This window comes from Enterococcus sp. DIV1224 (assembly GCF_050555455.1).
GTDB lineage: Bacteria > Bacillota > Bacilli > Lactobacillales > Enterococcaceae > Enterococcus_B > Enterococcus_B lactis.
On the sequence record NZ_CP187859.1, the window covers coordinates 1,800,172 to 1,915,514 of the forward strand.

116 protein-coding genes, 2 tRNA genes and 1 other annotated feature (2 of these 119 only partly in view) are annotated in these 115,343 nt (G+C 37.4%); of the genes, 16 read left to right on the forward strand and 102 right to left on the reverse strand.

What is annotated here, in order from left to right; translation table 11 throughout:
* The 3 genes from IGK53_RS08785 to IGK53_RS08795 all read right to left on the reverse strand — a co-directional run.
* On the reverse strand, window positions 1-1,022 hold the 5' portion of the coding sequence (locus tag IGK53_RS08785) for a peptide chain release factor 3 (RefSeq protein WP_002290823.1). The gene continues 559 nt to the left of window position 1, outside the view; only the first 1,022 of its 1,581 coding nucleotides appear in the window; the start codon lies at window positions 1,020-1,022; its stop codon lies beyond the left edge, outside the window.
* A gap of 400 nt (window positions 1,023-1,422) precedes the next feature.
* Window positions 1,423-2,799, reverse strand: a complete 1,377-nt coding sequence (locus tag IGK53_RS08790) for a hemolysin family protein (protein WP_002290822.1) — start codon at window positions 2,797-2,799, stop codon at window positions 1,423-1,425.
* Window positions 2,800-2,926: 127 nt separating this feature from the next.
* On the reverse strand, window positions 2,927-4,045 hold the full coding sequence (locus IGK53_RS08795) for an AI-2E family transporter (RefSeq protein WP_002290821.1): 1,119 nt from the start codon (window positions 4,043-4,045) through the stop codon (window positions 2,927-2,929).
* A gap of 141 nt (window positions 4,046-4,186) precedes the next feature.
* Here IGK53_RS08795 and IGK53_RS08800 point away from each other — a divergent pair, with 141 nt between their 5' ends.
* Window positions 4,187-4,621, forward strand: coding sequence for a GNAT family N-acetyltransferase (locus tag IGK53_RS08800; protein ID WP_002290819.1), 435 nt, complete (start codon window positions 4,187-4,189; stop codon window positions 4,619-4,621).
* 77 nt (window positions 4,622-4,698) lie between these two features.
* Here the strand turns inward: IGK53_RS08800 and ntdP are convergent, their stop codons facing one another.
* The 3 genes from ntdP to recX all read right to left on the reverse strand — a co-directional run bounded on the left by ntdP (window position 4,699) and on the right by recX (window position 7,294).
* On the reverse strand, window positions 4,699-5,232 hold the full coding sequence (gene ntdP / locus IGK53_RS08805) for a nucleoside tri-diphosphate phosphatase (protein WP_002290817.1): 534 nt from the start codon (window positions 5,230-5,232) through the stop codon (window positions 4,699-4,701).
* A 93-nt stretch (window positions 5,233-5,325) separates the two neighbouring features.
* Window positions 5,326-6,504: an A/G-specific adenine glycosylase gene (gene mutY / locus IGK53_RS08810; RefSeq protein WP_002329053.1), complete on the reverse strand. Its 1,179-nt coding sequence runs from the start codon at window positions 6,502-6,504 to the stop codon at window positions 5,326-5,328.
* Window positions 6,497-7,294 carry a recombination regulator RecX gene (gene recX / locus IGK53_RS08815; protein WP_002318634.1) on the reverse strand — a complete coding sequence of 266 codons (798 nt, stop codon included), beginning with the start codon at window positions 7,292-7,294 and terminating at the stop codon, window positions 6,497-6,499. The genes mutY and recX overlap by 8 nt, the downstream gene beginning before the upstream one ends.
* A gap of 107 nt (window positions 7,295-7,401) precedes the next feature.
* On the opposite strand from recX, the gene rlmD reads away from it, so the two are divergent.
* Window positions 7,402-8,784, forward strand: a complete 1,383-nt coding sequence (rlmD, locus tag IGK53_RS08820) for a 23S rRNA (uracil(1939)-C(5))-methyltransferase RlmD (RefSeq protein ID WP_002318633.1) — start codon at window positions 7,402-7,404, stop codon at window positions 8,782-8,784.
* Window positions 8,785-8,957: 173 nt separating this feature from the next.
* On the opposite strand, the gene IGK53_RS08825 is transcribed toward rlmD, so the two are convergent.
* Complete coding sequence (locus tag IGK53_RS08825; protein WP_002292856.1) at window positions 8,958-9,536, reverse strand: lytic polysaccharide monooxygenase auxiliary activity family 9 protein; 579 nt, start codon at window positions 9,534-9,536, stop codon at window positions 8,958-8,960.
* Between the two features lie 321 nt (window positions 9,537-9,857).
* Here IGK53_RS08825 and IGK53_RS08830 point away from each other — a divergent pair, with 321 nt between their 5' ends.
* Entirely contained in the window at window positions 9,858-10,328 is a 471-nt protein-coding gene (locus IGK53_RS08830) for a TspO/MBR family protein (RefSeq protein WP_002329052.1), read from the forward strand.
* A 107-nt stretch (window positions 10,329-10,435) separates the two neighbouring features.
* Here the strand turns inward: IGK53_RS08830 and IGK53_RS08835 are convergent, their stop codons facing one another.
* The 5 genes from IGK53_RS08835 to IGK53_RS08855 all read right to left on the reverse strand — a co-directional run bounded on the left by IGK53_RS08835 (window position 10,436) and on the right by IGK53_RS08855 (window position 14,876).
* On the reverse strand, window positions 10,436-11,662 hold the full coding sequence (locus tag IGK53_RS08835) for an LCP family protein (protein ID WP_002295400.1): 1,227 nt from the start codon (window positions 11,660-11,662) through the stop codon (window positions 10,436-10,438).
* A gap of 754 nt (window positions 11,663-12,416) precedes the next feature.
* On the reverse strand, window positions 12,417-12,617 hold the full coding sequence (locus IGK53_RS08840; RefSeq protein ID WP_002292860.1) for a cold-shock protein: 201 nt from the start codon (window positions 12,615-12,617) through the stop codon (window positions 12,417-12,419).
* A gap of 133 nt (window positions 12,618-12,750) precedes the next feature.
* The gene (locus IGK53_RS08845; RefSeq protein ID WP_002292861.1) at window positions 12,751-13,359 is read right to left on the reverse strand and encodes a superoxide dismutase; all 609 of its coding nucleotides are present in this window, start codon (window positions 13,357-13,359) and stop codon (window positions 12,751-12,753) included.
* An 84-nt stretch (window positions 13,360-13,443) separates the two neighbouring features.
* Window positions 13,444-13,914 (reverse strand): GtrA family protein, encoded by a 471-nt coding sequence (locus IGK53_RS08850; RefSeq protein ID WP_002292862.1) that lies wholly within the window; start codon window positions 13,912-13,914, stop codon window positions 13,444-13,446.
* A 47-nt stretch (window positions 13,915-13,961) separates the two neighbouring features.
* Entirely contained in the window at window positions 13,962-14,876 is a 915-nt protein-coding gene (locus IGK53_RS08855; RefSeq protein ID WP_002317368.1) for a cation diffusion facilitator family transporter, read from the reverse strand.
* A 145-nt stretch (window positions 14,877-15,021) separates the two neighbouring features.
* Here IGK53_RS08855 and IGK53_RS08860 point away from each other — a divergent pair, with 145 nt between their 5' ends.
* Both IGK53_RS08860 and IGK53_RS08865 read left to right on the forward strand, forming a co-directional pair.
* On the forward strand, window positions 15,022-15,825 hold the full coding sequence (locus IGK53_RS08860) for a DUF1189 domain-containing protein (protein WP_002292866.1): 804 nt from the start codon (window positions 15,022-15,024) through the stop codon (window positions 15,823-15,825).
* A gap of 218 nt (window positions 15,826-16,043) precedes the next feature.
* A complete protein-coding gene (locus IGK53_RS08865) occupies window positions 16,044-16,991 on the forward strand; it encodes a phosphoglycerate dehydrogenase (RefSeq protein WP_002292867.1) in 948 nt (315 codons plus the stop codon).
* Window positions 16,992-17,050: 59 nt separating this feature from the next.
* Here IGK53_RS08865 and IGK53_RS08870 read toward each other — a convergent pair whose 3' ends face one another.
* The 7 genes from IGK53_RS08870 to mltG all read right to left on the reverse strand — a co-directional run bounded on the left by IGK53_RS08870 (window position 17,051) and on the right by mltG (window position 22,559).
* Window positions 17,051-17,344 (reverse strand): HesB/YadR/YfhF family protein, encoded by a 294-nt coding sequence (locus IGK53_RS08870; protein WP_002329051.1) that lies wholly within the window; start codon window positions 17,342-17,344, stop codon window positions 17,051-17,053.
* Window positions 17,345-17,360: 16 nt separating this feature from the next.
* Window positions 17,361-18,026: a potassium channel family protein gene (locus IGK53_RS08875; RefSeq protein ID WP_002292869.1), complete on the reverse strand. Its 666-nt coding sequence runs from the start codon at window positions 18,024-18,026 to the stop codon at window positions 17,361-17,363.
* Window positions 18,027-18,165: 139 nt separating this feature from the next.
* Entirely contained in the window at window positions 18,166-18,798 is a 633-nt protein-coding gene (locus tag IGK53_RS08880; RefSeq protein WP_002289153.1) for a response regulator transcription factor, read from the reverse strand.
* 6 nt (window positions 18,799-18,804) lie between these two features.
* A complete protein-coding gene (liaS, locus tag IGK53_RS08885; RefSeq protein ID WP_002329050.1) occupies window positions 18,805-19,872 on the reverse strand; it encodes a two-component system sensor histidine kinase LiaS in 1,068 nt (355 codons plus the stop codon).
* Window positions 19,869-20,600, reverse strand: a complete 732-nt coding sequence (gene liaF / locus IGK53_RS08890; protein ID WP_002327152.1) for a cell wall-active antibiotics response protein LiaF — start codon at window positions 20,598-20,600, stop codon at window positions 19,869-19,871. The genes liaS and liaF overlap by 4 nt, the downstream gene beginning before the upstream one ends.
* A 168-nt stretch (window positions 20,601-20,768) precedes the next feature.
* Window positions 20,769-21,248 carry a transcription elongation factor GreA gene (gene greA / locus IGK53_RS08895; protein WP_002289156.1) on the reverse strand — a complete coding sequence of 160 codons (480 nt, stop codon included), beginning with the start codon at window positions 21,246-21,248 and terminating at the stop codon, window positions 20,769-20,771.
* Between the two features lie 135 nt (window positions 21,249-21,383).
* Window positions 21,384-22,559: an endolytic transglycosylase MltG gene (gene mltG / locus IGK53_RS08900; RefSeq protein ID WP_002329049.1), complete on the reverse strand. Its 1,176-nt coding sequence runs from the start codon at window positions 22,557-22,559 to the stop codon at window positions 21,384-21,386.
* A 164-nt stretch (window positions 22,560-22,723) separates the two neighbouring features.
* Between mltG and IGK53_RS08905 the strand changes: the two genes are divergently transcribed.
* Window positions 22,724-23,884 (forward strand): serine hydrolase domain-containing protein, encoded by a 1,161-nt coding sequence (locus IGK53_RS08905; protein ID WP_002329048.1) that lies wholly within the window; start codon window positions 22,724-22,726, stop codon window positions 23,882-23,884.
* 38 nt (window positions 23,885-23,922) lie between these two features.
* Here the strand turns inward: IGK53_RS08905 and IGK53_RS08910 are convergent, their stop codons facing one another.
* The 27 genes from IGK53_RS08910 to map form a co-directional block, all read right to left on the reverse strand.
* Window positions 23,923-24,870 (reverse strand): NAD-dependent epimerase/dehydratase family protein, encoded by a 948-nt coding sequence (locus tag IGK53_RS08910; RefSeq protein WP_002329047.1) that lies wholly within the window; start codon window positions 24,868-24,870, stop codon window positions 23,923-23,925.
* 51 nt (window positions 24,871-24,921) lie between these two features.
* Entirely contained in the window at window positions 24,922-26,352 is a 1,431-nt protein-coding gene (locus tag IGK53_RS08915; RefSeq protein ID WP_025478856.1) for a lipopolysaccharide biosynthesis protein, read from the reverse strand.
* Window positions 26,353-26,385: 33 nt separating this feature from the next.
* Entirely contained in the window at window positions 26,386-27,321 is a 936-nt protein-coding gene (locus IGK53_RS08920) for a hypothetical protein (RefSeq protein WP_002329045.1), read from the reverse strand.
* Between the two features lie 46 nt (window positions 27,322-27,367).
* Window positions 27,368-28,192, reverse strand: a complete 825-nt coding sequence (locus tag IGK53_RS08925) for a LicD family protein (protein WP_002314199.1) — start codon at window positions 28,190-28,192, stop codon at window positions 27,368-27,370.
* Complete coding sequence (locus IGK53_RS08930) at window positions 28,192-29,583, reverse strand: O-antigen ligase family protein (protein WP_002329043.1); 1,392 nt, start codon at window positions 29,581-29,583, stop codon at window positions 28,192-28,194. The genes IGK53_RS08925 and IGK53_RS08930 overlap by 1 nt, the downstream gene beginning before the upstream one ends.
* Window positions 29,584-29,594: 11 nt before the next feature.
* Entirely contained in the window at window positions 29,595-30,572 is a 978-nt protein-coding gene (locus IGK53_RS08935; RefSeq protein ID WP_002329042.1) for a glycosyltransferase family 2 protein, read from the reverse strand.
* A complete protein-coding gene (locus IGK53_RS08940; RefSeq protein WP_025478855.1) occupies window positions 30,565-31,632 on the reverse strand; it encodes an NAD-dependent epimerase/dehydratase family protein in 1,068 nt (355 codons plus the stop codon). Before IGK53_RS08940 ends, IGK53_RS08935 begins: the two co-directional genes overlap by 8 nt.
* A gap of 7 nt (window positions 31,633-31,639) precedes the next feature.
* The gene (locus tag IGK53_RS08945) at window positions 31,640-32,341 is read right to left on the reverse strand and encodes an IspD/TarI family cytidylyltransferase (protein WP_002310302.1); all 702 of its coding nucleotides are present in this window, start codon (window positions 32,339-32,341) and stop codon (window positions 31,640-31,642) included.
* Window positions 32,338-33,210, reverse strand: coding sequence for a LicD family protein (locus IGK53_RS08950; protein ID WP_002329040.1), 873 nt, complete (start codon window positions 33,208-33,210; stop codon window positions 32,338-32,340). Before IGK53_RS08950 ends, IGK53_RS08945 begins: the two co-directional genes overlap by 4 nt.
* Window positions 33,211-33,389: 179 nt before the next feature.
* Window positions 33,390-34,430, reverse strand: coding sequence for a glycosyltransferase family 2 protein (locus tag IGK53_RS08955; protein ID WP_002329039.1), 1,041 nt, complete (start codon window positions 34,428-34,430; stop codon window positions 33,390-33,392).
* A 19-nt stretch (window positions 34,431-34,449) separates the two neighbouring features.
* Window positions 34,450-35,841, reverse strand: coding sequence for a sugar transferase (locus IGK53_RS08960; RefSeq protein ID WP_002310298.1), 1,392 nt, complete (start codon window positions 35,839-35,841; stop codon window positions 34,450-34,452).
* 191 nt (window positions 35,842-36,032) lie between these two features.
* The gene (locus tag IGK53_RS08965) at window positions 36,033-38,171 is read right to left on the reverse strand and encodes a glycosyltransferase family 2 protein (RefSeq protein ID WP_002329038.1); all 2,139 of its coding nucleotides are present in this window, start codon (window positions 38,169-38,171) and stop codon (window positions 36,033-36,035) included.
* Between the two features lie 38 nt (window positions 38,172-38,209).
* Window positions 38,210-39,796, reverse strand: coding sequence for a class I SAM-dependent methyltransferase (locus IGK53_RS08970; RefSeq protein ID WP_002329037.1), 1,587 nt, complete (start codon window positions 39,794-39,796; stop codon window positions 38,210-38,212).
* Window positions 39,786-41,006 (reverse strand): ABC transporter ATP-binding protein, encoded by a 1,221-nt coding sequence (locus IGK53_RS08975; protein WP_002289079.1) that lies wholly within the window; start codon window positions 41,004-41,006, stop codon window positions 39,786-39,788. Before IGK53_RS08975 ends, IGK53_RS08970 begins: the two co-directional genes overlap by 11 nt.
* Window positions 41,007-41,017: 11 nt before the next feature.
* A complete protein-coding gene (locus IGK53_RS08980; protein WP_002289081.1) occupies window positions 41,018-41,824 on the reverse strand; it encodes an ABC transporter permease in 807 nt (268 codons plus the stop codon).
* A gap of 208 nt (window positions 41,825-42,032) precedes the next feature.
* A complete protein-coding gene (locus IGK53_RS08985) occupies window positions 42,033-43,313 on the reverse strand; it encodes an EpaQ family protein (RefSeq protein WP_025478854.1) in 1,281 nt (426 codons plus the stop codon).
* Window positions 43,314-43,356: 43 nt separating this feature from the next.
* On the reverse strand, window positions 43,357-45,390 hold the full coding sequence (locus IGK53_RS08990; RefSeq protein WP_002329035.1) for a DUF7657 domain-containing protein: 2,034 nt from the start codon (window positions 45,388-45,390) through the stop codon (window positions 43,357-43,359).
* Window positions 45,391-45,424: 34 nt separating this feature from the next.
* Complete coding sequence (gene rfbD, locus IGK53_RS08995; RefSeq protein ID WP_002315336.1) at window positions 45,425-46,276, reverse strand: dTDP-4-dehydrorhamnose reductase; 852 nt, start codon at window positions 46,274-46,276, stop codon at window positions 45,425-45,427.
* Between the two features lie 97 nt (window positions 46,277-46,373).
* Complete coding sequence (gene rfbB, locus IGK53_RS09000) at window positions 46,374-47,402, reverse strand: dTDP-glucose 4,6-dehydratase (RefSeq protein WP_002292882.1); 1,029 nt, start codon at window positions 47,400-47,402, stop codon at window positions 46,374-46,376.
* Between the two features lie 21 nt (window positions 47,403-47,423).
* Window positions 47,424-47,996, reverse strand: a complete 573-nt coding sequence (gene rfbC, locus IGK53_RS09005) for a dTDP-4-dehydrorhamnose 3,5-epimerase (RefSeq protein WP_002292883.1) — start codon at window positions 47,994-47,996, stop codon at window positions 47,424-47,426.
* A gap of 13 nt (window positions 47,997-48,009) precedes the next feature.
* Window positions 48,010-48,876, reverse strand: a complete 867-nt coding sequence (gene rfbA / locus IGK53_RS09010; RefSeq protein ID WP_002292884.1) for a glucose-1-phosphate thymidylyltransferase RfbA — start codon at window positions 48,874-48,876, stop codon at window positions 48,010-48,012.
* 99 nt (window positions 48,877-48,975) lie between these two features.
* The gene (locus tag IGK53_RS09015; protein WP_002292885.1) at window positions 48,976-49,683 is read right to left on the reverse strand and encodes a glycosyltransferase family 2 protein; all 708 of its coding nucleotides are present in this window, start codon (window positions 49,681-49,683) and stop codon (window positions 48,976-48,978) included.
* 4 nt (window positions 49,684-49,687) lie between these two features.
* Window positions 49,688-50,515: a glycosyltransferase gene (locus IGK53_RS09020; RefSeq protein WP_002315338.1), complete on the reverse strand. Its 828-nt coding sequence runs from the start codon at window positions 50,513-50,515 to the stop codon at window positions 49,688-49,690.
* On the reverse strand, window positions 50,515-51,315 hold the full coding sequence (locus tag IGK53_RS09025) for a glycosyltransferase (RefSeq protein WP_002315339.1): 801 nt from the start codon (window positions 51,313-51,315) through the stop codon (window positions 50,515-50,517). The genes IGK53_RS09020 and IGK53_RS09025 overlap by 1 nt, the downstream gene beginning before the upstream one ends.
* Window positions 51,308-52,447, reverse strand: a complete 1,140-nt coding sequence (locus IGK53_RS09030) for an MraY family glycosyltransferase (RefSeq protein WP_002329034.1) — start codon at window positions 52,445-52,447, stop codon at window positions 51,308-51,310. Before IGK53_RS09030 ends, IGK53_RS09025 begins: the two co-directional genes overlap by 8 nt.
* Before the next feature lie 75 nt (window positions 52,448-52,522).
* Window positions 52,523-53,446, reverse strand: a complete 924-nt coding sequence (locus tag IGK53_RS09035) for a YihY/virulence factor BrkB family protein (protein ID WP_002329033.1) — start codon at window positions 53,444-53,446, stop codon at window positions 52,523-52,525.
* 31 nt (window positions 53,447-53,477) lie between these two features.
* Window positions 53,478-54,242, reverse strand: coding sequence for a type I methionyl aminopeptidase (gene map / locus IGK53_RS09040; protein WP_002292891.1), 765 nt, complete (start codon window positions 54,240-54,242; stop codon window positions 53,478-53,480).
* A gap of 157 nt (window positions 54,243-54,399) precedes the next feature.
* On the opposite strand from map, the gene IGK53_RS09045 reads away from it, so the two are divergent.
* Complete coding sequence (locus IGK53_RS09045) at window positions 54,400-54,840, forward strand: flavodoxin (protein WP_002292892.1); 441 nt, start codon at window positions 54,400-54,402, stop codon at window positions 54,838-54,840.
* Window positions 54,841-55,015: 175 nt separating this feature from the next.
* Here IGK53_RS09045 and IGK53_RS09050 read toward each other — a convergent pair whose 3' ends face one another.
* Complete coding sequence (locus IGK53_RS09050; protein ID WP_002315341.1) at window positions 55,016-55,585, reverse strand: TetR/AcrR family transcriptional regulator; 570 nt, start codon at window positions 55,583-55,585, stop codon at window positions 55,016-55,018.
* A gap of 255 nt (window positions 55,586-55,840) precedes the next feature.
* Between IGK53_RS09050 and IGK53_RS09055 the strand changes: the two genes are divergently transcribed.
* Window positions 55,841-57,073 (forward strand): aminopeptidase, encoded by a 1,233-nt coding sequence (locus tag IGK53_RS09055; RefSeq protein WP_002329032.1) that lies wholly within the window; start codon window positions 55,841-55,843, stop codon window positions 57,071-57,073.
* 145 nt (window positions 57,074-57,218) lie between these two features.
* On the opposite strand, the gene IGK53_RS09060 is transcribed toward IGK53_RS09055, so the two are convergent.
* On the reverse strand, window positions 57,219-57,773 hold the full coding sequence (locus tag IGK53_RS09060; RefSeq protein ID WP_002329031.1) for a hypothetical protein: 555 nt from the start codon (window positions 57,771-57,773) through the stop codon (window positions 57,219-57,221).
* 621 nt (window positions 57,774-58,394) lie between these two features.
* A tRNA-Arg gene (locus IGK53_RS09065) sits at window positions 58,395-58,468 on the reverse strand.
* Between the two features lie 153 nt (window positions 58,469-58,621).
* On the opposite strand from IGK53_RS09065, the gene IGK53_RS09070 reads away from it, so the two are divergent.
* Complete coding sequence (locus tag IGK53_RS09070; protein WP_002286676.1) at window positions 58,622-58,786, forward strand: hypothetical protein; 165 nt, start codon at window positions 58,622-58,624, stop codon at window positions 58,784-58,786.
* Between the two features lie 71 nt (window positions 58,787-58,857).
* Here the strand turns inward: IGK53_RS09070 and IGK53_RS09075 are convergent, their stop codons facing one another.
* From IGK53_RS09075 to sfsA, 11 genes are all read right to left on the reverse strand, one after another.
* The gene (locus IGK53_RS09075; RefSeq protein ID WP_002329030.1) at window positions 58,858-60,039 is read right to left on the reverse strand and encodes a GNAT family N-acetyltransferase; all 1,182 of its coding nucleotides are present in this window, start codon (window positions 60,037-60,039) and stop codon (window positions 58,858-58,860) included.
* Window positions 60,040-60,162: 123 nt separating this feature from the next.
* Window positions 60,163-60,576, reverse strand: coding sequence for a DUF3284 domain-containing protein (locus IGK53_RS09080; protein ID WP_002315398.1), 414 nt, complete (start codon window positions 60,574-60,576; stop codon window positions 60,163-60,165).
* Window positions 60,576-60,758 (reverse strand): DUF3188 domain-containing protein, encoded by a 183-nt coding sequence (locus tag IGK53_RS09085; RefSeq protein ID WP_002286596.1) that lies wholly within the window; start codon window positions 60,756-60,758, stop codon window positions 60,576-60,578. Before IGK53_RS09085 ends, IGK53_RS09080 begins: the two co-directional genes overlap by 1 nt.
* Before the next feature lie 31 nt (window positions 60,759-60,789).
* Window positions 60,790-61,011, reverse strand: coding sequence for a hypothetical protein (locus IGK53_RS09090; protein WP_002292901.1), 222 nt, complete (start codon window positions 61,009-61,011; stop codon window positions 60,790-60,792).
* A gap of 67 nt (window positions 61,012-61,078) precedes the next feature.
* Window positions 61,079-62,539, reverse strand: coding sequence for a PTS sugar transporter subunit IIC (locus IGK53_RS09095; RefSeq protein WP_275345233.1), 1,461 nt, complete (start codon window positions 62,537-62,539; stop codon window positions 61,079-61,081).
* A gap of 107 nt (window positions 62,540-62,646) precedes the next feature.
* Window positions 62,647-62,967 (reverse strand): PTS lactose/cellobiose transporter subunit IIA, encoded by a 321-nt coding sequence (locus IGK53_RS09100; protein WP_002286604.1) that lies wholly within the window; start codon window positions 62,965-62,967, stop codon window positions 62,647-62,649.
* Between the two features lie 28 nt (window positions 62,968-62,995).
* A complete protein-coding gene (locus tag IGK53_RS09105) occupies window positions 62,996-63,313 on the reverse strand; it encodes a PTS sugar transporter subunit IIB (protein WP_002286606.1) in 318 nt (105 codons plus the stop codon).
* Window positions 63,314-63,464: 151 nt separating this feature from the next.
* Window positions 63,465-66,167: a sigma 54-interacting transcriptional regulator gene (locus IGK53_RS09110; RefSeq protein ID WP_430604687.1), complete on the reverse strand. Its 2,703-nt coding sequence runs from the start codon at window positions 66,165-66,167 to the stop codon at window positions 63,465-63,467.
* A 62-nt stretch (window positions 66,168-66,229) separates the two neighbouring features.
* Complete coding sequence (locus IGK53_RS09115; RefSeq protein ID WP_002291838.1) at window positions 66,230-67,507, reverse strand: DEAD/DEAH box helicase; 1,278 nt, start codon at window positions 67,505-67,507, stop codon at window positions 66,230-66,232.
* Window positions 67,507-68,520 carry a Gfo/Idh/MocA family protein gene (locus tag IGK53_RS09120; protein ID WP_002315401.1) on the reverse strand — a complete coding sequence of 338 codons (1,014 nt, stop codon included), beginning with the start codon at window positions 68,518-68,520 and terminating at the stop codon, window positions 67,507-67,509. The genes IGK53_RS09115 and IGK53_RS09120 overlap by 1 nt, the downstream gene beginning before the upstream one ends.
* A 15-nt stretch (window positions 68,521-68,535) precedes the next feature.
* Window positions 68,536-69,264 (reverse strand): DNA/RNA nuclease SfsA, encoded by a 729-nt coding sequence (sfsA, locus tag IGK53_RS09125; RefSeq protein ID WP_002329028.1) that lies wholly within the window; start codon window positions 69,262-69,264, stop codon window positions 68,536-68,538.
* 164 nt (window positions 69,265-69,428) lie between these two features.
* Between sfsA and IGK53_RS09130 the strand changes: the two genes are divergently transcribed.
* From IGK53_RS09130 to zwf, 3 genes are all read left to right on the forward strand, one after another.
* Window positions 69,429-69,770 carry a DUF4828 domain-containing protein gene (locus IGK53_RS09130; protein WP_002329027.1) on the forward strand — a complete coding sequence of 114 codons (342 nt, stop codon included), beginning with the start codon at window positions 69,429-69,431 and terminating at the stop codon, window positions 69,768-69,770.
* A 173-nt stretch (window positions 69,771-69,943) separates the two neighbouring features.
* Entirely contained in the window at window positions 69,944-70,591 is a 648-nt protein-coding gene (locus IGK53_RS09135) for a metal-dependent transcriptional regulator (protein WP_002286616.1), read from the forward strand.
* Between the two features lie 14 nt (window positions 70,592-70,605).
* Window positions 70,606-72,132: a glucose-6-phosphate dehydrogenase gene (zwf, locus tag IGK53_RS09140; RefSeq protein WP_002291842.1), complete on the forward strand. Its 1,527-nt coding sequence runs from the start codon at window positions 70,606-70,608 to the stop codon at window positions 72,130-72,132.
* Window positions 72,133-72,180: 48 nt separating this feature from the next.
* On the opposite strand, the gene ileS is transcribed toward zwf, so the two are convergent.
* From ileS to IGK53_RS09225, 17 genes are all read right to left on the reverse strand, one after another.
* Window positions 72,181-74,979, reverse strand: a complete 2,799-nt coding sequence (ileS, locus tag IGK53_RS09145; protein WP_002291844.1) for an isoleucine--tRNA ligase — start codon at window positions 74,977-74,979, stop codon at window positions 72,181-72,183.
* Between the two features lie 260 nt (window positions 74,980-75,239).
* Entirely contained in the window at window positions 75,240-75,947 is a 708-nt protein-coding gene (locus IGK53_RS09150) for a DivIVA domain-containing protein (protein WP_002291846.1), read from the reverse strand.
* 20 nt (window positions 75,948-75,967) lie between these two features.
* Window positions 75,968-76,750 carry an RNA-binding protein gene (locus IGK53_RS09155; RefSeq protein ID WP_002291847.1) on the reverse strand — a complete coding sequence of 261 codons (783 nt, stop codon included), beginning with the start codon at window positions 76,748-76,750 and terminating at the stop codon, window positions 75,968-75,970.
* A 48-nt stretch (window positions 76,751-76,798) separates the two neighbouring features.
* Window positions 76,799-77,077: a YggT family protein gene (locus IGK53_RS09160; RefSeq protein ID WP_033583228.1), complete on the reverse strand. Its 279-nt coding sequence runs from the start codon at window positions 77,075-77,077 to the stop codon at window positions 76,799-76,801.
* Between the two features lie 23 nt (window positions 77,078-77,100).
* The gene (locus IGK53_RS09165; RefSeq protein WP_002291852.1) at window positions 77,101-77,700 is read right to left on the reverse strand and encodes a cell division protein SepF; all 600 of its coding nucleotides are present in this window, start codon (window positions 77,698-77,700) and stop codon (window positions 77,101-77,103) included.
* Between the two features lie 13 nt (window positions 77,701-77,713).
* On the reverse strand, window positions 77,714-78,391 hold the full coding sequence (locus IGK53_RS09170) for a YggS family pyridoxal phosphate-dependent enzyme (RefSeq protein WP_002291853.1): 678 nt from the start codon (window positions 78,389-78,391) through the stop codon (window positions 77,714-77,716).
* A 16-nt stretch (window positions 78,392-78,407) separates the two neighbouring features.
* Window positions 78,408-79,649 carry a cell division protein FtsZ gene (gene ftsZ / locus IGK53_RS09175; RefSeq protein ID WP_002291854.1) on the reverse strand — a complete coding sequence of 414 codons (1,242 nt, stop codon included), beginning with the start codon at window positions 79,647-79,649 and terminating at the stop codon, window positions 78,408-78,410.
* Window positions 79,650-79,671: 22 nt separating this feature from the next.
* Complete coding sequence (gene ftsA / locus IGK53_RS09180; RefSeq protein WP_002291855.1) at window positions 79,672-80,997, reverse strand: cell division protein FtsA; 1,326 nt, start codon at window positions 80,995-80,997, stop codon at window positions 79,672-79,674.
* A gap of 155 nt (window positions 80,998-81,152) precedes the next feature.
* A complete protein-coding gene (locus tag IGK53_RS09185; RefSeq protein WP_002329026.1) occupies window positions 81,153-82,385 on the reverse strand; it encodes a cell division protein FtsQ/DivIB in 1,233 nt (410 codons plus the stop codon).
* Between the two features lie 14 nt (window positions 82,386-82,399).
* Window positions 82,400-83,488 (reverse strand): undecaprenyldiphospho-muramoylpentapeptide beta-N-acetylglucosaminyltransferase, encoded by a 1,089-nt coding sequence (murG, locus tag IGK53_RS09190; RefSeq protein WP_002291857.1) that lies wholly within the window; start codon window positions 83,486-83,488, stop codon window positions 82,400-82,402.
* Between the two features lie 25 nt (window positions 83,489-83,513).
* Complete coding sequence (gene murD / locus IGK53_RS09195) at window positions 83,514-84,875, reverse strand: UDP-N-acetylmuramoyl-L-alanine--D-glutamate ligase (RefSeq protein ID WP_002291860.1); 1,362 nt, start codon at window positions 84,873-84,875, stop codon at window positions 83,514-83,516.
* 13 nt (window positions 84,876-84,888) lie between these two features.
* A complete protein-coding gene (gene mraY, locus IGK53_RS09200; RefSeq protein ID WP_200776865.1) occupies window positions 84,889-85,851 on the reverse strand; it encodes a phospho-N-acetylmuramoyl-pentapeptide-transferase in 963 nt (320 codons plus the stop codon).
* A 25-nt stretch (window positions 85,852-85,876) separates the two neighbouring features.
* Complete coding sequence (locus IGK53_RS09205; RefSeq protein ID WP_002329024.1) at window positions 85,877-88,069, reverse strand: penicillin-binding transpeptidase domain-containing protein; 2,193 nt, start codon at window positions 88,067-88,069, stop codon at window positions 85,877-85,879.
* Window positions 88,070-88,471: a cell division protein FtsL gene (gene ftsL, locus IGK53_RS09210; RefSeq protein WP_002291866.1), complete on the reverse strand. Its 402-nt coding sequence runs from the start codon at window positions 88,469-88,471 to the stop codon at window positions 88,070-88,072.
* 4 nt (window positions 88,472-88,475) lie between these two features.
* Entirely contained in the window at window positions 88,476-89,435 is a 960-nt protein-coding gene (gene rsmH, locus IGK53_RS09215) for a 16S rRNA (cytosine(1402)-N(4))-methyltransferase RsmH (protein ID WP_002329023.1), read from the reverse strand.
* Between the two features lie 20 nt (window positions 89,436-89,455).
* Window positions 89,456-89,887, reverse strand: coding sequence for a division/cell wall cluster transcriptional repressor MraZ (mraZ, locus tag IGK53_RS09220; protein ID WP_002291870.1), 432 nt, complete (start codon window positions 89,885-89,887; stop codon window positions 89,456-89,458).
* Window positions 89,888-90,056: 169 nt separating this feature from the next.
* Window positions 90,057-90,425, reverse strand: a complete 369-nt coding sequence (locus tag IGK53_RS09225; RefSeq protein ID WP_002291871.1) for a DUF3397 domain-containing protein — start codon at window positions 90,423-90,425, stop codon at window positions 90,057-90,059.
* A 170-nt stretch (window positions 90,426-90,595) separates the two neighbouring features.
* On the opposite strand from IGK53_RS09225, the gene IGK53_RS09230 reads away from it, so the two are divergent.
* Both IGK53_RS09230 and IGK53_RS09235 read left to right on the forward strand, forming a co-directional pair.
* A complete protein-coding gene (locus tag IGK53_RS09230; protein WP_002291874.1) occupies window positions 90,596-91,552 on the forward strand; it encodes a magnesium transporter CorA family protein in 957 nt (318 codons plus the stop codon).
* A gap of 72 nt (window positions 91,553-91,624) precedes the next feature.
* Complete coding sequence (locus tag IGK53_RS09235; protein ID WP_002291876.1) at window positions 91,625-91,741, forward strand: DUF4044 domain-containing protein; 117 nt, start codon at window positions 91,625-91,627, stop codon at window positions 91,739-91,741.
* A 55-nt stretch (window positions 91,742-91,796) separates the two neighbouring features.
* Here IGK53_RS09235 and recN read toward each other — a convergent pair whose 3' ends face one another.
* From recN to rplU, 20 genes are all read right to left on the reverse strand, one after another.
* A complete protein-coding gene (recN, locus tag IGK53_RS09240) occupies window positions 91,797-93,479 on the reverse strand; it encodes a DNA repair protein RecN (RefSeq protein WP_002329022.1) in 1,683 nt (560 codons plus the stop codon).
* A gap of 17 nt (window positions 93,480-93,496) precedes the next feature.
* Window positions 93,497-93,946 carry an arginine repressor gene (locus IGK53_RS09245; RefSeq protein ID WP_002291879.1) on the reverse strand — a complete coding sequence of 150 codons (450 nt, stop codon included), beginning with the start codon at window positions 93,944-93,946 and terminating at the stop codon, window positions 93,497-93,499.
* Window positions 93,947-94,052: 106 nt separating this feature from the next.
* Window positions 94,053-94,871, reverse strand: coding sequence for a TlyA family RNA methyltransferase (locus IGK53_RS09250; RefSeq protein WP_002291881.1), 819 nt, complete (start codon window positions 94,869-94,871; stop codon window positions 94,053-94,055).
* Between the two features lie 8 nt (window positions 94,872-94,879).
* Window positions 94,880-95,770: a polyprenyl synthetase family protein gene (locus tag IGK53_RS09255; RefSeq protein WP_002329021.1), complete on the reverse strand. Its 891-nt coding sequence runs from the start codon at window positions 95,768-95,770 to the stop codon at window positions 94,880-94,882.
* A 1-nt stretch (window position 95,771) separates the two neighbouring features.
* Window positions 95,772-95,996: an exodeoxyribonuclease VII small subunit gene (locus IGK53_RS09260; RefSeq protein ID WP_002286657.1), complete on the reverse strand. Its 225-nt coding sequence runs from the start codon at window positions 95,994-95,996 to the stop codon at window positions 95,772-95,774.
* Window positions 95,997-96,000: 4 nt separating this feature from the next.
* Window positions 96,001-97,338, reverse strand: a complete 1,338-nt coding sequence (gene xseA / locus IGK53_RS09265) for an exodeoxyribonuclease VII large subunit (RefSeq protein ID WP_002291885.1) — start codon at window positions 97,336-97,338, stop codon at window positions 96,001-96,003.
* Entirely contained in the window at window positions 97,339-98,193 is an 855-nt protein-coding gene (locus tag IGK53_RS09270; RefSeq protein WP_002329020.1) for a bifunctional methylenetetrahydrofolate dehydrogenase/methenyltetrahydrofolate cyclohydrolase, read from the reverse strand.
* A gap of 96 nt (window positions 98,194-98,289) precedes the next feature.
* Window positions 98,290-98,739 (reverse strand): transcription antitermination factor NusB, encoded by a 450-nt coding sequence (nusB, locus tag IGK53_RS09275; protein WP_002329019.1) that lies wholly within the window; start codon window positions 98,737-98,739, stop codon window positions 98,290-98,292.
* Window positions 98,732-99,157 (reverse strand): Asp23/Gls24 family envelope stress response protein, encoded by a 426-nt coding sequence (locus IGK53_RS09280; protein ID WP_002291889.1) that lies wholly within the window; start codon window positions 99,155-99,157, stop codon window positions 98,732-98,734. The genes nusB and IGK53_RS09280 overlap by 8 nt, the downstream gene beginning before the upstream one ends.
* A gap of 246 nt (window positions 99,158-99,403) precedes the next feature.
* A complete protein-coding gene (locus tag IGK53_RS09285) occupies window positions 99,404-100,468 on the reverse strand; it encodes a M24 family metallopeptidase (RefSeq protein ID WP_002291890.1) in 1,065 nt (354 codons plus the stop codon).
* A 172-nt stretch (window positions 100,469-100,640) separates the two neighbouring features.
* Window positions 100,641-100,886, reverse strand: a complete 246-nt coding sequence (locus IGK53_RS09290; protein ID WP_002291892.1) for a GlsB/YeaQ/YmgE family stress response membrane protein — start codon at window positions 100,884-100,886, stop codon at window positions 100,641-100,643.
* A gap of 83 nt (window positions 100,887-100,969) precedes the next feature.
* Entirely contained in the window at window positions 100,970-101,344 is a 375-nt protein-coding gene (locus IGK53_RS09295) for a DUF956 family protein (protein ID WP_002291894.1), read from the reverse strand.
* Between the two features lie 189 nt (window positions 101,345-101,533).
* Window positions 101,534-102,448 (reverse strand): PTS system mannose/fructose/sorbose family transporter subunit IID, encoded by a 915-nt coding sequence (locus IGK53_RS09300; RefSeq protein ID WP_002329017.1) that lies wholly within the window; start codon window positions 102,446-102,448, stop codon window positions 101,534-101,536.
* 17 nt (window positions 102,449-102,465) lie between these two features.
* Window positions 102,466-103,278, reverse strand: coding sequence for a PTS mannose/fructose/sorbose transporter subunit IIC (locus IGK53_RS09305; protein ID WP_002291898.1), 813 nt, complete (start codon window positions 103,276-103,278; stop codon window positions 102,466-102,468).
* Window positions 103,279-103,311: 33 nt separating this feature from the next.
* Window positions 103,312-104,283 (reverse strand): mannose/fructose/sorbose PTS transporter subunit IIA, encoded by a 972-nt coding sequence (locus tag IGK53_RS09310; RefSeq protein WP_002329016.1) that lies wholly within the window; start codon window positions 104,281-104,283, stop codon window positions 103,312-103,314.
* Window positions 104,284-104,385: 102 nt separating this feature from the next.
* Window positions 104,386-104,877, reverse strand: a complete 492-nt coding sequence (locus tag IGK53_RS09315; RefSeq protein WP_002289455.1) for a mannose/fructose/sorbose PTS transporter subunit IIB — start codon at window positions 104,875-104,877, stop codon at window positions 104,386-104,388.
* 191 nt (window positions 104,878-105,068) lie between these two features.
* Entirely contained in the window at window positions 105,069-107,876 is a 2,808-nt protein-coding gene (locus tag IGK53_RS09320) for a sigma 54-interacting transcriptional regulator (protein ID WP_172436414.1), read from the reverse strand.
* A 434-nt stretch (window positions 107,877-108,310) separates the two neighbouring features.
* Entirely contained in the window at window positions 108,311-108,604 is a 294-nt protein-coding gene (gene rpmA, locus IGK53_RS09325) for a 50S ribosomal protein L27 (RefSeq protein WP_002289452.1), read from the reverse strand.
* Between the two features lie 12 nt (window positions 108,605-108,616).
* Window positions 108,617-108,961, reverse strand: a complete 345-nt coding sequence (locus IGK53_RS09330; protein ID WP_002289451.1) for a ribosomal-processing cysteine protease Prp — start codon at window positions 108,959-108,961, stop codon at window positions 108,617-108,619.
* 27 nt (window positions 108,962-108,988) lie between these two features.
* On the reverse strand, window positions 108,989-109,297 hold the full coding sequence (rplU, locus tag IGK53_RS09335) for a 50S ribosomal protein L21 (RefSeq protein ID WP_002289450.1): 309 nt from the start codon (window positions 109,295-109,297) through the stop codon (window positions 108,989-108,991).
* Window positions 109,298-109,316: 19 nt separating this feature from the next.
* Window positions 109,317-109,393: a sequence feature (ribosomal protein L21 leader region), on the reverse strand.
* A gap of 189 nt (window positions 109,394-109,582) precedes the next feature.
* Between rplU and IGK53_RS09340 the strand changes: the two genes are divergently transcribed.
* On the forward strand, window positions 109,583-110,224 hold the full coding sequence (locus tag IGK53_RS09340; RefSeq protein WP_002329014.1) for a uracil-DNA glycosylase: 642 nt from the start codon (window positions 109,583-109,585) through the stop codon (window positions 110,222-110,224).
* Window positions 110,225-110,285: 61 nt separating this feature from the next.
* Here IGK53_RS09340 and IGK53_RS09345 read toward each other — a convergent pair whose 3' ends face one another.
* From IGK53_RS09345 to IGK53_RS09365, 5 genes are all read right to left on the reverse strand, one after another.
* Window positions 110,286-111,917: a SulP family inorganic anion transporter gene (locus IGK53_RS09345; RefSeq protein ID WP_002292367.1), complete on the reverse strand. Its 1,632-nt coding sequence runs from the start codon at window positions 111,915-111,917 to the stop codon at window positions 110,286-110,288.
* 120 nt (window positions 111,918-112,037) lie between these two features.
* Window positions 112,038-112,397: a DUF1304 domain-containing protein gene (locus IGK53_RS09350; protein ID WP_002329013.1), complete on the reverse strand. Its 360-nt coding sequence runs from the start codon at window positions 112,395-112,397 to the stop codon at window positions 112,038-112,040.
* Between the two features lie 156 nt (window positions 112,398-112,553).
* Window positions 112,554-112,627 (reverse strand) — tRNA-Arg (locus IGK53_RS09355).
* 313 nt (window positions 112,628-112,940) lie between these two features.
* Window positions 112,941-113,624, reverse strand: a complete 684-nt coding sequence (locus tag IGK53_RS09360; protein ID WP_002292364.1) for an O-methyltransferase — start codon at window positions 113,622-113,624, stop codon at window positions 112,941-112,943.
* Window positions 113,625-113,751: 127 nt separating this feature from the next.
* A complete protein-coding gene (locus tag IGK53_RS09365; protein WP_002292363.1) occupies window positions 113,752-114,270 on the reverse strand; it encodes a signal peptidase I in 519 nt (172 codons plus the stop codon).
* 210 nt (window positions 114,271-114,480) lie between these two features.
* Here IGK53_RS09365 and IGK53_RS09370 point away from each other — a divergent pair, with 210 nt between their 5' ends.
* Window positions 114,481-115,343, forward strand: the start of a protein-coding gene (locus IGK53_RS09370; protein ID WP_430604688.1) for a hypothetical protein. The gene runs 982 nt beyond the window's last position; only the first 863 of its 1,845 coding nucleotides appear in the window; the start codon lies at window positions 114,481-114,483; the stop codon falls past the right edge of the window.

The window sequence follows — 115,343 nt, forward strand, 5'->3', positions numbered from 1 at the left end:
AGTTTTTTATTTGTACGTTCCAAACAGACATCCATTCCTCGTTCGAATGTTCCAGAACAGATTCGGACAAAAGCGATTCGGTCACGATGGGCTGGATTCATATTTGCTTGGATCTTGAATACGAAACCTGAAAATTCTTCCTCATAAGGACTTACCATCTGATCATCTTGTGTTTTGTGTCCATAAGGAGCTGGTGCCAATTCAACGAAAGTCTCTAAAAAAGTCTGTACACCGAAGTTAGTCAATGCAGAACCAAAAAATACTGGTGTCTGATCGCCACGAGCAATTTTTTCTTGATTAAATGCATCTCCAGCCTCTTTGATTAGTTCTACTTCTTCTAAGACTTGTTCATATAAGGAATTTTCAGTTAGAGGATGATTTTCGGGAAGCAGTCCATCTTCATCCAATTCTACTAATCGTTCATCCTGATAATTTTCCGGACGATAAAACTCTACACGATTATGGTAGATATCATAAAGACCTTCTAGCCCTTTACCCATACCGATTGGCCAATTCATCGGATAAGATTCGATATCTAATAGCTCTTCTAATTCTTCTAACAATTCCAATGGTTCACGACCATCACGATCTAGTTTGTTGATAAAAGTAAATATCGGGATGCCACGTTTTTTTACAACTTGGAATAATTTCTTTGTCTGTGCTTCGATCCCTTTTGCACTATCGATTACCATAACCGCACTATCCACGGCCATCAAAGTACGATAAGTATCTTCAGAAAAATCTTCATGTCCTGGTGTATCCAAGATATTTACTCGTTTCCCTTGATAATCAAACTGCATAACAGAACTAGTAACAGAAATCCCACGTTGTTTCTCGATTTCCATCCAGTCTGATTTGGCAAAATTACCTGTTTTTTTGCCTTTTACGGTCCCGGCTTGACGGATAGCCCCACCAAACAATAGTAATTGTTCTGTAATCGTTGTTTTCCCAGCATCCGGATGGGAAATGATCGCAAAAGTTCTGCGATTGTCCACTTGTTGCTTTAATTCTGGATTATTCATAACCTAACTCCATTTCTTCCATTCAATTATTTATATTTTCTCTAGGCACAGATTGTCCGATCTCTTAAAGAAAGACAATTTCATATAGGGCTGTGACAAAAGCCGTGTAGCAGTCTCTTTTTCCGAGTAAACGGCGTTCTAGAGACAGCCTATCAGCAATAAGCCCACCCAAGCCAAAAACACGAGAAGCTGTTTTTGCTTGGCTGCTCTTATTACTTAATGCAGGATAGCTTTTTCACAACCTTTGTCAACTACTACAACTGAATCAGTATAGCATGGATTCAGCGAATGAAAAAGCCACCAAACCATAAGAGTCAAATATTTTTTTGTCAGCTGACTAAAAGAAAAGACGTGTTGCTTGTTTATTCAAGCAACACGTCTTTCATAACCAAGTTTCCAATTATCTTCTTGGCTCGTCATCTTCGAATTCTTTTCTGAAGTATCTTCGTTCTTCTTCAGGTTCCGCTTCTGTTTCTTCCGGATCATGAAAAATGACACGGATTTTAAGGATTCGAGAACCTTCCATTTCTTCAGAAACCAGCGTAATATTATCGACATCAAACGATAACTTTTCGCCTTCATCCGGAATCATGCCTAATGCTGTAATCAAATAACCAGCCATCGTATCTACATCACTCATATGCAGATCGCTGTCAAAAGCTTCATTGAACTCATCAATCAGCATACGTCCTTGGATGATATATTCGTGTTCATCGATTTTTTCATAAAGATTCTCAACTTCATCTGATTCATCATCGATTTCTCCGACGATTTCTTCTAAAAGGTCTTCTAGTGTTGCTAACCCAACGACGCCGCCATATTCATCTAATAAAATAGCCATCTGATTCTGCGTCTTTTTCATTTCATATAACAGATCATCAATAAAGACCGTTTCAGGAACGAATAAAGGCTCCTGCATGATTTTCTTGATATCTAAATTATCAAAGCCGAATTTATGGGCAGCTTTTAGTAAATTCTTTGTATGAAGGATTCCGACTACTTTATCTTTGTCTTCGTTATAAACAGGGATTCTTGAATAGTTTTCGGATAAAACTTTATTCACATTTTCTTCCACAGTGTCGTTGATATCAATCATAAATGCATCCGTTCGTGGGACCATGACTTCTCGGGCAACTTTCGTATCAAGAGAAAAAACCCCTTGGAGCATTTCTAATTCTTCATTATTCAATACGCCTTCGTTTTCAAGCATATAACGCATTTCATCTCTGGTCATTTTTGAATCTTCATCATCAAAAGTCATCGGCGTGATACGCGCCAATAAACTTGTGGAAGCAGAAAGCAGCCAGACGAAGGGCTTAGCTACTACACCAATCAAGCGTATCAGCCCTGAAGTGAACTTTGCGACTTCTTCTGATTTATTTAAAGCAATACGTTTAGGGTACAATTCTCCAAAAACAATCGATACATAGGTCAAAATAGCCAGCACAATGATATTTGCAATATTTTTTGCCGCTGTGCCGCCACCTAATACCGGAGCTAACCGTTCCGATAAAGTATTAGCTAGTGAAGCACCAGACAAAATGTTGACCAAAGTGATTCCTACTTGGATTGTCGATAGGAAATTATTTGGATTCTGCAATATTTTTAAAAGCTTTTGAGATTTCACATCTCCTTCATCAGCTTTTTGCTCGATTCGATTCTTATTGATCGAAACAACAGCAATTTCGGAAGCTGCTAAAAAAGCATTGATCAATGTCAAAACGATCAATAATAAAATCTGCGCTAACAGCGACTGACTCTCAGGGTCAGCATTCATAATCGCATTCTCTCCTTATAAAATTAATTTTTAGTTTACGATAGAAAAAAACGTGGCACTATAGCCACGTTAAAATGGTATCACAAAGCAATTTTCTTTGCAATAAAAACAAGTGTACTAAAACTACCTACGAGGTCGTAGCAATTTTCTTCTTGTTTTCATTTTGCTTGTCTTCTTTGACGATTTTGATTATATAGGAAATGATCGTCTTGCAGATTGCGTAAAAAGGAACACCTAAGAAGATACCAAGCAATCCGGCAATATTTCCAGCTACTAGAAGAACGATAATGATCGTTAATGGATGGATTTTCAGTGATTTCCCAATTACATTAGGATAAATGATATTCCCATCCAACTGTTGGACGATTAGCACAACCACACAACAAAGTAATGCTTTTACCGGATCATTGAAGACTGTTACTAGAAATGCAGGTGCTAGTCCTAGATAAGGTCCTAAATATGGGATTAGGTTTGTCAATCCCGCAATGACCCCAAATAAGAAAGCATAATCCACACCAATTACCATATATCCTAAAAATGTGAAGGTACCAACGAATAAACATTCGATTGCTTGTCCGCTAATGTAATTAGCCAATGTTTTATTCAGTTGCCCCAATAACTCCACAATTTGGTTTCTTCTTTTTTCTGGGAAAAACTGTTGGATGTTTGGCACTAGTTTTTCTCCGTCTTTCAACATATAGAACAAGATGAATGGTGCTGTAATGATTACTACGGTTGCCGAAGCGATCGTTCCAACGATCGAACCTAAACTATTGGATACTCCACTAAGGAATTGCTGAATGATTGTCCCGTAAGAAATGTCTAATTGCTCAAAATATTTATTAATATCTACTTCCTTGAACAAAGGCAATTCGGCTACCTCTTTCAACCAGCTTTCTACCTGTTTGATGAAATCAGGCATATTAGATGCCAATGAGGAAATTTGCTGTACTAGACTTGGGATGACACTAAGTAAAATCCAAATAATTGCTGCAACTAAAAGGAGCAGCACAATTGCGACAGCCCATATTCTTTTGATTTTTGCTTTCATCAACAGCTTGACAATAGGATTCAATAAATAGTAAAGAAAGCCTGCAATCAGTACAGGTGCAAATAACGTGGAAAAAAATGTCCCGATCGGTTCGAAAATAAAGTTTATTTCTGATGAAATCATGATCAATGCAGCTATGATTAATAATTCAAGCGACCAAAACATTAGTTTAGACTGTCTAAGTTTTTCAAACAATAGATTTCCTCCTTTCTTTCTTACTAGTATATATTATATTCGTTAAAAATTCTTTTATTCTTTTTTTATTTTTGAAAACTTGCCATACTTTTTATTTGTTTTATTTTCCAGTATACTATACGAAAGGAAGGTGGCTAGACCATGAAAGTTGTACAAACAAAAGATACAATGAGCAATATTTACTTAGATGCTGTACGGATCAGGCATCAAGTTTTTGTAGTCGAACAGGGTGTGCCTTTGTCTCGAGAAATAGACAAAGATGAAGCCCATTGTATCCACTTCGTCCTGTACTCAGATAAAAAAGAACCGCAAGGAACTGTACGTCTTTTGCCTTTAGAAAACGGAAAAATGAAATTACAGCGGATGGCGATTCTTTCTGAATACAGACACCAAGGGTTAGGAAAAATACTGATTGAAGAAGCAGAAAACTTTGCTAAGAATCAAGGCTATAATACGATTTTATTAGGGGCACAGTCCACAGCTGAAACTTTTTACGAAAAACTAGGATATACAGCTTACGGCGATCCTTTTGAAGATGCTGGCATGCCTCATATTTATATGAAAAAGACTTTATAAAAATTTATTTCGAAAAAAGCAAAAAACAGCAAGCTTTTGAGAAAAATCTCTCACTGGCTTACTGTTCTTTTTTGTGTTTACTTACGCGACAATTGCTTGTAACGGTTATACCAAATATCAATATAGCCTTCCGAGAACGGGCCATCTCCATTATTGATCCAGTCAACCAGAATCTTCACATTTTCTTTTAGGATGAAGTCAATATCGTTAGGATAATTCATCATTTTGCTGTGCATCTCATATTCATCGACATCCAATAGTCGTTTCTCGCCGTCAGGAAATACCTTGATATCCAAGTCATAGTCGATATATTTCAAGGCCTCATCGTCCAGCAAAAAAGGTGAAGCTAGATTACAATAATAGGAAACCCCCTTTTCTCTGATCATTGCTATTACATTGAACCAGTATTTTTTATGAAAATAAACAATCGCTGGTTCGCGCGTTACCCATCGGCGTCCATCAGATTCAGTGACTAATGTGTGATCATTCACGCCGATCATAGAGTGTTCGCTTGTTTTTAATACCATGGTATCTCGCCACGTTCGATGCAATTTGCCGTCGTGCTTGTAACTTTGGATCGTCACAAACTCTCCTTCTTTTGGAACTCCCATAGCAACCCTTCCTTAAGCAGCATTTTGTGCTTTGTGTTTGGGTGTTCATTACACCGACATCATAATTATTATATCAATAAAAATGAGCTTTGCCTAGAAAGGATTCCTTTTGTTTCGATTTTTCTCTAACTGATCTACCAGTTTCATTTGGACCTTAGGAAAAACGACCGAATCAAATGCATCAGGCTTCAACCACTTCGAAGTTTTGTTCTCGGTAAATTCTTGTTCTGCTCCCTCGGTTGCCCGTCCGTAAAAAAGGAGAACATGCCATTTCAGATGACTAAAAATATGAGTAACTTCTCCTAAATGTCGTGTCTGCCAAACAAAGAGTTCCTGCTTTTCAAATGGGAGATTTTGCTCTTCTTCTGCTACTAGGTCATCAAACAGATCGATTTCTGGCTTTGTTTCCCATTCTTTTTTCAATCGCTCATACTCCTCTTGTGTCACTTCCATCATTGGAAATGTCCACATATTCGCCAGCAATTTTTGGCTATCTCTTTCTTCAAAATAATACGCTCCAGAATGATTTTGAAGAGCCGCACTGATATAATAAACGTCTTTTGGCTTTGCTTTTTTTGTTTTTACAGGAAAACTCGTTTGGATTCCTCGTTTGTTAGCTAAACAAAAGGCTTGGATCGGACAAGTCTCACACTTTGGATAAGTTGGTGTACAGATAGCTGAACCTAGATCCATCATTGCTTGGTTGAATTCGCCTGGATGCTTTTCATCAATGATTTTCCGCATCGCTTCATCAAAGATTTTCCTGCTAGAAGCTTTTGCGATGTCTGCTTCAATGCAAAACAATCTGCTGACTACTCGCATCACGTTGCCGTCAACTGCGGGTTCTGGAAGTCCAAATGCGATACTTGCAATCGCTCCTGTCGTATAGGGGCCTATTCCTTTCAATGAGCTGATTTCTTCAGGCGTTTGCGGCATTTTTCCGTCAAATTCAGACATGATCTGTTTAGCAGCAGCTTGGATGTTTCGGGCTCTTGAGTAATAACCAAGGCCCTCCCATGCTTTTAAAAGCTTTTCTTCTGGAGCATTTGCTAACTCTTCAATTGTAGGAAACCATTCCATGAAACGATAAAAATAATCGATCACTGTGTCTACTCTGGTTTGCTGAAGCATGATCTCAGAGATCCAGATACGATAAGGATCACGATTATAGCGCCAAGGCAGGTTTCTTTTTTCTTGTTCATACCATTGAATGAACTGATCTTGAAATTCTTTTGTTTCTTTATCTGTCCATTTTTCCCATTCTTTATTCACTTTCCTCTTCCTTTTCCGTAATGAATCGCTGGATCATATCCAAATCAAATCCTTTTTGATATAAGCTTTGCTTTACTTTTAGATTTCTTTTTTTAGGTTCAAATCTTAAATTTCTTCGCCATAGTTTATCTCCTTGTTTGACTAAATAATCATATTCTATTTCTTGATCTGCTTCTTGCGGAAGATCAGCCATCGCTTGTTGGATCACTTCTTGAGAAAAGCCTTTCGTCATCAATGTTTGTTGGATTTTTCTCAATAATTCTTTTTGGCTTTTTCCGTGATTTTTTCCAAACGCTTTTTCGGCTGTCTGATGTGCATTTTGAACTTGGTCTTCAAATGTATATTGGCTGAGCGCTTGTTCAATGATTTCAGGTTTCAAACCTTTTTGCTGCATCTGCTGCGCTAATTTCTTTGGTCCTTTGTCACTTAAGCGTATATTCGTGCGCACATAACTTTCCCCATAGACCAAATCATCGACAAGGTCCAATTCTTTTAAGCGGGCTACGATTTTATTTCGATCTTCTTGAAGGATTTCCTTTTCTTTTAAGTATGTTCGGATTTCTTTTTCCGATCGCAACTGATAACTTAAGTAATTCATTGCTAGGTGAAAACCGAAATCAGCTCCGCTACTCTTCTTGATCTCTTGGATAGTTTCTTCGTCTAATTCCCGTCCTTTTAATAATCGATAGCGTACTAATACATCTTCAGATACTTGTAAAGCTTCTCCTTCAGATAAATCTACGCGATAGAAAGGGCCTTTGCCTTTACTGATTCTCGTAACGGTTAACATAAACATCCTCCTCGAACATATATTCTCTATCATACCACAGAAAATCCCCGTAATCAGGTATTATATGTTAGAATAAACCACAGAAAAAAGAAAAAAGGGAGATACTTATGGCAGAAACAATTGTCAAAACTGGACAAACGGTTCCTTTGAAAATCAAGCGTTTAGGCATAAATGGTGAAGGAATCGGTTATTTCAAACGGTTGATCATATTTGTTCCATATGCACTACCAAAAGAAGAAGTACTAGTGAAAATCACGAAAGCAACCCCTCGCTATGCAGAAGGAGAATTAATAAAAGTCAAAAAAACAAGCAAAGATCGCGTAGTGGCACCATGTCCTGTTTACTATGAATGCGGTGGCTGTCAATTACAACACTTAGCTTATCAAGCCCAATTGGATTTTAAAAAGGATCTGCTTTTGCAAGCATTGGAAAAATTCAAACCAGCAGGCTTTCGATCTTATCAACTTTTGCCGACGATCGGGATGGATGAGCCTTGGCATTATAGAAACAAAGCACAATTTCAGTTACGAAAAAATAAGCAGACTCAAAAAATTGAAGCTGGTTTATACGAAGCAAACTCTCATCAGTTAGTCCCTATAACAGACTGCTTGGTTCAAGAACCTCGAACACAAAAAGTAATGAATACTGTTGTTCAACTATTGAATAAATTTGATGCACCCATCTATGATGAACGGACAAACAGTGGAATCTTCCGCACAATCATGGTTAGAATCGGTGTCAAAACTGGGGAGTTACAAGTTGTTTTTATTACTCGCAGTAAAAAATTCCCGCAAAAAAACGCAATGATCCGTGAGATCAATGAACGACTGCCCGAAGTTGTTTCAATCATGCAAAATGTCCAGGCACAAAAAACGTCTCTCGTGATGGGGGATGAAACGATCCACTTATGGGGAAAAGAAGCCATTGAAGAACAAATCAATGAAGTGACTTTCGATCTTTCTCCTCGTGCCTTCTTTCAACTCAATCCTCAGCAGACCGAATTGCTTTATGGCGAAGGAATTAAAGCATTAGATGTCCAGCCTAATGAAACGATCGTGGATGCTTATTGCGGAGTTGGGACGATCGGCTTAAGTGTAGCAAAACAAGCCAAAGAAGTACGGGGAATGGATACCGTTCCTCAAGCAATCGCTGATGCAAAAAAAAATGCGGAAAGATTAGGATATCACAACACTCGATATGAAGTCGGGACAGCAGAGCAAGTTCTGCCTAAATGGTTGAATGAAGGTTTTCAGCCTGATGGTATCATCGTAGATCCACCACGTACGGGTTTGGATAACGCATTGATCCAATCATTATTGAAATACCCTCCAAAAAAACTTGTATATATTTCCTGTAATGTTTCTACACTTGCCAGAGATCTGGTTGATTTAAGTAAAAAGTTCAAGATTGAATATTTACAGTCTGTCGACATGTTTCCTCAGACTGCACGTTGTGAAGTTGTCGTGAAGATGACGAGACTCGCTGACTAAATGAAAGAGGTTGTGAAAAAGTCTGCCCTGTATCAAGTAATAAGAACAGCCAAACAAAAATAGCTCTTCATGTTTTATGAATACTGTACTTGTGACCGAAGAGTTAACAGGAGGACACTATTTATTTAAAAAAAGGGTTGTGACATAGTTTTTGTCACAGCCCTTTTTGATTATTATTGGATATTCACGTCTATCACTTGATAAAATGCATTTGTCGTATCGCTGATATTCCATACTGCTAAAATCACATTATATCCTTTTCGATCCTGCGGAAGTGTGATCGTTTGGTTGACTGTTTTTGGTGGAACAGTTGCTTTGTCGTCTATTTTTGTGATCAATTCAAAATCACTAAATTTCAAAGGTTGATTAGGATTCCAAGTTGGTTTGGTAATGTAGTAATCCCAAGTACTTGTCCGATGTTGTGCTGTTAAATTCCAAGTAATATTTAATGTTCCTGGATTAACCATGTTTTTATGCCATCTGTTAGATGTCTGTTCATCTAAAGGCTCAAAGCCGCTGACTCCTGCACTAGCAATTTTCCCATCAATGAATGTATTTTTGGTAGCTTCGATACTTTGCGGTTCCCATTGTGCTCTTCCGACATTTTGATTTAAGTTTCCTGCTGCTGATGTTCCTAGGTATGCACGGCTTCCTGGAGAAGTAATATAACCATGCGCAAATCCTGGAATGCTAAAACCGAACAACCCTAAACTAACTAACCCAATAAACAATAACGTACTAATCTTTTTCATGTAGAAACCTCCTTCATTTGATAACCACATTGTAAACGCTTTATTGCATTAACACAAACATTATGATTTTATAATTTTATGTTGAAGTAAAAAAGGTGAAAAAAGTAAGATGCAGATTATAACAGAAGTAGACGAGAAAAGTACAAATAGAAAACATGAGAATCAAATCATATGATCTTTTTCAAAAACATCATTCATATAAACAAATGTTCAACTTTTTAATAACAACAATTATCAATTTTTTTCTTACTTCACAAACTAAATACAGGTCTTGCTGTGAGCCTTCATGGTAAACTACTATTATAGAAAGGAGTTAGTAAAATGAAGATGATAAAAGATATTCGTTTTTGGGTTTGTGTTATAGGAATTGTCATATTAGGCTTTTTATCAGGGTTGCTTAGCGGAAATCCCGGAGAATATTACTATTCTTTGCAACTTCCACCATTTGCACCACCTAGCTGGATATTTGGGCCGATGTGGACCTTACTGTATATATTGATGGGTATTTCTCTTTATTTGTTACTTAATCACAACAACAAAAAACAGCGAAACAATCTTGTCGGTCTTTTTGTGATTCAGTTCATTTTTAATTTTATATGGTCTGCTCTATTTTTTAATTTAAGAAATATTTTCATTGCAGCAATCGATATTACACTTTTAGTTATTTTCTTGTCAATGCTTATGTATCAGTTGTGGCTGCATCATCGCCTGGCAATGTGGCTCATGATTCCTTATTATTTATGGGTACTATTCGCAACTCTATTGAATTATTCAATTTATTTTTTAAACTAAGCGCTAAAAAGAGACGTCCTGTAATTTAACACATAGAAAAAGTGCCACCTAAGTTAGATTTTTTGTCTAATTTAGGTGGCACTCTTTATTAACCAAACTATTTTTTTCTAGTACCCACTTGTTGTTCCATACTCATTATTCTGGTCATAACCATAACCATTTTGTTCCTGTCCAGCGTAAGGATCATAACTTTGAGTATCTTGACTTGGTGTATAGTACTGACTTGTATCTTCTGTTTGCTGATAATAGGTATTCGGATCTTGGTACTGATCATATGTGTTTTCTGAATAGGAAGAATAATCGGTGTACCCTTCACTATTCGATCCATCACCGTTTGTCGAATCGCCATCTTCCGAATCATCAAAGAACATCATTGAAGCATTCTCATTTTTCAAATTAGGTAATGTATCGCTTGTTTTTATATTTAATTGTTTCTTCAGTTCATTTTGGATCGAAAGAAGATCATTTTTTCCTAAAATTTGATAGTAGATATCATTGATCATTTGTCCTTCGCCTTGCAACTGGTCTTGTTTGATTGTTTCAAACGCCGGGGTGTAGTTCGTCGCTACATCAAGCATGTCATCCCAATCTAAGTCCGTCGTCACATTGTTCTCAACTGCTTTTAAAATTTTTCTATAATTGCTTACGCCATCTAAACTTAAAACTTTATTGACGATTTTCGTCACTACTTCCCGCTGACGACGTTGTCGACCGATATCGCCTTCTGGATCTTCGTGTCGCATTCGAGAATAGGCTAAACCTTTTTCTCCATTCAATGTTTGTTCACCTACTGGTACATGGACACCATCCAAAGTAAAGTCAATTTTATTATTCACTTTGATGCCACCGACCGCATTGATCAAATCTTCCATGCCATCCAAATTGATCGTTACATAATGATCAATAGGAATATCGAGCAGTTGCTCAATTGAATCCATGGCCATTTCGACACCACCAAATGCATAGGCATGATTTAATTTATCTACCGTTCCATAACCTACGATATTCGTATAAATATCTCGGTCCAAACTGATGATCGTTGATTTTTTTTGTTTCGGATTAACTGTTACTACCATCATCGTATCAGAACGTCCTTGTTCCGTTCTTCCTAATCCACCGGTATCTAAACCTAATAGCAAAACCGAAAAAGGTTCTTTGTCATCAATGCTTACTCTCTCAGAACGTTTGGAGGATATTCGATTAGAGTTTTTAGAAATTTTGTTTACTGTTTGGCTCGCTTCTCCCATAAATCTGATTCCGTATGCTGATAATCCGGCAATCAGCAAAACGAATACCCCTAACAAGGTTAATAGAACTTTTTGCCATCGCTTCATAATACACCTCTGTTTCACATTTTCTAAAATATTGTCTCATATAACTGTTCAATCAGCAAATTCACTTTTTAATCATAAGAAAACTTTAAAAAACATTTTTGTGTAACGATTATTATTTTTTAAAATTTCTCAAAATTCTTAACTATCATACCATACCGTGAAAAAGATCGAAAGACCGAATACACGCAGTTCGCAATCGTTTTATCTTTTTTTATGTATTTTTTCCAGAAAAAGCGAACAACAAGGTATTTTCCAAATAATCGTGCAGTAAAATGATCGCACATACCTTTCTCATCTTTTTAACAGTCTTTGCCTACCGTTCAGATTATCATTCGATTTCACGAAAATTTCTTCCTATGACTGTTCCTTTTGTTAAACCCATCTTCTATTCGTTTTATTTCCAGCTCACTGCATGGCTATTAAAATGACTCGAACTAGTGATTGCATTACCATCATCTTTTAATGGATAGATATGCTCCTCTTCAAAGTAAAACGATTTTCTTTTAAAGTAATAGAATTGACATGAGAATGAGTATGTATACTAGTGGTTTCACAAATGGTCTTTTATTCAACATCCAAAAAACTGAAATTTCTTTAAAATCCATTACTAACGAAGAAAATGTTCCTTGCTTGATAATTAGTTAGGACATGTCAAGTGAACAAATGCATTTACTTAGCCAAAAAATCTAAAAACTTCATAAATAGACAAAAAGACACGACTCTCTAAGAAGTCGTGTCTTTATTCAACAAATTATTATAATTTAGTCACTTCAGCAGCTTGAGGTCCGCGTGCACCTTCAACAATCGTGAATTCTACTTCTTGACCTTCTTCTAGGCTCTTGAAGCCGTCTCCTTGAATTGCTGAGAAATGAACAAATACGTCATCTCCGCCGTCTACTGTAATAAACCCAAATCCTTTTTCATTGTTGAACCATTTAACCGTTCCGTGTTCCATAAATGTATAGCCTCCAAAAAAGTTCTTGCAAGTAACCTTGCAAGAACATTATACCCAATTTAGAAAACGCTAGCAAGCTTTCGCTCTTTTATTTTCCAAATTATTTTTAAGACTGATATGACGGAGGAAATGGTTATTTTGCTGCTTCGAAACGTTTGTTTACTTCATCCCAATTAATAACATTCCAGAATGCTGCAATATAATCTGGTCGGACATTTTTATATTTCAAATAATAAGCATGTTCCCAAACGTCCAAACCTAGAATTGGTGTCTTTCCTTCCATCAATGGAGAATCTTGATTTGCAGTAGAGGTAATAGCTAATTTTCCATTTTCCATTACAAGCCAAGCCCATCCAGAACCAAATCGTCCAACGGCTGCTTTTTTGAATTCTTCTTTAAAAGAAGAAAAATCACCAAAAGCTTCATTAATCGCTTCTTTTATTTCTCCTGTAGGTTCGCCACCAGCATTTGGTGCCATGATTTCCCAGAAAAATGAATGGTTAGCATGTCCGCCACCATTGTTACGTACAGCTGTCTTGATATCTGTTGGAATAGCGTCCATATCAGATAATAATTCTTCTATTGTTTTTTCGCCTAATTCTGGGTATTTCTCAATTGCTGCATTTAAATTCGTCACATAAGTATTGTGATGCTTATCATGATGCAGATGCATCGTTTCTTCGTCAATATAAGGTTCCAATGCGTCATATGCATAAGGTAGATCTGGTAATGTGTAAGTCATAAAAAAATTCCTCCTCAATGTTTTCTTAATAATGTCTACATTACAAAGAGTAACAAAGAGAAGGAAATTCTTCAATTGTTATGCCTAGTCGTCTTTTTCACTTTGACCTACTTCTTCTTCAAAAACCTCAGTTTCTTTAAAAATAAACAACTTGCTGAAAATATAGTTCGCTAGGATAACAATAATTTGAGTGATGATTTTCGCCACATACTCATTGCTGTTCATAACATTGATCAACAATACCATTGCCCCCATGTCCAATCCGTAAGAAAGGATACGGTAAAAGAAGAACTTACCGCATTCAATAAGTGCATGTGTAAAATTCGGTGATTTTGAATGGAATACCCAAAGTTTGTTCGTTACAAAAGCAAACAATACAGAACAAAACCACGAAATAGAATTGGATAAGGCCATACTTAAATCAAAATATTGGCGTGCGAGAGCAAAACTAACAAAATTTACAATCGTAGCCAAACCACCAAAAAAGAGATAGACTAGTATCTCCCAATATCCTTTTGCTTCTAAATATCCTTTTAACTGTCGATACTGCTTCATGAGCCAACCTACCTTATTAAAAATTCTTATTTATCATACTCTATATTTCAATAACTTTCATCTTTATTTAAAAAAATTAATTTTTTTTGATCCTTTGCCTTTGTCTCTGCTTGGATCGTCACATGTGTAATACCATATTTTAATTTTAATAAAGAAATTATACGAGGATATATCTTTTCAATCTCGCTTAGTAGCTGATCTTCAAAATCAATATGTCCGTCGAAAATAATTATCTTTTCGCTATACTGCCAAATATGGACATGATGAACATCCTTTACCCCATCGATTGCTTCAATTTCTTGTTCCATTTTTTCATAGTCGATAGCAGGTGCACTTTGTATCAAAATAGCGGCAGCTTTTTTGATCACCATTATCGCTTCTATCAATATATATATCGAAATGATCAGTGTAATAACTGGATCGATCCAGTAGATATCGAAAAAACGGATCAAAATTGCTCCGATAATCACACTTACCGAAGACAGTGTATCACTTAACAAATGCAAATAACTAGATTTTATATTCAAACTTTCATCTGCTTCTTGTCGTAATAATAATACTGAGAACAAATTCGCGAGCAATCCAATAACTGCTACTGTTAGCATCAAATGACTATTTATCTTTTCTGGTGAAGTGAACCGCTTGAATGCTTCAACGGTTAAAAACAAGGATAATATGATCAATATGAATGAGTTGATGAAAGCACTCAATATTTCTAAACGCTGGTAGCCATACGTACGTTTTTTATTTGCTTCTTTTCGGGCCATTTTTTGTGCCCCGTAAGAAAAAATAATTGCCAATGTATCACTAAGGTTATGGAAAGCATCTGAAACAAGAGACAAACTCCCTGACATAATCCCTCCAATAAATTCTGATAAAGTGATCACCGCATTCAAAACCACTACTCCAAATAGTTTTTTTGATGATCTCTGTGGCTGTGTAGGCACTATTCCTTCCTCCATTTTATTTATATTGGATAGTCTTTAGACAAGAATAACATTTTTTTGATATTTCACCAATCATTCAGCTGTTTCCCTAAAGCACTTGTATTTCACTTGATACTTCGCTAGAATTGCAAGTGATGACACTACTAGATGAGGAGTACTTATGACAACAAAACAATTAATTATCAGTTCCTTTATACGATTCAAAGACCTAAAGGAGGCGAGAAATGTCCCATTTTGGAAAGCCATTGTCTATCTTTTAGTTTTGAGTATAATTATGGCTTTGCCAATCTCTTTTCAAGTTTTTCAAGTCTTAAACAACATTCAATTGGATGGGCAAAAGATTGCTACTCGCATTCCTGATTTTACAATCCAAAACGGGCAGCTTCAAACCGAAGAAAAAGAAGGATTCATTTACCAAACAAACTCCATTATCTTCACATTTGATCCAGAGGGAAAACGAACAGAACAGGACATCTCTACTGATTTGATGGGGAATTTTGTTAGTGTCGGGATGTTAAAAGACAAACTTATCATTGCTCTTCCCAATACAGGCACTACCTCTGCTTTATTGAATAATAATCAGTTAGAACTTCCCTACACCAATGAATCTTTAAAAAATTTAACAGGTAAGCAGCTTCGATCCTTCTTAAGTGAAGCATCTATACCGATTTGGGTAAAAGCCCTGACCTTTCTATTTTCGATTTATCCTAGTTTCTTGAATCTGCTGATCACTTTACTATTTGCCAATGTCGCTGCTTTTCTCTATGCACGCTTTCGACTAACAAAAGCTACTTTCCTTGATTGCTTGAAGACATTGATTTATTCAATCTCGTTACCGACTATCATTGCAACACTCTTGATGATCTTTCTCCCTTCTTTTGACACTAGTGCATTTATTGCTTTTGCAGGTATCTTTATTTTTGCTCAAGCTGTCAAAGGATGGTCAAAAATATCGATCAGTTAGAAATACAGACAACTTATTATTTCAACTTCAATAAACTCTTTTAGAGGTTGTGGCAGAAGCTACTTCTGGAACACCGTTTATTCGGAAAAAGAGTTGTGACACATCTTTTGTCACAACTCTTTTTTATTTATACAATATTAATTTCTAAAAAAGCATGGCACTTCAAAGTTCTTCTTATATGCGCTACACTTAAAGTAAAGAAAGGCGGGTAATTAACTATGTCAGAAAGAATCATTTACGCAGATCGTCCATTTCGTGACGAATTTATCGAAGAAATCCATACTATAGCGCCTGGTTATGTCTTCAAGACAGAATTACAACCAGAAGATCTACCAAATGTAGAAATCAGTTTGGGTTGGAACTCAAACTATCAAGAAAAACTATTAGCCTCTTCTAACTTGAAATGGGTACAGTCTATCTCAGCGGGAGTTGATCAACTCCCCCTTGAAGCATTTTCAAAAAAACATATCTTACTTTCAAATGGAAGTGGTATCCACAGTGAATCGATCACCGAGCACGTATTAGGAATCATTCTAGGTTATTCTCGCGGTCTTTTCCAAGCACAAAGGGCACAGAGTGAAATGAAATGGTTAGGTTCCTCAATCCATTACCAACCTATCCAAGGGAAAAAAATATTAATCATTGGAACTGGCCATATTGGAAAAATGATTGCAAAGAAAGTCAAAGCATTGGATATGATTTGCTATGGAATCAATACATCCGGTCATCCAGCAGAAGGAATGGAAAAAACTTTTTCTTTAAAGCAACTTCAGGAAGTTCTTCCTGAAGTAGATTTCGTCGTCAATATCTTACCTCTAACGGAGGAAACAACTGGACTCTTTGATCAACACATATTTGAACACTTTGATTCAAAAGCTGTATTTATCAATGTCGGTCGTGGCGCTTCTGTTAAAACGCAAGATTTGATACAAGCATTAAACAAGCAGCAACTTTCCTTTGCGGCATTAGACGTTTTTGAGGAGGAGCCTCTCCCACAAGATCACCCGCTTTGGAAAATGGACAATGTACTGATCACGTCCCATATTGCAGGTTTGACACCTGATTTTCAAAAAAAATTAATGTCTATTTTTTTAACTAATCTAAAAAGCTACCTTGCTACTCATAACCTTCAAACCAATCAAGTCAAATTGTTTGCAGGATATTGATAGCTGAATCAGCCTACTTTAAACAAGAGGGTGTGACAAGTTGTCACACCCTCTTGCTTCTATTGTTTTTTAAAGTGATAGGTTGGTTCTTCTAATTTTGGATCATAATCAACAAGTAAATCATATCCTTTGAAGAACCATTCATCTGCATCCTCAATAAAAAACAGTGTCCCAGCTATTTCCACTTTCTTGACAGGATGTTCAGGCTGTTCCACTGACATCCCAATCGAAAAACCATCATGAACTTCTGTTTTGCCGTAGACTTTTCCAAAAAAACGTATTCCGTAAGTTTCTGGCAGATCGATTTCTGATTCAAACCATTTTTGTGCTTTTGGTGTTACTGTTAATTCCATCCTAACAACCTGCTTTCTATTGATTCATCTTATCGTCTAAAATATCCACATCGCCTGTCTCACCAATCACTAGTAGATTATCGTTTTCACGAACATATTCATCTGCTGCAGGTGAAGCGATCACCGTTTGATCTACTCTGCGAATTGCAACTACTGTTAAGTCAAAACGTTGTCTGAAATTTAATTCAGATAATGTTTTATTGAAAAATTTAGGATTGGATACTCGGATTTCTGCTAAAGAATATTTATCTGACAACTCTAGGTAATCTAAAATATTCTTTGACACTAAATTATGCGCAATCCGTATTCCCATGTCTCGTTCAGGATGGACGACGCGATCAGCTCCGATCTTTTCAAGTACTCTGGCATGATACTCATTTTGGGCTTTTGCTAAAATATTTGGTACGCCCATTTCCTTTACCATCAGAGTAACTAAGATACTGGCTTGAATATCTTCTCCAATAGCGACAATTACATGATCGAAATTTCTTATGCCTAATGATCGAAGTGTCATTTCATCCTGTGCATTTGCCACAACAGCATGAGTGGCTATATTCATATATTCATTGACCCGATCTTCATTACTATCAATAGCCAGTACTTCTTGACCAGCTTCGATCAGTGTTCGGCAGATACTTCCGCCAAATCGTCCAAGACCTACAATTGCAAAATTTTGTTTCACCGTTTTCCTCCTTTAGTATCTTCTTTTCTCAGTATAACAAAGCCTTTACAAAAACAAAAGCAAGCATCATTATTGTAAAAAAGCCAAGAAAAATAATAGTTATTTTCTCAGCTTTTGATTATCCTCTTTATCATCGTTTTTATTTCACCAAACCATGTTTGAATGCATAGATAGCGGCTTGTGTACGGTCTTCCACTTCTAGCTTAGCCAATATATTGGAAACATGTGTTTTTACTGTTTTCAGTGTAATAAACAATTCGTCCGCTATTTCCTGATTACTTTTCCCTTCAGAAATCAGCATTAAAATTTCATTTTCCCGATTCGTTAGTTCTTCATGTAATACAGGCTCATTTCGCCGACTCATTTTTTCCATCATTTTTGTTGTCACTTCTGGTTCTAGTACTCGCTCGCCGCGTTGCGTTGCCCTTATAGCATCAGCAATTTCATGTGCGGTAGAAGTCTTCAACAAATACCCTGCTGCGCCTGCTTCAATGGCAGGATAAACTTTTTCGTCATCAATAAAACTGGTTACGATAATGATTTTAGCTTCTGGCCAATCTTTTAAGATTGCTTTTGTTGATTCGATACCATCCATTTCTTCCATGACTAAGTCCATTAAAATGACGTCCGGTCGAAGTGTCATCGCCTTCTCATAGCCTTGTCGTCCATTTTCAGCTTCTCCAATTACTTCAATGTCTTCTTGGATAGATAAATAAGAAGAGACGCCTAAGCGCACCATTTCATGGTCATCTACTAATAAAACTTTTATCATCCTTATCTATGCCTCCTTCATCAAAGGGACCTTGATTTCTACACTTGTACCTTGCCCTTTAAAACTAATGATTTTTACTGTTCCACCAATACCAGCTACTCGTTCTTTGATATTGTTCAATCCATAACTTCCCGTTTTCGTTTCATTCATATTAAACCCTGTTCCATCGTCAATAATACGTAATAAAAGATTATTGTCTATTTTATGCAAATATACCTCTAATTCATTGGCTTTGGCATGTCTTAATGTATTTGATAACAATTCTTGAACGATTCGGAACAAGTGATCCTCAATGGAGCTAGATAGTTTTACATCTTCTACATCCCATTTCAGCGAAATCTGAATTTTATTTTGCAATTCCTTCAATAACTGCTCGATACCTTGCTTTAAACTTTTCTCTTCTAAATTGACTGGACGCAGATGAAGAAGCAGCGCACGCATCTCAGACTGGGAAGCGTTGATGATCTCTGCTACCATTTTCAACTGCTTGCGGTACATTTCTGGTGTCTCGCTTTTTTCTGCTTGCTCCGTCAATGCCGACATCATCATCATTGCTGCAAATAATTGTTGCGAAACTGAATCATGCAGCTCACGGGCTAATCGATGTCTTTCTAATTCTAAAATTTCTTCTTTGGTTTGTCCATCTACATATTGGGGACGGCTCGTTACAATTTGTAATTCACTAGATACTTCAATCATTTTTTCTTTTATTTTAGTGATTTCCTTATCAATATCTTTGATGTATAAATCGTCCGATGCACTTGGGATCGGAAGAAGCAACAATTTGGATTCATAATTGCCAGAAGAGAGTGCACGCAGCTTTTCTTCGATTTTCCCGTATTTTGTCTTTTGAATAAGTGATAATAATAGAAAGACGATTAATCCTACACCTAAGGAAATAGCTAACAAATGGAAGATAAGCGGAACATATAATAAACGTGCACGCAGTAATTCTCCCCACCAATGACTTTGATTACTGGCATAAAAATAAGTGAAAAGTGAAAATAGAATAATAAGGAAAGCCGCAATCCCCGAATAAACAGCTAGCATCGCTCTGGATATTTTTCCCATCATATTCGTATCACCTCGACATCTCCAATCAAGGTATTAGTAATAATCTTCAGTCTACGAGGGTTTTCATCATAATCACTGCTATAGATTTTGATTTGTTCATTTTTCAAAGAAAATTGCTCTTCTTCAAACAAGACATTTCCTACTAATGTCGCATGCTCTAATCGGATGGCTACGCCCAAAGGTACTAAGATCCGTGTTCTGCCTATCCCTTTTCTTACAATCACAATATTATCATCTTTTGGCAAAAGCGTATTGCCCAAATCTATGATAGTATCACCAGAAATGACGGCGATGTTGATATCGTCCCATTCATAGACGTCGTTTCCAATACGTTGGTTACCGAATAATTGCTGTCTTTTCCGCTCATTATTATGTGTTTTTAATTGCTCTGTTTGGACCATCATGATCTGTTTCTTTCGCCAAAAAGCATTTTTGGTTAAATCTATCCCTGAAATCTCTACACCTTTTAGTCCAATAAATAAAACGGCAAATACAGCCATCATCCATAAAGCAGGACTGTTGACTAAGCTAAAAAAAATGACCAAACTTCCTAATATCAATTGAAAATTTTGAAATTTAGTACGAGGATGTTTGCGCATAGCTAGATATATATTGAAAATACCGAATATCACTAAAAGCAAAAGTCCAGTATTGTTTACGATTTGCCAAACAGCAAATAACAGCAGTAGTGCTTCAACTACCACAAAAAAACGCCAAGAACTATTCATCGCTCTTTCTCCCTCCTGACACATTCTCATTTCATCATACCTATTTTTTTAACTGTTGGCTATAGGACTTTAGATGTAAGATCGTTTGTTGAAATCTGAAATACACAAAGAGAAAAAGATCTAGAGTGTATCATCAGTAAGATGAACTCTCTAGATCTTTCAGTCAGACTACGCTTGTTCTACTTTGACGATTTTAACTAACATATCGCCACCTGGAGTAGCAATAGTTACTTCATCATTTTTACGTTTGCCAATCAATGCTTGCGCAATAGGAGAATCATTGGAAATTTTGCCAGAAAACGGATCTGCTTCAGCACTTCCGACAATCGTGTACTCTTCTTCTTCTCCATCTGGTAGTTCGATGAATGTAACTGTTTTACCAATTGATACCTCATCTGCATCTACACCGTCGTTATCGATGATTTGAGCAAAACGAATCATATTTTCAATTGTTGTGATTCTTCCTTCAACAAATGCTTGTTCATCTTTCGCTGATTCATATTCAGAGTTTTCGGAAAGATCTCCGAAACCGCGGGCAATTTTGATTCGTTCAATGATTTCCCCGCGTTTGACTGTTTTTAGTTCTTCTAATTCTTTTTCTAATTTTTCTTTACCTTCTAGAGTCATTGGATAAACTTTCTCTACCATGTGTAACGTCTCCTTTTTTCGATAAAATACCGCAAAAGGTAATCTTTTGAGGAATATAGTCCAAAAAAGATTACCACGCTTTTCTTCAAATGTAAATGTTTTTCTAAAAATGATCAATGTCTAGAGCCTGTTTTTCTAAGAATTATTTACATATTTTTCCACTAATTCCATATGTTCTTCATAAGTTTTAGCGAAATAAACATTTCCAGTGCTCGTATCTGCTACGAAATAATAATAGTCATTTTCTGCTGGTTCTAATACTGCCTTGATTGCCTCTTCGCTTGGATTGTCAAAAGGTCCAGGTCCATAGCCGGTATTGGTATACAAATTATATGGTGAATCTACAGATGTATCTTCATACGTCACTAATTCTTTGTGTTCACCTAATGCGTATAAAACAGAGATATCTGACTGAAGTGGCATATTTGCTTTGATTCGGTTAAAGAAGACTTGTGCAATGTTTTTACGATCATTTTCTTTTACGCCTTCTTTTTCAACTAGAGAAGCTAGAGTTAAAACTTCTTGTACAGTCAAATTTTTCTGCTTGATAGCTGAATAATAGTTTTGCATGACCGTATTCGTCTTGTTCACCATTTCAATCACTAGATCCTTAAGCGAAGTACTCGTGTAATAATCATATGTGGCTGGGAATAAGTAACCTTCCAAACGGTATTTTGTGTTCTCAGCTTTAGATGCACTTTCCAACAGTTCTGGGAATTTTTGGTGCAACTCGTTAAAGAAAGTCTCATCATTCACTAAATCTAAAAATTCTTTCTTGTCTTTACCAGTTACCTTCGCTACCCGTTCAGCAATCTGATCGATATCGTACCCTTCTGGAATGGCAATTTTCCCATCTGCAACTTTTGTTGGCTCAGAAGTACCACCTTCTTGCAACTGTTTGCCAATCTCGTCAAGAGTCATATTAGGCGCTAACTGATAATAGCCAGCTTGAAAGCCAGTTAAATTTTTAAATTTTGTATAATAATTGAAAACAATCCCGCTTTTAATAATATTGTCCTTCTCCAAAATCTCACCAATCTGCTTGTTAGAAGAGCCACTTGGGATCTCCACTTGGACTAATTGGTCATCTGATTTATCTAAAGGCTTCAACCCGCTATCTACATAACGATACACGGTAAATCCAAGAAATCCGCCAATAATTAATAATGTAAGAGCAATCACTAAAATGATCTTCCTCACAATCTTATCTTCTTTTTTACGCAGATTTCTCCGCTTGTCGATTATATCTGCTGTAGCTGCCTTACTGGCTTCTTTTTTATCTTTACTTGGGTGTTGTTTGTTTCCTGACAAAACAACTCCTCCTTACTATCATCTTCGTAACTCTGTTTATTATACATGAAATTTCTACTGCCGTGAATTATTTTACCAAATATTATGTCAAAATTGTAAGTGGCAAATACTCTTTTTGAGGATTACAATGAAAAATAGTTAAAAATGGATAGAAAGGAATTAACATGTCAAAAGGAAAACATCGAAAAAAACAAAAAATTTCTATTTCTTTTCTTGTAATTTTATTATTGTCTGTCTGCTTCTTTTCAACAGGTATCATTATAGGAGGTCAATTAACAAAAATACCTCAGTCCCAAACTTATAAAGCGGAGCCAACACAACTTACTTCCAATTTAACGCCCGATGAGCAGATGCTTGCTAGCAAAATTGATCAATTACTACAAAAATCAGATTATATCGGTTCGATTTATGTACGCAAAAATAATCGCGTACTATTAGAAAAAGGATATGGATATGCAAATCTGCGCGTAAAAGAATCGAATTCACCTTCTATTTACTATCAAATCGGTTCGATTCAAAAAGCAATGACTGCTTTACTGATACTAAAACAAATCCAAGCTGGTAAGTTAACTTTTGACACAAAGTTAGCAGAATTTTATCCTCAGATTCCTGGAAGTCAGCAAATCACAATCAAAAATATGCTTTATATGCGCTCTGGTCTTCATCGAACTGCTTCTCCCGACAAACCTATGTCGGATAGTGAAATCATTCAGTTCGCCCTTCATCATTTGAAACTTACTGATTATGATACGTATCATTATGAACCATTGAATTATACATTGCTTACAGGGATATTGATCAAACTAACGAATCAGCCTTATGAAACTCTTCTAAAAAAAGAAATCATTCGTCCTCTCCATCTAGAACATACAGATTTTTATGACAATGTAAAAAATTCGCCTCAACATGCTGTATCTTACCAGATGTCTGCAACTGACGATTATTCAAAAGCATTGATCGAGCCTGAAACCGACATCCGAAATGAATTAGGTACAGGAAACATAAGTATGTCTGTTTATGACTTGAACAAATTCTTTACCAGTGTTCTTTCTGGCGGTATCATACCAAAAGAACTACTTTTCTCATTGTGGCAAAATAATGGTGATAAACATCCTTACAGCGGCGGTGTTTACAGTGGAAACGATTATATCCTTGCTCAGGGGAATATCAATCGATTCCATGCAGTAGTGGCGATGAAAAAAGACACTAAAGATGCCATCGTTATGGAAAGTAATATCCAATCAGATAAAAACATCAAATTGCCGGCCACTGATTTAAGAAATCAGATTTATGAACTGATGGAAGGTGTTAATTTAAAAAGCTAAGTCGAAACAAAAAAACCAGCATCTTGCTGGTTTTTGTTTTAGTTGATTTCTGACTTTAAATACCGTTCCATTCCACTCAATATATCAAATTTAGGCTGATAGCCTAAAGAACGAATTTTTGAAATATCCGCTAAGGAATCACGAATATCCCCTGAACGCTCCGCTTCATATTTAAGCGCTAGCTCTGTTCCTAAGATTTGATCAATTGAATGGATCAATTCAAGTAGCGTAGTGCTTTTTCCTGTACCGACATTGAATTGCTGTCCTAAAGCTTTTTCTTCCTTGGCAACAAGTAAAAGTGCTTGTATAACATCTTCTATATAAACAAAGTCTCTAGACTGACTCCCATCGCCAAATAAAGTAAATTCCGCTTTTTCTCCTGCCAATTGTTTTTTGTAACGATCCACTAGAATCGAAATGACTCCGCTATATGGAGAGTTCGGATTTTGATTTGGGCCATAAACGTTAAAAAATCGGACAGCACTAGTCGGAACATCATATAAATGACAGTAATCCAAAACATATTGTTCTGCTGCAAATTTATCGATAGCATATGGTGTTAATGGACGGATGACTGATTCTTCTTTTTTTGGCAGTGTTGGTTCATCACCATAAACTGCAGCTGAGGAACTAAATACTAATCGTTTTAAATTAGATTGATATTTTCGTGCTAATTCAAGCAATAAAAGCGCACTGTCAAAATTTACACGATGTGTTTCTACAGGCCGTTCTACAGAATCTGCCACACTAGCTACAGCAGCTAGATGAAAAATATAGGCAAACTGATATTCTTTCATGATTCTTTCCATCAATTGAGGATCTGATACATCCCCCTCAATGAAAGTCACTTGTTTCTCCATATCCAAGTTTTCTTTTTTTCCCATTGATAAATCGTCGACTACTACGATTTTGTTTTCTTTTCCCAAATAATTCGCTAGCGTTGAACCGATAAAACCAGCTCCGCCAGTAACCAATATAGTATCCAAAAGTTTCACTCCAATTGCACATATTTATTTTCTATTAACTTAAATATCAAACTAATTATCGGCTTTCATTAGATGCCAAAATTCTTTGGCACTTTTTACCAAATTTTTTCTAATAATAAATATATATACTAAGAAACTAATTAAATAAACAACCATACTTAAGAACCCACCGTCGAATACTATGTTACCAATAATAAACAAGATTGTTAATACGGTTTCTAATATAATTTTACTTCCTACTTTTACATCTAAGTATTTGCATAAGAAAAATTCTGCAAGATTACATCTTAATGCTAAACTAAATAAAATTAGTCCTACTGCAAGCATTATATTTCCAACTAAGAAAATAATAACTATAGCAAACAACAATGTTAATGATAAAGTAAGTATATTTACAAACAAAATTGTTTTTTCCTTACGTATTGTTTTTAAATAGGTATTTATCAATAAAGACATTCTTCCCTCGTAAATAACAATAGGAAATAGAATTCCCATATATTGAAGACTATCAGCATATTCTGGTAACCACATGCTTAAAATATATCTAGCTGGAACATAAAAAATTAAAAAACTATACGTAATTGGTACAAACAAATCTCTTATTGTTTTAAATAACCATGGAAGTTTCTCTTTATTCGAACGACGTAGCAGTGGAAACATTACTATACCTATTGCATTAATAAACGTCAAAAACATATTAGAGATACTCAAAGTAAAAGATAGTTTACCGAAAATTTCAATTGTCCATCTTTGTTCTACAAAAAAACGAATTGAACCAATAATAAGCATACCTGCAATACTTGATAACATCAATTTACTACCAATATTGATATTATCAACAATTTCTCTTAAAATAGATTTAAATTTAAGTATATTTCTTTGCCAAACCATATCAGAAATTTGCATCATTCCCCATAAAGTGATGATTAGTTTTGAAATGATATCTAATATAATCAGCCAAAAAAAGTTTCGTCCGCCTATAAAAAAGTACATTCCTATCATTATTACATATAAATATCTGTCGCCACGAGATAATTGAGCATACTCTTTTATTCTATTTGTTGATTGTAATACATATAATATAAATGTTTTCATTATCGTAATAACAGAAACTACTGCTGTTAAAGTCAAAATCATTTTCTTATACGATGGAGGCATGAAGAACTGACTAAAGATAATAACACCTACAGATAATAGGGTCTCAAAAAGGCATAAATACCAAAACTGCGAGCCTAGATTATCTTTATCTAGATTTTCATATTCTTCACCGCCAATTTTTAAATAGATACCATCTATCCATCCTAAATGCAAAAAACCAACATAAGAAGAATAAAACACATACAGTTGCCAGTAACTATATTCCCTTACTCCAAGCAATTTAGGCACAAATAAATTCAATAGTACGGAAATAGCTAAAGTTATGAAATTTGCTCCAACCGTATAATATAAGTTACGAAAAACCATTTTTGCCTTCGTGTTCAAGTTTTATCACATCATCTTTCTAAAAAACTATAATCATTTATCTGAATCAAATCGTATAAAGTTGTTGATCCAATTCTTTAGAGTGTATTTTTCTAATATTTTATCTGGTACCGGAATATATGGGGTATTTAAAAATTGTTTTAGTTCAGATAAAGGTCGTTCTGTTAGTAAAAAACAATTCTGCTCATTATAGAAATCCTGATATTTTACCATATTATTATTGGTTATTAGTTTTACTCCCAAAAAAATCGACTCAATAGGTCTAAGAGACAGTCCTGTTTGATTTTCTTGAACAATATCTAATATCGCTTTCGAATTTCCTTCATAGTTGATTACCTCTTGATAACTTAACGGCTTTTCATATTGATAAGTTGAAGAAGAATTTCGACTAGAATCTACAATATAGATCATTGAATCTATACCTACTTCTTTGAAAAAAGTTTGAAGTTCTGTTAAATAAGTTAATCGTCCTTTATCTATTCCTATAAAGCACAATTCAGACTTATATTTTTTCTCATGTGAAACGACTTTTAAGCTACTCGTATCAATAAATTGATTATTATAATTTAAGTAAAACTGTTCAACGTCTTTTTTATCAAATGACCAGATTTCGCAATTTAGTCCATCAAAGAAGTCAATAGGTGTATCTACTGAAACAGGATTACTATACCAAATAATAATACGAACATGTGGATAATATTTATTTACGTACTTGATAACTGATTTTGAAAAAAAATGTGAATTTAGTATTAGTAATTCTATCCCATTTAATCTTTTTTTCCAGTCACCATATGCTATTCTGGAAAAAGTAGTATTAATATATCTGTCAAGATGATTTAAACATTTGACAAACATATTTCTTTTTTTAAAATAACTGTTTACGTCTATTCCAAGTTCAATTGCGTCTGTTGAATAAAGGACAGATTTTTTATCTAGGGTAATAATCATTATCTTATTATAGTCTATCATTCTTATTCATCCTTACTTCGATTACAAATTAATTTAATTCATATAGTTACTTTTCATAAAATTTATAGGGATGATGTGAAATTCTTTCTTCTTTTGGCGGGAGTTTCATATAGTCCCCGTATCTCAGTTCCAAAAACTTTTTCCGATCTCTAATTGCTTTAAATTTATGCCCCTCAAATTCTACGTCCTCATAATGCTCAAACCATTCTATCGGAAAAACTCCCCATACTTCATTAATAAATTCCATGTACCCACAGTACTTCGTCTGTTCAATCGGATACTTACGCACTAATTCTTCATATTTATTTTTCCAGAATGAGTAATTTCCTTTTTTCAACAGTCGACGGTACTTAGGATAATAAATCACCCTTTTAACCATTGCTTTAACTTTTGATCTGGATATAGCGTACGAATGGTTTAATGTAAACATCATGTTTGCACGATAGAGTTCACATAAATCGCCAAATTGTTTTCGTTCTTCTGGATTTTCTGGAAATCCATCAAAGGGGAAAATATCTACAAAGACTCCTAAATCAGGATCTTCACTACTATAATATTGCTTCGTTACCGCTTTTGTATTAGGATCAACTAATTTTGCGTAACAATATCTATAATTATCTCTCGTTTCAAAACTTAATAATTTATACGAATCATCATTTTTAAGAAGTTGGATTAATCGTTCATAATTAGGTCTGGTCAAAATAATATCCAAATCATCATCCCAAGGAATATAACCCTGATGTCGCTCTGAACCAATTAAACTTCCATAAAATAATGAATACTCAATCTGATTTTCTCTACAAATTTGGTCTATATAAACAAGGATTTCTACGCTTATACGTTGGATATCTTTAATCTTTAATTCTCTCATTATTCTGATATACCTCCCTTACCTACCACAGGATGTTTTTTTGATATATATCCCAAATATAGCCAAAAGATGAGGCTTCCTAATTTATTTACTAATACTAATTCTGTTAAAAACATAGCAGAAATCAAAATTGCAAGTACTACCATGGTATTTAACACATACGAATCGTAGTCTTTTATAGTACGCATAAATAGTTGTCGCAATGTATTCCAAATCTTAATTCCAAGAAATACAAGTAGCGGTATAGTCCCTAACAGCCCTGTTGTTGCTAATAAATAGAAAATAAAATTATGGGAAGTTTGTTTTTTTGTTGCAATGAACGTATTCGGTAATTCTTTTTGAGCATAATTAACTAAATTACGAGGTGAACTCCCGACAAGCGGACTACTTTGAAAAATCTCAAACGAACTTTTCCATAAAGCAAAACGATTATTAGACACATCGTCCTTATTTACAACATCATCCCGTTTTAAACTGATAGAATTCTGATCTTTATCTGGATTTTCAGACTTTCTAGGAACATATCTTGCTGTTATATTGATCAATTTAGGGGCAGCATATTTCCCTGCTTCAGCAATTCCTAAAACAGCTCCAGTTCCAATAACCCCACAGATTACTGCCAATAATAATTTAGAAGCAATCGTCTTCCCAAATCGGTTATAGACAATAAAGAAGATAGCAAAATAAGCACACAATACCAAAGCAATCTCTGCTGTTCTTGATCCAGACAAAATGATGTAAGCAAATTGAAGAAGGATCGTAACTATGCTATAAATTTTTGCCATTTTGTTTTTATTCGTCATTAATAGCTTTACAGCAAGAAAAATAACTGCTACAGAAGTTGCACCGGCAAAATTAGGATCAGAAAAAATACCATACAAACGGTTTTCGACAAATCCTGCTCTAAAGCCATTATAAAATTTATCAAAAGGTGCTACGTAAGAATAGTGCGTAAAGAACATTCCTAAAGAAATGATAACCAAAGTATTCCAAATACCTATAATTAATTTTTCGAATTTTGTAAGAAATTCAGAATCAATACTATCTCTTCCAATACGATAAACAACAAATAAATAAATAACCTGCCAAATGACTAGTTTAATGTTTTCAATTATCCCACTAGGTCCATTAAAGAACGTAGAACACAAAATAGCTAATATAAATCCTAATAAAAGATAATCTGTTTTATAAATTTTTACGTCCTTAGATAACGCATCAATTATTAAAATGGCAAAGGCCCATACAGTTATCAACGAAAATAATGCTGTATCGATTTTTGAAGGCAAAAGACTATAAAAATTAATTAACCGAATGGTCAATGCGACTCCAAAGACAACTATAAAAATTTTTTTGCTTTTATCAGAAAAAACCTTTATTTTTTTTACATCCATTTTCCACTCACCTAACTATGCTTACTTTTATGCTTCTCTTCTTCCAATATGGAAAGCTTTTTATATAAATTTAAATTTATTTTTAATGCTGTCGCCGCTATTTTTCTATTTCTAGTAAAATATTGATTCTTTAAAATGAACAAATAATTATCCCTTAAAAATCTTACTATTTCTTTGGTTCCTTTATAGCTACATTCACTATTACTAATCACAATCTTATCTAAAACGATAAAATGTGCCCAACAAGTTCTAGTATGTGCCACTGGTAATAATTTTGGATAGCGTTCTTTAATCCAAATTTCATTCTCTTTCCAAACATTGATTGTATCAAGATCTTTCTCCCCAAAACCACTACTTGAAATGCTGTTTTCCCGATGAAAATAATAATACTTCTGCTGAGTGTCAATAACTACTTTTTCTGTTTTTTCTAATACAGATAGGATAACAGCAGCATCTTCCGTGATAACACCTTCAGGATAGCGGATAGTATCAAAAATCTCTTTTTTGTATAGTTTATTCCAAGCCTGAACAGAAACAACTTTTGCTTCTAAAATCATTTTCATCGCTTCTATTTTCGATAAAACCATATATTGTGGCATTAAAATTTTAGGCTCCCTACTTGCGTATAAGTCATATACTCCACAAATAGAAAGATCTGCTTGTTCTTTGACAATGTTGTCGTACAAAACTTCATACATATCTTTTTCGATATAATCATCACTGTCAACAAAGCCTAAATATTTCCCTCGTGCCACATCAATCCCGGCATTTCTTGCACTACTTAATCCACCGTTTTTTTTATGGATGACACGGACACGACTGTCTTTTGATGCATATTCATCACATATTTTACCGCTGTTGTCAGGAGAACCGTCATCTACTAATATCACTTCGAAATCAGTAAATGTTTGTGCTAAGATTGAATCTACACATTTTCTTAAATAGGGTTCTACTTTATAAACAGGAACAATAATACTAATCTCACACATTTTGCTTCTCACCTTTAACTAATTCTACGGTATGGACTAAAGAGTCTTTTAGTTCAAAAAGTGGTGTCCAACCTGTCATTTTGATTTTTTCATTATCTAAAATAGCTGTGTTTGCTTTTGAAAAACCTTTTTGTTCAATCTCATCCGGCAATTCAAAAATTACTTGTTTGCCGCTGATATCAGCTAGCTGTTGTGCTAATTCTTTTAGTCGTAAATCAAAGTTTTCTGAAGAAACATTGTACGCCTCTCCTTTTTCTCCTTCAAGCAGTAAATGAAGAATAGCAGAAACAGCATCTCCAACATAAACATACGAAAAATACTGATTTCCTTCACTTTTTAAAACAATATCCTTTTGTTCGACTGCATTTAAAATAAATTGTGAGGATGCTTTCGTATCGGATAAAAGCATCGTCGGACCAAACGTACGGCAAAGCCTTGGAATCACGATGTCGAGGTCGTGTTTTGCGATATAGGCTTGGCATAATGATTCACTGACTCTTTTTCCTTCAGGGTAGCCTGCTCTCAGTGTATTACAATCGATATACCCGCAGTAATCTTCTGTAAATTTTTCTATATCGCCTCGATTTTCGCCATAGATTTCTACTGTTGATAAAAATAATACTCTCTCAGGCTGGGTTGCTACTGCATGTTTCAATACTTGCTCTGTACCTGCAAGATTAGTCATGATCGTACCGATTGGATCAGTTGCGTAAGCCTTAGGATGTGTGTTACTTGCACCGTGTATCAAATAGTCAGCTTGAATTTCTTTTGGTAAGGGCTCTGTGACGTCACCTTCAACAATTTCGAAAGTATCTAAGGCAAGATAACTGGCAAACCTTTTTTCAAGCTTCTGACGGTTTCTGCCCATAGCATATACTTTGATTTTGATGTCTAGTTCTTCATTAGCAGCCATCAACGTATCAATCAAAAAAGAACCGATCATTCCCGAAGCGCCAATCATCAGAACGGATTTGCCATGTAGCTGTTTTATTTTTGGTGTATGATTGATCACTTTTGCCAAATCTTTTTGGTACATTGGTTGTTTAATCAACGTCATCATCTTTCTCCTAGTCTTTCATTTTTAAATATGCTTTGAACAATTCTAGATCATCTGTTGTTGTCAATTTGATATTTTTATCAGAACCAGCAGCAAAATATAAAGTTTCTCCTAAATCTACCATCATGGTATTCGTATAGGAAGAATCAGTCATACCAATGTCTTCTTTCACTGCTCGGTCATATGCTGCCCGTAGTTTTCCGTATTGGTAAGCTTGTGGAGTTGAGACACGCCGCAATGTGTTACGATCGACATACTGTTCCGTCGTTTCTTCTGTTTTCTTGATAAAAATTTGTTCGTTGTAAGGTAGAGAGGTTACACCGTTACCAAATTCTTTACATTTAACGATTACATCTGACAATACCAGTTCGTCTACTAGTGGACGGATACCATCATGGATGATGATCGTATCATCGTCTTCAGAGTAATCTTTCAAAAACTGGACACCATTATTGATTGACTCTTGTCCTTTTGATCCCCCTGTGATGACCCATTGGACTTTGCTAATATTGAATTCTTTGATATACGCCCACATCGTTTCTTCCCAGCCAGATTTACAAACGACTAAAATCCGATCGACCTGTGGATGTTTTTGAAATGATTCTAACGTATAGATAATAATAGGTTTACCTTCAATTGTAATGAACTGTTTTGGGATATCTTGTCCCATACGTTTACCGACACCGCCGGCAATAATAATAGCTGTAATCATTTTTTTTCTGCTCCTTTAGTTAAATAATATTTTCCTTTGTACATTTTGTATGAATGTTCTGGGTCAATATAAACTGCTTCATGGTGAGAAACCTGATCTTTTTCAGGGGGAAGCTGCATATAGTCGCCAAAAACTTGACTTAAATAATGATCATAGCCAATTGGTACTGGCATCTCTGTATCTTCGAATGGTATCCACACAGCAGATTCAAAGTCTTTTGCAGGATAAACATTTCCCATATATCGTGGACCGACACAAAGTTCTGTAACGAAATTCGTCGGGTTATCATTGTATTTGGTCATCTGCTTTTCAGCATATCTCCATATTTTATACTTCGTTTTTGCGGATACGCTATTTAACAATAACTTTCCAGCTAATTCCATTACTTTCCCATGGTTTTGCGGTACTTGCTGACTTCGATAAAGCGCATAGATCATTGCCCATATCTTTTGCTTTTTCCGTTCTGCTTGCTTTTCAGGTGCAGTATCTAACGGAAAAATATCTAATTGGATACCATGAGGGATATCTAAATCTTCCTGATACGTTTTGATAAAGGTCGTTTGGACGTTACGGATAGTTGTAAAGGAGTTCCGATCGTGATTCGTCAGAGTTGGTCTTAATAAAACAAATTTATCTTTTTGTGGGCCGGTTTCCCATAATTCAGCTAAGCGATCATAATCCCTTCTAGGCATGAAAAAATCTAAATCATCATCCCATGGGATAAAACCTTTATGTCGAATTGCTCCGATTGCGCCGCCACCACAAAAATAACACAACAAATCGTGACTTTTACAAAAATCTACAAAGTATTGTGCCATTTCGAGATTTACTTTTTGAATTTTTTTTAATTCAGGATCTGTACTGTACATTATAGTTGCCTCAACCATTCTTTTATTAATCTTCCCTATTTTCTCATAAATAGAGGCGGTTTTCAATCTTATGCAAGTGGTTCTTTCTTTACTGACTGAAAAAGGATAGATAAACAGCTATTTTTTGTTTTTAAAAGGGTTGTGACAAAAGACAGTCACAACCCCTTATTCCGACTTTTTTAATAAACTCTCTTCAACAATGCCATGATGCTTGGCATTTTCACTTCCACAAAGCTGCCGGCTTTCACCGCAGATAATAATAGAGGAGCCGGCAAATTATACAGCCATTTTGTTACTTTTTTCGCGCTGGAATCAGTCAATGCAACCCTTTTAGCTTCTTGGATGGCTGGATCATTCAAGATATGCATAGCTTCTTCTCTTTTTTCTTTAGCATTCCGCTCAGGATTCTCATAAATAGAAAAAATGACAGAGGTTGTTCCTTTTAAAAGAAGAGAAGCCATACCTGGTTTGTCTTTATCACTTGTCACGACATTTGCTAATTCATAAAATTCTTTAAAGGTTTCAAATTTATTCGGTTTATATTGGTTGGTTATCCCTTTTCCACCTTCAAAATGATAGATATACTCGATTCTTGGATTCAATATTACTTGCTGACAATGTTCATAATAGTTCAAATTGAAGATACGGTCTTCACAACTGCTGTAATTTTTGAATAGAATCTGTTTTTCCATCAAGATTTCCCTCTTGTAACATTTGTTCCAAACCACATACATCAACTGCTGATTCATCAGATGATACATATCATCCACGAACTGTTCATGATTTGTATATTGGTATTCTGGAACAAGATAGTCCTTTTCCGAAATGATTTCTTCCCCGCTTAGCGTGCGGAATATAAAAGAACTGATAAGCAGATCTGCTTCAGGATACTGTTCAAATAACTGCTGATAATCTGCCAAAATTTCTTTGACTGGCTCATCGTCTGCATCGAAAAATAATACATATTTCCCTGTAGATTGCTTGATGCCTTCATTTCGAGCAAGTCCAGGTCCTTGATTTTCAGTTGTAAAAAGTTGAAAATGACTATCTCCTTGGATAGCTGACTGAATCAGCTGCTCTGTTTTGTCAGTTGACCCATCATTGACCAAAATCACTTCATATTCTTCAAATGCCAGATTTTTTAAAACTTCTATAGTATGAAAGATCGTGTCTTCGGCATTATAAACTGGAACAATTATACTAAATATCGGATGGCTCATTTCATTTCTTTCCTCCAGCTTAGCGATAAATTTTCTCTTGTGAAAAGTCGATTTCTGCTAATGAACTGATATTTTCATCTTCATCTAGTCCTTGTGAGGACATCTTATCAAATAAGATTTTGATTGTTTGAAGTAAAATCTTTAAATCTAATAGTAAGGAATACTTTTTGATATACAACAAATCAAAACGTAGTTTACTATTATAATCTGATACATATTTTCCGTATACTTGTGCATATCCGGTAATCCCTGCACGTACATTGTGTCTTAAATAATAATAAGGATTTTCTTCATTGAACTGATCAACGAAAAATGGTCTTTCTGGACGTGGTCCGACGATCGACATATCGCCTTTCAATACATTAAAGATTTGAGGTAATTCGTCAAAACGTACTGCACGGATAAATTTGCCTACTGGTGTCACACGTGCATCATTGCTTTTTGCCAAGACTGGTCCTGATTTTGCTTCAGCTGTTGCACTCATGGAACGAAATTTATAGATTGAAAATTCCTTTTGATTTTTCGTAATACGTACTTGTTTATAAATAATTGGTCCAGGTGAAGTTGTTTTTACCAAAATCGCTGTGATTAGCATAAAAGGTGAAGCGAGGATCAATAAAATAAGCGAAACGATGATATCAAAGAGACGTTTGAATAATTCATATTCCGGCTGAATTTTGAAACCGGAAGCTTCAATGATACTTTCATCTTCGAAATTCATGATGTTCGGATTGATCATCGTTAAATTTTCAAAAGTTGTATTTAAAAACAGCTTCTTCTCTTTTTTTGTCACTAATTGATAAATATTGATTTTTTCATCTTCTGGGATTTTTGAAGCCAAGTAGACAATATCGATGTCATCAATCAATTTTTTTGTGTTTTCATAATAATTGTCGATCACTACTGCTTCAACCTTATGTTTGTTGTTTTTCTTAGATTGAAAGTTTTGGATCGCTGGTGCGACATCTTTCTCCAAACCTACGATAAGTACTTTCTTATCACGACTGACTCTTAAGTATAGTTTATAAACGACTATCCGATAAACGCTAAGTAATATCGTGCCAAGTATAAACGAGAGCACGATGACGCCACGCGGAAATGCAAACCAACGTCCAGCAAAAGTAACCACCATGATCCCCAATGCTATCAGCACCTGTCCAATAACAGTAATGAAGACGATATCACTGATCATTCGGTTATAGAATACATAAGCTCCTAACAAAATATTCAACGCAATAAAGATAATGGAAATAAAAATTGCTGAATGCTGAAAGGTCTCTAAGTTTCTTGCTGGGACTTCTCCTTGGAACTTCAGCAAAAAGCTAAGATAGATCGACACATTCAATACAAGTACATCCATGATGATAATGAATATCCTGCGTGCCGCATTCCACTCCCCATTTTTATTCATATATACACTCCTAACCATAAAATAATGCCTCTATCATCTTACCATAGCAAAGTTTAAAAACCTAGTGAATAACCAAATTGTAAAAGAAATTAAAAGAAACTAGAAAAGGCAACTATTGTATGCTTGTATGTGTATTTCTGAATTAAAAGAACTGTATTTTCATCAATAAAAATGAAAATACAGTTCTTTGATCAATCAGGTCTCAACGAAAAATCGCCGATTCCTTCTTTAGTTAGATTATCGTTATAAAATGGGTCATGAGCAATATAAGAAGGCCACTTATCTTGCATTTTTTTGATTTCCCCAGCAAAACGTCTTTGTTTTTCTGGTGTATCTTCATAACCTCTTGATTTAGATTCGAAATGGTACAATTCCGCTTGATGTGCATAGACATTGTAACGACCCAGTTCATAAACTTTCAAGCACAAGTCAACATCGTTGAATGCTACTTCTAATGTTTCATCAAACCCGTTAACAGCATTGAAGTCAGCTGCCTTGACCATCATACAAGCTGCAGTGACTGCTAAGTAATTGACGTCAATGACTAATCGGCCGAAATAACCACAATGTGTTCGATCATAGTTATTCAATGCATGCCCTGCAACACCACCGATTCCTAATAATACTCCTGCATGCTGCGTCGTATCATCTGGATAAAACAATTTTGCTCCTACACAGCCGATTCGATCAAACTGTGCATAAGAAACCATCGCCGTCATCCAATCTGGCTCAATCACTTCTGTATCGTTATTCAAGAATAAAAAGTATTTGCCGTTTGCTTTTTTTGCTGCTAAATTGTTGATTCGAGAATAATTGAATGGAATGTCAATCAATTCTACGATAAAGCGGTCTTTCAGCTGATGCTTGTATTCTGCAAATAATTCTTGCATTTTTGGATCTGTACTTCCATTATCCGCAATAATGATTTCATAATTTGAATAAGATGTTTTTTCGATGATCGAATCTACACAAGTTTTTAGATCTTCATAGCCATTCTTCGTTGGAATGATCACACTGACCAAATCCTCTTGCAAGACGTCATAAGTAATCTCATAAAATCCAGAAATTCTGCCAGGACGTACGCTTCCTTTGATATTCCTTCTAGACAGGGCATCTGTCAGTGCTTTCACTCCGGAGTCATAGATATAACTTTTGGCTTCACCATTACTTGCAGTTGATCCTGGGATCGTCCGCCAATGATACAAGACTCGGTCAATGTGGTAAATATGATCTGCAGGGATTTGTTCTGTCACACGAAGGACCAAATCATAATCTTGAGAACCTTCATAGCCTTTACGGAAACCGCCAAGTTCTTTAACAATGCTTGTTCGATATACGCCTAAGTGAGAGATATAATTATTTCCCATCAATGTATCAGGAGACCAGTCTGCTTTGAAGTGCGGATCAAAGCGATTGCCGTCTGCATCGATTTTATCTTCGTCACTGTAGATCAAATCCAGTTCTGGATGTACATTTAGCACTTTTGCCACTTCATATAATGCAAATGGCGGTAATTCATCATCATTATCTAAGAGTGCTATAAACTCTCCTTCTGCCATTTCCAATGCAGAATTAGTTGCCAGACTGATGTGTCCATTTTCTTGTCGGAAAACGACTTTGATTCTATCATCTTTTGCTTGATAGGATTCCAGACACTTTCGGATAGCTGGATCAGTGGAAGCATCATCACTGATACATAGTTCCCAATGAGCATATGTTTGATCCAGTACCGAATCAATGCATTTTTCGAGCCATTTGATTTCAACGTTATAGACAGGCATAAGTATGGAAATCAATGGGCGGTACGCAAATCCTTGTATTTCTTTCCTTTGCTCTTTCAGATCTGGTTTCTCATGACGACTGATCCATTCTGCATAGTCGATCGATCCTGGCTTCAATTCCAGTTTGACTCGGCGGATCGCTTTTTTTACGCCATGAGTCCTTGCATAATTTATCCCTTTTTTCAGTAATCTTTTTTTTCTTTCCCATGAAGATTCAATGCCGTCATCATAAGGGTATTTACCGTTTAATTTCACAGCTATGCCATTTTGATGTCTCGCTGTTTGGAAGTCTAAGATTGCCTTTCCTCTCATTTTCCCTGATAAACGTACCTTAAAACCGCTTTGGGTCTTAACATCAAGATTATATAAATGATTGATATCCAATCTTACGACATGTGTTGCTTCAGCAATCACATTTTCTTTTTCTACCTTTATCGTAGGGATTTCTTTGGTCACTTCATCAATTGCCCAGCCCACAATAAGCAAATCGCCAGTGGCCCGTTCACGAGTGATTTGATCGATAAATACGGCAATTTCTTTTTTTTGCACGATTCGTTTACTCCTTATCTTTATAAGTTAATCATTATTTACATTTCAATGATCCATGATTGGCCATTTTGAGCCACTGCTTCCACTAAGAATGAACGTTCTTGCTCGCAAAGGATTCGTAATTCAAATCCCGCTTCTGTTCCTTTTGCGAGCTGTTCTGCTTGATTGACTTCTTCTCGTGAAACAGGAATTGCTTCGAAAAATGGCGATTGGTCAGCTGATAACTTATAGGACAATGGCTGGCGATCCGAATTAGCGATTCCCCATCCGATGATTTTTAATATTTTTGTTTCTGCATCCCAGATTTTCTCGTCAATACATATAGAAAGCTCTTTTTCTTGGATTTTTTTCGATGTTTCTTTCTTACGTCGTCCTAGTCTATGTTTGATTGTCCATTCATCACTTTCCAACAATGTGCAATAGCGATTTGTGGTTGTTTTTAACATATGATTTAGTCTTGTATTTTCCTCAAGAAGATGATGATTTTCTCTTTCTAATTCATCATTTTTCTCAGAAAGCTGCTTTGTGACTTCAGCCATGGGACGAATCGTTTCCAACAATTCTTTCATTGTTGGTGTCAATTCCCCGATAAAGCGATAGTGACAATGGATCGTCACTTCTTTCCCAGAAATATCCGTTAGAACGAACTCTGGTAATTCTTTCCCATCAAACAAATAACAATCATTTACTGTTTTGACTACAGCATTCGAATCGATAAATGTGAGTTTTTCTCCAGCAGCTTCTGCGCTGAATTCGATAAAGCTAGGTTGCTGTGCGAAGCGAAACACCATTCTTTCTGTTGCTTCTGACACGGGGAAACTTAGTGTCTCATTTTCCCCTGTGAAATTATTGAATGGTATTTGTTGGATTGTTTCATCTTGTTTCGTTTGCTGGGTTACTTCTAACACTTTTACATAATTAGAGTTTTGTGGCTGTGCAATGGAACTTTGTGCTACTGGATGTTTCATCAATGAGAAAAAGTATTGGTAGACTTCACCAAATGGTCGCATTTTGAAATCATAGCGTACAGCTTCCGGCAATTCTTCATAAGTTGATTTTAATTCTGTATCACCTACAGCTAAGTACAAATAATCTTCAATATTAATGAATAATCCCGCTTTTTCAAAAACTTTTTGGAAGCCATCATGAGTATAAAAAGAATTATGGGTTTCATCTAGGAGACCATAAGAAGCCCACGGCAATTGGTTATTGAACAAATCGATCATGACAGAATTATGCGCCAAGTTAGGGAATGTAATCAGGATCTCTCCTTCTTCATTCAAAAATTCTCTGACTTTCTTCAATGTTTTTCCAGGATCTACCAAATGTTCTAAAACATCCGCAAACAAGACGTAATCAAATGTCTGTCCAGCATAATAGTTTGCCCACTCAAAACTTTCGATATCACCATAAAATCCATCTTGAGCAAATTCGCTGACAAAATCGAACAATTCCTTATCTAACTCAACAATGCTCACTTCACATTGTTTTGCACCGATTAAATGTTTCGTTAATCGGCCGTTTCCGGGACCAAACTCTAAAACTTTACTTCCTGGTTTGATCTGTGCGGCAATTTTTCCCACACTGCTTTGTTCATCTAGGTCCATTTCAAAATCATATTTCATTGCTATGAGTCCCTTCTTCCCATTTATGGTCTAAGACCACGATGCCTTCTCCGATATAAGAACCGCTGACAAACAAATTCATGTACTTTGTCTTATATACCAAAGGAACCGTTGCATTTTCTTCAAAGACCGCAACGTCAAAATAATATTCACCAGCTAACAAACCTAACTTTTCATACTCCAGATAAAAGATATTCTCTCCTTTTTTCCAAGGAATCTTGATACCATCTAGTAGAGTATTGAGTCCGCACACATAAAAATTGTCGACTGTTCGTAGCGCAATTCCTAAAACCGGATTTTTGATTGTATCATCTTTTACTTCATAAGTTACTTTAACGTATAGTTTTTCTCCTTGTTCCAGCATATCCACCGGATTTTTGTCTTTATCCAACAATTCCGCTTTCGTCACGTCGACGATATCTGGAGCGGCGAACCGTTCTACTTGGTTTTTATTCCGATCCACTGTTTTAACTGATTTTTTCTTTAAAAAGTTTTCATAATTCGTCGTTACTTCCATCGTATCGCCATATTCGACGACTTCTCCGTTTTTCAACCAATAGGAACGATCACAAAAACGGCGAATCGAACTGATATCATGAGAAACGAATAAAATCGTCTTTCCCGAGTTCTTGATTTCTGTAAATTTTTCCATACATTTTAGTTGAAATTCAAGGTCTCCTACTGCCAATGCTTCATCTACAATCAAAATATCAGGATTCACATTGATTGCTACAGCAAAAGCTAGACGAACGAACATCCCACTTGAATAAGTTTTTACAGGTTGATAAATATGGTCGCCGATGTCAGCAAATTCAATGATATCATCGACCATTTCATCGACTTCTTCTCTTGAAAAGCCTAGTACCATCCCATTTAAATAGATATTTTCATAGCCAGAATACTCAGGATTAAATCCTGAACCTAGTTCTAGCAAAGCAGAGATTTTCCCTTCGATTTCCATCGTACCGGATGTTGGTGTCAGTACCCCTGTAATGATTTTCAACATCGTAGATTTTCCGGATCCGTTTTCTCCAACGAAACCGATCATCTCACCTTTTTTTATTTCTACATTCACGTTTTTCAACGCATAAAACACATCATGATAGGATTTCTTAAAAGGATTAAGAGCTTCACGAAATCGATCCGACGGTTTTGCGTACATATTATAAGATTTTGTGATATCTTTTAGTCTAATTGCATATTCTGTCATAGCTATTCTCCTTACAGCACATCTGAAAAATGTGGTTTCAATCTACGGAACACTGCAGAGCCGATTACGAACATTACTAATGTGAACACCCAGAAATACAAAGTATATGTTCCATGCTCCCAGAACCAAGCTTCACTTAAAAACGACTCACGATAGCCTTGAACAACATAGTACAGCGGATTTAATTTCAATATGCTTACAAGACCTGAGTCAAACTGGTTCGGGCTCCATAATATCGGCAACGTCCACATGATCAACTGCAAGACGATCGTAATCAATTGCATGATGTCTGGTAAAAATGGTTGGATGGATGCTGTCAGCCAAGTCAATCCTGTCAAGAAAGCACACATGCAAAATAGATAGTAAATCAGCTGTAAAGACATGGCTGAAGGATATATACCATTTATAAGCGCAACAGCTATGCCAATCAGAATGAAAAATAAATGGGTGTACAAATTGGATAGGATTTTCGTCGTGGGCAAGATACGAATATTGAATACGACTTTCTTTACTAAATAAGTATATTCCCGAAAAACAACCGTAGTTGATGCAAAGGCATCAGAGAAGAAGAACCAAGGAATCATCCCGGTAACTAAATATACGATAAATGGGTATTTTGCATCGATCATTTGTGCTTTCAATCCAACGCCAAATACCAGCCAATAAATCAATACAGTAAATAACGGATTGATAAACGCCCATAAGATCCCTAAAAACGATCCTGCATATCTTGATTTGAAGTCATTGATCGAAAACTGTAGCAGTAATTTTCTGTTCTGATAAATGTCCTTCATAAATAAATACAAATCTTTAAACATTTGTGTTCCTCCAAGCGATTTCAGTGAATTACAGTCAAGTGCCATTTTACCATATTTTTGGTACCGAGCTGCGTTCTTATTTATTTCTTAATTTTCTATGATACAAGATTTTCTCTAACGTTTCTATTTTACAGAAGATGCTAGACAATTGCAATAAATCAAAAAAGGCTGTGACGGTTGTCACAGCCTCTCTCGTATTTTGCGCCTATCAATGATAGCGTTGGATCCTGGAAGAATGAGCGCTATCTGGTTGTTCCTCATAACTTGGATCTCCAGCATTCATGTCGTCATATGGCTCTTCTATGTCATAGTATTCTTCCATAACTTTCGTTTCGTCATAGCGATGAACGGACATAGCCAATAGGATATAAATAATCGGAACCCATGGGTATGAAGTCAATGTATCTTCCATAAATGACTGCATCATCACCGCAAAAAAGGCCCAGATAAAAGTCATCTGCCCGTTGGACAAATCTGCTTTCAACGTTAAACGACCAATAAAAAGGATAAGCAGCAAAGCAGCAATTCCAAACCCTATTAACCCATAGATATTCAAAATAGAATTATAACTATTGTGGTTTCCTAAAAATTGGTTTCCTCGTTGGAAGATGAATGTTTTCATCCCTAGTAAAACTTGCTCAGATTTTTCTCCTAGCGTCTGATAGAATTTATGCCAAATATCTTCTCGACCGGTAAACAAATTGACTTTTTCGGAAACAGCGGCTAGATAAGAAATCGGCAAAGCCAAAAGAATCGTAGCCGTATAGGCAATAAACGGTGCACGAATGACACGCATCAATGATTTAGGTAAAAGATCCAATATCGCAAAAACAATCAATGCAACTAATGCGCCTCTTGATTGGCAGACCCAAATACCTAAAAAGGCTGCAACGACTGCTATCCCACCGATGATACGAACATACCACCGTTCAAAAGAACTGGCAAATCCGCTGATCAATAAAGCAAGAGTCATCAAAGAACTTCCGATTGTATTCGTATTGATCCAAATATCAGAAAGCGAATTTCCTGGAGCCCAGATGCTTTGTCCTTCTGGTACTTGGATCTCTGTAAATACACGATATAACGTGATTCCGAGGAAGACCGTAAAGACAAGCAGATAAATCCCGCGATCCCATTTTGTCCACTCAATCCATTTAATTACTAAACAAAATAAAATAATCAAAGGAAACAGTAAATCTCCAAATAAAGACTCATTTCTTAATTCCCGAAAGTAAGAAAAGAAAATGAAAAGTGCAAGCGCAACACCTAAATAAAGAAAATCGACGCCTTTTGCTTTATAAACATTTAAAATGAGCAAAATAGCCACACTAAAAGTGATAAGTAGCGAACTGTTGTTATATATAAACAAAGTGGCTGGGAAGCTTAATCCTGCTGTCCAAACAGAAAAGACCAGCGTCAGCAGCAAAAGCAAGAAACCAGCACTCATTTTGTTGACAAATTTTTGTACGATTGCTTGAATTATCTCCACTCTCCTTTCTAATAATACTTCAGGGTTATTCTCAGCTAGCCCATTACTGTAAGACTAGCTGATTTTCCTGAGTTTGTGTTTGTGGTACAACTGGATAATCGGGATATTCTACTTTAAAAATCATATAACCATCTTTATCCGGTCCATATAGTTGTGTGAATTGAGCTTCATATAACTGATTGTAATCAGTTAACGGTCGCTTACTGATTACATAGTTGATCCCTAACTTTTCTGCGTCTTCAAAATTCAACGTGACCGAGAACATATCTGGACGATCTAAAATGAACTTTGTATCTTCCTTAGCGATAAAAGCTCTTGTGTGAGCATACCGATTATAATACTTCTCATATTCTTCTTTTGGATCGATTTTCTTCCATGCAGCCATATCTGGATAAAAGCGGACTGTATTGAAAGATTTCACACCCAAAGTTGGGGTGAAATTATACAGTTCATCTTCAGTCAACCAGACTTTGCCAGGGTCTTGTTGATCGATTTTTCGGATTTCTTTTGCCAGTGTTTTTTCAAAAATCGCTCCAGTACCTTCTACGACTGGATTGACAAAGAAACCAGATGCGATGATCACGGCGGCAAAAGCAAGATAAAACAAGCGTCTCCAGCCAAATAATGCAAAAGCTAAAATCACTGTTCCCAACACAGCAACTGCGATGGTTTCGAAATCTGAAAAATAATTATCCATCTTCGAATGAGTAATTGCATAGAAATAAGACCATGCGTTTACTGCCAGTAAAATGAATTTATACCAAATAGGAATAACATCTTCTCTCCAAATATAAGCGATGAACCAAATTGATAATAGGCAAGCCGCAAAACTAAAAGTAAGGATGGCTCTTAAAGGAGGAACATAAGACAGCAGAGTAATTTCTGCTAGCCATTTTGGCAATCCAACGGTAATCCAAAAGATAGAAAACAGACAAAAAATCATCAAAATACGTCCCAATAACTTTTGTTCACTATCTTTTTTGCCAAATAACACAAATGGACTGGCTAGGAATACAGTTGGAAAGAAGTGATAGAACAAAGCCACTTCAGAGTTATTCGAATAGTTGATGTCTTCAAAAGGAATTTTCCAGTTTGTCAGGAAAGAAAAAAATTCGCCAATCGTCCACTTTCCACCGGTACTGACTCGTTTTCCTGGATATAAGGTATTCAAAGAAGCTAACAATGCGTCTTTTGACGTCAGCCAGAAATGAACCATGACTCCGCCAATAAATAAAACTGCCCCTCCAATCAACACTACATCCAACAGATCCCAAGAAATTTTCTTGCTGTAGTAAATAAGCAGGCCAACAAAATAAAAAATCAGCAAGTACGCCAGCATCACTTGATGGGCTGGGTAAATCACTAAAATAAACCCAATACCGAAAATAACCACCAAAAGCATCATCAACGTTCGCAGCCATTTTTTATCATGATTGTAGAAATAATGATAAAAAGCAGTCATCAATCCCAAAGTAAAGAAAATCAAATCGCCCACATGCTGCATGAACCACCACTGGACTGCGGGAGAAAATGTCAGCGCAAATGCGCCAATCAGCGATAATGCTTTTTTTCTCTTCGTTAATATCATCAGTACTTCGAATCCAAGCAAGACCATGACGACTAATTTCATCGCCCAATAAAAGGAAAGGCCTCGATCTCTTCCGAGAAAAAAGAATCCCCAGTTGAATGGTTTTCCGATAACCGTAATATCCTTTACAGGAGAATTATACGCAATGATCATGTTTTGTCCGTTCAATGAATAATCTTCGTTCACCAACGGAAAGTCCTCTTCAGCTTGTGAGAGGTAAAAAGGTGTCTGCACCAGCCATTCATCTGACCGCACTTCCCGATTCTGTCCAAAAATCACATCAGTTTTTTTCCCATCGTCTCTTTGCGACACATATTTATCCCAAACACCAAGTGAACTTCCGTTTAAATTAAAAGTAACAATGACCACGATGACTAAAACACCAATAAGGTATCGGAGTTTTAGAAACAGGTCAAGCACCAAATTCGAATCTGCCTGATTCGCTTTTGGTTTTTCTTTTCGTCGTGCACTTCTTGTTTGTTTTTCCATATCATGCTCCAAATTCTATTTGATAAAAAGGAAATTACTTATTCATTTTTTTGGCAGCTTCCAGCATTTGCGCAAGTGCTTCTTGCCAAGTTGGTATGGCAAATCCTAACGCTTCTGTCTTTTTCAGGCTCATGACTGAATACTGCGGACGTGTTGCTTTTTGTGGAAATTCTTCCGATGTAACAGGCGCTACTTCCACATCTGTATCTTTCAATATTTCTTTGGCAAATTCATACCAAGAACAGCTATTTTCGTTCGACAAATGATAAATACCGAATGGTGCTTTTTCTTCGATAACATATACCATAAATTCTGCCAAAGTACGTGTCCAAGTTGGTCGCCCGAACTGGTCATTTACTACAGTCAGTTTGTCGCGGGTTTCCGCTAGGCGTTGCATCGTGAAGACGAAATTGTGTCCATAAATCCCGAAAACCCAAGAAGTTCGTATGATATAATAGTCTTCTAAAATCTCTTCTACTGCTTTTTCACCTAATAATTTCGTACGACCATATTCATTTAGTGGATTCGTTTGGTCATCTACTTCGTACTCTACATTTTTGTTTTTTCCATCGAAGACATAGTCTGTGCTGATATAGACGAATTGAGCATTCACAGCTTTTGCTGCAAGCGCTACATTTCTTGTGCCATCGACATTGATTTTCTCATCTAATTCTTTTGCTTCTTCTTCTGCTTTATCTACTGCTGTGTAAGCTGCGCAATGGAAAATAACATCCGGTTTTAATTCTGTAATATAAGCCATTGTTTTCTCAGCATCTGTGATATCCAAGTCTTTTGCATCTGTTGAAACATATGGCAGATTTTTTTCATCTAATAAATGGCGCAATTCTGTACCTAATTGTCCATTTCCTCCAGTTAATAAAAACATATGGTTATCCGCTCCTTGATTTTTATTTTAAAAAAGAGGCAGGCGAGCGCCTGCCTCACATGTGTTTTTCCATTAATACAGTGAAATTTTCTCTGTATTATTGTCCATTTTTGGCATATGCTGCTTCAACGGCCTCTTTTTCTTTTTTCCACCAGTCTTCATGTTCTTCGTACCATTTGATCGTGTCAGCCAACCCATCACGGAAGTTCGTAAACTCAGGCTGCCAACCTAGCTCTTCTCGCAATTTTGTCGAATCGATTGCATAACGCAAATCGTGCCCTGCACGGTCGTTTACATGGTCGTATGCGTCTTTTGGTTGACCCATCATTTCTAAGATCAATTCCATCACAGTCTTATTATCTTCTTCGCCGTCCGCACCGATCAGATAGGTTTCGCCAATTCTGCCTTTTGTCAAAATCAACCACACTGCTGAAGAATGATCATTTGTATGGATCCAGTCACGAACATTTTTCCCTTCACCATATAATTTTGGACGAATACCGCTTAAAATATTCGTTACTTGGCGAGGTATAAATTTTTCAATATGCTGGTAAGGACCATAGTTGTTTGAACAATTTGAAATAGTTGCACGTAAGCCAAAAGAGCGTACCCACGCTTTTACTAACAGATCTGAACCAGCTTTTGTAGAAGAATATGGGCTTGAAGGATTATATGGTGTTTCGGCAGTGAATTTTTCTCCTTCGCCTTCTCCATGTCCCGGTAGGTCTTCACGTAATGGAAGATCGCCGTAAACCTCGTCAGTAGATACGTGATGATAGCGTACATCATACTTGCGGCAAGCTTCTAAAAGTGTATACGTACCAATGATATTCGTTTGTACAAATGGGAAAGGATCTTTTAATGAATTATCGTTATGGGATTCTGCCGCGTAATGAACAACTGCGTCCGCTTCTTTTACTAGGCGGTCCACTAATTCTGCATCTGCAACATCTCCTACGACCAATTCTACGCGATCGCTAGGAAGTCCAGCCAAGTTCTCTTTGTTTCCTGCATAAGTCAGTTTATCCAAAACAGTGACATGCACTTCTGGATGATTGTTTACCACGTAATGAACGAAATTAGAGCCGATGAATCCGGCACCTCCGGTAACAATGATGTTTTTCATAAGAAAATTTCTCCTTAATTCTTAGATTTCTCCGTAAACAAATGGATTTTCTGCTTCAAATTCTTTCAATGTCGGATGACGGTGATCTTTTTCCGACATAATCGCTCTTGATGGATCAATTGGCCAATCAATCGCTAAATCTGGATCATCAAATGCGATGCCTCCATCTGCTTCTGCATTATAGTAATTATCACACTTGTAAAGGAAGTTCACGTTTGGTGTCAAAGTAACGAATCCATGTGCATATCCTTTAGGTACAAGCAACTGACGATGATTATGTTCAGATAAGATAAATCCGTCCCATTGACCATAAGTCGGGCTGCCTTTGCGGATGTCCACTACTACGTCTAAAACTGCTCCAGTAACCACACGAATCAATTTTGTCTGTGCAGCTTCTCCTTTTTGGAAATGAAGCCCGCGAAGAACACCAGCTTCAGCAGATAACGAATGATTGTCTTGAACAAAGTCATAATCTAATCCATGTTCTGCAAATTTTGCTTTTGAATAGCTTTCTGTAAAAAAACCGCGATGGTCGCCAAAGACATCCATTTCCACGATTTTTACATCTGTTAATTTTGTATCTGTTACTTTCATCTGTAGGAACTCCTTATTCAGCGGCCAAATTCAATAAATATTGACCGTATTGATTTTTTTTCAAAGGCTGTGCAAGGGCTAGCAGTTGTTCTTTATCAATGTAGCCCATACGGTAAGCAATTTCTTCCAAACAAGCCACTTTTAAATTCTGACGTTTTTCAATCGTTTCGATAAAGGTAGATGCTTCAAGCAATGATTCATGTGTTCCTGTATCAAGCCAAGCAAATCCGCGTCCCATAAGTTCTACAGATAATTTTCCTTTATCCAAATATGCTTTATTGACATCTGTGATTTCTAGTTCTCCACGTTCTGACGGTTTGATTCCTTTAGCAATAGAAATCACCTCATTGTCATAAAAATAAAGGCCAGTTACTGCGTAATTTGATTTTGGCTGAGCAGGCTTTTCTTCAATCGACAAAGCTTGCATATTCTCATCAAATTCTACTACACCAAAGCGTTCTGGATCATTGACATGATAGCCAAATACTGTCGCGCCTGCATCTTTTGAAGCTGCTCGTTGCAACATTTTAGACAGACCGCCACCATAGTAAATATTGTCCCCTAATACCAAGCAGACACTATCATCTCCAATAAATTCTTCTCCAATGATAAACGCTTGTGCCAATCCATCTGGACTTTCTTGTACTGCATATTCGATCTGCAGTCCTAAATCATTTCCGTTTCCAAATAATTCCTTGAAACGTGGTGTATCTTGTGGCGTTGAAATAATCAGAATTTCTTTGATTCCCGCCAACATCAGAGTAGACATTGGATAATAAATCATTGGTTTGTCATAAATCGGCATCAATTGTTTCGATGTTGCCTTTGTTAAAGGGTACAGACGTGTTCCGCTGCCCCCAGCAAGAATGATTCCCTTCATGGATATATGCTCTCCTTTTTGATTTCAAATTTCACTTTGCTATTATCTCATCAATCGTTATATTTGTCATGGAAATATTAAGGATTTAAACATCTTTTATCAACGTTTAAACCATTTTCGTTTGATCAACGCCGTAATCAGATGAACACGCCAGGAAATTTTTTGGCGTAATTTAGAATGCGTTTCAATCTCACTCGCATTTAAATCATGTCTTCGATACAGTGTCAAAGGTTCTCTCAGAAACCCAGTCTTCCTTCCTCCCAACAAACCGATCCACATGTCATGCATAGGCACTTCTGACGGAATCGGCAAAATATCGGATTTCAACGAAGAGCGAAAAGCCATACCTGCACCAATATAATGACTTCGTATCACATTATTGACCCATCCTTCTTTGGAATTTCGGAATGAAAAATAGGAAGCATGGATCTCTTGCAGCTTACTGTTCACAATGATCAAATCTGAAACGACTACTAATTGATCCGGATGCTGTTCAAAATAGTCAGTGATTTTTTTCACTTTTGTCTCTAACCAAACATCATCTTGATCTGCCAAAAAGATTAGCTCTCCTTTCGTCTGCTGGATCGCATAGCCAAAATTAGCGATCAACCCTTGACGAGGTCCTGAAAAAAGCTTTATCCGTCTATCTTTTTCTGCGTATTCAGTCAATATATCCCATGTATCATCTACTGACCCATCATCAGAAATGATCACTTCATCTTCTGCTGAAAGCTGAGATAAAATACTATCCAACTGCTCTCTTAAATATCTGCCCCCATTAAAGGTAGCTATACAAACCGAACGCACGAATTCACACCTTCCAATTCTTAACATATGAGCGCAAAGTCATCCGCCAGATATGCCGGTTTTTGACGGTCAAAAACTGTTTAACTGTTCTTAACAATAATTGTTGTCGGTGACTGGATAAATGTCTTTGATCATATTCATGATAAAATCGATTTTCTGCTTGTAAAATAGAACGGTATCTATTGCTTGAAACTTTTTCATAGTCTAATACCGAAAGATCATGTTCCAGTCGTACTGGTAGTATCTCCACCGTTTTTTCCAACTGATTCACTTTCCAAAACAGCCAATGGTCCAAAAAATCTAAAGAAAAAGCAGGATTAAACCCGCCAATCTTTTTTAGAAATTTGACAGACCATGCCACACCTGAATTGATTGCCATGATTCTTTCAGCTGTCGTACCGTCTACTTCTACTGCATGTGCTGTACGATTGATATAATGATTCGAATAGACGGGAGAAACTTGCCGTCCCCCAGAAAAAATCATCGGAACTGCAGCAACACATTCATCTGTAAAAGCTACTTTACGCAAGATTTCAAAATAGTCGTCGACTAGCCTCGTATCCTGATCCAATGTAACGATACAACGTGTTCTTTCATTTGCTTGAGACAACGCATAATTATAAGCCGCCGCTAATCCAGGGTTTTGCGGATCATGATAGTAAATGGTGTTTTCTTTTTCAAACAGCTCATTTTGCTGTCTTTGAGGACTATTATCGTAAATAATAAGCTGAATATGCTTTTCGCTAAGTGCTTTGCTTAATGGTCCATAAGTTGGAGATTGGCTGAATAGTTGCTGATAGAGCACGACTACTACTACTATTTCTGGTTTCATCAGAAAAAACGCCACCCCCACTTATTGAAAAATTTCATCATAGAAGTCAAAAACACACGAAAAAGTTTTGCATTTCGATGTGCACCCTTTCCATAAAAATGGACGACTGCATAAAAGGGTGTGTACAATAATTTGTAACCTGCTTTTTCAAAACTCAAACACAAGTCATTATCTTCAAAGTACATGAAGAAACGCTCATCAAATCCCCTTATCTCTTTAAATTTATCAATATCAGCTACCATAAAACTGCCCGAGATCATTCGCACATAACTATCAACATCAGTGGGCAAGCCACGGCATTCAAAGACAGCCAGCCGTTTATCAAACCTTTTTTTGACCCATTTGAAAGGCACAAAGCGCAAAACATAATCAAAAACAGCCAGCCGCTCACGGATGAGGTGCTGAGTGGTCCCATCTTCATTAAGAATCTTAGGTGCTAACATCGCGCATTCGGGATGTTCTTTCAGTAACAACACCAATGCTGTAACTGTTTCTTCATCCACTAAAATATCTGGATTACAAATAATGCCATAGTGGCAATCGCTGTTCAGCAGATTGTGATTATGTCCATAACCAAATCCGGAATTTTCATCATGAAAATAGATTTCGATATACGGATATGTCACATATTCTTTTAGTCTGCTTTTATATTCCGGAAGGGAGTTGTTGTCAAAAATCCGAATTTTTATCGCTGTTTCATCTTTTACAGTTGAAATAAAATTATCTAGTGTCCGAAAAATCTTATCACTGTTCGCCGTTACAATACTAATAAGAATTGGCTGGTTTAATTTGTTATTCATCTATATGACGGTTCCATTTCTTCAAATATTTCTGTTTTACTTGCGTACGATACTCTTTATTCCCTAAAAATCGCAATGTTTTTAAAATGAACTGATGTTTCTCGTTAATCAGACCAATCAATTCAAATAATAAAATTGCAGCAAATAGCATAGCAATAATCAATACAATCGTTCCGATTCTTCCAGTATAATTCATGACCATAGCTGTGAAAGAAAACATCAAAGCCATCGCATAAATCGTCAGGACGGCACCTTTATGAGTAAATCCTAAACTGATTAGTCGGTGATGAAGATGTTTTTTATCTGCTGTAGAAAAAGAAACACGGTTTGCTTTTCTTCTAATGATAGCAAAAAACGTATCTGTTACCGGAACGCCCATGACGATCAGTAGAGAAATTGACGAAACAAAAGTTACGTTCTTCAGCCCTTGTAGTGAAAGGACGGCCATCATGAACCCTAAGAATAACGCTCCTGTATCGCCTAAATAAATCTTTGCCGGATAAAAATTGTACGGGAAAAATCCGATAATGCTTGCTACAAGACAGAAAATAACGACCGGGATGTACACTGTGGAAGCATGAAGGAAAAAATACCCAATGATTCCTATCGTGATTAAACCAATCAATGAAATCCCTGCCGCTAGCCCATCTAAACCGTCAATCAGATTGATTGCGTTCGTGATACCGAAGATCCAAAAAATCGTTACAGGGAAACTAAGCCATCCTAATTGGATATAGCCAATAAAAGGAAGCGTAAAGGAATCAATACGTATATCTGCTACAAAATAAATAATAAGAGAGGCAAGCAAGATCCCTACACTCTTTTGTTTAGGCGTCAGCTCAAATTTGTCATCGAGTACTCCTGTAACGATGATCACCAAAGAAGCGAGCAAGATGGGCACAATATACGATTGTGGAATGATTTTACGGAATAAGAATAAAGTCGATATAACAAATGAAATAAAAATGGGCAGTCCGCCTGCGGAAGGCATTGGAACTTTGTTTATCCTTCTTTCATTTGGTTTGTCGACCATACCCGTTTGTACTGAAATGATTTTAAATACAGGTGTTAATATCAGTGATAATAAAATTGTCAGAAAAAATCTTATAACCATACTAAAAGAAACAAGCATATGGGCACCTACTTTAATTAAGAGTCACAATTATTATAAATTACTGATATAAATTTACAATAAGAACTCTTGTTTCTACTTTTTTTTATGAGAAAATTTAGCTTTCAATTTATTGAACCATTTTCGGCTTGGATCTCGACGTTTTTTGATTTGATGTCCCGTCACGTATTCTTGAACAACTGCATTGATGATTCCGCCCAAAATGATGATCGTAGCAGCAAAATTAAGCCAAAGCATGAGGACAATAAAACTTCCTATGATCTGATAACCGCTGATCCTCGTTGCAAAATATCTGGCATAGATACTAAACACTTGTGATAACAGCATCCAGCCGACAGTAGCGAAGATCGTACCTGGAATAATCGTCTTCAACTTCAATTGAGCATTAGGGACAATTAAATAAATCAAGAACATGATGACAAATAAAGCCACCAATGTGATTGGCCATTTCAACGTTTGGAACTGATCAATAAAGTTCACAGGTATTTGTACAATCGGTTGAATCGCATCTAAAATCAGCTGTCCTAAACCAAGAACGATAGTTACTCCACTAATGGCAATCATGAACAAGACGATTACGATCAGCGAGAAGAAGCGAACGATCAAAAAATTTTTTCTATTTTCTACGCCATACGCTTTATTCATCGCAATTTGTAAAGCGTTGATACTTTGACTGGCAGACCACAAGGCCGCCAAAGCAGAAACGGATAACAAACCGCCTGAACTTTGTGTCAAAAGGTCCTTGATTGCAGGACCAATAAACTGGTAAACGGTCTCAGGAATCACTTCTCGTAAATAGGTCAGTACAGTCTCTTGATCGATGTGGAGAAACGGCAAAATATTACCAAAAGCAATAATCAATGGAAATAAAGACAAGAGTAAATAATAAGCAACGACAACCGAGGTCGTACTCATTTCTGAATCAGTAATGCGCTTTTGAGTCATCTCGATAAAGCGCATCAGATTTTCATTTTGTTTTATTTTGTTCCAAACTTTCATGTACCTCTCCCGTACCTATTGATTGGCTGGATCAATAGGTACCTTCTTCTCCTTGTGATGTCAAGATTCTAGGGCCATCTTTAGTAATAGCCAATGTATGTTCATATTGGCAAGATAGTCCGCCGTCTCTTGTATAAGCAGTCCAGCCATTAGGATCCATTTTCATTTTCCAAGTTCCGGTATTGACCATAGGCTCGATCGTGATGACCATACCTTCTTTCAATCGCAAACCTTTTCCAGCTTCTCCGTAATGAGGAACGGCTGGTTCTTCATGGATCGTAGGACCAACGCCATGACCAATAAAATCACGGACGATTGCTAGATTTTCACCTTCTACATACGTTTGGATCGCATGACCGATGTCGCCGATTCGATTTCCTACTTGTGCTTGCTCAATACCGATGTACAATGCTTTCTTCGTTACTTCCATCAATCGGTCGATCTCAGGTGTAGATTCTCCCACTACATAAGCCCAACAAGAATCGGAAATGCCGCCTTTCAAATCGATACACATATCGACTTTTACCAAATCGCCGCTTTTCAAAGGTTTTTTCCGAGGAAATCCATGACAAATTTCGTCATTGATACTGATACAAGTCGCATATTCATACCCTTCGAAGCCAATTTGCGCAGCGATTCCTCCATGACTCTCGATATAGTTTCTGACAAATACCTCAATATCCCAACTTGTTATGCCTGGTTTGATAAAATCACGCAGATTTTTATGTACATCTGCCAATAAAGCGCCAGATTCTGCCATCATTTCAATTTCACGTGCTGATTTTAAAGTAATCATATTTTCGTCTCCTTTTTACAAATCTCTCTCATTTTAACATAGCGGCATACATTTAGCCAAATGACATTTCCCATGTGTCTCTAGGTTTTATTTTCTTTTCAACGATGTTTTGGTATAATTCATAATTGTTAAATAATTTTAAACAAGGAGGCACATCATGGCTTTAGCAAAAATCGTATATGCTAGCATGACAGGAAATACTGAAGAAATCGCCGATATTGTTGCAGAAGCATTTGAAAATATGGATATCGAAGTCGAAATCAACGAATGTACCCAAGTAGATGCAGATGAATTCGAGGAGGCAGATATTTGCGTCGTAGCTACTTATACATACGATGATGGCGATCTTCCTGATGAGATTGTAGATTTTTATGAAGACTTGCAAGAGTTGGATCTATCAGGAAAAATCTACGGCGTCTGCGGATCTGGTGATACTTTTTACGATGAATTCTGTAAATCAGTGGATGACTTCGATGCTGCTTTTGGAAAAACAGGTGCATCAAAAGGCGCAGAAAATGTAAAAGTAGACTTAAATGCTGAGGAAGAAGATATCGAGAATCTAGAAGCTTTCGCTAAAGAATTAGTCGCAAAACTTTAATATGCTTGAGATATAAAAGAGCCGTCCAGATTGAATCAATCTAGACGGCTCTTTTATTGTATTTATGGAAGAGTTCTTCGGGAGTTAAAAATGTATACGCTGTAAGAAAAACGAAATTTTCCTTATGTTGACACATCTCTTGTTATCTACTGATTTGTGAAACTCTTGAGTATATTCAATCGATTTCGATTGGTTCTTTGAGATTCAAGATTGCATCAATGCTGTCTTGAATCATTTTTTCAATCTGCTCATCAGTTGGATGGATAATGCTTGAAGACATCAAAGCTGCAATCCCGGTAGCTATGATCCATGTACCGTTATGCAAGGATTCGATCTGCTCTTCTGAAAGATCCGCATAGGTTGGGTCCCGTTTCACTGTATTCACAAAGTAAGTATAAGAGAAATTTTGCATCTCTTTTCCTCCACCATATTCTTCTAAGTACAGTGAACGATACAACTTCTTCTCTCTTCTTGCAAAATGGATATAATTAAAAGCAAGATCGATAATCGTATTCCCTGTATGCTCAACTGGAAACACTTCATATTGCAAATAATCATAGATTTGTTCAAAAAGTGCTTGTCTCAAATCATCCATATTCTTGAACTCAAGATAGATCGGCTGCGTGGAACAATTCATTTTGTTCGCGATGTTTCTCGCAGTAAATCGTGTAAATCCCTCGGTGGCAGCTACTTCATAAGCAGCTGCCAAAATCTGTTCTTTAGTAATCGTCTTTTTTCTTGCCATATTTTTTTAATCTCCTCAATTTTTTTATAACGCTTCCACCATTGATTAATTTTATTGTAACATGTTTTTTTTGATATGCAAAATTAGTTTTCGATTTTCTTCACAAGCTAAAATAGCAAGTCGTGTCATAGAATGTGAAACGCAACCATAAAAAAATAACCTCCTTTTTTTATTTAAAGCTACATTGTTTGAATCATGATTAAATGGTATCATGCTAATAGTTACCAGAAAAAATGGTGAGGAGGAATTTTTATTATGTTATCCGATTTTAATGAACTTCTAAAAAAATATGCACGCTTAATTGCAGAAACTGGCGTGGCCACAGAAAAAGGTCACACAGTCGTTTTACAGATCAGTGTGGACCAAGCACCCCTTGCTCGCTTGATCACACAAGAAGCTTACAAATTAGGAGCTGCTGAAGTCATCGTTCAATGGACGGATGATCAGATTCAAAGAGAATTTCTTTTACATGCAGCAACAGATCGTATTGAGAATGTGCCACAATCTAAAATCGATCAAGCGGATGAATGGCTTGAAAAAGGAGCAAGCAGGATCAGTGTCGTTTCTGCCGACCCTGATGCGTTTGCCGGTGTAGACAGCCAACGAGTAGCATCTTATCAAGCAGCTGCCGGTAAAGCACTAATGAATTTGCGCAAGGCAACTCAGGCAAATAAAGTCAGTTGGACTGTTGTAGCTGCTGCTGGTAAACAATGGGCAGCAAAAGTTTTTCCAGATCTGCCAGAAGAAGAACAAGTTGATGCATTATGGGATCAAATTTTCAAAACAACTCGTGTCTACGAAGAAGACCCTGTTTTAGCATGGAAAAAACACGATGAGAAATTAGCAAAAAAAGCAGAAGAATTGAATCAAGAACAATTTTCTGCCCTGCACTACACTGCTCCTGGTACGGATATCATCATTGGATTGCCTAAAAACCATCTTTGGGAAGGTGCTGGAAGCTACAATGCTCGAGGAAAAAAATTCATGGCAAATATGCCAACAGAAGAAGTGTTCACCGCACCTGACAGTCATCGAGTAGATGGGTATATTTCAAGCACAAAACCGCTAAGTTATGCTGGTACGATCATCTCTGGTATGAAATTTACTTTCAAAGATGGAAAAGTAGTTGACTTTTCTGCCGAACAAGGCGAAGATGTCTTAGCAAAATTGCTTGATACCGATGAAGGTGCGCGTCGTCTAGGAGAAGTGGCACTTGTTCCCGACCCTTCCCCTATTTCTCAATCTGGTATCATTTTCTTCAATACATTATTTGATGAAAACGCATCGAACCATTTAGCCTTAGGGTCTGCTTATGCCTTCAGTGTGAAAGGCGGTACAGAAATGTCCGACGAGGAATTAGCAGAAGCTGGTTTGAATAGAAGTCAAACCCACGTAGATTTCATGGTAGGATCTGACAAGATGGATATCGATGGAATCCGCGAAGACGGTTCTACAGTACCGATTTTCCGTAATGGAGATTGGGCTTGAGCAAAATCTTGTTAGCACAAATAAAATAAAAAAAACATATAAAAAAGAGAGTGGGACAATAGTCAGAAAAAAATCTGATTATTGCCCCACTCTCTAGATATAAGTCAAAAAGATTGAATGTATTAGTGTACTTCCATTTTATCTTTTAAACTTCTCCTTCAACTTGCACAATGAATCTTTGCTCACGATTCCAATCAAATGCAGTAGAAAACACCCCCAGATCAGTATGACCTCCTCTGCTCCAATTCAAATAGGTCCCGCTTGACATATTTTCTATAAAAAATATATTTCCCAACGAGTTCTGTCCGGCTGAATGTAACTTCCACAGAGTCCCTACATTCTCTCTGTTACTCGAGAAGTCCACAAAGCCTCCTCCCCTGCTATCCCTCCAAATATAATTCGGACTAGAATTCATACCTCCCGGAATCTGCTCCCGGATATAATAACCACCGGCATTTGCATTGTACTCCATTACCCAACGTTGGGTTGAGTCAGATTGATTATAATTTTCCATTCCAATTTCAAAATATAGAATAGGATTATAAGGTATGCGTGACACAGTAAGCGTTGTGTCACTAGCAGCTCGAAGCGAAACAACTTTATTATTATATGCACTGGCATCCACCGTCCCACTCCCTAAAAACCCACTACTTAAAGATGTCAAGACGATTGTGCTAAGTATCAATTTTGCTTTTTTCATTTTCTACTTCCTCCTTTTTTATCAAAGATTGAGAAAACCTTTGATTTCTCTTTTAAATGTTTTTTATATTTTTTATTAAGTGCTAAATAAGAAGATTCTTTATGTACGTATTCAAACTAACTAGGTATTTCAAATCGAACAAAAAACTTCTGACTTTCCAATTATTCTAGCTGTGAAGTGCTGTTTGTATCAACTATACTTAGTACTATCCCACTTTCGTGATTCTCTATGTAGTGCGCCTGTACATTATGTGTCCAGATTAGCATAAGAAGTCAAACATACTTATGCCCACTAGAAAGGCTCTAGCTTCATAGCATTGGAAAAGCTACGCGCCTACCAGTAAAACCACTTTGTTCTATTACCCTTACATCTGCGAAAGCCCTAAGTAAAATAATCAATGTAGCGCTAAGAATCCATTTTTTTAATTTTTCTCCCTCTTTCATTTTTATTTTTATTTTTTACTTTCCGTTTTAATGAAAATGTTTTTTTATCACCTTCCTTCAATAAAAATTATACCCTTATATCAATAAAAAATGAAGTTTTTTTAATTATAAAATATTTAATTTTCGTTGTTTTAAAATAAAAAAACCTGTATCACAAAGGATACAGGGGTTATTTGTACGTTCCTGACTGGAATTGAACCAGCGACCTATCGCTTAGGAGGCGATTGCTCTATCCTACTGAGCTACAGGAACAATTTCAATAAATCAATTGTAGCTTGTTTGTTTTTTACTTGCAAGCTTATCTGCTAAAAAAATCAGCTTGTAAGTTAGGCAAATCGTTTCCACTAGCTCTTAACAGATGATAAACTAGGAGTAGAATGAAATAATACAGGGAGGTTCTTTCCAATGAATGATAAGCCAAAAGAAAAAGTATATGCCGAACGCTTAGATTCATCTAAAAAAAATCGGGAAAAGATTACGAAAGAAGCAATCCAAGACCACAAAAAAGAAAACCCTAAAACAAAAGAAAACAAAAAATTCAAATTTACGAAAAAAGAGGATTTACTTTAACATTTTCCTTCAAATGCCAAACGAAAAAACAAAAGGGTGGTGACAAAAATATTGTCATCACCCTTTTTTTATCAAAAATAGTCATTAAGGATTGGCTGTTGCTGTGGCAAGATCGAGCTTAACGTTTCTTCATATTCTTTTGCCACCTGTATCCTCTCTTGGAATACCAGCTCTTCAACTTTACGATATCCTAATAATAGCTGTGTGATATGTTGGATACTTCCGCGAACGATCGGTAATGCTGTTTGTTCTACTTTTGAGAGATGGTTTTTTCCATTTTTGATCGTTACTTCCACGATTCCTTCATTCCATTTTGCATACTGATCTTCTTCTATCTGAAGGGCAAAGGCAGCTTGTTTCTTTCTAAATGGATATTTTTCCAAAAACAAAGAAATATCTACGATCCTCGCCATCATATAAGGTGTGATCGTTACAGAAGCAAATGGATTTGCTAATAGATAATTTTGATCATTGCCACCGTAGCCACATGAATATTCAAATGTTTCAAAAGCACCGTTATGGGAACTTACAAAGCGGACAAGGCTGCAAAAGGCATCATGATTCAAAAATCCCCATTCCACAATAATAAAGGAAGACGCTGCAAGCTGGTAAACGACATAGCCCGTTGCTTCCCCAGTCTCATCAAAATACAAAGCAAACTGGTAATTACCTTTTTGCTTGAATTTATACGTATACCACCAGTCTTCGCGCTTCAGACCAGCTCGTTGGTTTTCAGGCATCTGTTCATAAATTCGTTTGATTGCAGCTTTTGCATCTTCGAAATTCATACGCTTCATCTTGCCAGATTTTTTTTTGGTAAACGGCACGTCACGACTGTTTAGTTGATAACTGATTTTATCAAACGATTGTTCATAGCCATAGCGCCGATAGAAGGGATAGGAGAATGGCGCCAGATAAGATAAGCTTACTTTACGATCACGGCAATCTTCAAGGATCTTTTCCATGATCTGATTGATTCCGCCTTGTCCCCTTGCTTCAGGATAAGAAGCAACATAGCCAATACCGGCCATTAAATACTCTTGTCCGTAAAAATTCACTGGAAAAGGAGTCGCCATGACTTGACTTGTTAGCCGATCCTCCTCATCAAAAAAACCGTAATTCCAGGAATTCTCCGCAAGTGTACGAAAACGTTCTCTCCTTTCAGGTGTATCTGCCCCATTAAATGCATATGTGGCTAAAGCAAACATTTCCTCAATCGAAGATCCCCCTAGCTCTCTTACTTGTTTTGTCATTTTGCTGCCCCTTCCTACAAAAAAGCTAGTGAGGAATCTCAGGAAAGACCTCGCTTCCTCTGAAAAATCTCTTCTAGCTTACTTCATTTTTCAATAACTAAATAGTACCATTTTTTTACTGGTTTAATACGTTGCTTCGATCATCTCTAGCATTTTTTTGAAACGTCTCCGCTTAAAGTACATCAAGATCGTTCCTAAAAGCATATCATTCAACTTTTGAAGCATGCCATAAGACTCCATTTTTTCTGTGTAATGAACCTCACAGGTCGAATCGTCTACTGGTTTGATTTGATAATGAACAACGAATTCATTCTTCGTTGTCGATGTACGAAACTTATAAGACTGGTTTTCAATGACTTCTTCGATTTTTATACGAGCCCGGTTATTTTGCGAGAATTGTTTGACGTACTCCAAATTTTTCAGCTGTTTTCTGGTCACTGATTTGCCGGTCGCTTTACGTACATCGAAAAGAACAGAATCCATAACTTTATCGTAAAAAAACGACGCTGGAATATTTAATTTTTTTGTGATTTCCATTAGTTATTTTTCTCCTTTGCTTCTTCTCTTTTTTTCCCCTTCATGAAGAAGTAGATTCCTAATCCTGTTAGGAAAAGACCCGTGACCATACTATACAAATCATACCTTTGCGAATGTGGATTCAAACTATACAACACGATCAAAGAACCAATACTACATAAAAATAAACCGTTTTTTATCATATCAACCATCCTATCTTTTTGAACCATTTTCTTAAACAGCTGTTGACTGAAAATAAAGGACTGTTCCCCAAGGCTGTGCTTTGATTAGTTCCTTTGCTTTTTTAGCCGCAGCTTCCGGATCTTCTGCACTTGTTTCAAAGAACATTTTGATTCCTTGTTTTTCTTTAAACGTAAATGTCATTCCTTCTTCATTGTATCCTTCTAATAATTCTTTGATTGCATCTTGTTGCATTGCACTGGCAATTGAAATCATTTCAGTTCCTCCTCGAAAATTCATTATGAGGAACGAAACTTAAAGCGTCCCGCTCCTCAGATTCATCTTATTGTTGTTCGCCTGCGGCAGGGTCCATTTTGTTTGCAGAAATGACAAACGGTGCCCAAATCAAGAAAGTCACGACCATACATACCAACGTTACGATTGGTGCTCGCCAATCCGCTCCTGTTGCTAAGAATGACAATAAGAACGGCGGTACTACCCATGTAACTTGTTGCGAAACTGGTGCTACAAGTCCAAAGTAAGTTGCTAACCAACCGATAGCTGTCGCAACTACTGGAGCAATCAAGAATGGGATGAACATGATGGCATTCAATACGATCGGCAGACCAAACATCACTGGCTCGTTGATATTGAAAATACCAGGTCCAATGGATAATTTAGCTACTGTTAAATAATCCGCTCGTTTAGAGAAAATCAAGATAGCTATCAGTAAGACGATCGTTCCACCTGATCCGCCAAACCATGCAAAAGCATCGAACGATCCACGGACCCACATATAAGCTTTTCCATCTTCGATTGCGTCTAACACGGCTGGTGTACCAGTTTTTCCGTTATAACCTTTTTGGAAAATATCAATATTGATTAGTTGTGCTTGTCCCCAGATTCCCTCTAGCACTGGTGCCAATACATTTGGTCCATGAATACCAAAGAACCAGAATACTTGAACAAACACTGTGACGATCAATACTGCTCCCAACCCTTGGGATAATCCTAGGAATGGTTCTGCAATATATTTTTGTACCAAATCAATGATTAGTTGCCCATCAGCTACACGACCTACGATATAATTGATAATAGCAATGACGTATAAAGCGATCGTCGCTGGTAAAATGGCTGCAAATGCTTTAGATACTGCTGGTGGTACTGAATCAGGCATTTTGATCGTAATGTTAGCAAGCATCAATTTACAAAAAATAATGACTGAAATTGCCCCCATGATCATAACTGTAAAATAAGCGTTTCCATTCAAATGATCTAGTTTCAGCCAACCCCATAATCCAACTGACAGTGTGCCATCTGCAATCGTTGCACCAATCTCAGAACTATTGATTGCATCTGCGACATTTGAAGGGACATTCACATCTAATGCTGCTGATAATGCTGGACCAAAGGAAATACCTTGAATCAAGGTAGCTAGACCAACGACCCCCCCAGCTAGATCATTTACTCCATAAGCTCGGGCAAGATTATACCCCCAAGAAAAGGCAAAAATCAATCCGGCGATTGCTAGTGTACCGTTCCAGACAAAACCATTGATTCCGATGATGACATTCAATACGGCAAAGATTCCTTTGTCTGCTGCTAAACTGTCAGCGTAGGTACTGTTAAACTGTTGCGGTAAATCTCGAATAATTGCATTGATCATTACAGCGACTGATCCCGCCATTGTTGCGGGCAGTGTGCCGATAAAAGCATCACGCAAAGCAACTAAATGTTTTTGCGCTCCGATTTTTGCGGCAACCGGCAGGATGTATTTCTCCATCCAACTTGTTAGTCCGTTCATTTTTTACTTCCTCCTATAAGTTTTTTATATAAAGAGAGTTCTCTTTATAACAAAATAAAAAATCCGTTCAAAAATTTTTCTTCTTCCGTTCAAAAAAGAAGTTGTATTTATTCGCTGTATACGCGACGATAAAGTTCGATGATTTCTTTTGCTAAATCAGTAAACGCAATAGACGTCATTAAATGATCTTGACTATGAACAGTCAATAACGTCACTTGCATATGATTTCCTTGTGCTTCTTGTGTCAACATGTCTGTTTGTGCATGATGTGCTTGTATAAGTGATTCTTCTGCATCAGCGATTTTTCTATCAGCTAACTCGAAATCACCGATTTTAGCAGCCGCAATCGCTTCCATTGCGTCGCTCTTTGCATTACCGCCAAACATGATGAGTCCCATGATGGCTTCTAGATTTTGTTGATCTTCCACGTTGTTATCCCCCAACTGCATACTTGATTTATTTCATTAGATTTTCTGCTTGTGCAAGTACTTTTTCTCCATTCATCATGCCATAGTCTTGCATATTGATGACATCTAACGGAATACCTTTAGGCGCAAGTTTTTGTTCGAATTGAGCTTTCATGAAACGTACTTGAGGACCTAATAATAAAACATCGACATTCTTAGATTCTAAATTATTATCTGCATCTGAGGCAGAAACAGCAAAAATATCAGCTTCCATTCCTTTTTCTTCCGCTGCTTTTTGCATTTTTGTGACCAATAAACTCGTACTCATCCCTGCTGAACAAACTAACATAATTGTTTTTTTTGCCATTTTTAACACTCCTTTTATTTTTTTTACACTTTTATATAATGCAAGAAGCATGCCAAGAAAAAAAGAGCTAAAATAGCGTTTTCATGCTTTTTAGCTCTTTTATATAGTGCGCACACTGATATCCAGTGTGTAAACAGTATGATTAGTGTGTTTATTTTTTTATTTTGTTTTCAAGAAACATTTGTGTAAGAAACGCGATATCATCTTCTGAAATTTTTACCTGATATTTCCGTTCCAGTGCCATCAAGTTTGCTCGAATGATATCCATTTCCAAACGGTAAATTTTTGAGAAAATAGATAGTTTCTCAAATTGCCGATGCGTTTCTTTTTTGATCAATCCGTCTAGCATGAAGGCTAAATGGATGACAATTCCAGTATCTACTCCTGGTTCTACGATAATCGACAAATCTGTCTGGATCTGCTGAACTGTTTTTTGCAATGAGCGGATCAATTCATCAATAGAAAAGACATCACTTAATGATCCTGAAAGCGAATCAACAATTTTAGCTGTTGGAATCTCATCATCAGCTATACGCTTTAAAACATTCAATTTTTCATCATCAAAAACGTCATAGGCGGAAAAAAATGGGATATTTTGATAATCAACGTCAACCGTTCCTGCAATTGCTTTGATCTCGTATTCTTCCAATAAGGCATCAATGTGTTTTTTGAATGATTCGCGTTCTAAAAACTGCATCTGGATCAGTTCTACTTTGTCTTGATTAATCACCGGCATAATCCGTTGATACAATTTGGCAGCTACTCCCTCACCAGTAAAGCATGTCACGATGACGGCTTTTTTACGCTGTAAAGTTTCAGATTTTTCCGCTTTGAACTGATCACGTACGATTGATTCAAAGGAGAGCTGAATATTTTGATAGACGTCTTCTAAGCTTCTTCCAACACTTGCCATCCGTATCGCTTCTATCACAATCATCGTACTTGTCATTGTGATAGCTTTCGTCCGAATGCCAGTCTCTTCATAAATCAAATCACTGAAGGTGTTTAATGATCCCATATCTGTTAACAAAAGCAAGCCATTCGTCAAATGCCCCTGATAATTTTTGACATATTGTAGTACCTCTTCATACATTGTTTGAACTTCCATAACCAGTGGCATATTAAAAGCTTTCCCTACTTTTGTTCCTAATAGTTCTTGCGCCATCTCCAACATACTTGAAGCGGTCTGTCTGCCGTGCATTAGTACAAGAACATCTACTTTGTTTTCTTTAACGGGCTCACTTTCTCCTAAATTGATAGAAAGAAACATACTGATAAAGCCAATTTCATCAAAAGGAATCTCGACTTGTTCTTCTTCTTCGATGATTGTCGAAAGATCGATTGCTACCTGGAATTCCCTCTTAAAATTTTTTCGTACATTATTCAAATCTGGATGGACAATCATATGTCCTTCTCTCACACGATCCAATGTACTTTGCAAATGCAAAGCAAAAGCAAAACGAGCTTTTTCATTATAAATACGGTCTAACCGTTTTTCAGCCACATCATACAATTGATTGGTTAACCGCCAGATTTCATCTGGCAAAAGATCTTTTGGGATTGAACTTTTAGTCAATTCTTTGACATATGTCTGAAAATAAGCATCCACATCTTTTGAAATGAGCATCTCCAAATCGATGTTCTCCACACCGGTTTCAGAAAGAGAAGTAACTTTTTCCTCAATATCGTTGTAGACTTGCATGTTTCTTTCTGGATCTTGTGACCAGACGACATCAGCAAACCCTGGTTCAAATGTCAAATACTGGCTCTTACTGTCCATGAATCGGTCGAGGCGTTCTTGTATTTCCTTGATTTTCAGTAGTCCTTTTTGTACTTGAAGGGAAAGTTCTTCTTTTCGAATAATCAGCTTTTTCTCATGATGCGTTCGGTAATGTAAAAAAGATTTTGCACAGACTAATTTCAGGTCTCGTTTCACTTGACCGATATTCCCTTCCGCATCATAAAGCATGAAGGCAAGAATCGCTTCTTTTTCGATATCGATACGTTGATTCAAACGGTTCGCTTCTTGTTTGATAAAAAGAGAGATGATCTCATAACGCTCATCCAATGAACGCGAAGCAAGGTTTGGCAAGGTGATAGCCATAGGGATCCGTCGGTTGAAGGTAGTCAAGAAGCTTTCTGAAGATTCAGTCGTTGCCCCAATGATCTGAACTGATGCTTCATGTACTTGTGCACTTTCTCCAAGTGGACGATAGATACCTTTATCGATGAAAGTAAACAGCATTTCCTGCCCTTCCGGTGGTAAACGGTGGATCTCATCTAAAAACAATATACCGCCGTCTGCTTTGGCGATTAGACCAGGACTGTCTTGCGCTGCTCCTGTGTAAGCCCCTTTTTTGATCCCAAAGATGTGTCCAAAGAGCAGTTGGGGATTTTGAGCATAATCCGCACAATTGAAAGAAACAAATGGCGCATCGGCTGAAAGCATTTCAGATTCGATTGCAAAATGATACATACATTCCGCAAACATCGACTTCCCTGTACCAGTTTCTCCAAAAATAATGGTATGTAGCCCCCGCGGCGGATAAAGAATCGCTGCTTTTGCCTGCTGTATGCTGACTTTTAAAGAATCATTTTCTCCAACGAGCGTTTCAAAAGTCACTTGCGTAGAAGAGTCGACATGTACTTCATCAGATTTTGATTTTTCCGTTGGCAAGGAGTAAACGACTGGTCGGCCAGCGGTTTTTACAATATGATGAGCCTTATACAGTTCGCTTAAATATCGGCTTGCATTGCTTCGATCAATATTCAAGCGCTCAGCTACATCACTTGCTGTCAATCCTTGTTGGTTTTCTGTCAATAGATGCAAGATCTCTTCTTGACGTTCTTTCACATAATCCCTCCTCTGGCAACCAATTTTGTTCCCGTTTTCATAATCATAGCATAAAAAGGCGCTTATTTGCGCCTTGCTCCTTTATTTCTCTCTTTTTTTGATTTATTTTTAACTTTTTTTCTTGATTTGTTTTTGTTATGCTCTGGATTTTGTTCTTTCCCAGGAAAAGATTTCTTATACTTGTTATTCGCTGCGGTAGCTACATCTTCTTTGATTGGTTGATCCGTTTGTAACTTTCCTCCGTGCAGAAAAATCTCTTCAAGTGTTATGTTTGTCGGACGTAAAAGTCGTTTCAAATCTCTTAAATTGTTATCTTGTACGAGTGTGATCACTGTTCCTTCATTGCCCATTCGTCCAGTTCTTCCAGAACGATGCAAGTAAGCTTCTTCACTTAACGGCACTTCTGCATTCACGACATAAGGAAGTCCTGTAATATCTAAACCTCTAGCCGCCACATCTGTGGTCAAAAGTGCGCTGATCTTTTTCTTTTTGAATTGTTCCAGCGCCGCTTTTCGGAGCAGCTTGTTTTGATCAGAGGCCAGGCTTCCTACAGGTACCCCTCTATACAGCAATTTTTCTTCCATCACACCTAATTCAGTCAGTTGATTAAAGAAAATCAGACCTTGAAAATCTTCTATGTGAGTGAGACGTCTTAGATATTCATCTTTCTTTCGTATTGGCACTCGTAAAAAGTAATGTCTCAAGCCTTTTCGAGAATCATCTTCTGCTGTCACGTCGATCGTCTCAAACGTTTTCCCAGTGATTTTTTCAATGCTTTCAAGGGAACGATCTGCTGTTGCTGAAAAAAAGGCTAGCTGATATTCTGTCGGAGCTTGATGAAGAATCTGATCAATGATTTGGCTGTTCCCCGCATCAAATAGCTGGTCTGCTTCATCAAATACCATTGTTTTCACTTGATGTGCTTTTATTTTTTTAGCTTTCATCAATTCCAATATTCTTCCTGGTGTACCAATCAAGATTTCTGGTTTTTTCTTCAAACCTTCAATTTGTCGTTTAACGTTTGCTCCGCCCACCAAAGATTGGACTTTCAATTCTTTGTCTTTTCCCCATTCACGTGCAACATCTGCTACTTGAATAGCTAGTTCTTGAGAAGATGCAAAGATAACCAACGCACTTGCTTCACCTGGTTCTACGTTTAGTAGTAACGGCCAAAGATAAGCCAGTGTTTTACCTGAACCTGTTGGAGAGATGGCTACTATGCTTTGTTTATTGCTTAATGGCTGAAAAACTGCCTGTTGAATAAGAGAAGGTGTAATAAATCCTTTATTCTCATAATTTTTCTGCCAATTTTCGGGAAATACTTGTACAAATTCGTTCATTAAAAATCTTCCTCGTTATCTGCATCGAATTTGATGCCACCATTTTTTCTTAAATCATAAATCACTTGGTTCACATTTCTAGCTAGCTCGATCCACTCTTCATACAATAATCCCCAAGCTGGATCTTTCGGATGAGTCATGACATTGGCAAAATCCTCTGCTTCATCTGCCATTGGATTTTCTGCAGCTGTTACTGCTAAGTCAATGATTTCTTCGTGTACCCGATCATGAAACTCTGCTTGTTCGATTGCATTGACGCCATTCATCACTAGCGTTCCTGAGTCAAAATAGATCTCTGATGGCAGATAAGAATCACCGATTTTACCTGGTTGGATCGATACATCGAAAGTATCATAACGCAAGATTCCCCATCCAAGACCATCCACACCAGTAGAAATCTTTCTTGGGAAATAATGGACTTCTTTTGGCATTCCAAACCAAGCGACAGTTGCATACACAAGGTAAACACCTAAATCCATCAATGCACCACCTGAGAAATGAGTCGAGAAGATATTTGGTTCTTCTCCATCTAATACTTGGTCATAACGCGAAGAATATTTCATATAGCTGAAATTTGCACCGATTATCTCGTCTTTTAATGGTAAGTAATCGGCAATCTTTTTAAAACCTGATTCATGGATATTTCTTGCTGCTTCAAAAAAATACACATTGTGTTCATTTGCCAAATGGATGATTTCATCCATTTCTTTTGGCGTCGAAAAAGCTGGCTTTTCCACTATTACATTTTTACCTGCCAAAATTGCTTGCTTAGTCTGACTAAAATGAAGACTATTTGGAGAAGCTATATAAACAGTGTCCATATGAGCAATATTGAAAAAAGTCTTCAAATCTGTTGCAAATTCGATATCCCCTTCATAATGAGAACCAAATTCCTGTGCTTTTTCTAAATGTCTAGAATATACCGCTGTCAATTCATATTTTTTTGTGCTCAAAGCTGCTTGGACAAATTGATGAGTGATCCAATTTGTTCCAATAATACCTAAGTTGATCATTTTTTTACCTTCTTTCTATTGTATAGGATCTTCAAACGGGATAGCTACATCAAATGGGATAGCCTGCTTGACAGTTACCTCATCTGCCGTTACTTGACAATTATAGGCGAGGATTTGCACTCCACTTTGCTGCGCATGTCGAACCATATCAGCTAGTGCTGGTTGCATTTCTTCATGGATCGTTGCGAAATGAAGATGTTCGAATTGAGCAATAAACAAGACATAAGCGGCATAACCATCTTGTGCGGCATACGCTAATTCTCCAACATGTTTCAATCCTCTGAGTGTAGGCGCATCAGGAAAAGCACCAATTGCTTTATTTTCAAGCGTCATACCTTTGACTTCAACAAATGCTTTTTGTCCGGCCGCCGTCTCCAAATAAATATCAAATTTGGAGTGAAGATAAGTTACTTCCCGCTTGCATGCTGTAAATGGACCAGTTAATCCTGGTAAAAGGATCGTGCCGTCTAAAATACCGTCAGTTGCTAACTGATTAGGCAATTGACTATCGATATTGAACCAATCACCCTTCTTTTTTACAGCAATCAGATCATAGTCGGTTTTCCTTTTAGGTCCAGGAGCAAATACAATAGCCACTTCAGCGCCCGGTATCAGGACCTCTTTTCCTCTGCCTGTATTTTTGACATGCGCGATAATCATTTCTCCGTCTTTTTTCATGCAATGTGCAATAAACCGATTCGGGCGGTCAATAAAAAAAGCTGTTTCAACTTGCTGATACTTCAAATTATGTCACCTGTCTTCCTACTATGTATCCTATCATAATTTGTGGAAAAACAGTAAAAAAACCAGTCGAAAGTCTTAGAGAAATTTTAGTTTTTATTCGGTACAATGAAATGAAGAAGGAAGAATGTTTCTATACGATGATTTTCTCATAAAGGAGTGATTTGGTGATAAAAAAAATGATCTATTTTCTTGGCTCACTCGTTGCCGTTCTCTCAAGTTGGATTTACTTGAAAAAGAAAAAACAAGCGGAAAAATCTGAAAGACTCTCGAGGTATCAAGGTACATGGTTCTTCAGTGATAGCCAGCAAAAACAACAATTACAGATTACATCTGATTACACGTTTTTGATCAACGGTCAGTCACTTGGCACATCTGTAGTAGAAATAGATGAACAGCGTTTAGTCGTACGTGATCAATATGGTTTTTATCTTGTCTTTTCTTATCCCGAACAAACTCTTTATGATGAATCTGCAGATGTCTCGTATAAGTTGACATCTGAAAAATAGACACCTCCCAATATATATCTATAAACGAAAGTATGAGTCTTCTTTCTCGTCTTTCGTTTTTTGTTGTAAAAACGTCCAAAAATCCTTTGTTTTTTATTTAGAAAAATAGTCAATTAACGTTTTTTTTGTTACACTTACTAATGATGGTTTTTACCATGAAAGGATGATCGAATATGACACCAAATCGAGAAGATTATTTGAAAATCATTTTAGAACTAGGCGGAGATACAACGAAAGTCAACAATAAACAAATCGTATCTAGCCTGGATGTCTCGGCTGCGTCTGTCAGTGAAATGATTTCTAAACTTGTGAAAGAAGAGCTTGTAGAACATTCCCCTTATCAAGGTGTACAATTGACTGCAAGCGGACTGCAAAAAGCTAGCAGTTTGATTCGCAAACATCGTTTATGGGAAGTTTTTTTAGTTGAACATTTAGACTATAGCTGGAATGAAGTCCACGATGATGCTGAAGTATTGGAACATGTGACTTCGGAACATCTTGCAGATCATTTAGAAAACTATTTGAATCATCCTGAACATTGTCCTCATGGAGGATCGATTCCTAAAAAAGAGGAAGTCGTCCATGAAGAACGCCGGCAAACACTAGAATCTTATCCTGTCGGTACAAAAGTGCGTATCGCACGAGTGCTTGATGAAAAAGAATTGTTGGATTACTTAGTCACAATTGACCTGAATATCAACGAAGAGTATGAGATCGTTGATATCGCAGCTTATGAAGGACCAATCACTATCCAAAATGATAGAAAGAAAATACCCGTCAGCTTCAAGGCGGCCAGCACGATTTTTGTCGATAAAATATAAAGGAGTGTATCTACATGTCTAATGAAAAAAATGTATTGTTTACGATATTCGGCGGCACAGGTGACCTAGCCCAACGTAAATTGTACCCGTCTTTGTTCCGCCTGTACAGAAAAGGAAATTTAGGCGAGCATTTTGCCGTGATCGGGACCGCTCGCCGTCCTTGGAGCGATGAACACTACCGTGAAGTTGTCAAAGAAACGATCCGTGCATTGAATCCTTCTGATGAAGAAGCAACTACTTTTGCTAGTCATTTTTACTACCAATCCCATGATGTAAATGATTCAACACATTATCAAACATTAAAAGAATTGTCTGACCGATTAGATGGACACTATCAGTTAAACGGCAATCGCGTCTATTATTTGGCCATGGCACCTCAATTTTTCGGAACGATCGTTTCTCATTTAAAATCACAAAACATTATGACAAAAAATGGCTTCAATCGTTTGATTATAGAAAAACCGTTTGGATCGGATTACCAATCTGCTTTCGAATTGAATCAGCAAATCAGAGAAGTATTCCCTGAACAAGATATTTTCAGGATCGATCATTATTTAGGGAAAGAAATGATCCAAAACATCTCAGCTATCCGTTTTGCCAATAATATTTTTGAGGCTCAATGGAATAATCGTTACATCGATAATATCCAAATCACTTTTGGTGAAAACCTTGGTGTAGAAGATCGCGGGGGCTACTACGATCATAGTGGCGCACTGAAAGATATGGTGCAAAATCATATTTTGCAAGTTGTAGCATTACTTGCAATGGAACCACCAGTAGCATTTTCCGAAAAAGAAATCCGTACAGAAAAGATCAAAGCATTGAAAGCAATCCGCATCTACAACGAAGAAGAAGTGTTAGAAAACTTCGTTCGTGGACAATATGCTCAAGGTGAATTAGATGGCGTACAATTCAAAGGTTATCGAGAAGAAGACAAAGTGGATGCTCAATCAGAGACCGAAACCTTCGTCGCAGGAAAATTCACTATCGACAACTTCCGTTGGTCTGGTGTTCCCTTCTATGTGCGTACAGGAAAACGTTTGACTGAAAAAGGTACTCGGATCAATATCGTGTTCAAACAGGTTCCTGTTAATGTATTCAAAACATCTGTCGATGAACCATGTGACGATACGACACTCCCACCGAATGTTCTAACGATCTATATCCAGCCAACTGAAGGATTTTCTTTATCCCTGAATGGAAAAGAAGTAGGTCAAGGGTTTGAAACGGAACCAATCAAATTAGAATTTCGAAATAGTGCAGAAATGGTTGAAAATAGCCCAGAAGCTTACGAAAAATTACTGCTAGATGCGTTGAATGGTGATGGAACGAATTTCTCTCATTGGGAAGAAGTCGCTCAATCTTGGCATATCGTGGATGTCATTCGCAAAGCTTGGGACCAAACACAACCGGACTTTCCAAACTACAAGGCCGGATCAATGGGGCCTAAAGCAGCTTTCGAATTACTTGAAAAAGACGGATTCGAATGGATCTGGCAACCAGATAACTGGTATCGCGAACGTGGAAAATTAATCGATTGATAACAAAAGGGGTTGTGACAAAAAACATGTCACAACCCCTTTTCCATTTTACTTTTCTTCGAATCCTTCAGCTACAGCTTCAGGATAGAATGCTTCAACGATTTTTGCACAACGACTGCATAGATGAGGAAGTTTTTCATCTACTCCTACATCTTTACGAACTTGACGACAGCGATCGCACGTTTCTCCGTCTGCTTTTTCCACTGTAATAGCAACATCATCAAATACCACAGCATTATCTGGCACTTGTACATCTGCTTCCATTACTTCAAAGTAGTCTGGGGAAACGATCAGCAATTGTGCAATATCTGCATCCAAAGCTTTTAACATTTCACGAACTTGTTGTTTTGGATAAACAGTTAGTTTTGCTTCCAATGATTTACCAATCAATTTGCTATTTCTTGCTTCTTCCAATGCTTTTAAGACCTTGTCACGGAAATCCATGAAAGCAGCCCAAGTGTCCATCAATTCCTCTTGGTTCGCAAACTCTTCATAGCCAGGAAATTCGCTTAACTGAACGTATGCTTCTTCTTCTTTCAGGAATGACCAGATTTCTTCCGCCGTATGTGGAATGATAGGCGTCAATAGTTTCGTCAAAGCTACAGCTGTTTGATAGAAAACAGTTTGCATGCAACGACGTTGATAATCATCTTCTGCTTCGATATAAACCACATCTTTAGCAAAATCCAGGTAGAAGGACGATAGATCAACAGTCAAGAAGTTCATAACTGTACGATAAATATGCATGAAATTATATTTGTCATATCCTTCTTCTCTGATTTCTTTGATTACTTGGTTCAATCGTACGGTCATGTATTTGTCTACAGAGCGTAAATCATTGTACGAAACAGTATCTTTTTTAGGATCGAAATCTTCTGTATTCGCTAATAAGAAACGCATCGTATTTCTGATCTTACGATATACCTCTGCCACTTGACTTAAGATATCCATCGATACACGAACATCTGCTTCATAATCGACACTAGATACCCACAAGCGAAGGATATCTGCACCAAATTGTTTGATCACTTTTTCTGGTGCAATGATATTTCCTAAAGATTTACTCATCTTACGGCCTTCGCCATCTAAAGCAAATCCTTGAGAAATAACTGATTTATATGGTGCTACGCCATTGATAGCCACACTTGTCGTGATACTTGAGTTGAACCAGCCACGATATTGGTCTGATCCTTCTAAGTACATATCTGCTGGGAATGATAATTCTGGTCGTTGACGTAAAACAGCTTCATGAGAAGAACCAGAATCAAACCAGACATCCATGATATCTTTTTCTTTTGTAAATTCGCCATTAGGAGAACCTGGGTGAGTAAATCCTTCAGGAAGAAGTTCTTTTGCTTCTTTTTCAAACCAGATGATTGATCCATGTTCAGCGAATAATTTTGCTACATGTTCGATTGTTTCTGGCGTGATGATTGCTTCACCATTTTCAGCATAGAAAATCGGAAGCGGCACTCCCCATGCACGTTGACGAGAAATGACCCAGTCGCCGCGATCACGGATCATATTATATAAACGTGTTTTTCCCCATGGAATAACCCAATCTACTTTTTCTACTTCATCCAAAATATTCTGACGGAATTTATCGATAGATGCAAACCATTGTGGAGTTGCACGATAAATCACAGGTTTTTTCGTCCGCCAATCATGAGGATAACTATGGGTAAAGAAATCTAGTTTCAGCAAAGCTCCTTTTTCCTTTAATAAATCAGTAATCATAGGATTTGCTTTATCATAAAAGATTCCTTCAAATCCAGGAGCTTCTTCTGTAAACAACCCTTTTGAGTCTACAGGTGACACTACAGATAGTTTATATTTGCTACCGGCGATATAGTCATCTTCCCCGTGTCCTGGAGCAGTATGGACTAATCCAGTACCAGCGTCTAAAGTAACATGGTCACCTAAAATTACGAGCGATTCACGGTCATAGAATGGATGACTTGCAGTCATATATTCCATTTCTTGTCCAGCAAATTCTTTTAGAACCGTTACATTTTCCCAACCGATTTCTGTTTGAACTGTTTCTAGCAAATCTTTTGCTACAACAAACTTACGGCCATCAGCTTCGACCAGTACATACGTAAATTTGGGATTTACAGCAATACCTTGGTTTGCTGGCAATGTCCATGGTGTTGTCGTCCAAATGACGAAAGCTGTATCTTCATCAAGGATGCCTTTGCCGTCTTTGACATTGAAAGCTACAAAAATAGATGGAGATTTTACATCTTTATATTCAATTTCAGCTTCCGCTAAAGAAGACTCACTTGACGGAGACCAGTAAATGGGTTTCAATCCTTTGTAAATATAGCCTTTTTCAGCCATTTTACCAAATACGCGTACTTGTGCAGCTTCATACGAAGGGTCTAATGTGACATAGGGATGTTCCCAATCTCCTGCAACCCCTAGGCGTTTGAAATCTTCTCGTTGCTTATCTACTTGGGAAAGTGCATATTCACGACATTTTTCCAAATATTCTGCCATGGACATTTCTTTACGTTTCACGCCTTTATTAGCCAACACTTGTTCGATTGGCAATCCATGTGTATCCCATCCTGGAACATATGGTGCGCGGTAGCCAGACATTGATTTTGAACGAATGATAATGTCTTTACTGATTTTATTCAATGAGTGCCCTAAATGGATATTTCCATTGGCATAAGGAGGTCCATCATGAAGAACAAAGCTAGGTTTTCCTTCGTTCAATTCTTGTCTTTTTTGGTAGATTTGATTTTCTTCCCATTCTTTTTGCCATTCGCCTTCTCGGTTTGGCAAATTACCACGCATAGGGAATTTTGTTTTTCCTAATTGCAAGGTTTCTTTCATTTTCATTCAACCATTCACTCCTTCGTTTATTTTCCGGACACAAAAAGGCATGTTCAGCCGCAAGGGACGAACATGCCGTGGTACCACCCAAATTTAGTTGCATCTATCTAATGCAAACTCTCTGTGACCAATAACGAGGTCAGCCGCTGCTTCTTACTCTAGTTTCAGAAAAGCAGTCTCAAGTAGAGGATCTTTCACGATGCAGTGTCTTACCGATCTTCCACTCTCATCGGCTCGCTTTAAGAATAACAAAGTGCTTTTCTGTTCTACTCGTTTTCATGTTCACCAGGTACGATTGAGATATCGATAGCCTGTGTATCAAATGCCGTCATAGGTGCTTCTATGACTCCTGTGTCTGAGTTTACATCAGTATCATTTTCGTTGTCAAGCTGTTTTGCTAAAACTTCTTTGATCACTTCATGGCTGTCAGTCACATAGCTAGAGAATGGTTGTAAAATTTCGTCCCATTCTGGACTTTTCACTTGTTCCAATTGAGATTCAAGCATCAAGCTGATACGTTGATGGAATACTCGTGTCTTTTTCTTAAGATCTTCTGTTTCTGTCGCAAGCTGTCTTGCTTTTTCTGTTGCATCTGTCAAGATTTTTCTTGCTTTTTCTTCTGCATCAGTTGTTAATTGGTGTGCACGTTTTTCAGCATTCGCAACTAACTCATCTGCTTTGTTTTGTGCAGAAGTAACGATCACTTCAGATTCTTTACTTGCACTTGTTTTTACTTTATCCGCTGTGTCTTGAGCTACGATGATCGATTGGTTCAATGCATCTTTCAATTCATTGAAATACTCAAGTTTTTCTTCTGAATGTTTGACTGCTTTTTCTAATTCACGATTTCTTTGAGTCAATTCTTCATAGTCACGAACAACTAAATCTAAGAAATCATCTACTTCGTCTTGATTATATCCCCGCATTTTTGTTGGGAATGTCTTATTTTGGATATCTAATGGAGTTAAAGCCATGAGTAAACCACCTTTTTATTTTATTTACGTAATACACCGAACAACACCCTGTACTTTTCTTTTTTCGTCTTCCCCTCAAGTTCTTGGATCTGGACTCTGCCGTAACCCCTGACTGAAATAATATCTAATAGTTCAAGTACAAAATCAGGTCTTGTATTTTCTGTCCAATTCACTTTTACTTTACCAGCTTCGATCAGCTGCTTGGACCGCTGTCTGGAAATATTATAAATCTCAGAGATCACACTGTCCAGTCGCATAGAACTAACAGTCCCTCTTTCTTGTGTCCAGCTGTCTTTCGGCAAAATCATTTCTGTGTATTTGATTGGTTCCAAGCGTACAGCAACTTTTCCAATCTTTGTTACTTGTGCAGCAACAAAATGATCCACCTCATTTGCAATAAATACTTGCCAGCGATCGCCATCTGAGATGATATCGCCAAAGTAAGAGCGTTTGATACCTGTTCCCACTAAAGTCCCAAGGATTTTCCCATGACTTAGACTGGCAAATTTGCTAGGATAATGGATTTCATACAATGCTGTTTCAAAATCTTCCTCTACAGGTTCGTAATAATCGGGGAAAATCAAACATCTTTTTCTTTCTGCCTGTTCATATCCACCATAAAACATGAAACGCAAATCACTGCTTTGACGAATCAGTGTTTCTAAAATATAGGATTGTCTGGGGTCAAGAAATTCAGTCAGATATGGCGCATATTGTCCTTGAACTTGTTCAATCCAATCACCTACTGAGTCGATAAATGCACGTTCATCTGCCCGAAAGTGCTGGTATACATTTGCATCCAAAATTTTCCCCTCCTATCTATTCTGAGAATAAAGATTTTATTGCTTGAATCAATAAACTAAATGGATAGTTATCCATATAACGATCTGTGCTAATCCTTGTACGGCTAAGTTCAAGATTAGAATGGCCCCTAAAATCGTGAAATCCAAAGGACCGATCCTTAAAGGCAGACGATCGAATAAACTGATATACGGTTCACAGATCTTAGCTAAAAACCGTCCTAATCCTGATTGATAACCGCCTGGAAACCAAGAGAGCAAAGCATATACCATCAAGATAATGCTATAGAAATAGGCTGCCCGTTGAATTAAATGAAGTAATAGCGCAATAATATAAATCGTAGTTCCTCCTCTTACAGATCAAACAAATTCGCATCTGCAAAAGATTGAGCGGTTGAACTGTCAATCTCCATCCCTGTCGGTGTACAAAGAAAAATCTCATCTCCAACGCGTTTGATATCTCCATCTAATGCATAAACTGTTCCTGTTAGAAAATCAACAATTCTTCTCGCTTGCTTTTCTTCCACTAAATGAAAATTCACTAAGGTTGCTTCTCCAGCGATGATTCTTTTAGCAATCGCCATCGCTTCAGAATAAGCTCTTGGTTCCATCACAGTGATTTTTCCCGCAAGATTTGCTTTAGGTTGTGTAGACGTTCTTGAAGCTGTTCTTTCTTTCGCTACAGTTTTTGTAGGTGATTGATGTAGTTCAATTACTTTTTTCTTTTCAGCCGGCTGAATACTTTCATGCGTTACAGGACGTGAAGTCGCCGTTTTTTGTTTCTCATGAGTATTCGCAGCAGATACAGAATGAGTTGGTTGATTCTGTGTTATATTTTTTTTAGTTGGCTGTACAGCCTTTTTTGTTGTTTCAGGATAATCTTGGTATTCGTACTCTTCCTCATCAGCTAATCCGAAAAAATTAGCAATTGCTCCTCTGTTTAAAAGCGGCATTTTTGTTCCTCCTTTATTCGTCTTTGAATAGCGCTGTTCCTACACGGATAAATGTTGCACCTTCTTCAATCGCAATTTGAAAATCCTGACTCATCCCCATGCTTAATTCATTACATGGTGCATGGGCATAACCTTTTGCTTGAACAAGATCACGCAATTCTTTCAGCGTACCAAACACTTTATGGATTTGCTCATCAGAAGCTTCTTTAGGAGCCATAGTCATTAAACCAACAACCTTGATTTTTGTGCAGGCAGCTAAAGATTCCACAAACGGTAAAAGCTCATCTGGTGAAATTCCATGTTTTGATTCCTCACCAGAAACATTTACTTCAATAAAACAGGATAATTCTTTTTCTAACCGCTTCTGGATTTCTTCTGCTAATCTTAAACTGTCCAACGCATGAAAGTAATCAATTTCATTTACAATCAATTTTACCTTTCTGCGCTGTAAATTACCAATTAAATGCCACTTTATTTCGGGAAAATCAAATAAATCTTGTTTCTTTTGTAATAGTTTATCTACTCGGTTTTCTGCACAATTCATAACGCCAGCTCTGCCCAATTCTTCAGCTTGAGCTGATTCAACAGATTTTGTTACAGCTACTAATGTAACTTCTTTCGGATCACGATGAACAAGAGCACACGAATCCTGAATTTCTTGCTTGATTTTCTGCAAGTTGTCAGCAATCATGTGCTCTTCCTCTCCTTTATTTTTTACGACGGAAAAACGGTGGCGTATTTAATTCATCATCGCCATGAGATTTTGTTTCTTCGCGGTTGAATGTATCAAATTCTTTTTTTTCGATATTGTCAAAATTGGAATCATCAACTCTAGGACGAACATTTTGTTCACGTCTGATATCCCAATCGCCAAAACTGTTTTCTTCTTCTGCAGAAGTTGGTTTAGCTTGATCCATATCTAATACAGTCTTTTGAGCAGGTGATTGCATTTGTGCTTGTCTAGCTGGACGGCTAGACTTGCGCTCCTTTTTTGATTCATCGATACCTGTTGCGATGACCGTCACGCGGATTTCATCGCCCATTTCTTCATTGATAGATGTACCTAGAATAATATTTACATCGCCAGTTGCTGCATTTGCTACGATATCTGAAGCATCTTGTGCTTCAAACAATGTCATATCCAAACCGCCTGTGATGTTAAGAAGTACTTGTTCCGCTCCATCAATAGATGTTTCAAGCAATGGAGAGGAGATTGCTTTTTTCGTTGCTTCTACTACGCGATCTTCTCCACTAGCTACACCGATTCCCATCAATGCTGTACCTTGGTTTTCCATCACTGTTTTCACGTCAGCAAAGTCAAGGTTAACGTAACCTGGTGCCGTAATCAAGTCAGAGATACCTTGTACACCTTGACGTAAAACGTTATCTGCTTCACGGAAAGCTTCAAGCATTGGTGTCTTTTTATCTACAACTTCTAGTAAACGGTTATTTGAGATAATCAATAATGTATCGACATTTTCTTTCAAACGAGCGATACCTTCTGCAGCAAAACGGCCACGTTTAGGTCCTTCAAAAGTGAACGGACGTGTAACGACACCAACGGTCAATGCGCCCAGTTCTCTAGCGATCCCTGCAACGATTGGCGCAGCACCTGTACCAGTTCCTCCACCCATTCCTGCAGTGATGAAAATCATATCTGCACCGTCTAAAGCTTCTCGTAAGGATTGTTCACTTTCTTCTGCCGCTTTTTGTCCAACTTCTGGTTGAGAACCAGCCCCTAAACCACGAGTATATTTTGGTCCTAATTGGATAACTGTTTCAGCTTTTGAATTTTTTAATGCTTGCACGTCTGTGTTGGCCGTAATGAATTCAACACCTTTGACGTTTTCTTCAATCATTCGGTTCACAGCATTTCCACCGCCACCACCGACTCCGATGACTTTGATTACTGCGCCGTCATTGATATTATTATCAATTGAGAATTCCATATCTTATTCCTCCCAGGATGAATTAATCAAAAATATTTGTAAAGAAACCCTTGATTTTATTTTTTACATTTTCTCCGGATTCTTTTGGTTCCGGCTCATCATAGACTGTTTCTTCAGGTGCTTCATAGCTTTCATATGTGTTTGTTGTTTCTTGTTCAACTACCATTTGACGAGCTGCTGAGGTCTCACCTGTAACAGCAATTTTTGCCAATTGATACACTTCGCTCAAGTTTGCTGAATAATCAACGATACTTATTACATTTGTAAATACCGGGTTTCTCAGTCCCATGTGATTTGGAACATACAGTTTCACATTTACGCCGAAGATTTCTTGCGCCAAGTCCACAACACCTGGAAGACTAGCAGCTCCGCCTGTCAATACGACGCCACCTGGCAACTCTAATGCTTCGATTTGGTCCAATGCATCTTTTGCTTTGTTGAAAATCTGTTCCATACGAGCTGAAATAATTTCTGACAAATAGCGTTCATCGACTTTCACTGGTTCTGACTGGCCAATTACATCTACTGGAAACTCTTCATCTGGTGATGTCCGTTCTGGATATGCATCCCCGTAATTTATTTTCAACGCTTCTGCATTGTTAAAAGACGTATTTAATACAATAGAGATATCTTTAGTGACAAATTCGCCACCTTCTTGGTCGAGACTGGTAAACTTCAATTGCTTATCATGCATAACAGCTGTTGTCGTTTGGCCACCACCCATATCAATAACGATCGTACCAAAATCTTTTTCTCCGTCAGAAAGAATTGATTCTGTCAGCGCTAAAGGAGTAATCACCATTTCATTGACGATTAATCCGGCATTTTCCACGCATTTACGTATGTTATGGATGATCGTTTTTGGTCCGGTAAACAACAGACCGTACATTTCTAATCTTACGCCGATCATTCCACGAGGGTCTTTGATTCCCTCGAATCCATCGACAGTAAAATCTTGTGGCAAAATTGACACGATTTGACGTTCAGGAGGTATTGAACGAACAAGGGCAGCAGAAGCCACATTTCTGACATCTTCATCGGTGATTTCCTTTGAATCTCCGTTAACTGCAATCATTCCCTGGCAATTTTCTACTTCAAGCATGTTTGCTGGCAAACCGACACTTACGCCTTTGATCTGGATACCTGCTTTTTCTTCTGCTTGTCGTACTGCTCGTTGTATCGCTTGGACCGTTTTATCGATATCAACGATAATGCCTCGGTTAATCCCTTCTGATTTTGCGTTTCCTACTCCAATAATATTCATTTGGCTGTCGATATATTCAGCCACGACAACTTTAACAGATGTCGTTCCAATATCAAGGCCTACATACATTCCTGTTTTTGCCATGAATGGGATTCCCTCCTACTTACTATTCCATATACAAGCGAACAACTAGCGTCCGTTTTAAAATATACTTATTAATAGATATATTCACTGCTTTCAATTCTACCATAAATTACTGGTTTTTAGAAAGTACATTCTTACTTTTTAAAGTTGTTTTATCAATTTTCATTTAAACTTGACGGAGTTGTACTTGGATTGTCTTCTATTTGACTTGTTTCACTTGAATTATTTGAATCAGATGAGCCGTTTATATCAGACGATTCAGGTGTATCTGCTGCTTGCGTTTCTGCCTCTTCACTTGACCCATTTGTTTGATCCGCGTTTTCTTCACTTCCAGTTGTTTCTTTCGTTTGGTCCGATTCTGCCGTTTCTTGAGTACTGCTGTAAGGATATGAGTAGATGCCAACTTCCATGTCGATCACACCTTTTTCATCCATGTCTTTGGCTACTTGCGAATAATATTTCATTTGGTTCGCAAGATTATTGATATTTACAATGACTTGATTGCCATCATTCATGTTCAATTGGATCAGGTTTTTATTACTTGCTCTTGGTGTATACTTGATTTCAGAGATTGCTTTTTGCAATTCTGATGATAACTGATTGTATTGCTTTGTTAATTCTTTGATTTTTGCTGAATCTTTGAACTCTTCTAAGATAGGGAGATTTTTTGTAGGATTTGCTACTTTTTCATCTAATACTGTTCCATTTTCAATTACTGGATAGTATTGATTATCTTTTGCAATCAAAGCGATTTCTTTGTATTCTGTCACATCCAAATCGAACTCATTTATCCCTTTGAAGTGTATAGCTGCTTTTTCGATTCTCGGCTGTGCTTTTTTTAGCCGTTCGATATAAGTGGATCGATCGAAATACTGCCCCCAGACATTTTCTCCCAATGACAATTTGGTATCAGAGATGATTTCCTGACTGTTGACTACCTTATTACCTGACACTGCAACTGCTTGTAGCTTGCTATAAGGAGAAACATAATAGATCAAAAAAATCAGCGGTATGCCCAATACAGTAATAATCAATGCTAACCGACGAAACAGTACTTTATGCCTTTGACTTTTTAAATTAGGGAGACGATTCAAAAAAGAACCGTTATACGGGCCACCGTTTTTCTTTTGCTTGATCTCTTCAAAAAATTCGATTTTTTTCTCGGACTGGCTTTCTGACTGGCTTGTTTCTTGCTGTTCCTCTTGAACCGTTTTTTCTTCTTCAGAATCTGAAAGGGGTGTGTCTAATGGTGTGTCTTCTTTTTTTGGCTCTTGGTTTTTCATCCCTTGTTCTGCCAGATATTTTCGGTTAGCCTTTTGCCAAGGAGTCAAATTGTTTTCATCAGAAGACGGATGAGACAATTTTTTAGGTTCTTTTTTCTTACTCACTAAGACCACCGCCTTTATTTTTTGATTATTTGATTCACTACGTCATAAAGACGTTTTGAAGCATCAGGGATGCCTTGTTCTTTAGAAGCTCGGCACATTTGCTTTTGCAATTCTTCATCATCCATGATTTCGTTAATTGTCTGACTTAGTGATTCACCCGTTAGCTCATTATCCGCAATCATTTTTGCTGCTCCTGCATGAACAAGACTCATTGCATTTTTAGTCTGATGATCATTCGTAACATATGGACTGGGAACCAACACTGCCGGAAGCCCCAAAGCTGTAAATTCTGCGATCGAAGTTGCACCAGCACGTCCCACTAGCAGATTGCTCGAAGCCATGACTTCTGCCATGTTTTTGATGTAAGGCTGGACACTAATATTTTGTATTTCAGGATTTATTTTATTTAGGATTTCTTCATAATATCTTTCTCCTGAAGCATACAAGACTTGATAAGAGGAAGGAATATATTCACTTAAAAAAACCGATACCGCTTGATTGATTTTAAGTGCTCCTTGACTGCCGCCAAAAATCAAGACTGTTTTCTTTTCTGGATCCAACCCAAATGTTTTCAAAATATCTGATTTTTTAGTATCTGCTACTTCTTGTGCTCGAGGATTACCTACAAGGACTGATTTGTTTTCAGGAAAAAAAGGAGCCGCATCTTTGAATGAAAGAGCGATCCGATCCACATATCGGCTTAAAAATTTATTGGTAACACCTGGTACACTGTTTTGTTCATGGATAATAGTTGGAATTCCCATTTTTGATGCAGCATACACTACTGCTCCGGATACATATCCTCCAGTACCGATAACGATATCTGGTTGAAAATCACTGAGGATTTTTTTTGCTTGACGGATACTCTTAAGAAACAATCGGATTGTCTTGATATTATGCATGGAAATTTTTCGTTTAAAGCCTTGAATCTCCAAAGTATGGAAAGGCATTCCTGTATCAGGGACAATTTTATTTTCCAGACCACGTTTTGCTCCCACATACATGAATTCAGCATTCGGTTCTTGAGTCTTCACATAATTGACAAAGGCAAGAGCCGGATAAATATGTCCTCCCGTTCCTCCGCCCGTAACCAAAATTTTCATTTTTTATCGCTCGCTTCTACTTTTTCTATTTTAATTGATTCACAACTTCCATGAATCGGTTTCCTCTAGTTTCAAAATTAGGGTATTGATCCCAGCTGGCATTCGCTGGTGATAATAAAATCACATCACCATCTGTACTGTTTTCTAATGCTAAAGGAACTGCTTGTTCTACAGAATCGGCTGTTACTATCGTTTCGATGCCTGCTTTTTTTCCAGCATCGATCAATTTTTCTTTTGTTTGACCAAATACGATCATTGCTTTGATACCTTTTAGTGAAGGAACCAATTCATCAAATGTATTTCCTCTATCTAATCCGCCTGCCAATAACACGACCTTAGCCGTTTCAAATCCGCTTAGAGCCATTTTAGTCGCTAAAATATTGGTTGCTTTTGAATCATTATAAAATTTTCTGCCTTGGATTTCTCCTACATATTGCGTACGATGCGGCACGCCATGGAATAAATGCAACGTTTGTCGTATAGCTTCATTTGATATACCATACAATTTTGCTACAGTAATAGCAGCTAACGCATTTTCTACATTATGCGTACCTGGTACGCCAAGTTCAGAGATTTCCATTATTTTTTCTTTTTTATAATAAATTGCGTGATCGTCAGCATACACACCATCTTCCAACACTTCTTTTGTCGAAAAAGGCAGGACGCGTGCTTTTGTTCTTTGCGCTAATTCTTGTAGTTCTGACTGATTCCAGTTAAGAACCAGATAATCTTCAGCTGTCATATTTTTTTGAAGGTTCCATTTAGCTTTGACGTATTCTTTTCTTGTCCCATGATAATCAATATGTGCTTCATAAATATTGGTGATCACCGCTATATGAGGATGGAAATCTGTGATTCCCATGAGTTGAAAACTAGATAACTCCATCACGATTTTATCTTCTGGTTTCGCTTCTTCCGCGACACCACTTGCTGGATACCCAATATTTCCTGCTAGACGTGCAACTCCTTTGTCTACGCCTGCATTCAGTAGTAGTCCAGTCATCGTTGTTGTCGTGGTTTTTCCATTCGTTCCTGTAATCCCAATAATTGGGCATTCCGCTACTTCGTAAGCTAGCTCCACTTCCGTAATTACCGGAATACCCATTTCTTGGGCTTTTGCTACTAAAGGATGGCTGTAGGGAATCCCGGGATTTTTGACCATCAACGAAAATTCTTCATCTAGTAATTCGATTGGATGACTGCCTGTTATTACTTTTATCCCTAAAGAAAGCAATTCTTGTGCTTCCGGATTTTCATCAAAAGGTTTTCCGTCATTAACGGTGACAAGTGCGCCCAATTCATGTAATAATTTGGCCGCACTTACTCCGCTTTTTGCGAGTCCTAAGACAAGCACTTTTTTATTTTCATATGTTGATATTTTTTTCATTTCCTGTCATCTCCTACCAAACGATCCATAATGTGATCAATGAAGTCACAATGCTGATCAACCAAAAAACTGTATCAATCTTCCACTCCGACCATCCGCACATTTCAAAATGATGGTGGATTGGAGACATTTTAAAAATTCGTTTTCCCGTAAGTTTAAAGGATGTAACTTGAAGCATCACACTTGCAGTTTCCATAACATAAATCAAGCCAATCAAAAGCAATGTCCACTCTTGGTTCAGCATCATAGAAATAGCCGCTAAAAGTCCGCCCAAAGCTAATGAACCAACATCTCCCATAAAAATCTTGGCAGGTTTCCGGTTATAGACGAAGAATCCAAGTAAACCACCTAAGACACTGAGACAAATGATTAATACATCATACTGATGCTGATGCCAAGCAATCAGACCGTAAGCTGCAAAAGAGATGCTGCCTAAGCCAGCAACTAATCCATCGATACCATCCGTCAGATTGACCGCATTTGAAAATCCAACAAGCCAGAAGATAGCGAAAACCCCATAAATGATTCCTAAAGGCAGATCCAGCCCAAAGAAATTCAATACACCTGGATAGCCTTCAGAACGGTAAACAAGATAAAAGATGATTCCCCCTAGAACCTGTCCAATCAGTTTCTGTTTCGAGTTCAGCCCCATGTTTCTTTTCTTGAAGATCTTTATAAAATCATCAAGAAAACCAATTACTCCATATAATGCTAATACAAAAAGCAAGATGAAAAGAGTAGGAGTCAGCTGTTTTTGCCAAGTTCCAACCCAAATCCCTGTCAAAATAGAGCCGATCAGAAACACTAAGCCGCCCATTGTAGGAGTTCCGGCTTTGATATTGTGCCACTTTGGTCCCTCCTCGCGAATCGCCTGACCTTGCTTTTTCATTTGAAAGTAACCAATAAATAGCGGCATTGCGGCAATCGTCATTGCACAACTGCTGACAATGGGAATCAATGCTTGTGTCCATTCCATGCTCTTTTCTCTCCTATTTCTCTTCTTATTCTTCTAAAGTAAAATTAAGTTTTTCTTTTGTGATTTTTTCATATGGAGCAAGTTCTTGTTTGACACAATAACCATCCCCATCAAAACTAACTTCGATACCAAGGATTTTCCCTAGCTTCATGATATCTGCTTTTGACCATCCAGTTACATCAGGCATCAGCTTGTCGCCGCCAGTATATAGAATCAGTTTTTCTCCAGAGATCAACTGATCACCGTTGGCAGTAGATTGTTTGTGTACTTTTTTCCCGTTACCGATAACGACAGGTTGCAGTCCGCTTTTTTGAGCATCCGCTGCTGCAACATCTGCTTCTAGATTACGATAATCGGCTACGGATACTTTTTCTGTTTTGGTTTCTGTATCCGTATCTTCTTCAGTTTCTTTAAAATCCATTGCCCGTTTCATCAATGGATTTGCGATTTTAGCCAAAGCCATTCGATCATATGTCTTAGGGTGTTTCATTGTTAGATACAAGACATAGTCTGGATCTTCAGAAGGAACCATCTCCACAATCGAATACAGGTAGGCTGTATCTCCTGTTTGGTATCCCCCTGTATCAGAAGCGATTTGGGCTGTTCCGGTTTTTGCCGATACATTGTATCCAGGTACACTATATACGCCATAAGCACTACCGTAGTTTTCGCTTTCGACAACATCTCTCATATATTCACGGACTTTTTCTGTTGTTTCTTTTGAAAAAGGTTGTCCTAGAACTTCTGTTTGAGTTGTTCGCTCTTCTCCAGTTTGAGGATCCACTACTTTGCTGATATATCGAGGTTGAATCATTGTACCGTTATTCGCAATAGAAGTGAAAGCTTTCATCATTTGGAAATTCGTCACACCTACCGCTTGTCCATAAGCACTCATTGCTCGGTCGACAATATTTGATGTAGGCAAAGCACCATTTACTTCGTCATCTAATCCAGAATGGGTACTTTGTCCAAATCCTAGTTTTTGTAAATAATTGTACCATCGTCCGCCTAATCGCTGTTCCAGTATGACCATCCCGACGTTACTTGACCATGAAAGAGCTTGACGCATGGTCAGCACACCTTTTTCACCAAAGTCATGGTCATTGATCGTCGCATCTTCTACTTGGATTTTTCCAGATTGGAAGGTTTCATTCTCGTTGAATTCTCCTTCTTCGATAGCGGCTGCAGTAGTGAAAACCTTCATGGTTGATCCTGGCTCATAACTATCTTGTACCAAGAAATTACGCCAGATAGCATCTTCTCCAGTCAAACCTTCCATTGTTTCGGGATTGAAAGTAGGACGCTGCCCCATCGCCAAAATCTCTCCAGTTTTTGCTTTCATCAAGACTGCTGTCAATTCTTCCGGTTGATATTCTTCATTTACTTGATCCATCAGTGTTTCCAAATAACTTTGTAGTCTACTGTCCAAAGTCGTGTAGATATCTTGTCCATCAACAGCTTTTTCTTCTTCTGCTACTGTACCTGGCAGAGGATTTTGAAAATTATCTTTTTGATAAATAATCTTACCATCTTTACCGCTCAAAATATCATTGTAAGCAGACTCCAAACCTAGTTTACCAACTAAGCCATTCTCATCTTTGTCTGGAACTGCATATCCGATAAAATGAGAAGAAAAGACGCCATTTGGATACATCCGAGCCTGATGGTCGACAAAGTAAAGACCAGCGACACCTTCTTTTTTCATATCTGCTTCGATGTTTTGCTTGGTTTCTTGGGAGATATTTTTCCCATAGCTACCAAATTCAACTTGATACAGCTCTTTTTTTGCGCCGTCTTCTAAAATATTCAGTGCATCTTTTTTGTCTATAGAAAGATTCTTATGCAGGATTTCTGCTATTTTATCAAAATTCTTTTCTTCGACATACAGCTTTTTATCCCCAGAAGTATATGTTTTTGAGAGTATCGCTTTAATTGAATAAGAGGAGGCATCTTCTGCGAGCGCCACACCGTTACGATCATAAATCGTTCCTCTTTTTGCTTTTACTACTTCACTTCCTTGGTACAACTGTTTTGTTTTTTCAGCTAATGAGGTACCAGCAACATGACCTCCAATAACGATATACGAGAAACGGACGGCAAATAAAAAGAACAATCCAATACTCGTAGCAAATAAAATGATACCTACTTTTTTGCGATTGTTCATCGGATTTAGATTTTTCTTTTCCATAAACCGCCGAATTTTATTTTTAAGACTCATTTACTTCACTTTCCTTAAATTGTCGTCATTAATAGACAATCCTTTTTCTTCTGCGATTTGTTTAATCCGTTCAGTACGAGAAAGTTCATTTTTTTCTTGTTCTAAACTCGTTTTTTCTTGCTTTTTATCCTTGATTTCTGTTTGTATTGATGTGATTTCTTTTTCAGCTCCGCTGATATTTGTACGCAACATGACTGTTAAAACACACAAAGCAACAATAGCAATCGCCACGCTTGCCACAGCAATTTTTTCCAAAGCAGAAATCTGCTTCAATCGTTTTGCTGGTGATTGTGGAAGAATGATTTCTTGATTCGAAGAAGAATCTGGCATTTGTTGTTCTGGCTGATCCACCAATTCAGGTAAATCATATTCGTACTCTTGCATTTTCTTTAATTCTGCCATCATTCTACTCCTCTTTCATTCTTATTTTTTCTGCAATACGTAACTTTGCACTGCGTGATCGATTGTTTTCTGCTAACTCTTCCTCTGAAGGAAGGATTGGTTTACGAGTAATGACTTTCAGTTCCGGTTGAAATTCGTCAGGTATGACAGGAAGTCCCGGTGGTAAATCTTGAACCGTACTATATTCTTTAAACATACTTTTGACAATTCTGTCTTCTAATGAGTGGAATGTGATCACACTGATTCTTCCATTGACTTTCAATAACCGGATTGCCTGTTCTAAAGAGGCCTCTTCGGCACCAAGTTCGTCATTTACTGCAATCCGCACAGCTTGAAAAATTCTTTTTGCAGGATGCCCGCCTTTTCTTCTTGCGGGAGCTGGGATGACTTGTTTAATGATTTCGACAAGCTCACCAGTTGTTTGGATTGGTTTTGTTTTTCGTACTCGTTCGATTTCACGAGCAATTTGTTTGGAAAATTTCTCCTCGCCATAGCGGAAGAAAATCTTTACTAATTCATGGTAGGAATATTCATTAATTACGTGATAAGCGGTTAAAGGAGCTGACTGATCCATACGCATATCCAAGGGTGCATCTTGATGATAACTAAATCCACGTTCTGCTTCATCTAGTTGAGGAGAGGAAACCCCTAAGTCATACAAAATACCATCTACCTTATCTACATACTCACTCAAGCGTTCTTCTAATTCTCTGAAATTCGCTTTGATAAATGTGACCATCCCTTGTTCGACATAAGAAGCTAAACGCAGCTTGGCGTAATCGATTGCTTTTTGATCTTGGTCAAACGCATACAGGTGCCCTTTAGAACTTAGTTGGCTCAATAAATATTCACTATGTCCGGCACCGCCGAGTGTACAGTCTACATAAACGCCATCCGGTTTGATGTTCAATCCATCTACCGTTTCTTTCAACATGACTGTATAGTGTTGAAATGTTTCAGTCATTAGTCAGCCTCTTCCTATTCTTATAGTCCGAAATCAATCATATTTTCAGCAATTTCGTCAAAATTCTCTTCTGCTTCTGCAGAAAAATCTTCCCATCGTGTCTCATCCCAAATTTCAATTCGGTTAGATACGCCGATGATTACGCACCCTTTTGTCAAAGCTGCATAATTTCTTAACGTGCTTGGTATATTGATCCGTCCTTGTTTATCAAGTTCGCATTCAGTGGCAGCCGAATAGAAGAATCGCACAAATGTACGTGCGTCTTTTTTAGCCAACGGCATTTCGTTCAGCTTAGCTTCCAGATTTTCCCATTCGCTCATCGGATAGCCGAAAAGACAACCATCCAATCCGCGTGTCAGAACAAACTTTTCGCCAAGTTCTTCACGAAGTTTTGAGGGAACGATTAAACGTCCTTTTGCATCAATATTATGTTGGAATTCACCCATCAACATTGAAAGCCCCCCATTCCTCCACTAACTAAAATTAGTCTACCACAATCCCCCACTTTCTACCACCTTTTCTAGGAAATCCGGGAACAACTTTTTTTATTCATAAACATTTTTTTAAGAATCAAGCTGCAAAAAGCCTTTTAAAAGACTTTTTACAGCTTTTCTGCTTTTTTCATAGGTAAGAAAGTATATTCACAATGATCAAGACCGCGTACAAGACGATCGTCAGCAGAAATACCAAACGCCAAGTCATCTTGAAATAACGCGGATAAATGATTTCTTCATAATAATATGCTTGAAAAACAGCAATACAGATGCCCATTAGTAAAACAGAAATAAAGAAAAACGGCAGGATAGAAATTGTCGCTGTGTTTCTAGACAACGCATGCATACCGCCCCACAAAAAAGGAATCGCCAAATCAGGGGCTTTTATTTTAAAACGACGATTTAACGAAAATAATTTTACAAGAAATTGGCAACCAAACAAAACGATTACCGGGTAAATATACCAAAACAAGATAAGTGGTGTGAATGTGCCCATGAACGTAAACTCCTTTTTTATCGTTGCTTCAAGTATACTGTATATACTTTACACAACTGCTTCATTTTATTTAAATTTATGCAGTTATATTCTATATCTTACAAACACATTCCATGTATTCCAATCCCCTATCCGTTATAATAAAAGAAACAGGCAACAGGAGGAAAATCATGATCAAATATTTTACATTAGATAATGAGAAACTGCGTAATACCGGAAAGGAAACTGACCAAACGATCTGGTATTGTGTAGAACGTCCCAATCAAGAAGAGATTCATCAGCTGACACATCAATTTGAAATTCCGTCAGATTACATCACTTCCATATTGGACGATGCAGAAAATTCCCGTACAGAAGAATTCAATCAATCAAAGTTGACAAAACCAGCGTTATTATTGTTACAATATCCGTTTGCTAAAACAAGTCCTAGCGGTTATTTTCAAGTGGATACATACCCGCTCTCTATCATTTTGACGCCCAAAAAGAAGCTTATCACAATTACGAATCATGAACCACTATTTTTAAAGAAAGTCTTTAGTCAAACCTTTCCAAAAAGCGATGTTTCACCCAATCTCAATATCTTCTTTCAATTCATCTGGCAGGTTACACTGTCTTATAACAGTTATTTAGCTACGCTTCAATCTCAATGCGATACTTTGGAAGCCAAACTTCAAGTATCAACTGAAAACAAACAACTTTATCAAATCATGGATATCCAAAAAAGCCTTGTTTATTTCAGAGAAGCGACTTCTGCTAATTTAGATGCATTGAAAGAATTAGCGCAAAATAAACTTTTCCAAGAAAATCATGCGTTGAAAAACCATCTGCGTGATGTATTGGTAGAAACAGAGCAAGCAATGACTACTTCTCGCATTCAATTAAAACTAGTAGAACAAATGAATCAGACTTTTTCAGCAATTGTATCGAATAATTTGAATAATATTATGAAAATTTTAACTTCTTTAACGATTATATTAACTATACCAACAATCATCGGAAGTATCTACGGGATGAACATCAAGCTACCCATTGCTGAAAGAGATGATGCGTTTATCTGGCTAGTCCTATTAACATTATTTATTTGTATCGTAACTACCTATTATTTAAAAAAAGGGAAGTTTTTATAAAAAAGACCTCTTGTAGAAAAGACAAAAAGATTGTACACTTGGATTAACTAATTAATTACGAGGTTGAAAACAATGCGTGAAAAAAAACAAACAAGTACTTTTGCTAAAGTAACAAAATTTGTCATTTGGACGATGCTGATTTTAACGATTGGGTCTGTTGTATTGACTGCTGTCATGAGTGTCATGTAAAAAATAAAATATAGCTATCAGCTGCTAAAAAGGACCTGAACCACTACGAGGTGGATCAGGTCCTTCTTGCGAGTTGCAATAGTTCTTTTGCATGTTCGAGTGTCAGTTTTGTAATCTCACTTCCAGCTAGCATGCGTGCAATTTCTTCTTCTCTTTCTTTTGTTTTCAATTCTGAAACAGAAGTTTGCGTACGACCATCAATCACTGCTTTCACGATATAATATTGATAGTCGGCGACTGCGGCGACTTGCGGTAGATGAGTGATGCACAAAACTTGAGAGTATTTCGATATTTGAGAAATTTTATCCGCGATGGCTTGTGCAACTCTTCCACTTACACCTGTATCCACTTCATCAAAGATAATACTTGTCACACCTTGCTCAGAAGAAAAAATCGTTTTCAAAGCCAGTAACATCCGAGATAATTCGCCACCAGAAGCGACTTTCACTAAAGGCTTCAGCGGCTCTCCTGGATTGGTCGTAATGTAGAATTCGATTTGGTCAAACCCATCATGATTCAATTGTCTGTTTTCTTCTTTTAAGAAACGTACTTCAAACTCAGTGTTTTCCATATACAGACTTTTTAATTCATGCAGAATGGATTTTTCCAATTCTTTTGCGATTTTTTTACGCGCTTCATGAAGATCTGCGGCTTGTTGCTGAAGTAGAAGCTCTTTTTGCTCTAGTTCCTCTTTCATTTTGTCCAATTGACCTTCTGAAAAATCAGAAGAAGCTAGCTCTTCGGTGATTTCGTCATAGTAAGCCAATATCGACTCAATGGATTCGCCATATTTGCGTTTCAACTGTCGGATTAATTCTAGACGTTGAGTCACTTCTTCTAAACGGTTCTCATCTAACTCCAACAAATCGATTTGACGACTCATGTCTCCGATTGCATCTTGTAACAAATAGTAAGCACTTTGGATATTTTCATAAATTGCTTCATACTCCATATCTAGATGTGCGATCCCTTGCAATTCTGCAACGGCCAAGCCAACGCCATCTACACTGTTTTGTTCATTATTCGTCAGTGCTCCGTAGCCTGCAGCTAATCCATCAGCAATTTTTTGATAATTGCTAAGTTTTTCTCTTTCTTCTTTTAATTTCTCTTCTTCTCCGACTTGCAAATCAGCAGCAGCTATTTCTTCTTGCTGGAAATGGAGCATATCTATTCTCTGAACATAGGATTTTTCATTTTGCTGCACTTTTCGTACCCTTTTTTCCAGCTCACGATAAGAGGTATATTCTTGCTGATAACTCTTTTTCTTCTGTTGGAAAGCTGCATCTCCAAAACGATCCAATAAAGCAAGATGTGATTCAGGCTGGAGCAGTTCCTGATGTTCGTTTTGCCCTTGGATATCCACTAAATAACTGCCGATTTTCCTTAGATTAGCTAGCGTGATGATGTGACCATTCACTCGGCAAACATTTTTTCCAGTCAACGACATATCTCGTCGAACGATCAGATTGTCTTCATCCGTTTCGATACCTAATTCAACCATCAATTCAGAGAATCCTTCTTGTTTCGGAAGTTCAAACAATCCTTCAAGAATGCATTTTTCTGCGCCTTGACGTATATAATCGCTTGAACCTCTTCCTCCTGCTAACAAACCTAAAGCATCGATAATGATGGATTTACCCGCACCAGTCTCTCCGGTCAGCGCGGTCATTCCTTCGTGAAAAGAAAGCCGCAATTCCGGAATAATCGCAAAGTTAGTAATACTGATTTCTTGTAGCATCACATTCGCTCCTCAACTTAAAGGTAATGCAGGAAGTCTTTCTTTAGTAAAACTGCCTGGTCTTCAGTTCGTGTAATCATCAAAACATTATCGTCATCATTGATAATCGAAAATAATTCTTTCTTGTAGCGCTTATCGATCAAATTCGCTGCTGCCGAAGCATTCCCCGGCAAAGTTTTCAAAGTAACAAATTTTTCCATTTGGTCAACTGCTACGAAAGCGTCTTTTAACAGTTTTTCCAATTTAGTATTTACATCTTCATTTGTTTCAGCTGGTATACTATAACGGTAGCCGCCATCTGAGGCCGGTACCTTAATCAGTTTTAGTTCCTTTATATCTCTGGAAATCGTAGCTTGAGTAACAGATATTCCTTTGCTTTTCAGGATTTCAACAAATTCTTCCTGCTTTCGGATATCTTGCTCACTCAACAATCGAGTAATCAAACGATGCCGATCTTTTTTTCTCATTACGTCTTCGCTCCTTAGCTTATTCTTCTTAACCAATGATAGCTTATTTCCTTGGTATAATAAAGAAGAATCCGCATACTTCTCACTTGATTTTCACAGTTACAATTTATTTATGGTCAAACTGTTCGTGTGCGTTTGAAACCACTTCTGCCATATTAATAGCTGGATTGATCGTGCCGCTTTCAGGTACCTTCCTCAAGTGAGCCAAGAACTCGATATTTCCTTCTCCCCCCGTGATTGGAGAATAACTTACTTCCAGCACATCATATCCACCTTGTGCCGCAAATGACAAAATGTCTTCTAAAATTTTTTGATGGGTCTGTGCGTCACGAACAATTCCGTTTTTCCCTACAGCTTCTCTGCCTGCTTCGAATTGGGGTTTGATTAAGGCAATCACTTCTCCCTCTTCTTTTAAAATAGCATGTAATGGAGGCAGCATCAGTTTTAGTGAAATAAAAGAAACATCGATGACAGCAACTTCTGGAATCCCTAAGGTAAAGTCTTCGGGTTTTGCATAACGAAAATTCACTCTTTCCATTACGACGACTCTAGGATCTTGTCTGATTTTCCAAGCTAGCTGATTGTAACCGACATCTAAAGCATAGCTCATTTTAGCGCCATTTTGCAAAGCTGCATCAGTAAATCCGCCAGTGGAAGCACCGATATCTAACAATGTTTTTCCTTCAACAGATAGATCAAATGCTTTGAGCGCTTTTTCTAATTTTAATCCACCCCGAGAAACATAAGGAAGTTTTTTACCTTTGACTCTTAATTCACTACTTACTGGAATTTTTTCTCCCGGTTTATCAAACCGCTCGTTTTTTTCGTTGTAAATCAAACCAGCCATAACTGAACGTTTGGCTTGTTCTCTTGTTTCAAATAATCCTTGTTTGACCGCTAATACATCTACGCGTTCTTTTTCCATTCTTTCCCTCATTTCTCCACATCAAATTGCTTGATCATCTGGCGCATCAGCCTGCCATCAAAAGAAAAAACGTCCTCTTCTAATTTGTCTATGATCTTATTAGCGGATAACAACTCAATCTCCAACGCCTCATGTGTCTTTTCTAGTCCTAATAAACGCGGGTAAGTGTTTTTTTCCATACGTTCATCTTTGCCAGCTGTTTTCCCTAACGTTTTCGTTGTACCAATCACATCAAGTAGATCATCTCTTATCTGGAAAGCCAAACCTAAATGTTCGGCTAATCGTTGAAGTAGCAATAAGATTTCTTCAGGTTGCTTCGCTAATATACCTCCAGCTAGCAAGGCATAACGAATCAAACGTCCTGTCTTTCTTTCATGAATAAATGCTAATTCCTCTAATGAAAGCTTTTTTGATTCTCCTTCGATATCTGCAGCTTGTCCAGCCACCATACCTTGTGCCCCCGCACAAACAGCTAATTGCTGAAGCAACAGAAGCTTAGGAGAATGACCCAAGTGTGCCATACTGATCAGCTGGAATGCGCCTGTCAGTAAACCATCTCCAGCCAATATAGCTAACGCTTCGCCGAATACTTTGTGATTGGTAGGTTTTCCCCTTCGAAGATCATCATTGTCCATCGCAGGCAAATCATCGTGGATCAAGGAATACGTATGCACCATTTCTAAAGCAGCTGCTACTTGATAGACGGGAACATCGATAGGCTCATCAAAGGAAGCAACGGCCGCTAAAAGTAATAAGGGACGGATTCTTTTTCCACCTGCTTTCACTGAATAAGTCATCGCATCACAGAGCGCTCTATCCGTCGTATGTTCATCTAAAAAAGACAAGATTTCTTTTTCTACAGCAGGTAGATGAATAGCTGAAAAGTCAGTTAATCTCATCTCAGCTTTCCTCGTTTCCGTCAAAATCAACTTCTTCATTTGATTCTGTCATCATTTTCGTCAAAGTTTCTTCTGCTTTAGCTAAGGTATCTTGGCAATGTTTGCTTAATTCCATTCCTCGTTTAAACGAATCTAGAGCTGATTCTAATGGAACGTCTCCTTGTTCTAGCTGCATGACGATTTTTTCTAATTCTTGCAGTGACTCTTCAAAAGTTGGATTTTCCATATTCTTATTCTCCTTTATCTATCTCTTGTACTTGTCCTTTAACGATTCCATCTTGATAATGGATTGTCAGCAAATCCCCTTGATGAATCTCGGAGACACTTTTTACTACTTGATCATTTAACGTCGTATAGCTGTAGCCTCTTCCCATGATTTTCAATGGACTCAACAAATCAAGAGATTGAACAGCTTGAGCAAAACGCTGCTGCTGTTGTTTCATATATTGTTGGATTTTCTCTTCTAAACGTTTTTCTAGATAAGCAGTTTCTTGGCGGGCTGCTTTGACTCGATAAAGCGGAGCCACTTGTTCCAATTGGTGGCTTAACGCGATCGTTTGCTTTTCTTTTGCATGATAAATCTGCTGTGTAGCTTGATATAATCGCTGTTTCAATTGATCTAATTTGATGGTCTGACCTTCATACAATCTTTCAGGCTGCCGAAAGACATAGGAACGTCGAGCACGCTCGAACCGTTCTTGTTTGCGCTGGATCTGGCGTACAAACGCCTGCTGCAATCTAGCTTGCCGTTCTTGAATGCGCATCAACTCTTCTGACAAAACAGGAACAGCTAATTCTGCAGCTGCTGTTGGAGTAGCAGCCCGAACATCTGCTACTAAATCAGCGATCGTGGTATCTGTTTCATGTCCCACAGATGAGATCACCGGCGTATTGGCTTGATAAATCGCTCGGGCAACCCGTTCTTCATTAAACGGCCACAAATCCTCAATCGATCCGCCCCCACGACCAATGATCATTGTATCAAAATCGCCCATCTCTTCTACTCGTCGGATATTTTTGACAACATTGTCCGCTGCTTGATTCCCTTGTACAACGGTTGGGAACAAAACCAATTGGACAATTGGATACCTTCTTTTCACCGTCGTGATGATATCGCGTATAACCGCTCCGCTTGGACTGGTAAGAATCGCGATTCGCTTTGGGAAACGCGGCAACATTTTTTTAGGACCTTGAAAAAGGCCTTCCTTCATCAGCTTTTCTTTTCGTTCTTCCAATTCTTGATATAAAGCACCTATTCCATCAGGCTCCATGTGCTCTACATAGATTTGATACGAACCTCCCGCTTCATAGAGTGAAATACGCCCAACAACAAGGACTTTCATTCCTTCTTTTGGATGGAATCGTAATTTTTGGAATGCACCTTTGAACATAATAGCAGATATTTTTGCATGATCATCTTTTAAGCTGAAATATTGATGGGCATTGGCGCGTAAACGGAAATTCGATATTTCACCGGTTAAATATACCCGTTCTAAATAAGGATCGGCATCAAATTTACGTTTCAAATACCTCGTTAATGTAGTGACAGTTAAATATTCTTGTGCCATTTATTCACCTGCTCCAAAAGCTTCGGCAGATTTTACGGTTTGATACATCAGCATTGTGATAGTCATTGGCCCTACACCCTTTGGCACAGGAGTGATCCAGCCTGCAATAGGCTCCACTTCATCAAATTTCACATCACCGATCAGCTTACCGTTAGCATCACGGTTCATCCCTACATCGATCACTACAGCACCTGGTTTTACGAATTCTTTTGTGACAAAATGTCCACGTCCTATTGCTACGACTAAGATATCTGCTTCTTGTGCCAGTTCAGCCAGATTTTCGGTTTTAGAATGAGCAACAGTAACAGTTGCATCTGCCATCAAGAGCAGCTGAGCCATCGGTTTGCCGACGATATTGCTTCGTCCGATAACTACTGCTCGTTTACCCGCCGGATCGATAGAATAAGCTTCAAACATTTTCATGATGCCGTATGGCGTACAAGGAATCTTGTCCGGTTTACCCGCAAGGAGTCTGCCTAAATTCATTGGATGAAAACCGTCTACGTCTTTTTCAGGACGGATAGCTAACAGGATCTTTTCTTCATCTATATGCTTTGGCAATGGTAATTGGACCAATATACCATGAAATCTAGGATCTTGATTGTATTTTTCGATTTCTGCAAGTAGTTCGTTTTCAGAAATCGTCTCAGGATAACGCTCTACTGATGAATGGATTCCGATTTCTTTTGCTACGCGTTCTTTATTTCTTACATAGATTTGACTGGCTGGATTTTCCCCTACCAATAAAACAACTAATCCGGGATGGATACCATTATCTTTCAATTTTTGGATTTTTTCAGCAATCTCTGCCTGCATTTTTTCAGCTAATTCTTTTCCGTTAATCAATTCTGCCATCTAACCACTCCCAGATATTTTTTGTGTTTTCATTCTACCATAGAATTTTCCCGATTTATAACAGGTTTATGATGATTCACAGAAAAAAGCTAGGACTTACGCCCCAGCTTCTAATTCTTTTAATACATTGGATAAAACACCGTTGACGAATTTACGCGAACGGTCATCACTAAATGTTTTTGCCAACTCAATTGCTTCATTTAAAGCAACAGCCGCTGGTACATCTGTCACATAAGTCATTTCAAAAATCGCGATACGCAAGATCACCAAATCCATTTTTGAGATCCGATTGATATGCCAATTGTTTTTCAAATGTTTTTCGATCACTTTATCCAATTCATCTTTTTTTGCACAGACACCGCCAACTAGCGTATCAAGATAAACAGGAACAAACTCTGATTCATCTTCATTGATCATGTCGCGGTGGTCTAATTCGATTGCGTTGAAAATCGCATCTTCTTTTGTTAGGTCTGCATTGAAGTCTAACGGAAATAAAGCCTGCAATGCCATCTCCCGAATCACGTGTCTTGATAATTCTTTATTCATTCTCTTCCTCTTCGTCTTCAAAAAGTTCTTCGATTGTTGGTTGTTCTAATTTTTCAGGAACAACAGCTACTACATGGATATTGACTTCAGCTAGATCGATATCTGTCATGAAAAGGACTTGCTGGCTAACCCGTTCTTGCATTTCCATTGCAACTTTAGGAACTGAAACACCATATTCCAGGTAGCAGTAAAGATCTACTTTCAAGCCATCTTCCTCATTTGCCAAGTAAACACCTTTTCCGTGAGCTGCTCGTCCTAATAATTCAGTGACATTGCTGGCAAAAGTTCCGCGCATTCCGTATACGCCTTCTACTTTAGAAGCAGCAATCCCGATGATTACTTCGATGACTTCAGGAGCAATCACAATCTCTCCCAAATCTTGGTTTGCGTTTAAAATCAAATTTTTTTCATCTGCCATTTATTTATTCCTCCCTTTGCCTAAGCACGAGATACATCCGAATTCTCTATGATGCGGCTATAATGATCATTTGGTAAAAAAACTGCCGCCGATCAGCTGCAAATTGCTATGAATTGGAGAAAATATCCAACTTTATTATCTCTTACAGCTTAAAAGTTCTTCTATAGTGTATCATTAAATCAAGCGATTTTCTATAACAAAGTCTGTGAACACTGATTTTTACGCTTACTTCTTTTATGGACGAGACTATAAGATGATCAATTCTTTTGGTGAACGAGTCAATACACGATTGCCATCTTCTGTGATCAGCAAATCGTCCTCAATACGTACCCCACCGATTCCTGGTAAGTAGATCCCTGGCTCGTCAGTAATTACATTTCCTGGTACAAATTGTTTTTCCGCACGAGAAGAAACATTCGGTCCTTCGTGGATCTCCAGACCGATCCCATGTCCTGTAGAATGTCCAAATGCTTCACCGTAACCATGTTTTGAAATATAATCTCTAGCAACTGCGTCTAATTGTACACCAGTCATTCCTGGTTTCGCAGCATCAATAACCGCTAATTGCGCATCTAGAACTACTTGATATATTTCTTTTAATTTTTCTCCAGGATCACCAATAGCGAATGTACGTGTCATATCAGAAACATATCCTTCGTAATAGCAGCCAAAATCCAACGTGATCAAGTCACCTTGTTCGATGAGTTTCTTGCTTGCTACACCATGCGGCATAGCCGAACGCAATCCGCTAGCAACGATCGTATCAAAAGAAACACCTGAAGCGCCAAGAGAACGCATATAAAAGTCTAGTTGATTTGCGACTTCAATCTCAGTCATGCCCGGTTGGATCATTTTCAGGATGTGATCATAAGCCATATCCGCAATATTACATGCTTTTTCGATAATGGCGATTTCTTCTTCATCTTTCACTTCTCTAAGTTCTTCAATCATCTGTGAAACAGGTACTAATTCCGCATCGATGATTTCTTCTAAAACCGAATATTCTAAAAATGAGACTGTTGTTTCCTCAAAAGCTAATGAGTGCAGTTCTTCTTTGCGTACTAAGTTTGCTACCTCATCAAAAATAGGTCCGACATTTTTAATAATTTCAAATCCTTGAGCCTGCGCTGCCGCCTGCTCGGTATAACGAAAATCAGTAATAAAAAATGCATTTTCCAAAGTAATAACAGCTAATCCTGTCGTACCTGTAAAGTTCGTTAAGTAACGAAGATTGTACGGACTGGTAACCAAAAATGAATCCAAATTTTCTTCTTGCATTTTTTTGCGCAATTTTTCTACACGTAGCATCATAATGAAACTCCCTCTTTCTTTGCACGCTTTTTTCTATTATAGCAAACTTTTCTTCGTACACGACAGTTAAATAAAAATTTCCGGAAAACTTCTTTTTCTTTTAAAGAAAGAAAGCCAAAAAGGAGTCACAGTCTCGCTGCAACTCCTTTTAGTTTACTATTTTGTAAAAAACTTATGACCGTTTTCCAAAGAAAAACGAGACAACTGCTACCAAAATCACTGCACCTAAAATAGATGGAATAAGTGCCATACCTGCAGCTTTTGGTCCCCATTCGCCGAAAATCGCTTGTCCAATACTTGAACCAACTAATCCAGCAATGATATTCGTGATACAGCCCATCGAATTTCCTTTGCTGGTGATTGCACCTGCAATCGCTCCGATCACAGCTCCAACAATCAATGTCCATAACCAACTCATAATATAACCTCCTTCTTTGCTAATCAATTTTAGCATAAGGGATTTAAAGGGGACAAATAATTGGTTTGGTCAACTTTTATTTTTTACTTGGGTTTGAAAATCCCTTTGATCCCTCGTTTGATAACATCGACTAAGCTTAATGATTTAACCATATGACTAGGTTCTACATATTCACGTATCGCTTTTAACACCATTTTGGGCTTTTTAGAAGAAAAAGAATAAGTCCCATTTCTTTTTGTTTGGATAGCAAAACGAGGAATCCATTTTCCTTTGAACATAACGGAAGCAATCACATAGTCGACTTCTTCCCATGGAATCTGAACAAATTTTCGGGCATCTCTTTCATTGTAAAATTCAAAACCTTTATCGCCAATCATGATTTTTCCATACTCAGCAATTCCCAGATAGGAAGTAGCATTAATCGTTAAATCGACTTTCGTATTGATTGATTGTACCATTTATTCTACTCCATTCTTTAAATTAACTAGTGAATCAATTATAGATGTTTTTACCTATTTAAGCAAAGAATCTTCTAATGTACTGATAAAAAAACTGTGCCAATAGGAATTGGCACAGTTTTCCAAAGTAACCGTTTTTTCAGAAACAAGTAGTTTCAACCATTACTTAACTTACATATATTTTCAAGATTACATTAACCCAATCAAGTGGAAGACAATACCAACCACAAATAATCCAAGGATAATGACAATAGGTGATACTTTTTTCTTAAGTAACCACATACAGAACAATGTTAAACATAGAGCAGCTAGACCAGGAATCAAGCTATTCAAGTTATCTTGTAAAGTAGTTACTTTTTCAGATGACAGTGACAAACCAGCAGCTTGTTGTTCCAATGCAGTTTTAATTCCTTCTGCACCAGAAGGCAGGTTATTCCAGTCGATATAGGCACCTTTATCAAGTTTGACTGTTGAAACAACAGGAGCAAAGTTAATTGATACCCATCGGTTAACTAGCGATCCAAGAATAAACATCCCTAGAATCGAAGCACCTTTCGTGATGTCTTGTAATAATCCACCAGATAAATCTTCTGTAATTTTAGAACCAGCTTTATAACCAAATTCTTGTGTATACCACATAAATGCCATACGGATGATGTTCCAACCTAGGAAGTAAATGATAGGTCCTAGGATGTTCCCACTCATCGCTAGAGAAGCAGCCAACGCTCCAAGGATAGGTTTTACTGTAAACCAGAATACTGGGTCACCGATACCAGCTAAAGGTCCCATCATACCAACCTTAACCCCTTGAATTGTTACGTCATCAACAGGTGCACCATTTGCACGTTCTTCTTCAAGTGCTAGAGTAACCCCAATAATTGGAGATGCTACATATGGATGTGTATTGAAGAACTCTAAGTGACGTTCCAATGCAGCCGCACGATCTTCTTTTGTTTTATATAATTTTTTGATTGCTGGAATCATAGAGAATGCCCAGCCACCATTTTGCATACGTTCGTAGTTCCAAGATCCTTGAAGGAAAGTCGAACGCCACCAAACAGAAACACGATCTTTTTTAGATAATTGAATTCTTTCTTCTGCCATTTTCGTGTACGCCTCCTTTAATAGTTATCGATTATATCGCCTAGTGGGTCACCAGTATTTGAGCTTCCACCATTATTACCAGAACCGCCACCTTGTTTAGAAAGTGCCAAGTAGATAAGAGCTAAAGCTACACCGATTGCCCCTAGTCCGATAAGTGTAATTTCGGAAACAGTTGCTAAAACAAAACCAATTGCAAAGAATGGCCATACTTCTTTAGTTGCCATCATGTTAATAACCATTGCATAACCTACAGCAACAACCATACCCCCACCGATAGCAAGACCGTCTGTTAACCAGACTGGCATAGATTCTAGCAAACCTTTCACTGGACCTTCGCCGATAGCTAAGATCAATCCAGCAGGAATAGCAATACGAATACCTTGCATGCAGATAGCAATAATGTGCCATAATTCAACTTTTCTAAAGTTACCTTCTTTTGCAGCAGCATCCATTAAATGAACGAATGCAGTTGCAATCGTACGACAGATGATTGTTAATAATAAACCAGCAACAGCAAGAGGGACAGCAATAGCGATAGCTGAAGAAACTCCAGCTCTTCCTTGTCCACCTAATACTAAAATAATTGCAGATGCAACAGATGCTAAAGCAGCATCAGGAGCCACAGCAGCGCCGATGTTTGCCCAACCAAGAGCGATCATTTGTAATGTACCACCTAAGATAAGACAAGGGATTAGGTTCCCAGTAACTAAGCCAATTAACGTACATGCGATTACTGGTTGATGGAAATGAAATTCATCAAGAATTCCTTCCATACCAGCTAAAAATGCAACGATAATGACTAATATCACTTGAATAAAGTTTAATTCCATGATGTTAATCCTCCATTTTTTCTGATAGTTTTACTATGCGTGTTTGTTTAATTCATCTTGTGCTTTCTTCAAAATTTCGTCCATGTTTCCTTTTGAATCATTTGGTACTTTCCGTACATCGAAATTGATTCCAGCTTCTTTTAATTTATTGAAAGTATCAATATCAGCTTGACTAAACGCCAACACTTTATTTGGTTGTACTTTACCAGGTGAATGTGCCATTGACCCGACATTCACTGTCTCCAACGGTACGCCCCCCTCAACTGCTCTTAAAACATCTTGAGGATTTTCAAACAACAGTAACGCGCGTTGTCCGCCAAAATGTTGATCATCTTTCGCAAGTTCGATCATTTTTTCAATTGGAACAACATGTGCTTTTACACCTGGAGGAGCAGCTTGTTGGATCAACTTCTTACGAAGATCGTCTTTTGCTACCGCATCAGAAACAACGATAATACGTGTTGGATTCGTTGTTTTTGTCCACGCAGTCGCTACTTGTCCATGAAGCAGACGTGAATCAATACGAGCTAAAACATAACTGAATTTACCAGGAGCTCCTGCAGCTGATGTTTGTTGTACTGCTGCTTTCGGTGCTTCTGCCGGTTCTAATTCTTCCGGTTTCACTTTTACACCATCTTTTGCTGTTTCAATGATATGCGCTGCAATTTCATGAGCAGATTCCATTGAAAAGCGTGATGCATAGGCTTCAATCAACATTGGCAAATTCAAACCGCTGACGATTGCCCATTTATCTTTGTGCTCTTCGAATAATGTGTTTGATTGATTGAACGGTGTTCCGCCCCATAAATCAACTAAGAATAACACTTCGTCTTGATTATCAAAAGAAGCAACCGCTTCTTCCAATTTGGCTCTCAAGTCATCTGGACCTTCACTTGGTTTCAAAATCACGGCTTTGACGTTTTCTTGTTCGCCAAAGATCATTGAACCGGATTGTAAGATTCCTTCAGCAAATTGTCCATGACTTGCTAGGATAATCCCTACCATATTTATACCTCCTATTTACTTTTGTTGTAACAAATTCAAAAATATTAATAATTGCTAACCATTACAACAGAATTATTTGACCTTTTCCAACAACCATTTTTGTTACACCTTTTTGATTTTCGCTAGTAGTTCCATCAAAAGGATTTTCCTGTCAGCAGGTACTTTTCGAATCTCTAACTCCACTTCTTGACTGTTCAAGTAACGAAAGGAATCAATATCTTGTTGATTTACTGAAACAAAATTGGTAATCATTGATTTGCCTTCAGTAAAACTCATACCGCCGATATTCAACGACTTCAACTGTACACCGCAGCGGACAACCGCTTCAACATCTTGGGGATTGGTGAATAAAAGCATCACTTTTGCTCGTGATAATAGTCCACTATGATAGATTTGAATCATTTTCTGCACGGTTATTACATTTGCTGTGATTCCCGGCGGTGCAGCTTCTTTTAATAGAAACTTTCTCAATTTATCTTGAGCAACTACATCGCTGATCACAATGATACGTTCAACACCTGTTTGCTTCGACCAAACTGTTGCGACTTGCCCGTGGATTAAACGATCATCTATACGTGCCAATCGAATATCCATCTGCAAAACTCCTTCTTCCTCACTACTTCACAGAAACCCCTATCATTTCTGTGTGAACAACCACCTCCTAGCACACACTACTATAAGCAAAAAGCGTGCCAACTTTTTTTGTGATACACTAATTGAATTTAAAGGATTCTTAACCAATACACAAAAACGATACACTATGAAAGTGTATCGTTTTTGTGTATTTAAGGCATAGTGTATTCTTTTTTATCTAGCTGATTATGCACTAGACGTAGCAGATAATACACTTCTTCTATTGGCACTTTTACTTTTATCTTATCTTCTAGCAGGACAACCGAGGCTGTTAATTGATTATAAAGAGGATCACTCATTGTATTCGTCAATTCGTTTTCTTCCACCGTCAACGTTTCATTTCGAATAATCCGTTCGATCATTCCTGCTGTGTGCATCACTAAGTTGATCTTAAAACCATATTCTTCATTGCCAATTCCCATCGTCTGAGAGACTTGTGTAGAAAATTGCCACATTGGATCGATTAGTTTACTACCATTGATAAAGATGAAGTTCTCAGAGATAAACTCAACACATGTTTTTTTAGCTGTCTCTTCATCTAGCGAGACGAATTCAGTTTCTTCCATTTCTGATTCCATAAGCAACTGATCCAAAATGACTTCGATATTTTGATCAATGAAGCGCTCTAAAGGAATAAATGGTGCTTGGATATTCAAATCAGTAATTCCAGTAGTTGCTATGATCTGATATTCTTTTTGGATAACTGACAATTCTTCTTTCACTTCCACAATCGACAAAGCTAGAACTTCTAATTCTGTTTCTTGACGCTTATTTACCGCTCGTTCGATCAATTCTTTGATTCTTTGCGCTGTACCTTCGCCAGATGCACAAATGGCCAAAACAGCTTTTTTCTTATGGATAGGTTTTGTTTCCTGGACAGGTTCTACAGAAGATATTTCTGCGTAACCTCGAAAATTCTTCAATGATTCATGCAACATATCTAAATCTGTCCCTAATACAGAGACCTTTCGCACAGTTTCCAAAACTAGAGAAGTTGTTACCATGTCAACGGTACGTACAGGTATCCCGGTGTCTCGCTGAATTTGCGAATTAAATGAGGCGAGGGACCCCATATCCACTAATAGTATGACCCCGCTTCCTTCATCTACTTCTTGTACATTGCGTTCAATTCGGTCTAAAGCTGTTTTCGGATCCATATCCAACGGCATGTCTACTGCTCGTACATTCTCTGCATCTAACAACTGTTGGACAACCTGAACCATACTGCTTGCTGTACTGTTTCCGTGAGCCGCAACGACTACACCGATTCTGCCGCTTGCTTGGTTCGCCCGTAACGAGACGAGTAGAACAGTCAAGTAGTAGTCTTCACTTTCTGGAATATCCACTTGAAAATACGTTTCTATATAACTACGCACTTCTTTCGCAACAGCATATTCATCTGGAAAATCAAATGCCATCTCACGGATATTATCATTCGTATGCCGTTCTTCTCCTAAATTGATCTTTTTCAAAAACGAACTGATATGCAAGCTCATAGCATAAATAAAGTTTTGCTGAAAGTCATATGGTAAAGATCTTTTGACCATTACATAAATCTGATTGGTCACTTCTATGATTTTTGGATCTACAAATTCTGCTAATTTGCTATCTGCATTAAAAGAAAACCCATGGTCTTTATAAAAAGACTTCAGATGGATGTTGATATCTGTAGAAATAAAGTGATTGATTGCTTCTTGGTCCAACCCATCCGACTTCAGCAAAGCTGCTTTATCTCCGATGATATCATATAGATTATAAGGTAATTCATAGGAGTCTGATTGGATTTTCATGATCGTATCGTTTGGTGCTACAGTTATCTTTGGCTCCAATATTTTAGAAAGCTCTGCCATTGCACTGCGGTTGCTTGCTAATTGAATCAATCCGCTACGAATCCCTTCTGTCAAATCATCAATCGTAATCGATATTTCGGGAGATTGCATATGATTTAGAAATCCTCGTGCGCACACTAACTGGATATTCGACTTCAATTGACCTATATTCCCATAAGTCACACTGCCAATCAGTGCTTTTGCTACATCTTCTGTCAAAGAGATCTTTCGTTGCGTGCGGTTCGCTTCGTGGGCAATCATAATTTTTACTAAATCGACTTTCTCATTTGCAGGACGTTTTTCAAAAGCCGGAAGTTTGATATTAATTGGGATACGCCGAACAAAAGTTTCCAATAGCGAAGAGCCTGGATCTTCTGTGGTCGCACCTACGATTCGTACATTTGCTTCATGAGATTTCGTTGTTTCTCCAAGTCGACTGTAAGTCCCGTGATCCATAAAGTAAAAGATCATTTCTTGGCCTTCTGGAGGCAATCGGTGAATTTCATCCAGAAATAGCATACCACCATCCGCTTGATCGATAATTCCCATTTTTTCTTCATCTGCACCTGTAAAGGCTCCTTTTGCATACCCAAATAAATGGCTCATCAAAAGCTCAGGGTTATTCGCGTAATCAGCACAATTGAAAACAATCAGTTCCGTTTCCTCATCTATTACATGATGTGCTTTGGCAAAATGATACATCGCGTGCGCAAAATAAGTCTTTCCTGATCCGGTAGGTCCTGTAATCAAGCAATTTAATCCTCTTGGCGGATACAAGATCGCAGCTTTTGCCTGTTCCACTGAGTTTTTCATGCTACCATTAGCTCCAATGATTTTTGCAAAGATATCCTTAGTATCTATCTGGAGCGTATTTTTTTCTTCAGAGACCGGCGTTTCTTTGTAACTGACCACATGTTTTGCAGCTGGCTTTACGTGCGTAGCGAGTGTTTGATATATGTAACGTACTGGTCGTCCATCTGTCTTTATCAGTTTTCCTTCGCGCACTAGCTGATTCAGATCCTTACTGCTATTCGTTCGTTGGATTCCTAACACTTCAGCAATTTCTTGTGTCGTTACTCCTTGGTCATATTCTGCCTTTGTTAAATGAGCGGTTTTTTCTTTGACATACATATAAATTCGGTCCATGCGTTTTGCCAATGGTATCGCTCCTTTTCTATAGACTGTTGTTCTTAGGCTTCAAAACATAATACTATGTATTTATTTCCGTTTCGTCAACTATTTACCTGATTTTGTTTTGTTGACAACAAGCGAAGGGACAAGCGTAATGAAGATAAAAGAACACAAAATATCAATTCCATTTTTATATTGGAAACAAGAAAAAGAACACTATTTATCCTACAATGATGCTGCTGATAGCAAACAATATCGCTTTCATTAATAAAAACAATCGTTATCAAAACATTCTGATTACAAGATGGCAAAAAAATATTAAGCGTAAAAAGACATGGTAACCTTCGCATCCTTCATTACAACTTTTATTTTTATAAACAAAGAAGAGGCTGTGACAAAAGTCTTGTCACAACCTCTTTAATCGCAAGATTCAATTAAGCTTCTTGAGCTACTGGATAAACAGACACTTGTTTTTTGTTACGGCCTTTACGTTCGAAACGTACTACGCCATCAACTTTTGCAAATAAAGTGTCGTCTCCACCGATACCCACGTTTACACCTGGATAGATTTTTGTACCGCGTTGACGGTAAAGAATTGATCCACCTGTAACTGTTTGTCCATCAGCGCGTTTAGCACCTAGACGTTTTGATTCTGAGTCACGGCCGTTAGATGTAGAACCGCCACCTTTTTTGTGGGCAAATAATTGTAGATTCATAGATAACAACATGGTCTGCACCTCCTATTTATCATTGATTGTTTTAATTTGGATATATTCTGAGTTTTCAGCTTCTATTGATTGTAAACCTAATAAAAGATTTTCTAATAGAATCTCAGCAATATTGTTTTGTTCTTGTGTCATTCCTGAAGTGACTTCGGTATAAAGATAACCGCCTTCTTCTTCATTCATTTCAACAATCGGTTCAAAACCGGCTAATGAGGCAATCCCGTTGACAGTGCTGATCGCTAACGCAGAAACACCTGCACAAACGATATCACTTCCATAAGGACCAGCATCAGCATGCCCGGTCAAAGTGAATGAAACGATCTGACCTGCGTCATTTCGCTTAAATGTTCCTTTGATCATATATAGGCCTTCTTTCTCAAACGCTGATTAAGCGTTGATCGCGTCGATAACCACTTTTGTATATGGTTGACGATGACCTTGTTTGCGGTGTGAATGTTTTTTAGGTTTGTATTTGAAAGTAACGACTTTCTTTTGTTTGCCGTGTTTTTCAACAGTACCTTCAACAGTTGCACCTGCAACAGTTGGAGCGCCTACTTTTGTAGATTCGCCACCTACTAAGATAACTTCGTCAAAAACAACTTTTTCTCCTGCTTCAACGTCAAGTTTTTCAACATAGATTGCTTGTCCAACTTCAACTTTTACTTGTTTACCACCAGTTTTAATAATTGCGTACATGCTATAAAGCACCTCCTTCTGATATACTTAGACTCGCCATCCGAAGTGACAGCATCTGCTGTGCTTATTACTTGTTCTGAGCGGTTGTAGCTGTGGAGTCCACAATTACAACAGTACTAGCTTACCAGAACAGCCGCTGTTCGTCAACTAAATTTAAAGTCAAAAAATGAAATAAAGATTTAAACAATCGTTCTCCTGCTTTTCTTTCCTCTTCGTTTCTGCCAAATAAAATAGTCGCATTGCGTTTCTTTTCTTCTTATAATAAAAGAAAAAGGAGGAGCACAAATGGAATACCCAACAGAATTGATACAAGAGGCTTCTTTAAGGATGAACGACCGTCCTGTAGAAGGGTTTGTCGCTGGGCAAGGACCTCTTCATCCTAAATTAATGCTTGTAGGAGAAGCCCCAGGGAAAACAGAGATTGATACACACATCCCTTTTAGCGGACAAGCTGGAAAAGAATTGATGCAGGCACTTTCTTCCACTGGTTTAACACGAGAAGATGTCTATATCACCAGTGCTGTACGGAGTCGCCCGTATCGCGTGACTCATCGGATCAATAAACGGACACAACAGACAGAAACTGTTTATCCAAATCGTACACCTACGCGATCCGAAGTATTTGCACACGCACCGATACTGGATTACGAACTGATGGAAATCCAGCCAAAATTAATTGCGACACTTGGAAATATTGGCCTGCAACGATTACTTGGTAAAGAATATACTGTTACCAAAAACCATGGTCAACTCTATACAGGTCCCGTCTTACAGCTAACAAAACAAAAAGATGCCTACGAATGGTCAGAAAAAAACTATCGTATCCTTCCACTTTTTCATCCAGCAGCTATTTTTTATAATCGTTCCCTTGTACCTGTTATCCATCAAGATTGGCAAGTACTAGCTTCACTTTTACAACAAGATTAAAAAGAACAGACAAGACGGTGAAATTGTTAGTTTACAGTCTTGTCTATTCTTTTTCATTGTTTTAATGGCTCATTGCAGTATATTTCGCATGCAATGCTGTCAACGCATGAGCAACAGTTTGATGTTGATGTGTGGATGTATATTCCCATAAGTGAGAAAGTTGTTTTTCTACTTCCGGCTGCAAGGAAGTATAGATAATCGTTTGTCCTCTCTGTTCTGCTTTTTCTTGAAATTCATCAAAAACTGCGCGTGCCGTCAAATCAATACTTGGTACGCCACGCATGGAGAAGATGACACCGTCGTGATGGTTTAGTTCTTCCAATTTATTTTTTAGTTTCTCTGAAGACATGAAAAACAGCGGACCGCTGATGTACACTACTGTCCAATTATTCAGCTTTTCCGTTTCTGGCAGCCCCATTCTTTGCCAATCGATTGTTTCTAATGAAATCGTGATAGCCGCACTTTTTACAACAAAAAATACACAACCGCCGATAATCCCAATTACAATAGCAATACTTAAATCAAAGATGACTGTACAAATCATTGTAAGAACAAACAATAGAATAGCTGACCAATATTTATGAACAAATAGCTCCTTAATCGTTCTCCATTCATTCATACGCCAAGCCGTCACGATCAAAACACCTGCAAGTGCCGGCATCGGAATCTGTGACATCACTGGCGCAAAAACAAGCATGGAAAGCAACAAGACAACTGCATGGATCATGCCAGCTAATCTGGTTTGTGCGCCAGATTTGATGGCCACACTTGTACGAGCAATGGCTGCAGTAGCAGGAATCCCGCCAAAAAAAGGAAGCAATAAATTTCCCACCCCTTGTGCCACTAATTCTTGGTTACTGTCTAATGATTTATTCGCCATTCGACCAGCAGAAGCACCACATAATAAGCTCTCAATCATCCCTAACAGAGCAATGCTAATGGCCGGAACGGCTACTTGTTGCAAGGCAGAAAAGCTAAAATCTCCCAAGCCCAAGCGATTACTGCTGATCAGTGTTTGTGGGATGTTACCAACAGTGGCTACTGGTAAATGACACAGTAGCGTAACTACTGTTGCTAAAATGATGGCCAACAGCGAACTAGGCATTCGTTTCGCCCATTTTTTCGGATAGATGAACATCCCTAAAATGACTAGGCCTCCCATAATCAAAGATGCTATGTTTATTGGAAAACCTAGTGTTTGATAACTACTTAGCTTTTCAATAACATTTGTACCTTCCGAATGAACACCAAACAAATTATCGATCTGACCTAATGCAATAATAATAGCAATACCTGAAGTAAATCCTGTGATTACTGGTGCTGGGATAAAAGAAGTTAGTGTTCCTAATCGGAAAAGTCCTGCTGCAAGTAAAAATAGACCTGCCAAAAAAGTAGCAAGCAACACACCTTGCATTCCCTTTGTTGCCGCAATGGACATTAGAATAGCTGCCATTGCGCCTGTCGGACCTGATATTTGATAAAAACCGCCTGATAAACCGCCAATAACGAGACCGGCAATGATAGCCGTAATCAAACCTGCGGACGCATCGGCTCCGCTTGATACCCCAAAAGCCAAGGCTAAAGGCAATGCTACAGCAGCTACTGTGATTCCAGCCAAAAGATCTTTCTGAAATCTTGAAAGATCATAACCTAAAAATTCTTTTTTTAGTGATAAAACATAATTTTTGAACACCTATCTAACTCCTTTTCATGAAATTTTCTAAAATACCATTCATTAGAATAGCATATTTCATGAGAAAAAGTAATATTTTTCACAAAGTTTCCTGTCCAATAGATCCTTGTTTTTCCACATTTAGAAGAAAATAGAAAGCAAGGCCAACAGAGCTAACCCACCTTGTTTTAGTAAAATCCAGCGATCGCTAGTCAGACTTCCATACAATGCAACAATAAAAATTGATAGCAACAGCATACTTGTAATTTCTTTAGGTGCGGAAGAAAGGTAAGCTCCGTAAAGTAGTCCAACCCCTAATAGTCCATTGTATACTCCTTGATTCTTAAATAATGTTTGAACAGATTTTCTGCTTAATTCTTCTTTATTCATTTTAAAAACTCTGCTTGTCGTATCGGAATCAGTTCTTACTGTTTCGATGTACATGATATAAAAAAATTCGATGGCCACTAGAGTGACTAAAATTTTTGATAATATTGACATATTTGCTTCCTCTTTCTGATGGATTTTATTTTTACTTCCTATAATTGTACTAGATAAAGATGTTTTTTTCATTTTATTTGCCTTTGAAAACAAACAATATTGGCACAAAAAACAAAGAAAAACCGTTAGAAACCTCAGTTTCTAACGGTTTTTTAGCGTCACAGGAGGGATTCGAACCCCCGACCGTCCGCTTAGAAGGCGGATGCTCTATCCAGCTGAGCTACTATGACAGGAATCAGCGGAACATCAATAATTATAGATAATTATATTGCTTCTGTCAATACGAAATAGTTATTTAATTAGCAAATAGCCAATTATTTTAATTCAACTACCAAATCAATCCTTTGAAAAGAAACATTCGCTTCCATCTATTCTAAGGTTATCAGTCGAAAACAGGAGTTGCATTGTCTTCATGCTTACTCCTGTTTATTTCAATCTATTCACTATTTCCTTCAGTTGTTTTACAAATACAGTCTCTTTCACATCAAATTTAGATGGATTCTTTGATATAATCAATCACTTACTGATTGTCATAATCATGTATCACCAATCGATTTCTTCTGCTTCTTTTGTCATTAAGATTACACCATCGCCTAATGGTAAGATGGTCGATGTCAAATCAGGATGGTTCATCACGACACGAAGGAATTCATTTAATTTACGATGGATAGCTCGTTTGCCACGAGGAATCTCTTCATCAGGGAGCAAGATCGTCCCTCCTTGGAAAATATCATCTACCATCAAAACGCCACCTTTTCGTAACAAACGCAAACATTCAGGTAAAAATTCAATATATTTTGATTTTGCACTATCCATAAAAATAAAGTCATATGGACCAGACAATTCAGGCAAAATATCTGCGGCTTGCCCTTCAAGCAAGGTTACTTTATCTGTCAATCCTAGACGTTCATAGTTTTTTTTCGCTTTCTCGATCATGACATCGAAACGATCAATGGTCGTAACATGAGCATTTTCTCCGATTGTTGTCGCCATGACACTTGATGAAAAACCGATAGCTGCACCGATCTCTAAGATTCGTTCAGGCTGAATCTGTCCAAGTAAAAATTTCAAAAATACAACTGTTTCGTGGGGAATAACCGGTACTTCTGCTACATGAGCTTCTTCTTCCAATTTGCCTAGCTCACCCGGTAATTTTTTTTGCTGGGTACGCATAAAGTCCAATAGTTCTTCTTTGACTACAGGACGATGCATCATTTCATTGCGCATACTACTCCTCCTCTTTACACATTATACGAACAACTAGCTAAATCTACAAGCTGTATGAGTATTTTCCGTATCACTCGTTCAGAAGAGTAATGGTATCTCTTGAATATATTTGTCTTTTTCAACATTCTCACAAAAATTTCTGTGTTCGTCTCCGCTTCTTCTTCAACTCTACAAAAGTATTCCAAGCTGTGATTCCTGTTAAGCAAAAAGCAATCGTAAAGAATAACCCCTGGATCCATGCAAATGCTGTTTTGGAAAGGACCAGACCAATATATGGAATCTGGAAGATTGGACTACCGATAATATTTCTCTTTTTTACTACTCCAGGCTCGATATAAGTCCGTGTGTCAGCTTTTGTATAAAAGTCGTTGTAGTTGTTTTCAATGGCTATTACGCGACGTGTCGAGATTTTTTTACCTGAATTTTCATAATATGTAATAATATCTCCGACTAAAATCTCATCTGTATTTTTTGGTCGTACATATATCAGATTTCCTTGTGCATAATATGGGTTCATTTCTCTATCCTCAATAATATAAGGAGTCAATCCAAAAATTCGGGGAACCAAGACGACGAGAAGAATAAGTATTAAAAATATAATCAGCGTTACAGAACTAACAAAAGTTATTTTTTTGTAATCAGGCATCGTTTTCAACTCCTTTCTTTCTTCAATCCTTCTTAATCATATAATAACGATAAATTTTTTTCAAATTATAACTGTAAAAACACATTTTTATGACAACGACGTTTTTTGATTCTATTTCCTCATCTTTATCTCATTTTTCATTATAAATAATTGACGTTAGTAAAAAAAACGTTTACCCTAAAATTACAAGTTTTAGAAAGGAATACCTTTATGGCTCTTTTTAATAACATATATAATAAAAAAGAATCTTTCTATATGCGCATAAAATGGAGCATAATAATTATATTATCAGTGTTATTTTTAGCAGGGATTGCTTATTTCTTCTATTTTATCTTCTCTCCTGCTAATAGTAATCAAATGAAAGAAATAAAAGATTCATGGGTTTTCTATTCAAAAGATGATCCTGATTTTAAGTTTGACAGCAAGTACACTCGTACGATTCCTACCGTAGACAAAGATGAAACATTTATTATGGAAACGACACTTGAGAAACCGTTGAACGAAGCAAATTTACTAATCAAAGGAAATCATCAATGGATTACTGTGTATCTAAACGGAAACATTTTATACCAACGGGAAGATTACGACGCAGAAAGCAACCCTGGATTATCACTGGCTGTGATAGATTTACCATCAGATTACATCGGAAAAAAATTGATGATCTCTGTCTCATCTCCTTATCAAAACTACGCTGGGTTGCCACCGAAAGTCTATATAGGTACAACTGGTCCGTTAATCGGTTTTATCTATTCTCAATCAGTACCGCAAGTATTAACGATGATCATTGCAGTTTTCATTGCTATTGGGACGTTTATCTATACCATCTACTTGATGTACAAACAAAAACGGCTTGAATACTCGCTGATTATCTTAAGCTGCTTTGCTTTGGCATTAGGATTTGAAGCTGTTTCAGAAGATATTTTAAGTGGCATCCTTTTTGAACCATTCGTTCACTCTTTTTTATCTCATTTATTTATTATCCTAACCTCGGCTTTCATTATCTGCTATTATTGGAGCCGGATGATTTATTATAAAAAATGGTATGGGATTTTTTGTATAATCCAGCTTTCGAT

Coding starts and splice junctions, on each gene's coding strand:
- IGK53_RS08845 (WP_002292861.1), bottom strand. CDS start 13,359: ATGACTTACACATTACCAGATCTACCTTATGCATATGACGCATTGGAA.
- IGK53_RS09045 (WP_002292892.1), top strand. CDS start 54,400: ATGGCTTTAGCAAAAATCGTATATGCTAGCATGACAGGAAATACTGAA.
- IGK53_RS09230 (WP_002291874.1), top strand. CDS start 90,596: ATGATCAAATATTTTACATTAGATAATGAGAAACTGCGTAATACCGGA.
- IGK53_RS08990 (WP_002329035.1), bottom strand. CDS start 45,390: ATGGAAAAACAAACAAGAAGTGCACGACGAAAAGAAAAACCAAAAGCG.
- IGK53_RS09205 (WP_002329024.1), bottom strand. CDS start 88,069: ATGAGTCTTAAAAATAAAATTCGGCGGTTTATGGAAAAGAAAAATCTA.
- IGK53_RS09030 (WP_002329034.1), bottom strand. CDS start 52,447: ATGCTTGTTTCTTTTAGTATGGTTATAAGATTTTTTCTGACAATTTTA.
- IGK53_RS09365 (WP_002292363.1), bottom strand. CDS start 114,270: ATGCCTGATTACAAAAAAATAACTTTTGTTAGTTCTGTAACGCTGATT.
- IGK53_RS09170 (WP_002291853.1), bottom strand. CDS start 78,391: ATGATTGCTGACAACTTGCAGAAAATCAAGCAAGAAATTCAGGATTCG.
- rfbA (WP_002292884.1), bottom strand. CDS start 48,876: ATGAAGGGAATCATTCTTGCTGGGGGCAGCGGAACACGTCTGTACCCT.
- IGK53_RS08825 (WP_002292856.1), bottom strand. CDS start 9,536: ATGAAAAAGATTAGTACGTTATTGTTTATTGGGTTAGTTAGTTTAGGG.
- rfbB (WP_002292882.1), bottom strand. CDS start 47,402: ATGAAAAACATCATTGTTACCGGAGGTGCCGGATTCATCGGCTCTAAT.
- IGK53_RS09025 (WP_002315339.1), bottom strand. CDS start 51,315: ATGAATAACAAATTAAACCAGCCAATTCTTATTAGTATTGTAACGGCG.
- IGK53_RS08800 (WP_002290819.1), top strand. CDS start 4,187: ATGAAAGTTGTACAAACAAAAGATACAATGAGCAATATTTACTTAGAT.
- IGK53_RS08790 (WP_002290822.1), bottom strand. CDS start 2,799: ATGAATGCTGACCCTGAGAGTCAGTCGCTGTTAGCGCAGATTTTATTA.
- ftsZ (WP_002291854.1), bottom strand. CDS start 79,649: ATGGAATTCTCAATTGATAATAATATCAATGACGGCGCAGTAATCAAA.
- IGK53_RS09070 (WP_002286676.1), top strand. CDS start 58,622: ATGAATGATAAGCCAAAAGAAAAAGTATATGCCGAACGCTTAGATTCA.
- mraZ (WP_002291870.1), bottom strand. CDS start 89,887: ATGTTGATGGGTGAATTCCAACATAATATTGATGCAAAAGGACGTTTA.
- IGK53_RS08945 (WP_002310302.1), bottom strand. CDS start 32,341: ATGATTACAGCTATTATTATTGCCGGCGGTGTCGGTAAACGTATGGGA.
- IGK53_RS09050 (WP_002315341.1), bottom strand. CDS start 55,585: ATGGCAAGAAAAAAGACGATTACTAAAGAACAGATTTTGGCAGCTGCT.
- IGK53_RS09285 (WP_002291890.1), bottom strand. CDS start 100,468: ATGATGCTACGTGTAGAAAAATTGCGCAAAAAAATGCAAGAAGAAAAT.
- IGK53_RS08975 (WP_002289079.1), bottom strand. CDS start 41,006: ATGACAGAATATGCAATTAGACTAAAAGATATCACAAAATCTTATAAT.
- IGK53_RS09120 (WP_002315401.1), bottom strand. CDS start 68,520: ATGATCAACTTAGGTATTATTGGAACAAATTGGATCACTCATCAATTT.
- recN (WP_002329022.1), bottom strand. CDS start 93,479: ATGCTACAAGAAATCAGTATTACTAACTTTGCGATTATTCCGGAATTG.
- IGK53_RS08920 (WP_002329045.1), bottom strand. CDS start 27,321: ATGATAGACTATAATAAGATAATGATTATTACCCTAGATAAAAAATCT.
- IGK53_RS09280 (WP_002291889.1), bottom strand. CDS start 99,157: ATGGCAGATGAAAAAAATTTGATTTTAAACGCAAACCAAGATTTGGGA.
- IGK53_RS08955 (WP_002329039.1), bottom strand. CDS start 34,430: ATGAGCCATCCGATATTTAGTATAATTGTTCCAGTTTATAATGCCGAA.
- IGK53_RS08865 (WP_002292867.1), top strand. CDS start 16,044: ATGTCAGAAAGAATCATTTACGCAGATCGTCCATTTCGTGACGAATTT.
- IGK53_RS09310 (WP_002329016.1), bottom strand. CDS start 104,283: ATGGTAGGGATTATCCTAGCAAGTCATGGACAATTTGCTGAAGGAATC.
- IGK53_RS09270 (WP_002329020.1), bottom strand. CDS start 98,193: ATGGCAGAATTGATTAACGGAAAAGAATTAGCTGAAAAAATGCAGGCA.
- murG (WP_002291857.1), bottom strand. CDS start 83,488: ATGAAAATTTTGGTTACGGGCGGAGGAACGGGAGGACATATTTATCCG.
- IGK53_RS08935 (WP_002329042.1), bottom strand. CDS start 30,572: ATGTGTGAGATTAGTATTATTGTTCCTGTTTATAAAGTAGAACCCTAT.
- IGK53_RS08905 (WP_002329048.1), top strand. CDS start 22,724: ATGTCAAAAGGAAAACATCGAAAAAAACAAAAAATTTCTATTTCTTTT.
- IGK53_RS09060 (WP_002329031.1), bottom strand. CDS start 57,773: ATGAAAAAAGCAAAATTGATACTTAGCACAATCGTCTTGACATCTTTA.
- recX (WP_002318634.1), bottom strand. CDS start 7,294: ATGTTAACCGTTACGAGAATCAGTAAAGGCAAAGGCCCTTTCTATCGC.
- murD (WP_002291860.1), bottom strand. CDS start 84,875: ATGAAAAAAATATCAACATATGAAAATAAAAAAGTGCTTGTCTTAGGA.
- IGK53_RS09225 (WP_002291871.1), bottom strand. CDS start 90,425: ATGGGCACATTCACACCACTTATCTTGTTTTGGTATATTTACCCGGTA.
- IGK53_RS09075 (WP_002329030.1), bottom strand. CDS start 60,039: ATGACAAAACAAGTAAGAGAGCTAGGGGGATCTTCGATTGAGGAAATG.
- IGK53_RS09300 (WP_002329017.1), bottom strand. CDS start 102,448: ATGGCAGAAGAAAGAATTCAATTATCTAAAAAAGATCGTGTTTCTGTT.
- zwf (WP_002291842.1), top strand. CDS start 70,606: ATGTCTAATGAAAAAAATGTATTGTTTACGATATTCGGCGGCACAGGT.
- greA (WP_002289156.1), bottom strand. CDS start 21,248: ATGGTAGAGAAAGTTTATCCAATGACTCTAGAAGGTAAAGAAAAATTA.
- ftsL (WP_002291866.1), bottom strand. CDS start 88,471: ATGGCAGAATTAAAGAAAATGCAAGAGTACGAATATGATTTACCTGAA.
- rsmH (WP_002329023.1), bottom strand. CDS start 89,435: ATGACTGAAACATTTCAACACTATACAGTCATGTTGAAAGAAACGGTA.
- IGK53_RS09105 (WP_002286606.1), bottom strand. CDS start 63,313: ATGGCAAAAAAAACAATTATGTTAGTTTGTTCAGCAGGGATGAGTACG.
- IGK53_RS09020 (WP_002315338.1), bottom strand. CDS start 50,515: ATGAAACCAGAAATAGTAGTAGTAGTCGTGCTCTATCAGCAACTATTC.
- IGK53_RS09135 (WP_002286616.1), top strand. CDS start 69,944: ATGACACCAAATCGAGAAGATTATTTGAAAATCATTTTAGAACTAGGC.
- IGK53_RS09235 (WP_002291876.1), top strand. CDS start 91,625: ATGCGTGAAAAAAAACAAACAAGTACTTTTGCTAAAGTAACAAAATTT.
- ntdP (WP_002290817.1), bottom strand. CDS start 5,232: ATGGGAGTTCCAAAAGAAGGAGAGTTTGTGACGATCCAAAGTTACAAG.
- IGK53_RS09320 (WP_172436414.1), bottom strand. CDS start 107,876: ATGTATGTCAAAGAAAAAACCGCTCATTTAACAAAGGCAGAATATGAC.
- IGK53_RS08880 (WP_002289153.1), bottom strand. CDS start 18,798: ATGATAAAAGTTTTATTAGTAGATGACCATGAAATGGTGCGCTTAGGC.
- IGK53_RS08840 (WP_002292860.1), bottom strand. CDS start 12,617: ATGGAACACGGAACGGTTAAATGGTTCAACAATGAAAAAGGATTTGGG.
- IGK53_RS09330 (WP_002289451.1), bottom strand. CDS start 108,961: ATGATCAAAGGAACATTTAAGCGAAATGACGCAGGTCAGATCGTTTCA.
- IGK53_RS09340 (WP_002329014.1), top strand. CDS start 109,583: ATGGAATACCCAACAGAATTGATACAAGAGGCTTCTTTAAGGATGAAC.
- IGK53_RS09150 (WP_002291846.1), bottom strand. CDS start 75,947: ATGGCTTTAACTCCATTAGATATCCAAAATAAGACATTCCCAACAAAA.
- IGK53_RS08870 (WP_002329051.1), bottom strand. CDS start 17,344: ATGGAATTAACAGTAACACCAAAAGCACAAAAATGGTTTGAATCAGAA.
- IGK53_RS09250 (WP_002291881.1), bottom strand. CDS start 94,871: ATGGAAAAAGAACGCGTAGATGTATTAGCGGTCAAACAAGGATTATTT.
- IGK53_RS08950 (WP_002329040.1), bottom strand. CDS start 33,210: ATGTACAGTACAGATCCTGAATTAAAAAAAATTCAAAAAGTAAATCTC.
- ftsA (WP_002291855.1), bottom strand. CDS start 80,997: ATGGCAAAAACAGGAATGTATGTAGGCCTTGATATTGGAACGACATCT.
- rpmA (WP_002289452.1), bottom strand. CDS start 108,604: ATGTTGTTATCTATGAATCTACAATTATTTGCCCACAAAAAAGGTGGC.
- IGK53_RS08980 (WP_002289081.1), bottom strand. CDS start 41,824: ATGTTTAAAGATTTGTATTTATTTATGAAGGACATTTATCAGAACAGA.
- xseA (WP_002291885.1), bottom strand. CDS start 97,338: ATGGCACAAGAATATTTAACTGTCACTACATTAACGAGGTATTTGAAA.
- liaS (WP_002329050.1), bottom strand. CDS start 19,872: ATGATGGGAAAAATATCCAGAGCGATGCTAGCTGTTTATTCGGGGATT.
- ileS (WP_002291844.1), bottom strand. CDS start 74,979: ATGAAAATGAAAGAAACCTTGCAATTAGGAAAAACAAAATTCCCTATG.
- IGK53_RS08960 (WP_002310298.1), bottom strand. CDS start 35,841: ATGAATAAAAATGGGGAGTGGAATGCGGCACGCAGGATATTCATTATC.
- IGK53_RS09305 (WP_002291898.1), bottom strand. CDS start 103,278: ATGGAATTAAACTTTATTCAAGTGATATTAGTCATTATCGTTGCATTT.
- IGK53_RS09095 (WP_275345233.1), bottom strand. CDS start 62,539: ATGAACGGACTAACAAGTTGGATGGAGAAATACATCCTGCCGGTTGCC.
- mraY (WP_200776865.1), bottom strand. CDS start 85,851: ATGGAATGGACACAAGCATTGATTCCCATTGTCAGCAGTTGTGCAATG.
- IGK53_RS09080 (WP_002315398.1), bottom strand. CDS start 60,576: ATGGAAATCACAAAAAAATTAAATATTCCAGCGTCGTTTTTTTACGAT.
- IGK53_RS09115 (WP_002291838.1), bottom strand. CDS start 67,507: ATGAACGAATTTGTACAAGTATTTCCCGAAAATTGGCAGAAAAATTAT.
- map (WP_002292891.1), bottom strand. CDS start 54,242: ATGATTACTTTAAAATCAGCACGTGAAATTGAAATGATGGCAGAATCT.
- rfbC (WP_002292883.1), bottom strand. CDS start 47,996: ATGAAAGTAACAGATACAAAATTAACAGATGTAAAAATCGTGGAAATG.
- IGK53_RS08835 (WP_002295400.1), bottom strand. CDS start 11,662: ATGAAGCGATGGCAAAAAGTTCTATTAACCTTGTTAGGGGTATTCGTT.
- IGK53_RS09090 (WP_002292901.1), bottom strand. CDS start 61,011: ATGATTTCAATTGCCAGTGCAATGCAACAAGATGCAATCAAAGAATTA.
- IGK53_RS08860 (WP_002292866.1), top strand. CDS start 15,022: ATGACAACAAAACAATTAATTATCAGTTCCTTTATACGATTCAAAGAC.
- IGK53_RS08855 (WP_002317368.1), bottom strand. CDS start 14,876: ATGGAGGAAGGAATAGTGCCTACACAGCCACAGAGATCATCAAAAAAA.
- rplU (WP_002289450.1), bottom strand. CDS start 109,297: ATGTACGCAATTATTAAAACTGGTGGTAAACAAGTAAAAGTTGAAGTT.
- IGK53_RS09290 (WP_002291892.1), bottom strand. CDS start 100,886: ATGAGTTGGTTATGGACATTGATTGTTGGAGCTGTGATCGGAGCGATT.
- IGK53_RS09245 (WP_002291879.1), bottom strand. CDS start 93,946: ATGAGAAAAAAAGATCGGCATCGTTTGATTACTCGATTGTTGAGTGAG.
- rfbD (WP_002315336.1), bottom strand. CDS start 46,276: ATGTTTTTATTAACTGGAGGAAATGGACAATTAGGTACAGAATTGCGC.
- IGK53_RS08830 (WP_002329052.1), top strand. CDS start 9,858: ATGAAGATGATAAAAGATATTCGTTTTTGGGTTTGTGTTATAGGAATT.
- IGK53_RS08930 (WP_002329043.1), bottom strand. CDS start 29,583: ATGGATGTAAAAAAAATAAAGGTTTTTTCTGATAAAAGCAAAAAAATT.
- IGK53_RS08850 (WP_002292862.1), bottom strand. CDS start 13,914: ATGAAGCAGTATCGACAGTTAAAAGGATATTTAGAAGCAAAAGGATAT.
- IGK53_RS08970 (WP_002329037.1), bottom strand. CDS start 39,796: ATGAAATATGATTTTGAAATGGACCTAGATGAACAAAGCAGTGTGGGA.
- rlmD (WP_002318633.1), top strand. CDS start 7,402: ATGGCAGAAACAATTGTCAAAACTGGACAAACGGTTCCTTTGAAAATC.
- liaF (WP_002327152.1), bottom strand. CDS start 20,600: ATGAATAGTTCTTGGCGTTTTTTTGTGGTAGTTGAAGCACTACTGCTG.
- IGK53_RS09085 (WP_002286596.1), bottom strand. CDS start 60,758: ATGATAAAAAACGGTTTATTTTTATGTAGTATTGGTTCTTTGATCGTG.
- IGK53_RS09350 (WP_002329013.1), bottom strand. CDS start 112,397: ATGTCAATATTATCAAAAATTTTAGTCACTCTAGTGGCCATCGAATTT.
- IGK53_RS09295 (WP_002291894.1), bottom strand. CDS start 101,344: ATGGTACAATCAATCAATACGAAAGTCGATTTAACGATTAATGCTACT.
- IGK53_RS09360 (WP_002292364.1), bottom strand. CDS start 113,624: ATGCGCAATGAAATGATGCATCGTCCTGTAGTCAAAGAAGAACTATTG.
- IGK53_RS08940 (WP_025478855.1), bottom strand. CDS start 31,632: ATGATGACGTTGATTAAACAACCAATGTACCAAAAAGATTTGGCAAAA.
- IGK53_RS08925 (WP_002314199.1), bottom strand. CDS start 28,192: ATGAGAGAATTAAAGATTAAAGATATCCAACGTATAAGCGTAGAAATC.
- nusB (WP_002329019.1), bottom strand. CDS start 98,739: ATGAATAAAGAATTATCAAGACACGTGATTCGGGAGATGGCATTGCAG.
- IGK53_RS09035 (WP_002329033.1), bottom strand. CDS start 53,446: ATGAAAGTTTGGAACAAAATAAAACAAAATGAAAATCTGATGCGCTTT.
- IGK53_RS09165 (WP_002291852.1), bottom strand. CDS start 77,700: ATGCCGCTTTTAAACAGAGGAGCAATTGCTAATTTTTTCGGATTAGCT.
- IGK53_RS09315 (WP_002289455.1), bottom strand. CDS start 104,877: ATGGATATTCGATTGGCACGTATAGATGATCGTTTAATCCACGGGCAA.
- IGK53_RS09055 (WP_002329032.1), top strand. CDS start 55,841: ATGTTATCCGATTTTAATGAACTTCTAAAAAAATATGCACGCTTAATT.
- IGK53_RS09260 (WP_002286657.1), bottom strand. CDS start 95,996: ATGGAAAATCCAACTTTTGAAGAGTCACTGCAAGAATTAGAAAAAATC.
- IGK53_RS09255 (WP_002329021.1), bottom strand. CDS start 95,770: ATGAGATTAACTGACTTTTCAGCTATTCATCTACCTGCTGTAGAAAAA.